The following is a 115,343-nucleotide window of genomic DNA, read 5'->3' as shown; positions in this document are numbered from 1 at the left end:
GAGTTCCGAGCAAGACCATCTTAAAGAAACTGACACTGAAGCGCGGTTCGAGTTCAAGAAAGAACAGAACGCCGCGGTGAAGTCCGACAAGGGACTGACCGAAGAGGTCATCCGTATGATCTCCGAGGACAAAGACGAGCCAGACTGGATGCTCGAGCGCCGCCTGCGCGCGCTCAAGCAGTACCAGAACATGCCGCTGCCGACGGACTGGCCTGGCCAGCCGGATTTGACCGAACTGGACATCGAAGAGATCGTCCCGTATATCCGCCCGGACGTCGACAAGCGCGAAGGCGTCGACGACTGGACGGAGCTGCCAGACGAGATCAAAGACACCTTCGACAAACTGGGCATTCCGGAAGCCGAGAAGAACGCGCTCTCGGGCGTCGGTGCGCAGTACGAGTCGGAGGTCGTCTACCAGAACATGCAAGAACAGTGGGAGGAGAAAGGCGTCATCTTCATGAACATGGACCGCGCGGTCCAGGAGCATCCCGAGCTCGTCAAGGAGTACTTCATGACGACCTGTGTCCCCCCAAGCGACAACAAGTTCGCCGCACTGCACGGTGCAGTTTGGTCCGGCGGCTCGTTCGTCTACGTCCCAGAGGGCGTCACGGTCGAGATGCCGGTCCAGGCGTACTTCCGGATGAACTCGGAAGGGATGGGGCAGTTCGAGCACACGCTGATCATCGCCGAAGAAGGCTCCGAAGTCCACTACATCGAGGGCTGTTCGGCACCGAAATACGGTGCACACAACCTCCACTCCGGCGGCGTCGAGGTCTTCGTCGGCGAAGACGCTCACGTTCAGTACTCGACGGTGCAGAACTGGTCGAAAAACACGTTCAACCTCAACACCAAACGCGCGATCTGTGAGGCAAACGGGACGATGGAGTGGATCTCGGGCAGCATGGGTTCGAAAGCAACCATGCTCTACCCATGTACGATCCTCAAGGGTCGTGGCTCGACGGACACCCACATCACCATCGCCTTCGCTGGCGAGGGCCAGAACATCGACACCGGCGCGAAGGTCTACCACAACGCGCCCGACACGAGCTCGACCATCGAGTCCAAGTCGATCTCGAAAGACGGCGGCCGCACCAACTACCGCGGGCTCGTCCACATCGCCGACGGTGCCGAGAACTCCTCGACTGCAGTGGAGTGTGACGCGCTGATGTTCGACAACGAGTCCACCTCGGACACCATGCCGTACATGGAGATCGAAGAATCGAAAGTCGACGTCGCCCACGAGGCGACCGTCGGCAAGATCGGTGACGAGGACATCTTCTACCTCCAGAGCCGCGGGCTGGACGACGACGACGCCAAGAAGATGATCGTCGCCGGCTTCATCGAACCAATCACGGAAGAACTGCCGATCGAGTACGCCGTCGAACTCAACCGTCTCATCGAACTCGAGATGGAGGGAAGCCTCGGATAACTCGCCGAGATCATGGCAGCCACCTCAGCAACCGAGAGTACGGCAGCGGAGACGACAAGCGGTGGCGAACTCGGAGTAGATGATCGACCGTGAGTGTCGATAGGTTGTGGTGCCACCAGTGTGGGAACGAATACGGGTACATCGGTGATGAACCGCATCCGGCTCACTGTCCGGCGTGTCACTCGTCGTGTGTTCCGCCTGCAGGGTCACTGACCGTCTTCGATCGATCGTGCTGGCAGAACGCGAACGGACTCTCGAAGCTCTGGATACACGCAGTCGACGAACGGGGGCGCTCATTCGAGTTCACGATTGCCGCTCGAAACGCGGAGAGCAAATTGGTCAGGATCTCGATTGACGGCGTCGTGCTCGATTACCCAACTGCGAACTCCGTGTGTCGGATTCCCCCGTCGATTGCCGAGGAAATAGCGGCGTTCGGAATTGACGCCCCCGACTCTGGCACGGTTTGCGCGTGACGACGATCGATCGAAACGGCTGACGTCCGGTATACGCGTGTTCTCCTATCCTTAAACAGCGAGAGAATCCTGCCGTTCACGACGGATGAGGAAGTCACCCGAACAGCAGCGTTCCACTCCACGCAATCACGATTGCGAATCCGATCGCAGCGCCAGCCTGTCTGGCCATCATCGTGAGTGCCCACCGCATCGATACCTCACGGGCGACGGTGAACGCCGTCACAAGGCATGGCAACAACACGCCAGCCAGATACACCACGACGAGTACCTGTACCGGTGAGAGCGTCGCGGCAACACCACCGTCAGCCGTCAGCAAGGCGATGCCGTCCTTTCGGATCGATGCGAGCACCACGGTCAGTGCGGCGTCGGCGGGCAAGTTGAACAGGTTCATCAGTGGTCCGAGGACCGATCCCATAGCGTCGATGATGCCGACCCGATCGAGCACCGCCGCGACGAACGTGATGAGCACGAAGACCGGCAACGCCTTGACGAAGAACTCACGCAACGCGCTCCAGGCCTCTCGAGCGACAGCTTTCGGAGCTGGCCACTGGAGGAACGTCCGTCGATCGATCACCGTCGACGACTGGCGGGCCGCTGGGGGAGCGATCGCAGCGACGTAGATGAGCGTGGTCGCGGTGAGAACCAATTAATATTAGCACCTGACTAAACAAAAAGAAATATCGTCGCCACCCTGGGTGTCGAGTGTATCCCCTCGAAAACAGGTGCGAAAAAGACTGTATAGCCTGTTCAAGAGTCGTCGGACAAGGCATAGATTGGTTGTCGGAGAGCAATATAAAACACAAGGAGAATACCCCCGTCTTCAGGCACGGGAGAATGTCAACCAGTCTGAACTAGCCGAGTGGTACGGCGTTCAGCGACAGACAATCTGTAGTTGGCTCAAGCGACTCGACGCTGACGAGCCGCGTGAGCAGGCTGTTACTGATATCACTCATCTGGGTGTAACAGAAAGCCCTCAGGAAATAATCAAAAAGTACTCGAAGAAACTGTCCACGAATCTCCTGCGGAAGTCGGGTTCGACGCGCCGGCATGGACACCGGCGCTCGTCCAGCAGTATCTGGAGGAAACGTACGACATCGAGTACTCAATCCCAGGTTGTCGGCGGCCGCCTAAAGAAGCGGGATTGGGCTATTAAAAACCACGCCGTACAGCCGCTGAATCTGATGCTACCGACTAAGAAACGTTTCATGAATAACTCAAGAATAGCGGGAGACGGACGCCACAGTAGTCTATATCGTTCAAATCAAGAGATCAGTGCAAGCTGAGCCGCGTGCCGCGTGGTTTCCCCGCGGTACGCAGCCAGCTGTCGAATTATCTGGTCAACGCGACTGGACGTGTCCGTTAGGCGTGATCACCGAAAACGGCGATCGCTTCTTCTCTCGATTCGAAGAGTCTGCCACCGCCGAGCACGCAAAACATTTCACCTTTAAGTTATGCTAATATTTCGGATATGAATTGATCATGGTACTGGGTGGTGAGCGAAACTCGATGCACGCGAGACGACTCTCATATCAGGACTATACAATCCCGATGATCAGCGGAGAGTCTCCGAGAGCAAGGGGTCGACTTTTGACGTTCTTTTCCGCCCGAACCATTGCTGGGCCCGTTTGACCACAAAACTGTGAAATCGCTCCGGCCGACAGTGTGCGTATGGACGATCGAAAACAGGCACGGTTCGGCTCCGGCGGTGAGCTCCAGACAGACGAGTCTGACGACACGGACGACAGTTCAGAGGCCGCTTGTACCGACTTTGGCGACGAACTTGCGGAAAACGAGACGAAATCAGGGGTGAACCGATATACCGTTTCCAGCCTGCTCCAGAAGGCGGTTCGCCGGTCGGATGAGGAGACTGCGGCATGGGCTGCGTGGGAGCTGGTTCGGTCGGGATATGCGTGGAACTTCTGGGATCGCATCAATCTCTACGTCGTTGAAGACCTGCGCGCTGGTCACGACGTTGCGCTCGTAGTGAGTCGCTATGAGGAACTGGCTCGCGAGCGCTGGTCGGAAGACTCCTGGCGCGGACGTCTCTGTGCAGTTCACGCTGCGCTTGCGGCTGCTCGAGCACCGTCATCTCGAGAGTCTGCACACGCAGACGATTTCTTCAGCGAACTTTCCGACGAGCGCGCGAGTGCACGTGAAGAGGGCCGTGAGCCGCGCTATGAGCATCCCGCCGACGAACTCGAGCCCGATGGAAAGTACGATGTTGCGTTCGACCAACATACCTACGAGGGAACGCGACTCGGCCGAGATGGGGCCTTCTTCAGAACCCACGGGGCACGAGTCGGTCCTGACGGTGAGCCGGAACTGAGTCGCCAGTGGCGCCTCCAGAGCATGCAACTCGAGGACCGCGAGTACACCGAGGAGGAACTGGCCCGCGCTGTCAGGCCAGTCGATCCGGCGGATAAGTGGTCTCGGGACGACGAACTCCGACAGGAGGATTGATTGCCGCAACACCAACCTTTTGGATCGATCATCGAGAACCACGACCGAAATGGAGTTACAGATTACCGGTAATACAGCGCTGGTCACGGCGTCCTCGAGTGGCCTTGGCAAAGCATCGGCAAAGGCACTCGCTCGAGAAGGTGCGAACGTCGTCATCAACGGACGCGACGAGGCTCGGCTGGAGACAGCAAAAGCGGAGATCGAAGACGTTGCCACCGGAACTGTCGTCGCTAAATCGGCCGACCTCACGAACGAAGCCGACATTGAGGCGTTAGTCGAGACGACCGTCGACGAGTTCGGTGGCATCGACCATCTCGTGACGAGCGCCGGCGGACCACCTTCCGGACCGTTTCTCGAGACCGACGACGAGGACTGGTATGAGGCGTATGATCTACTCGTGATGAGCGTTGTGCGGTTGGCACGAGAGGCTGAACCGTATCTTCGCGAGGGCGACGGAACGATCGTGAATATCACGTCGAGAAGCGTCAAGGAGTCGATCGACAGTCTCGTCTTGTCGAACTCTGTGCGGATGAGTGTTATCGGACTCGAGAAGACGCTCTCCCAAGAGTTCGCCCCTGAAATACGAGCGAACGCTGTGCTCCCTGGCCCACACGAGACCGAACGGATCGAGCAACTCGTTGAACAGGCGGTCGATCGCGGCGAGTATGACTCCTATGACGCGGGACTCGAGGACTGGGCGAGCAATCCCCTCGAGCGGATCGGCGATCCGATGGAACTGGGGAACACTGTCGCGTTTCTTTCATCACCGGTATCGGGATTCATCAACGGGGAGAGCATTCTGATCGACGGCGGCTCCACAGGAGCGAACCTGTGATGCCTATCGATTTCGACGGTGTCGAACTACTCGAACTCGGCTCCCCGTCTCACTAGGCAATCGGAAGATCGACCCGTCTTTTGCTGGCACACCGTTTCGATTCTGCTATCACCGAACTTCGTGATCATCGTACGGACCTGTTGATGGCTGGACGGGACAGTACTGAACTCGAGGTCGAAGCCCCGTACACAGTGAGGGTGAAACATCACGTTCCTCGTTGTTTACACACTATGGAATTTAACATATACTAAAATTGATAATAGCTCGCCGTTCCAATTTACAAAATAGGAGGTGTGGGGGCAGACGTTCTGGTCGTTATAGAAAGAAATATGTGATAATTGTTTGTTTGTTGGTATAGAAATGCCATCTGGGTCAAGCGAGAACGGGGGGATCAAAGCAGCAGAGACCGCTTTCGAGATCATCGAAGTGCTGCACGACCAACAGCCTGCTCGGTTGACAGAAATCGCTGATTCGGTTGGTATTGCCAACAGTACCGCACACGAGCATCTCTCGACGCTCCAAGATCAGGAGTACGTTATCGAGAGAGCTGACGGATACTATTTGGGGCTAAAATTCCTCAACCATGGCAAACGGGCGAAGGAGTATTACCAGCAACTGATCGAGGTCTCACAGCCAGCATTACAGCAACTGGTTGCCGAAACTGACGAAGCAGTGAATCTCGTCGTTGAGGAGTACGACCGTGCAGTGTATATCGAGCGACTCACTGGCGAACGCGGCGTCCCGACGAACTCCTGGGTCGGGAAACGCAAGTCGTTACATACCCTTTCTGCTGGCAAGGCAATCCTCGCACACCTGCCCGACGAACGAGTGACACAGATCCTGGACTCGTCTGGCCTCCCCGTCGCTACTGAACAGACGATCACATCACGTGATCAGCTACTCCAAGAACTCGAGACGATCCGCGAACGGGGCGTTTCGTTTAACGATCGCGAGTCACACGAGCAGATCCGTGCAATCGGTGCACCGATCGTCGTCGATGGACGCCCCTATGGAGCGGTTTCCGTTGCGGGACCAGCCAAGCGATTGACTGGCGAATACTTTAGGGACGAAATCTCTGATCTCCTTCTTGGAGCGGTAAACGAGATTGAACTCAAGCTCACGTATGCCTGATCTCTTCGTGTTGTGAACGGGAGTTGCCAACTTGAATCATTAAATATCAATATTAATTGACGATCTTTCTCTGAGACGCTCTGCTCCCGTCTACTGAGCCTCTCGAAATACCGCCCGGATGAAAGCATTTTGATATAAAGGGTTATTACACTACCGTCTATACCTTACAATGTGATGCTCGATTACGTCGATTTAGAGGCTGATCTGGATCCAGAAGAACAACTTATTCGCGAGACTGCACAGGAGTTCGTCGACGAGCGTGTCCGTCCGAACATTGCCGAACACTATGAGGAAGGAACGTTCCCGACAGAGCTAATCCCCGAGATGGGCGAGATGGGATTTTACGCACCTAATCTCGAGGGGTACGGCTCACCGAACGTCTCCGAGACGGCCTACGGGCTGTTGATGCAGGAACTCGAGGCCTGTGACTCTGGCCTGCGTTCGATGGCGTCGGTCCAGGGTGCACTCGTCATGTATCCAATCCACGCCTACGGCAGCGAGGAGCAGAAAGAAGAGTGGCTCCCAAAACTCGGGGCCGGCGAAGCAGTCGGCTGTTTCGGCCTCACTGAGCCTGAACACGGCTCGAACCCGACGGCGATGGAAACGTACGCCGAACGCGACGCCGACGGCTACGTCCTGAATGGCTCGAAGACGTGGATCACGAACTCACCGATCGCCGACGTCGCGATCGTCTGGGCGCGTGATCGTTCGAGCGAGGACAACCCTGTACGAGGGTTCCTGGTCGAGACTGACCGCGACGGCGTCAGCACGAACAAGATCACCGAGAAACTCTCGCTTCGAGCATCTATCACCGGCGAAATCGGGCTGAACGATGTCCACGTTCCCGAGGAGAACGTCCTGCCCGGCGTCGAAGGAATGAAAGGACCACTCTCCTGTCTCTCCCAGGCTCGCTACGGTATCGCCTGGGGTGTGATCGGCGCTGCTCGAGACTGTTTCGAGACGGCACTCCAGTATGCGAAAGATCGCGAGCAGTTCGGTGGCCCGATTGGTCGATTCCAGCTTCAACAGCAGAAACTCGCGGAGATGGCGACTCAGATCACCCTCGCCCAGTTGCTTGCCCATCGTTTGGCCGACCTCAAAGAGCGAGGCGACCTCCAGCCACAGCATATCTCGATGGCAAAGCGGAACAACGTTCGAATGGCCCGCGAACAGTCGAAAGTCGCTCGCGAGATGCTCGGTGGTAACGGCATTACGAGTGACTACTCGCCAATGCGCCACATGGCAAACCTCGAAACTGTGTACACCTACGAAGGGACACACGACATCCACACGCTGATCATCGGTGAGCATCTCACCGGCATTCCGGCCTATGAGTGAGGCCTGAGAATGGTTGGAGAAGCACAGAAGCCAGACGAAGAGAACGGCCCGCTAGACGGGATCACCGTCGTCGACGCGTCTCGAGTTCTGGTTGGCCCGTTCTGTACGATGCAGTTGGCTGATCTGGGTGCCGACGTAATCAAAGTCGAACGACCGGACGTTGGCGACCAGACCCGTGGGTGGTATCCACCTCAGTTCGATGGTCCTGACGGTGACGGGGTAAGTGCCTACTACGCTAGCGTCAACCGGAACAAGCGCTCAGTCACGCTCAACCTCAAGGAGGAACACGGACGCGAACTCCTGCGCGAACTCGTGAGCGACGCTGATGTCTTCGTCGAGAACTTCCGGGTTGGGACACTCGAGGAGTGGGGGCTCGGTTACGAAGATCTTGCCGAGGAAAACCCAGAGCTGGTGTACTGCTCGCTTTCCGGCTACGGTGAGTGGGGTCCATACGCCGAGAAACCTGCCTACGACCTGATCATGCAGGCAGAGGGTGGGTTGATGAGTATCACCGGCGAAGCGGACGGCGCACCCGTTCGAGTCGGTGTCGCAATCGCTGATATCGGCGCTGGGATGTATGCCACACAGGCGATTCTCGCTGCGTTGTTCCACCGAGAACTCCAGGGTGGTGGCCAGAAAGTCGACGTCAGCCTCTTCGATGGACAGGTCGCCTGGATGTCCTACATGGCTAGTTACTACTTTGCGACAGGTGAGTCACCTGGTCGAATGGGAAGCAGACACCCGACGATCGTTCCGTACCAGGCGTTCCCAACCCGAGACGGGTACGTCGTCGTGGCGGCTGCCTCAGAAAAACTCTGGCGAAACCTCTGTCTGGCACTCGATCGTGACGACCTGCTCGAGGACGACCGCTTCGAGACGAACACTGATCGGGTCGAACATCGAAACACACTCGAGGAGATTCTCGAGGCGGAACTCGCTGACTACCAGACGGACGCTCTCGTCGCGTTGCTCGAGGACAACGACGTGCCGGCTCGCGCGGTCTCGGATATGGAAGACGTCTTCGACCATCCACAGGTCGAAGCCCGCGGCATGCACCAACAGGTCACGCATCCGACTGTCGGCACGATCGACATGGCAGGCAGTCCGATGAACCTCTCGAGAACGCCGTCGACGATCCGTAGCCATCCGCCCGAACTCGGTGAACATACGGAAACGCTACTTGCCGAACTTGGCTACTCGGAGCGCGAAATTGAGCAGCTGAAAGCCGACGGAATCGTCTGACACAGCGATCCGCGACCGGCGGTGGCTGTATCGAGGCTCCTGCTGAGGGCCTTCACTGAGTGGTTGAGGCGGATGCCACGGGGCCTGCTTTCGAGAGCGTTTCAGTCACTATGTGCCCATAGCACGACCTCATTTGGCCGTGCCCTCGAAGGCGATGTGCAGCGACGTGACCTCTCCGCTCTCGAGTATACTTTCGAGTGGTGCGTTGAAAGTTACTATTCGATCATATCGAAAGTGGTCACCCATGGTGCGTGCGGCCATGCAGGTGGTGCTTGTGCTGAATCGGATGCCACGACAGAAGTGAGCTGTCATGCGAACTATTGTTCACTATTGTTCAGTAGATTGCACCCTCCGTGCAACGTTATTCATACATCCGTGTTCATTCTGGGTCGCTATCGGAGATAACACTGTGTGATCGAACACCATTCGATCGCACATTTTGTTAGCTTCTCATATAACTGTCTCTAATAGCAAGCGAATTTATGGTATCTAAATTCATTCCAATAAAACAATGTCTAATATAACTGCCTTTTGAATACTCCTTCGGAAATTATTTATAATTGCATTGTATTTCCACAGTTGTCTATGTATAACGATAACCGTGTTAGTAGACGGCGTGTTTTGAAAAGTACGGCGGCTATCGGTGCAGCAACTGGGATTGCAGGCTGTCTCGGGGGTGAGCAGCAGTTCTTGACGATCGGTACTGGTGGCACTGGTGGTGTCTACTACCCACTTGGGGGAGGAATGGCAGACATTCTGAACCAGGAACTGGACGTCGATGCGACAGCCGAATCGACGGGTGCAAGTGCTGAGAACTCCAGGCTTGTCGGAGACGACGAGATGGATATGGCGCTGGCACTTGGAAACACGGTCCAGCTGGCTGCAAACGGTGAGGGTGACTTCGACGAGGAGGTACCACTCAAGTCGGCGTTTGGTGCATACATCAATCACACACAGGTGGTTGTTCCGGAGGACTCAGATGTCGAGACACTGGACGATCTCGAAGGGCAAGACGTAAGCGTTGGCGCCCCCGGGAGCGGGACCGAAGTGATTGCTGAAGAACTGCTTGACTGGTACGGACTGAGTTTCGACGACATCGACGCCGAGCGGCTTTCGTTTTCGGAGACGTCCGGTGCGCTGCAAGACGGCAACATCGATGCTGGATTCTGGAGCGTTGCTTATCCAGCGTCGTCGATCGAAGAACTCGCCTCACAGCGAGATGTCCGACTGCTTGACTTCCCAGAAGACGATCTCGAGGAGATCACCGAAGAACTGCCGTACTACTCGGTTGCAGAAATCCCTGCCGGGACGTATCCAGACCAGGACGAGGATATCGCCAACCCTGGCGTGACCAACACGATGATCGTCCACGAAGATATGGATGATGAACTGCTCTATGACATCGTCGAGGCGATCTTCACGAACCTCGATGACCTCGAGGAAATCCATCAAGTCGCCGGACAGTTCGAGGAGTCCGTATACGATGGTCCGATTGAGCTTCATCCTGGCGCTGCGGACTACTTCGACGACAACCTCTAGGATGGCATCTGCTCGCGTTGCTGTCGCACTGATATCCGCTCTCGCACTCGTCGTCTGCATCGTGCTTGCGACGGTACCTGCTGGTACAGTCGTCCACGTCGAACACGGTCAGTCCGGTGAGACACGTGCGGTGTATCCGATCGATGACGGCGAAGAGTTCTCGATCGAGTACGTCCACTCCTCGGAGAAGACACAGATCCGGGAAGTGTACACCGTCGACGAGACCTCAATCGTCCAGGTGCGAGAGGAGTACGACTACTATGCTGCCGGACTCGAGTTCGAACGCGAAACACGGCAGGTAGATGGATGGACAGTTGCCGATGTCGACCGCGAGATCGGCAGTTTCTCCGTTCGGACGGCGGCAACGACCGAGCAACGGCTACTCATCGCCGATGAGAACCGATCGCTGCAGACGTATACTGAGCCCTGGGAAACGATGACGATCTCTGCAGAGAACGTCACGTATCTCGAGTATCTCACGTACGAAGTACAATCACGAATTTAAACTGACTGTTTATGACCACGAATCAACAGACACGCGGGGACGCGGACGACGATGGATTGAGTCTTGAAGCGGAGGTAACACCCGATCAGAAGGGGAGCTATCTGAGTGGAACAGCGAAACGCTCGATCGGTGGTCGGCTTCGGTTGTTAGCAGTTGCAATCGCGGTTTCACTCGGCCTCTATCACACGCTCACTGCAGGTTTTGGCGTGCCAGGGGCGTTCGTCAACCGACCAATACACCTCGCTTTCACGGCGACGCTCGTGTTTATCTGGTATGAGGCCCACACTGGCGAACCATCGGACAGCGTGCCGTGGTATGACTGGATTCTGGTCGCAGTAACGATACCGAGCGTGCTGTATCTCACGTACGCAATACAGTACGGGACGCTCTCTCAACGCGCGGGGCAACCACTGACTCTGGACCTCGTCTTTGGTGCGTTGACCATTCTGATCGTACTGGAGATGACACGCCGAACGACAGGTATTATCCTGCCGACGATCGGTGGTGCGTTCCTCGCCTACGCAGTGTTCGGCCCGATGATGCCTGGAATGTTCGCCCATCGTGGCTACGGATACGAACGGATAATCTCCCACCTGTATCTTTCCACCGAGGGTATTTTCGGCATCCCGCTTGGCGTGAGTGCGACGTTCGTCGTGTTGTTCATCATCTTCGGGGCGTTCCTCGAGGTGAGTGGGATCGGTGACTGGTTTATCGACGTCGCATACGGCTTTACAGGCCGGCTATCTGGTGGGCCAGCCAAGACATCGGTGATCGCGAGCGGATTTATGGCGAGTCTCAACGGGAGTGCTGTCGCGAACACCGCAACCACCGGCGCGTTCACAATCCCGTTGATGAAACGAACCGGGTTCGACGATCATTATGCAGCTGCCGTGGAATCTTCAGCGAGTAGTGGCGGACAGATTATGCCGCCGGTGATGGGTGCCGGTGCGTTCATTATGGCTGTCTGGACTGGCATCTCCTACGTCGAGATCATCGCTGCAGCCGTTATCCCTGCGCTCTTGTATTTCCTTGCTGTCGGCACTGCAGTTCATTTCCGCTCGAAAAAGCGAGGCTACGAGGGGCTGCCAGCTGATCAGCTCCCCAATTCGAAACAGTTGCTTCGTGACGGTGCCCACTTTACGCTCCCGATAATCGGGCTCGTGTATCTCCTTGCAGCGGGATATACAGCGATGTACGCTGGTTTTCTCGCGATTCTGATTACGGTCGTCGTCGCAACGCCGATTGCAGGAGTGAAACAGTTCCTTTTGGCGATAAAAAACGGGGACTGGTCGACGGCAACATCACTCGCTACGGCATACGGTACCGCCGCCGTCAACGCGTTTGACCGCGGTATTCGGATGACACTGATCGTTGCAGCAGCGTGTGCAACGGCTGGGATCGTCGTCGGTGTCGTCACGCTTACCGGACTCGGTCTGCAGTTCAGTGCGATCGTCTCGAGTGTCTCCGGTGGGGTGCTCATCATCGGGCTGTTGTTAACGATGGTGACCGCCATCATCCTCGGAATGGGTCTGCCGACGACGGCTGCGTACGTCGTCGTGGCAGCCCTCGGCGCACCTGCGTTGACTAATCTTGGCGTCGAACTCCTCGCAGCGCATCTGTTTATCTTCTACTTTGCGATCATCAGCGCCATCACGCCACCGATCATGCTCGCAGTCTTCACGGCGTCCAGCATTGCAGAGTCCGATCCGTGGAAGACGGGTGCGACCGCGATGGGGATTGCACTTGCTGGCTTCCTTATTCCGTTTATGTTCGTCTACGGACCCGAACTGATCCTTATCGGCAGTACGGCCGACATCGCACTCGCAGCGACAAGCGCCATCATTGGCGTGATCGCGCTGTCGGCGTCGACGCAAGCGTATCTCGTCACTGATGCATCGACTCCCGAGCGCCTGGTGTTGTTTGCCGCTGCACTCGGACTGCTGATGCCCGGGCTTCTTACGGACGTGATTGCACTGACGGTGTTCCTCGTGACGTTCCTCCGGCAGTACGTGGCAGTCAACGGTAACCTTCCGTTCGCATCTGCGACAAGCCGGTAGCTCCCACGTCTGTCTTTTCGACTCGAGTCTGTTGCTCGAGATTTCTGCCGAACTCCGTGACAGCACGAACGACCCTCGTTTTCGCTCGAAAAGCGGATTCTCGAACGAGATCAACAGGATACTGCAAACCGCTGTCAGCGAAGCCGTTCGACCGGCTCGCTCGTCAGAAATATACCCTCTCGAGAGTATCAGTCGTCGGCCTGGACGATCACTGCTGGACGGTCCAGTGAGAGAATCACGGACTGGGCGACGCTTCCGAAGAGTGCCTTTCCGACTGGCGACCGTTGCCGAGCGCCGAGCACGACATACCGTGCGTCGTGCTCGTCCGCGTACTCGACGATCGATTCGGCAGGCTCACCCTCGAGTCCGGCAATCTCAACGCTTTCGTCTGCGTCTTCTACCAGTCCCTGCAGCCGATCTTCGGCGAACTGCTGGCGGCTCAACACCCCCTCTTCATCCGCGGACTCGGACACGTGTTCGCGCTGTGCTTCCGCAAACTCCGTGGAGTCGACTGCGTGGACGATGTGTAATGAATCGTCGAACGCAGCAGCTAACTCGAGGCCTTCGTTGATTATGTGCTGTACCTCTTCTGACTGATCAATTGCGGCGACAATGGCCATATCTCCCAACTGGTACCGGGGCGGTTAACTTTTATGTCAGCTACCTGGTCGCTACCAAGACACGGCGCAACCGTGTCTCCAAATTCGATCACAGTAAAAAAGATGCTCCCGATCGGCGTGACGGGCCGTCTATAGTCTGGTACAGAGCTGTCAGACCCGTTGGCTCACTCCTCTTCGCTGAGCGCTGCGAGCAACTCGAGTGGGTGTTGGGTCTCGATGTCCCTGTCTGCGAGCTGTTGACTACAGGAGGCGCCGGTCGTGACGATGACGTCTGCCTCTGTAGCGTTGATCTTCGACTCGAGGTCGTCACCGATCGCCATCGAGACCTCGTAGTGTTCGGTCTCGTAGCCAAAGGCGCCAGCCATGCCACAGCAGGTCGTATCGAGCGGTTGGACGTCGTAGCCGGCTTCACGGAGCAGTTCGACTGGGACACTGTCCCAGCCTTTGGCCTTCGAGTGACAGTGTCCGTGGAACGCGACCGTGTCGTTTCCGTCGTCAGGGAGATCGATTTCGCCGGCACGGATGCGCTCGACGAGGAATGCCGGAACGGTCGCCGTCATCGAAGGGATGTTGACTGTGTCCTCGAGCAGGTCGTCGTACTCTTTGAACGCGCTCACGCAGGAGGGTTCGACGCCGATGATCGGCACCTCTCGTTCGGCGTACTCGGCAAGTGTTTCGACGTTCTGTCGTGCATAGCCGCGGGCTTTCTCGACGAGTCCCTGTGAGAGCGGCGCTCGCCCACAACAGGCCACATCAGGGACTTCGACGGCGTAGCCAAGTGACTCGAGGAGTTGAACGGACGCTTTCCCAACCGCTGGGTGGTTGTACCCCATATAGCAGTCCGGAAAGAGCGCAACCGTGCCGTTCTCGCCGGCGTTTGGGTGTGGCTCGTGAGCGGCGAACCAGTCGGGGAAGGGCTCGGCCGCAAACTCCGGCAGCGTCCGTCGTCGATCGATTCCGAGAACGGCCTCGGCAACGCGACGGCCTGGGCCGAACTCTTTGAGACGATTTGCGACCGGCGAAAACGTCGACCCAAGGCGGTTGAGCGTGCGGACGTTTCCGAACAGCCGTGCACGAAGCGGAACGCCGCTCCTCTGGTGCTGTTGGTGTTTCGCCTCCGTTTTCAGTTTGGCCATATCGACGCCGGTCGGACACTCCGTCTCGCAGGCTTTACAGGAGATACACAGATCGAGCACCTCCTCTTGGAAGTGATCGCTCGTGAGCGTCTTCTCATCGAGGTCGCCGTTTATCGCGGCTCTGAGCATATTCGCCCGCCCGCGCGTGCTGGCAACCTCGTCGTCTGTCCCACGGAACGTCGGACACATGACGCCGCCGTCCGATGTGCGACACTTCGAACAGCCATTGCACTGCTCGACGAGCGATCCAAACCCTTCTTCGGCACTGAAATCGAGTGCCGTATCGACGGTCTCCGGATCGTATCCCTCATACCGAAGGTTTTCGTCGACTTTCGCGAGGTCACCATCCGAGGCAGGGACGACCTTCGCCGGATTGAACACGTCGTCAGGGTCGAAGGTGTGTTTGATTTCGCAGAACGCGCTGTAGAGTTCGTCACCGTACATCGCTGGGAGATGCTCGGACCGAAGTCGTCCATCACCGTGTTCCCCAGAGACGGAGCCGCCGACCTCGAGGACGATCTCGTGGACCGCTTCCGAAACGGATCGGAGTCGCTCACGGTCGTGTTCCGTCTTCAGATTCAGGAACGGCTTGATGTGGAGCACACCCTGTCCGGCGTGACCGAAGACGCTCGCCTGGAGGTCGTGTTCTCGGAGCACATCACCAACACGCTCGAGATACGTCGGGAGACGAGCGGGTGGGACTGCCGCATCTTCGATGAACGAGAGCGCCTGCTCGTCGCCAGGCTGTCGGTTCAAAAGCGGATTGGAGGCTTTCCGTACCTTCCAGAGATCGGCCATCTCCTCCTCGTCGAACGCCCGTTCGACGTCGATCGTTCCGTTTGTCTGAGCAGCCGATACGACCGTCTCGAGATCGTCACGCTGGTCTGCATGGTTGGTCTCGATTTCCAGCAGGAGCGCGGCCTCGGCGTTCTCGGGCACGAGATCGAATCCCCAGGCGTCTCGAGCGTAGCCAAGGACGGCATCGTCGATGAGCTCGACTGCACTCGGGTCTGTCTCGAGAACGCTAGTTACAGCGTCGGCAGCGGCGATCAGATCGTCGTAGAAGACGAGCGAGACGGCACGCGTCTCGGGACGGCCGGTCAGCTGTAGCGTCGCTTCGGTGATAATCGCAAGCGTCCCCTCGCTTCCGGAGACGAGTCGTGAGAGATCGACCCACGACCCATCCGGTGCGACGCTCGTCTCGAGATCGTACCCACTGGAGTTTCGGTCGACGTCCGGATACTGCGTCTCGATTTCCTCGGCACGCTCGCGTGCGAGCCTGCGAACCACGCGATGAACCGCTCCGGCCCGGTCGTCGTGTTCACAGACCGTCTCGAGTTCCGCGCCGTTTCGCCGGTGGAACTCGACGAGCGTACCGTCTGCAAGCACACATTCGAGTCGCTGAACGTACGCTCGAGTCGTCCCATGTTTGACCGAATGCGGACCTGCAGCGTTGTTGGCGATCATTCCGCCGATGGTACACGTACTCGAGGTCGATGGATCGGGGGCAAAATAAAGGCCGTCTGCTTCGAGGACATCGTTCAACTCGTCGAGAACGACACCTGGCTGGACGGTCACCGTCTTCGCGTCGGGATCGACATCGATGATCTCGTCCATGTGTCGTGAACAGTCCAGGACGATCCCCTCGCCGATGGCGTTGCCAGTCAGACTCGAGCCTGCACCACGGGCCGTGACGCTTGTGCCCTGTTGGCGAGCGAAGTCGACGACTCGCTGGACGTCGTCGCGGGTTCGAGGGAAGGCGACACCTGCAGGTCGTTGCTGATAGATACTGGCATCGGTCGAGTAGAGGGTGCGCGTGGTTTCGCCGAAGTCAATCTCGCCGTCGAGCGTTTCGCTGAGCGACGGTGCCGTAGAGTGGGGGATCTCAGTACTCATGAGTAGCGATGGTCGGGTACTGGTTGGCACTCGTCTGCGCTCTGGCGTTTGGTCTGAACTCAACCGTGACTGGACCGTGTCCTGCCCAGCCGTTCCTGCGAGTCAGACGACTCGAGAGCGCGATACTGTTCTCTGACCGGTTATGATTCGGATGTCGCGTACTCACGTGGTGTCATCTCCTGTGTCTGCAAAGTGGTTTCGAACGTTCTGTTCGAACGTCTCGCTTGTCACCTGATAACGGGTGTATCCTGCGGGTTCGCGTTCACGACCGACGGTGAATATTTGCTCGTCATCGACGTATACGCCCCAGGAATCGCGGTATTCGACGCCAACACCCATGAAGCGAATCTCGGCGTCGTACTCGGATTGCAACCGGTCGACGACTGGCGGGGTGATGACGTCGTCGGCGAACCGCGGTGGCCGATAGGCTGGCAGGTCGTGTTCTTGGAACTCTTCGATAGCCTCAGACCACCACACTGGAAGCTGGTCGACGTCGATTTCCTCGCCCGAGTGCGCTCGCTCCAGTTCTCGGAGTTGTTCCACAGCGTCGTGATCGTGTTCGTCTGGTGTCTCTGTCATTGATTACGTGTATTGTCCTGACGAGATCCGTTACAGGCGCGTTGGTATGTATTCCGCATAAAAACGTTGGTAACTGGCCACACCCGTCGCTGGCCGTGATCGCCACCGCCGGGTGCGATGGCCATCAGAACTCGACGTAGAGGTCGCCGTCGATAACGTGGACGTCGTAGGACGGAAGACGGTAGTCGTCGCTTGCGAGGTGTTCCCCGGACGTGATATCGAACTCCCAGCCATGCCATGGACAGGCCACGATTTCGTCATCACACGCCCAGATCAACTCGTTGTCTTCGTCGACGTCGATCGTTCCAGACAGCAGTCCCTCACAGGCAGGTCCGCCCTGATGTGTACAGTAGTTCGAGAGGGCGTGATACTCGTCGTTCGAGTAGAAGACGGCGATCTCTCGACCTTCGATATCGACGACGACTCGTTCTCCATCTTCGATGTCGTCTGCCGCCGTCACGTGGTGTAGGTTTTCAGCGTCAGCGTTCTGTGGTTCGGTGTTTGTTGCCATGTTCTTAGAATCGGTAAAGTTGCTCTGCGGTTTCGCCGTAGATGTTCTTGATTTCGTCGCCGTTGAACTCCGAGCGCATGATCTTCATCAGCGCATCGGTGTAGTCGAAGTCGAAGTGTGGATAGTCCGACGAGAACATCAGACTGTCTTCGCCGCCAAAGAGGCGGATGATCTGGTTGAGATACTCGGGATCGTCTGCACCTTCGACTGGCTGGCTCGTCACGTAGAACTGATCACGGAGATACTCACTTGGCATCTTCTCCAGCATCGGGGCGTCGAACTTCGCTCCCATGTAGTCGTGATCGAACCGTCGCATGAAGTATGGATACCAGCCGAGACCGGACTCCTGAATGACGAAGTCGAGGTCAGGGAACCGAACAGGAACACCCTGGGTCAGCATGTCTGCGAGGTTCACCTGGTGCATCATGTTGTGCGAGGTGGCGTGAACGGGGAGTGCTCGATTCAGTGACTGCCACTGCGTTGGGAACCGGGTCATCATCGTCCCGGCTGCGTTGTGCATCATGATAGGCAGCCCAGCACGCTCACATGCCTCATAGAGTGGGTAGTAGACCTCGTTGCCGAGAGTTGGATCGACCGAGCCACTCGGGATCATGACGGCGGCGATACCCGACTCGTCGGCGAGATCGTCGACTTCCTCGGCAGCTTTGACTGGTTTCTGCGGTGCAACGATCGCAGCACCGTAGACACCCTCATCCGTGTCGATGATGTTGTCGAGCAGCCATCGGTTGTACGCCTTCGCGAGTGCGGCCGCGAGGTCGTCGTGGTGGACAGCACCGAGATAGAGATTCTGCGTCGGGGTTGCGATCGCTTTGTCCCATTCGATGAGGTCTTTCCCTTTCTGGATGTCCTCCGACGTTCGAACCGTCGGCGAGTCAGCCTTGCCGACCGTCACCGAGTAGAGCATCCCGTGTGCGGGGTACACTCGACCCAGATAGCCGTAGTCGTCACCGTCTCCTTCGCTGTTTAGCAGGCTGTAGAACGGGTCCTCGAGATACGGAAAGATGTCTTCTTGTCGTTCCGTCAGGTGGAAGTCTGTGTCGACGATAACGTCCAGATCATCCAGTGACCGAACAGTAGCCGGCTCTGTTGATTGAGAGCTCATCAGTCCTCAGTCTTCCCCCATGGTACATAACTATTATCATTTTTAATCCCTGTTGGGATTCGCGTGGGTGCAATGACACCGCTGTTCGATCAACTGGTTCTGTCGAGCACAAGCTCGACCGCAACAAGTCATACACCCAGTGTCAGTCGATCCGTTTCTCGTGGATCCGATCAGCCTGTCCGTTCGATACCGATAGTGACTGTTTCTATAGTAACAACAGAAACTGGTTGCACACCGATTGCACAGCTGTCGTGCGATCGGGTGTACGCACTGACGGTCAGTGGCTACTATAGGATACGTTCAATGTCGCCACCGCTGTCTCTGCTCAGTCACGGCGGACGAGCGTAGCTGCTGTGTAGTCCGAGGCGATCAAGAACGTGTTCCTCGCTTGCTCGAGTACGCCTGCTTTTTGGAACCGAGACACTGCTGCTCGTGATGCCCGCGCCTCAGAAATTTCGATGCTGTCGAAATAAAACGCTCGATGGAGAACGTGGGACTGCCAGGGATTTACAATTGTATCACTGTAAAAAATTGCGAGCTACGCCCAACAGGGGCCGCAGGTGGTTCCGTTGATCACCCGTTTACGGCGTTCTGTCTAGCGCTTCTGGCGTCTCAGACACTTCCTCCTCAGTTTTGTGCTCTCAGTTTGTCTGTGTCGACTTATTGTCTCGTCTCTCACTGTATTTCGTCTTTGACGAAATCCAACGCTCGAAGTCGTTTGTGGCACTTTCTCACTTCTTCAGCCTGTTTCCCGGTGGAAAGCTCCGTTAAATCCAGAGGCTTTCTCTCCACGGTTTGTCTCGACAGGACGTACAGCCTCGAGAGTGTCGGTAGGGCACAAATAGCCATTACGTCTCTATTTCGATAGTGTCGAAGTGCATCTGTGGCTGTGTGCTGGACGCAGCGAAAACACTAGTTAGGCAGTTTGAGCGACGAGTAGGTCGTGGAGTTAGTTTTGTTCTGTAGGATCGCTAGGCGCCGCTGTGATCGGCCTACCATCGTCGGAGAACAGTCAACCACTGAACTAGTATCTGGAATCCACCACAGTCTCTTGATTTTGCAGGAATCTGTTCATCCAGCCGTCAGCACCAGGGAAATATTCGCCCAGGTCACACCGCAACTAACCCGCACCAATTGCTCCAAGGTCGCCGTAGTCTAGTGATCCTACAGAGCAGTTAGTTTAAAATGATGCTCGCAGTCCTGCTCAGCAACTCTTTTGTGACGGGATTTGCTGGCTCTCGAGAGCGTAAGTGAACGGCAACGCTCGCCAGGGTGTTCGCCATTCACCTCCACTCGACTGTGTGTTCGATTCGGAGACACAAGTGAATCGTCGCTTGATACGCGTTAGAGGATCTCATCAAGCAATCTGAAGTAGGTGTGTCGGCTCGCTGATAGCGTGCCAGACCCACCGACGTTAACGAGCGGAACTCTCGTGTGGCCCATCAGAACGCGATGCGTTCTGAGGACGGTAAAATCCTCGCGGGTCGCAGTTGGTAAGACTATTGTCAAGATTAACGGCGAATAGTTTTGCGCTCAAACTACAATTCCATCCGACTCAAACCTCATGCTCGATGTCGCAGTGTTCGGGCGACGAGGCACCGATTCAGCCGCTGCATTCCTACATTAAGTAATCAAAAAACACGATCTCCTCGAAACCGTGTCCCTCGTCAATAGCTATGGCTATCTGACTGCAATCTCCTGGTTTGTATCGAGTGATCAGCGTGATAGAGTCGAGCGAAGCCTAGTCGAGAAGTGGTTTCACACCCTGAAGATGAGCGCTGACTATTTCTACAGTTTGGGCGGACAGTCAGGCAATTGTCAGATGCCAACTTGAACTGTTCGTGCACTATTAAAATACACAATGACCGCACTAGTCACTCAACGGATAGATTCTAGCGGAGGTGCTAAACTAGACCGTACCTTTCGATTGAAATCGACAGCGCTTGTTATATTACGATTCGAGTACCAGTTTCGCTATGGGGACGTCAACAGTCTGCTATCGGTGCAACAGAAGATATCAGGACGACAACCAGGTTCGCTGTGAGTGTGGCGAACCGCTCTGGTTCGATGATGATCTCGCAGGATTTGATCTTCCAAGCCCTCGAGAGATGAATGGACTGTGGCGGTACGCAGAGGCTCTTCCAGACCTCCGCCCTGAGGGGATCGCCGCTGCTGCCGGACGGACGCCGTTGCTTCGAAGCCCACGTCTTGACCAGGTCGCTGGCTGTCGAGTCTACGTTAAAGACGAGGGTGAAAACCCGACCGGCTCGTACAAGGACCGCGGAAGCGCAGTCGCGGTCTCACATGCGCTCCAACAGGATATCGACGCAGTCGGGACCGTTTCGTACGGCAACATGGCAATGAGCACTGCTGCCCACGCTGCGAGTCTCGGCATTGACTGTGTCGTGCTCGTCCCGACGGACACTCCGACCAGCCGTCTGGAGCTAATTGCACAGTACGACCCGACGATCATCCAAGTCGAGGGTGAGTACGGCAAGCTGTATGATGATGTTCTTGACCTGAATCGCGAACTGCCGATCTCGTTTCTGCTTAGCGATGCTCCAGCACGAATTCGCGGCTACAAGACTGCGTTGTTCGAAATCTACGAAGCGCTGGCTCCTGACACTCCCGACGCGATCGCGCTGCCAGCGAGCTCTGGTGGGTTCGCCAGCGGGATCTGGCGCGGGATACTCGAGTTCCAGAACGCTGGTGTGATCGACACCCCACCACGACTCTACCTCGTCCAGACGGCTGCTTCGGACCCCATTACTCGCGCCTATATAGCTGACCAGGACGAGGTTTCGGCACTCGAAGCCGAGGCGGTTGGGGAAACGATCGCCCACTCTATCGGGAACCCTAACCCACCAAGCGGCACCCGGGCGCTAACCGCAGTCAGACAGACCGGCGGTGCAGTGTGTTCTGTTACTGACGCCGACATCCGGCAAGCGCAGCGGCAGTTTGCCCGGCGGGGTGGGCTCTGTGTCGAGCCGGCATCGGCGACACCGCTTGCAGGAGTGCGCCAACTGACCAGCCGCGGTGAGATCGACGAGGACGAGACAGTCGTCCTACTGCCAACTGGAACCGGGTTCAAAGAGATGGGTACCGGTGGCGTCTCTATTCAGACGAACACGCTCTCTCGTTCTGCACTGTCTTCACAGCTCGCGTCTCTTCTTTCGAGTTGAACACGGATAAACAGCCACAGATATCCGAATTGTGATTCGTATTCAAATTTTTCCACTCTCCGCAAGCATGTTTCTTTGGGTTGTGCCAAAATATAGGATTAATGATAATACATAAGTGAGTGAAAGACATAGAGGTAACTGTAATGAGCACCCAAAAGACCATCCGTCAGAAGGCCGGCACCGTCGAAGAGAACGCACTGAGACTCGAGCCCGAGAAGGCCGAACAGATCATCGACGCGCTGAACACCGACCTTGCGGACGCGTATGTACTGTACCACCAGCTCCACAAACATCACTGGAACGTCGAAGGCGCGGAGTTCCTCGACCTTCACGTTTTCCTCCAGGAGGTCTACGAGGATGTCGAGGACGCTGCCGACGCCCTCGCCGAACGCCTCCAGGCACTGGGCGGCGTTCCACACGCGAGTATGACGACACTGGCCGAGAACGCGACGGTCGAACCCGAAGACGAGGACGTTTATGACGTACGCACGTCACTCGAGAACGACCTCGAGATGATGGGCGAGATCATCGAGAGCACCCGCGACCATATCGAACTCGCTGAGTCGCTTGGCGACCATGCGACGGGACAGCTGCTTCGTGAACAGCTCGTAACGATCGAAGAACACGCTCACCACATCGAACACTACCTCGAGGACGACACGTTGGTCCTCGAGGAGGCGACCCACTAGCGGACCTCGGGCGCTTTCTCGTCGGTCCGTCCCGGAAGCTCGAGTTCGATCTCAAGCGATGGCTCGCCGACGCCCTCGAAATCAATCTCGAGTTCGACGGGCTCGCCGAAGGCGAACGGAAGTTCCCATTCGTCGGTTTCGATCGTCAGTTCGTCGCCGTCACGAAGCTGCTCACCCAGTGCGATCAGGAAGGAGCCGGCTTCGCTCGCGTCGAGGCGGTACTCCTGTTCAAAGTCGCGACCAGTTCGGATCGTCGTCCGCTCGTCTGAGTTTGTATCTGCATCGGTCATGGAACAGTACATACGGTGTCGGTGAGTATGTCGATTGGGGTCGTTCGTCAACGTGTGAACTAATGCTCCGGCTACAGAAAAAACAGGAGAGAGCCCACGACTTTACAGTAGTTGCCGATTCAGATTGTAGAGAGTCGGCAAAAGCGTGACGAGGTCACTGAAATCCGCCTAGCATTGTTTGTTCAGACAGTGATTTGACGAGCTAGCAGCGGCTGAGACACGGAATCCACAGTGACAGAGAGTCTTGCCAGTCCGGGAGGGCGTGCTGACCCGAGCTGGCCCGGCATCGTTCGAGGCTGTTGCACTCCTCGACACCGGTGTCGTTCGCGTGCTGGTGTCGCCAGTCAACGTGACGATCGGGCTTTTGATCGCCGGGCTCGTCGGTCTCAACCTTGGGCTGACCTATCTCGCGGTCGTCCAGCCGGCGACCTGCGGGATCGGCGCGGGGTCCGGTCTGTTGGCGTCGATGCCCGCGTTGCTGTCCGGAACGGTGTGTTGTGGCCCCGTCATCTTGATTGCGCTCGGCATCCAGGCGAGTGGACTCCTGTTGACCATGTTCGCGTGGCTGTTGCCGCTTGGGGTCGGCCTGATGCTGTTGAGTCTCGTGTACGTTGCTGGTCGGATCGACGTTGCCGGCGCTTCGGGCGAGACGCCATCGACGTGAATCACCGACCGTGGCAGTGAACCGCCTCGGGGTCACGTGGTTCGAGACGCGAAACGTCTCGTCACTGAGCGGGATCGAAGCTTACGCGAGGTCAGCGACCCCTCGGGTTCGCTTGATCACGAAAATCTTCGATTCCCGTCCGACCCCGGGCATTCGGACTGCTCCGCCTGTAGACTCGATTCTTCCCATCGGGTTGGAGCACGCTGACGGCTGGATCGGCTTCCGACGCGCGGGAGACACTGCGCTGATGATGCGCTTCGATCACCGTGACGAGCACGTCTCTACGTCATTCGCGTTTGGACCGACCGGGGGGCTCGTCTTCTAGCTCAGCGCTTCCACGCAGCGCTGCAGCTGTTCCCATGTGACGCCACCGCGATCGTTTCATTTCGATGGATGTTCGTGGTCTATACCCAACCGGATAACATTCATACGGGTGTAAAAATTCGACGTGTACGGGAACTCACACGATGGTCGAGTATCAGGCCCCGAGTGAGTGATTGTTATAGTCTGAGTCGCCGACAAGACTGTGGTCCTGACCACCTTTCGTTCGTGTGCAGAACTGTCAGGCCATAGAACTCCTGTGGCCACGCTTTCGAGAATTGAACCAAATCCAACTTATCGGCCTACTACGGACGGGCCGTATGGAACAGCGGAGTGCATCCGAACTAACTGACGGGGTTTCGAGACGAACTGTACTCGCTACCGCCACCGCTATCGGCGGCGGCACGCTCGCTGGGTGTGTCAGCGACAGCGGCGAGAGCGCGCCAGACGACGCCCACAGTGGCGATAACAACGGTCACGAACGCGACGAAAGCGGCGAAACCGACGAGCAAAACGAGTTGGCAACTGAACTCGCAGCGGAGATGGTCGACGCCATCGACGACGAACTCTCGGTCACTGACTGGGAATTGAACGGGATGTTTGTTCCAGACTACACCGACAGCGGTGGCCTCGAGGCCGACATCGAAATCCTCGGGCCTGCCTACGCCGACATCGTCGAGCAGGGGTTCGACCGTCGAGCGATGCCGACCGCTCGTGATGACGATGGGAGTGTCGATTTCATGACCTTTCTCGAGCCCGAGTGGGCCACCGCGTATCTCGACGGAGAGCTGTCGGAAGCGGAGTATTACGCGGAGATCGCCGACTCCGAACACTGATACTTGGCGTTCAAACAGCATCTCCACACCGCTGTCTCGTCGGTCGTGTCTCGTCTGTGAACACCCCCGGTCGCTATTTATACGTTCCCGGAGTCGGTACCGGTGGAATGACCGATTTTGAGCTCATCGTCATCGGTGGTGGCACGGCCAACAACGTCGCCGCGGCGGCAGCGGAACACGGCCTCGAGACCGCACTCGTCGAACCCGGGCCGCTCGGTGGAACCTGCCTCAATCGGGGCTGTAACCCATCGAAAATCCTGATTCAGGCCGCAAACGCAGTCACCCACGTCCGGGACGCAGAACGGTTCCACGTCGACGCCAACCTCGAGGGCATCGACTGGGAGCGCGTCGTCGACGAGATGGACGACCTGCTGGGTGAGATCGCGTCGGATATGGCAGACCGATACCGGAACACGGAGGGGCTCACGCTGTTCGAAGAGCGCACGACGTTCGTCGACGAACGGACGGTCGAACTCGACGGGCAGGCGGTAACCGGTGAGAAGGTCGTCGTCGCCACCGGCAGTCGCCCAACTGTGCCGCCGATTGACGGCCTCGAGGCGGTCGACTATCTGACGAGCAAAGAGGTGCTGTACCTGACCGAACCACCGGAAAGCCTCGTCATCCTCGGTGGCGGCTACATCGCCGTCGAACTCGGCTACGTGTTCGACTCGATCGGCACGGACGTCACCATCATCGAAAAGAACGATTCGCTCGTCTCACGCGAGGACGGAGCGGTCGCTGCGACCCTGACCGAGATCGCGAGCGATCGCCACGATGTCCACACTGGCCATCTGGTGACGGCCGTCGAAGAGTTCGGAGACGGGTATCGCGTCCACGCCGAGACCGACGACGGTGAGACGCTCGCTGTCGACGGTTCGGACGTTCTCGTCGCCCTCGGCCGACGGCCGAACACCGACGCGTTGAACCTCGAGGCAGCCGGCATCGAGGTCGACGACCGTGGCTTCATCGAGACGGACGACTATCTCGAGACGGCCGCCCAAAACGTCTGGGCGCAGGGCGACGTGGCCGGCAACGCGCTGTTCAAACACTCCGGCGACTACGAGACGCGCCACGTGATCGACACCGTCGTCTACGACGACCGCCGCCAACTCGATCTCACCGCGATGCCACACACGATCTTTACCGAACCCCAGATCGCCGGCGTCGGGGCCACCGAAAGGGAACTCGAGGACGACGGCCGTGAGTACGTCGTCGGTCGGGCTGACTACGCCGACTCGGCGATGGGGCGGGCGAAGAAACTCGAGGACGGGTTCGTGAAGGTGCTCGCAACGCCTGATGGTGAGATTCTTGGCTGTCACATCATCGGCTACGAGGCGTCGATGCTGATCCACGAGGCGGTCGTCGCGATGCGGACCGGAGCCAGCGTCGACGAGGTGGCGAATACGATCCACGCTCACCCGACGCTGGGGAAGGTCGTTGAAGCGGCGTTCAGGGATAGCTCGAACTGACTGGCGAACACACCGAGCGGACAGACGCGACGAGAAACTCGAATCAACGGCGTCGGCTCTCACTCAGGCGACCACTCGCAGGCGGTGCCTGCAGTCAATTCGTTTTCGTCGATGTGCGCCGACAGACACGCATAGTCGTGGGGACGTCGACGAGCACCGAAAGCGTTCCGTCCGCAACACCGCAAGCGTTGGTTCGGGATCTTGTGCGACCGAATCAGCTACGACGACTCCCCGTCGAAAAGCCGGGAAACCGCCTCGTCGTTGGGCGTCCAGCCAACGAACTCGCCACCTTCGAACGGCAGGTCGACGGACGCGATGTAGTTACACAGACCGACGTAGAAATCGATGAGCAGACCGGCTGCGACGATTTCGGCCGGCGAATACTCGCGAGCGAGGGCGTCGTGAATCTCGTCCGTCACCGTTCCCGATTCGACGGCTCGAGCGTACTGGAGCAAGACGAACTCAGCGTCGTCGAACGACGAGAAATCACCGCCGCCGATGGCGCGCATCTCCTCGAGCGTGACGCCTTTGTGGCGGGCGATATCGACGTGCTGGTGCCACTCGTAGCGGGCACCGCGCGCCTGTGCGACGGTGAGGATGACCAGCTCCTTTCGTCGCTGGCCGAGCTGGTCGTAGAGCGTGTTCAGATACTCGAGGGTCGCCTCGAGTACCTCGGGGTTGTGTGCCCACGCACGGAAGATGTGGCGGTCGCCGAGGTAGTCGTCGGTGAACAGGTGGTGATACGCCTCCGGAATGTCGTCGAGTTCGAGCAGTGGCAGTCGTGGCATGTGTGTTTGGTTGTGATCGGTTAGTCCATTGGATGACTGTGGCGTGGCTCCGAGACGGTGTACGCGCTCTCGTCGGGCGGGCCGGCATCGAGAAACGCGACTGCACGCGTTTCACCGAGGTCGATCAGCTCCCGGATGAACGACGAGCTGCGATCGACCTTCGTCGAACAGTGGTAGTTCTTTTCCATCGGGATCCGTCGAACGGCGGTCCTCGAGAATTCGTCCTCGGGGAGGTGTCCCGCGTCGATCCACTCGTTGACGCGTTTGATGACGTGGAGCTCTTGATTCAGCGAAATATTCCCCGCGAGTTCGTTGCGTCGGTCGGCAATCTCCTCGAGCGAGGTGGGTTCGCCCTCGATCTCTTGGGGGTTGATCTGGATGACCCACAGTTCGTCCGGTTTGCGGCCGGCGTTGCCGGCCATGAGGTCGTCGATCGGCGGGTTCTGCGAGAAGAGACCGTCCCAATGGAGGTGGCCGTCGATCTCGACGGCCTCAAACAGGGTCGGAACGGCAGCCGACGCGAGCACCGCCTGTGGTGTCACCTGTTCGTCGACGAACGTCTCGAAGATACCGGCATTGACGTCGACCGTTCCGATGACGAGCTTCGGAGCGTTTTGCGTACAGAGGCCGGGAATCTCCTCGAACTCGATGTGGCGTTCGAGCGTCTCGCGGATCCGGTCTTTCCCAGCCTCTGAGCCAGGTGTCTGGTACGGGCTGAGCTGTGGAATCGGAACGCCGTTGCTCTCGAGTCGCGAGAGCCCGGCGGCCCAGTTGTTCAGGAGCTGATCGCCGACGTCGGTCGCCGACAGATCGGTCCACAGCGCCTCGAGGAGTTCGATGGCGCGTGCCTCATCAGCCGTGACGAGCCCGTACCACGCCGCGAGGGCGTTGAACGCGCCGCCGGAGGTTCCGCTGATTCCGACGAGCTCACAGTCGTCGGGCCACTCACGGAACAGTCTTTTCAGGACGCCGGCGGTGAACGCGGTGTGGCTCCCGCCACCCTGACAGGCGATTGCGACGTTCCTCGGATCGGTCTCACTCATATGTTCCCGATCGCGCCGACGCCGTCGTCTGTTGCCTCGATATGTGGGATGACCAGCTTCGACAATAAGAACGGCGACCGAAGCATGAGATCGTGCATGAAGTCGTACGTCTCCATCGGGAAGTCAGCAAGCGACGCGATGTGTTGCATCCCGTCGATGTTCGCGGTGTAGCGAATCGTCCCGAGATCGGCAGCGTCGTCGACGGCCGCCTCTACGGCATCGTCGTCGGCGAGGTCGCCCTCGACCGGGACGACTCGCCCCTCTGCGTCGAGAGCCGTTGCGACGTCGACCGTTTCCTCGAGTCCCTCCGCGTCGATATCCACGGCAGCGACAGTCAGCCCGTTGATTGCGAGTGCAACGCTCGTCGCCTGTCCAATGCCCGATCCGCCACCAGTGACGATCGCAACAGTATCCGTTGTGAAGTGGTCATCCGGAACACGAAGCACATCGTCGGCTGTCACCTCCGGTGGCGTCAATTCAGTAGAACCGTTTGTCATAGAGGTCGTACCCTGAGAAGAGGTATATAACCACAGCGGTGTGGCGCTCACCGTACACGGGAGGGAAAGTACTATGACTGCATGGATATCAGCCTTTCCGGAGATTCAAGCTCTTCGGTGTCGTCCACACAACGACTTCGGTGTGTGATCCATTGTTTGTCCGCTCCTGTTGGGCGTCACCTCTTGTCATCGGTTCGTCTTCGAGTGCGAGCGTGGCAGGCGTCGTCGGAAATCTTCGGTTCTTGGTGTGTGAAGGTGGTGTTCTCTGCCCTGTCTTCGCCGGTCATTAACATCTTGTTTGGCGGTTCGTCAACCACTCTTCAGGGCGATATCAACAAAACGAAAGGCAGATGTCCAGAGGCTTGACCCGAAGGCAGTTGATGTGAGAGACACGGCTATCAGCACCAACCTCGAGACCGACGAAATGAGTCGACGGAATCGCCCCTCACTTGTCCTGATCCTGAAAGAAAGCAGAGAGAAGGTGCCGAGTACCGTTCCGAAGGTGTTGGTGGAGCGTCGAAGACGAGACACCCATCGAGTCGGCTAGTTCCTCAGCCGTGATCTCGCGCGGCCAGTCGTAGTACCCTGAAAAGTACGCCGACTCGATCGTTGTCCGCTGTTTTTCGGTAAGTTGAGCATCGACGACATCGCGAAACTCATCGGCAGTATGAATCGAGCGCTCACGCTCTCGCTTCGATCGGAGGTCCACGGTCGAAAACCCCTCTTCTAACTGGGCGACGATTTCGCGGATATCCGCGGACTGTGGCGCTTCGACAACCAATCGTCCCCTGCCGTCTTTGGCCACGGCCGATTGATAGGTTGCCCCGGCTTGCAACGCCGTTTCGGCTGGGGCTTCCGGCGTGACCGACTGGAGGACGAATCCATCATCGCGTTTGGCAACTGCCGTCGCGTCCTCAACGTGGTCAGCCTCGGCCGCGAGTTCGAGGACGTCCGCCGGTTTTGCACCAGTAATCGTGTGGTAGTGCATGAATTTTCCCTCGTCAATGGGAATTGACCGCTCGAGCTTGCATTGGCAGTCGAGTTCTTTTGTCACGTTGAGACAAAACACCCGTGGATCCGCGACCTCGAACTCGAGTTCGACGACCGAATCGGAGAGCAGGATCTTCCGATTCTGTATTGCACTTATTGCGAAGCCGGTTATTTGCCCGAGCAGTTCGAACCCTCGAACCGCTTTTTCGCCGAACACATCCTCGTTAGTGCCGTGAACCACCATCACGCCGTATATCCGATCACCGTAAATAATGGGAACTGCAGCCGTTGTCTCGACCTGCCTGTCCTGATCGTCCGAATCGGTGTCGGTCACGCCTCCCTCGAGACGGTACTGTCTGATGACCGTGATGTCTCCCGTTTCGAGCGCTCTTTCGACGGTCCCGTTTCCGAGACTCGAGAGCGGCGTCTCGTTGATCGCCTTGAGGTCAGCGTCCGCGATTCCGGAACCGGCACGCGCTGCGATTCGATCAGTGGTCACTTCAGCGTCACCGATCCACGCGCTACTGTACAGTTCGGATGCTGCCAGCTGTTCACAGATTGTCGATTCCAGTTCGGATCGAGTCGTTGCCTCGACGAGCTTCTTTTCGATCAGTTGAATAAGGGTATTGATTCGGTTCAGCGTCTCGAGCTGGTCGCGCTGCTGGCGTAATTCGTGCTCCTGTTCTTTGAGCAGTTGGGTCTGTTCGGTCCGCTCGATTGCCGTCCGCACGGCAACCGCCAATATATCAGCAAGGCGAATATCGCGGTCGTCAACCTCATCGTCGTCTTCGACGATGATGCTCACGACACCGTGCGTTCCGACTGGGATATGAACACTTGGATACTCGACCGGCGAGGAACGGCCAAACTCGCCGGACAGCGGAATAGTCGATACGGGTTCTGAGACCCGAAATGCACGTCCGGCGAGCGTAGCTTCGAGATCGTACGCGATGTGAGATGTGACCAGCCTCTCGGCTCCTGTCGTCAACACGGCTGGTTCGAGTATCGATTTCTCGTGGTTGAGCAGGCGAAAACAGGCGACCTCGAAGCCAAGAACGTTCTCGATGGCGTCGACACCGATCTCGGCAATTTCCTCTCGAGAGTGGACTTTCATCAGCTCATGTGCCACCTCGTTGAGCATCTCCAGTTGCTGTTCCTGCGATTTTCGGTCCGTAATATCTCGAATGACACACACTAGTCCACCGTTGTCGAGCGCACTGAGTGAGATTTCCTGTGGAAATGTCGTTCCGTCGGTCCGTTTACCGACTGCTTCTCCTCGCCACTGTCCCTGTTGCTGGACGACGGGAAGGATGTCCGATTCGAAGCGTTCGATCTCGTCGTCAGCGTAGAGGCGGTCCCACGTTGTTCCAATGAGATCGTCAGTCTCGTCGTATCCCCATAAGTCGGCCAACGCATCGTTTGCGTACGTGAACTCGCCGTGGTGGTTACTGATACCGATACTATCGGTTGCAGCGTCAATCGCCGCAGAACGGTGACGAATCGCCTGATCGTGGTCGAGACGTTTGAACGCTGTTTGCGTCGTCTGTGCGAGGATGTCGACGAGATCCCGGAGCGATCGGTCGATGTCTTCTACCGTCGTTGATCCGATTGCAAGCAGTCCGTAGCCTCCGAGTGGAACCACGAGTAATGACTTCAATGACATTTCGGGGTGTGCAGGATTGTCGACATCGTCGTACGCTTCGAGCAGTTCGGACTCGCCATCCCGGAAAATTTCCATCTCGGTCGTCTCTGACGTGATCGGGCCGATCGCGTCGATCGCACTCCCACTTGATAGGGATGATACCTTTTCGCTCGCGGCCAGCGGACGCAGAACGTCGTTATTTTGCTCATAGAGCCACAGTGCAGTGAGCGACCGTCCGAATACAGTCTGGACAACCTCGAGGACCACATCGCCGATATCGTGGGCCGTATCGGCGTCCATTAGTCGCCGACTGGCGTCGTTGAGTGCCTTTAGCTGTCTCTCGTACGTGTTCCGTCTTGTGCTGCTACGGACCGTCGCGAGCAGGAACGGTCGGTCGTCGACTTCGATTTGTGAAACGAACGTTTCGGTCGATATGGCGTCGCCACTGCGTGTGTCGTACGCTAGGTCGCCGTTCCACCCGGCTGCTTCCGTGAGATCCTGCTCGATACGCTCACGAACCCAGTCGAGTTCGTCGTGGAAAAGATCGCCCGGATCGAGTGACATCAGCTCTTCGTATTGGTAGCCCAGCATGTCACAGAACTGGCGGTTGCATTCAACGATGTCGTCTGCCTCGAGATCGACCACGACGATTCCGTCGATCGCCTGCTCGACGATTCTTTCTAAGGGTTGTTCGTCCCTGCTGGACCGTCGGTTCCGGGGGTGTTCCGCCACACCTTCCCGGAGTGTGAGCGTATAATATCGTTGGTCGTCGTACATCGCTTCGGTTACGGAGAGCCAGACGGGAACATCGTCACCGCGATTATCGACAAGCGAGAGCGGGATCTCGGAACCGCCAGACGTCGTCGTGTTCGCCTCGTGACGGAACTGTTCGAGCAGCGATGACCGATCTCCCGAAAACAGTCCTTCGATAGAACGATCGACGAGCTCCTCTGGCGTGTAGCCCAGCAACCTCTCGGTCGAAGGAGTAGCGAAGACAACCACCCCGGTTTCGTTGAGTGCGAGAATCCCGTATGGCACTCCAGCTATCACCTCAGACAGAAACGATTCGTCGACCAGAGAGGAGCTGTTAACCATATGAGTGCTACGTGTTTCACCAACATAAATCGACAACACCGAAATGTAAATGAAGGTGAAAACACGTGCAAATATAAGCATTCACGAAGTGTTCATTCTCTTAATCCACCACGATTTTCCCAGCCGACCGCTCCGTTCAGGGATGCACTGACCGACAGCCTGAACAGGCCGAGTACCGCAAATGTTGAAGCTACCCAGTGTTTGGATGGGTTCTACAGATGAGCAAGGCGAGTGCCTCGGGGTCGTACGGAAATCTCCGATTTCCGTGATGACGAGAATCTCCGATTCTCGAACCACTTGACCCCGAGGCGGTTCACAGGCGGTCAAGACAGAGTGACTCTGGGCGTGACCTCGAGGCAGTTCACGACCCTCGACACGAGCCGACGTTACAGAACATCGAGGAGAAAGCCCACGACTTCAGTCGTGGGATGAACCCGACAACCCACTACACAGTCCACCGTTCGATGGTATAGCGGGATATTCCACGCTGCGTAATCCATGCCTTCAAGTAGGTTTGTCTACATAGGTTATGTATGGCGAAACAGGTCGTCACTCGCACCTACACTGCTTCCGTCAGGAATCATAAACAGGTGTCCGACGATCTTGATTCGCTCGGATTCGCCGCCTCAAAGCTCTGGAACGTCGGACGGTGGACAATCAGTCGCGTCTGGGATGAAATCGGCTACATCCCTGAACACGACGAACTCACCGCGTACCTGAAGTCGCACAAACGCTATGATGGCCTGCATTCTCAGTCAAGTCAGCGAGTCCTTCAAGAACTCGCTGAGGCGTTCAACGGCTGGTACGGCAAACGACGCAACGGAGACACGCGAGCGAACCCGCCCGGCTACCGCAAACACGGCGACGACCATCCACGTTCGACGGTCACGTTCAAGAACAAAGGCTTCAAACTCGACACCCAGTACAACCGCGTCCGACTCTCCAAAGGCTCGAATCTCAAAGATTACTGGTCGGACTTCATCCTCTGCGAATACGAAACTCGCCCCGACGTTGACCTCTCCACCGTGGAGAGCGTCCAACAAGTCAGGGGCATCTGGACGGGTGACGAGTGGGAGCTCCACTTCGTCTGTAAAGTCGAAATCGAAGTGTCCGAAGCACCCGGTGAGAAGACCGTGGGTGTTGACCTCGGTATCAACAATTTCGCCGCCCTCGCCTACGAGGACGGCCACGCCGAGTTGTACCCGTTGAACTGCTTGAAGCAGGACGACTACTACTTCAGCAAACGGATTGCCCGGTGTGACGATTCGGACTCCGAGCAGGCCACGCGATTGAACCAGAAAAAATCGGCTCGCCGTACCCACTATTTCCACACACTTTCCAAGCACATCGTTGAACGATGTGTGGACGAAGGTGTTGGAACGATTGTGGTGGGCAATCTCGCTGGTATTCGTGAGGATGAGGAGCACGGTGAGGCGAAGAACTGGGGCAAACACGGGAACTTGGACTTGCATTCGTGGGCGTTCGACCGTTTCACCGACTTGTTGGCCTACAAAGCCGAGATGGAAGGCATCACGGTCGAGCACGTGTCGGAGCGGGATACGTCGAAGTCGTGTTCGTGCTGTGGTCGCAAGCGTGATGCGAACCGTGTTGAACGTGGGTTGTACGTGTGTGATCGGTGTGGTACGGTAGCGAACGCGGATGTGAACGGTGCTGAGAACATTCGACAAAAAGTATCTCCGAGTCTCGCCACGGATGGCGGTGATAGGAGTAACGGCTGGTTGGCACAGCCATCGACGTTCTTGTTTGACAAGGAAACTGGTGCGTTCGCACCTCAAGAACAGGTCACGTCGTAAACCACAATATCCCAACGGCGGTCGGGAATCCCACGACTTCAGTCGTGTGGAGGATGTCAACTAGTAGTGTAAGGTAACTAATCGAGGAGAGATCCCATGTCCACGGATACGACACACCCCAACCAGCAGCCAACGATCGGCGTCGATGCGAGCCCACTCGAACACTACTCGGCGGTTCGAACGGAATCCGACCAACTGATCGTCTACGACGAACGCGACGAGGACGCCTGGGTTCAGTCGGATGACTGGATTGACGCGCTCACGGTGGCGTGACCACTCGTTTTTCGAACTCGAGTTCAGTTCATCGGTGGTGATGATCGTCATCGTCACCGCGAGTGAACCGCCCGGAAAACGCGCGCTGGACGACTTCGGGCAGTGCCGGGTGGATGTGGACGGCATCACGAATGTCCTGTACCGTCCCTGATCCAGCGGTCATCGCGACGACGACTTCCTGAACGAGCGACGACGCCTCCGGGCCGATAATATGACAGCCGAGGATCTCGCCCTCCAAGTCGACGAGTACCTTCACGAATCCCTCGGCGTGCATCGCGTCGCCGCGAGCGGTGTTTTCGTAGCGATAGGTATTCGTCGCATACTCGCGACCCGCAGCGCGGAGATCCTGCTCGAGCGCGCCAACCCCTGCGACTTCGGGTGACGCGAAGACGGCGAACGGCATGGCGCTGTAGTCGACTGGCTGCAGCTCGTCGCCAAAGATGTTCCTGACGGCCGCCCGTGCCTCGTGGTTCGCGCTGTGTTTCAGCAGGTATTCGCCGACGATGTCGCCGAGTGCCCACACGCCGTCGGCGGTGGTCCGAAGGTACTCGTCGGTCTCGATAAAGCCACGCGCGTCAGTCTCGACGCCCGTCGCACCAACATTCAGCGTATCCGTGTTGGGAACACGCCCCGCCGCGATGAGCAACTCGTCTCCAGACACTGTCACGGGGGCTTCGTCCTCGAGAATACCGCCATTGGGGCCGTACTCGTACGGCTGCGCCTCGACAGTCACTGTGCCGTTGGTTTCTGAGACTGCCGTTGCAGCGTGTCCTGTGTGTACGGTAAACCGGTCGGCGTATCGGTCGGTAAACGCCGCTGCGACCTCTTCGTCGGCCTCTGGAAGAAGGTTCGGGCGGCGGCCGATGATCGTCACATCGGTCCCGAATGTCCCGAAGAAGTGGCCGAGTTCGGCCGCAATGTAGCCACCGCCGACGATGATGAGGTGGTCAGGTTGTGACTCGAGTTGGAGGGCCTGGGTGCTCGTCAGGTAGTTCGTCTCCTCGAGACCGTCGATATCCGGAACCGACGGTCGGGTTCCCGCGGCGATCAGGACGGTGTCCGCTCGCAAGCGCGTCCCGTCGTCCTCGCCGCCGGAGATTTCGACGGTCCGCTCGTCAACGAACCGGCCTTCTCCCTCGAACAGTTCGTGAGCGGACGACGAGCGCAGTCCGCGGCGGATCGACTCGGCATCGGCTTCGACCTCCTCGTTGACGTCGCGGACGATCTCGTCAAAGGCGACATCGTTGACATCCGCGTCGATATGAAACTCATCGGCACGCTCGATCGTTTCCAGAACGTCCGCGTGATACAACAGCAGTTTCGAGGGGATGCAGCCACGGTTGAGACACGTGCCACCGAGTGGCCCCTTTTCGACCACGGCAACGGACTGTCCTTGGTTTGCTGCGACGTTTGCGACATCGAGCCCGGAGCCCGACCCAATGACCAGAAAATCGAATTCGTCCATGTACACATACCAGACGCGCATGGCTAATGAAACTCCGAGTTACGAACCAGTAACTCGGTTCGGTGGCGCGTCATCGTGTTGACGCTCGCTCGGTCACTGTCTGCCGACGAATGCGTGTTCGCCTTCGACCCCAACTCGGCAGCGATTGCTGGAATGTCCTGTGAGTCGACTGCACCGCTGGCCTCGAGGGCCGCAAGGGAGTTCGGGAACTCGCGGAGAGTTTTGTGGAGTGCGACGCCTGTTTTTAAGTTCTACCCCATCACGACGGGAATCCGACTGTGGCCGGGGGCAGGTCGCCGACAGCGAACAGGCCATCGACAGACGTGCGGCCGTGGTCGTCGACGACCGACTGTGCCGTCGTCCGCGAGTTCCGCGCCGAGCGACGTCGTCGGGTCGTTGTTGTACTTGGAACGAACGTCGGCGAACACGTGAGTGTTGGAGCGTGGTTTCAGGTAACCAAACGTAACTAGAGTACAATACGTAACTATATGCCGATCCAGTACGAGTACAGGTACATGAGCGAGCCGACACAGAAACTGGAAATCTGGTGTGCAGGCAAAGACTGGTGTCCCGTCACGGCGACCGCGACGCTGATCGGAAAAAAGTGGCACACTGTCGTGCTCCACCGACTGCTTGATAACGGACCGCTTGGATTCAATGCGCTCAAAGACGAAGTCGGCGGGATCTCGAGTAAGGTCCTCTCGGACGTGCTCGAGGATCTCGAACAGAAACAGCTGATCAACAGGGAGATCGTCAACGAGAAACCGGTCCGCGTCGAGTACTCGCTGACCGACGTCGGCGAATCACTCGAGTCGGTGATCATGGAGATGGCTGACTGGGGGCAAGAACACCTGATGCCTGCAGCGACCGAAGACAGTTCGATCGCATAGGACGACTCGATTCCCAGACACACCGATCACGAACTCGTCAATGACGCTTTCGAGGACGTCGCCCTCACGAACTGCCCACCGTTTTCGGTGACGTCTCGAACGGACACCCCACTGTAGTTCTCAGAGAGGGGTGAGGAACCCGTAACCCCGTTACTCGTCCGTTCGCGTGCATTTTTATGAATCCCGCCGGTGCTAGAACGTGTAATGACGAACGCAGCAATCGTAATCCTCGCTGGTACTGAATCGCACGCTGACATGGGCCGTCTCGTGAACGGACTCGAGGCAGCAAAGGAATTCGCACAAACAGATGGCGACGACGTCGAACTCATTTTCGATGGGGCGGGAACGCAGTGGATTCCAGAACTGGAAGACGAAGAAAGCGACTATCACGAGCTGTATCAAGCCGTTCGAGAAGACGCCGCAGCGTGTGACTTCTGTGCAGGTGCGTTCGGTGTCGAAGACGCGATCAACGAGACGGACATTGTGACGCTCGATGATCACGATGGTCACCCGAGCGTTCGATCACTTGTCGATGATGACTACGAAATTATTACATTCTGACCTGAAAACGACGGTCTCGATACCGGCAGTGGCTTCGGCCTAATCAACAACGACTCCTCGAGCGCCTACCGAGCGGTTCGGCGCCTGTCCGGAGTCACTCACCGAAGGTCACTCGTGTAGTCTCTTCGGTCGTCTGTTCGAAGTAATCAGTCGCCGTGATCGTCACCTCGTACTCCGTTTCGGATCCGTCGCCGTCACGATCCCGAAGCGAATCCGTGCCCGATGCTTCTCCGTCCCGTGCCATCGAACTCGAGTCGTCGACGACCTCGGCGTCACCAACACGATGTAACTCGAGGACGACACCGTCGAGTTCACCACCCTCGTCAGAGACAGCCCACTCGACGACGGCTTCGGGCGATCCGAGGAAGTCGTCGATCGTGACCTCGAACTGGTCGATACTCGGTGCTGGCGATCGCTCGTCAAGGGTGATGCGGTCGGTCTCCTCGGTGACGTTGCCCTCGCTGTCGGTAACCGAAAGCGTCACGTCGTAGGCTTCGCCGGCTCCCTCAAGGCGGTCGCTGTGTCGGACCGTGTGGACGCCGCTTTCTTCGCCGGCTTCGATTTCCGTTGCGACGCGGTGGAGCACGTCGTCCTCGTCGGCATAACGTAACTCGGTGGCGACGAGTTCGAGTGCATCGTCGCGATCCGAGACACCCCAGTGGACGTTACACCGGACGAACTGGTTCGTACTGTCGTCGGCGAGCTCGAATCGGTCGATCGCCGGCAGTCCCGGCTCCGGATCGGTTTCGAACGCCACCGCATCGCCTGTCTCTCGGTCCTCGCCACTCTCGACGACCGCCCGGACCTCGTACTCGGTTTCGGGTTCGAGACTCGAGAGTGTGTCTTCGAACGCCCCGATCGCCTCGAGAGACTGGGATTCGGTCGGCTCCCACTCGTCGTCGCCCTCGACCCGGACGCTACAGGAGACCGCAACCGAGTCGGTGTCGCCCATTCCCTTGAGGTTCCCGGCGACCGTGGCCGACCGATGATCGACGACGTCGACGTCCTCGATTTCGACGGCGAGTTCCGCGAGCCCGGTCCTGAACGTCTCGACGTTCGCCCTTGTGGTCTCACCGTCGTCGTCCACGAGTGCCCGGACATCGTACGCGGTGTCGGGATCCAGCCCGTCGACTGTAGTACTGAACGTTTCTCCCTCGAGCGTCTCCGATTCGGTTTCAGTCCACTCGGCGCTGTCAGCGTCACGCCACTGAAAAGAGACCACAGCAGTGTCAGCATCCTCGAGCGATCTGACCGATCCGTTGAGCGTCGCCGTGTCCGCCCGAATGTCGGTGACGTCCTCGGTGACGACAGGCTCGAGTTCCTCGAGGGCGTCAAAGGCATTGAGGAGGCCGTACCCTTGTTCGTCGTCGTCGAAGCCGAGGTCGTCGGCAGTCTCCTGGAGGATACCACGGACGCCACCGGGATTATCGACATCGTCCGTGTTTTCGACGTGGGGGAGACCGCGGCTCATTAGCTGAGCCCCAATGGCTGCGACGTGGGGCGCCGCCATGGACGTGCCGCTCATGTAGGTGTACTCGTCTCCGGGCCGGGTCGACAGCACATCCTCGCCTGGAGCGACGAGCTCAACGCTGTCGCCGCGGGCTGACCAGTCTGGAACCTCGTCGCGGTCGTTCGTCGCACCAACGGCGATACACTTCTCGTAGCCGGCAGGGTAATCGACCCCGCCCAGCGAGCCCTCGTTGCCCGCTGCGGCGACGACGAGCACCCCGCGCTCGTAGGCGTATTCGATGGCGTCCTCGAGCACCTGTGCCTCGTCGCTCCCGCCGAGGCTCAGGTTGATGACGTCGACGTCGTTGTCACCACACCACTCGATGGCGGCAGCGATGTCCGAATCGTAGCCGGAGCCATCGCTTGCGAGAACTTTGAGCGCACAGAGATTGACCTCGGGAACGACGCCGATGACGCCGACTCCGTTGTCCAGTGCCCCGACAGTTCCCGCACAGTGGGTGCCGTGGCCGCTCTCGTCGTCCCAGTCGGTGGCACAGCCGGCTCCGTTGCACTCGGCAAACGCCTTGCCTTCGTCAACCTCGAGACACTCATGTTCTGGATCGATTCCAGAATCGAGAATTGCGACGGTTGCCCCGTCGCCGGTCTCCCCCATCCCGTGAAAATCGGTGGCTCCGATGCGTTCGACGCCCCACGGCGACCGCTGTTCGCCCTCGATCTTCACTGCTTCGGACGGTGAGACGGCACTGTGGACCTGCGGTCGGCGGACGTAATCTCGCTCGACGTACCTCACGTCGGAGCGACCCTCGAGGTCCTGGCGCATCTCGTCGTCGAACGCCCCAACGACGACGCTCCCCGCCGACGCGAACTCCATCGACCGGTACAGCTGCGTCGCGTTCTGGGAGACGCTCGCAGCCGAGGTTCCCGACTCGAGGCCGACAACGTAGCGCTCGAGATTGTCGTCGCCGTCCCCGTCCGTTTCGTCCCCAGAAACGGTCCCGATACCAAGGGCGCTCGCGAGAGCAACGCCGATCGTGCCGAGGATACCACGTCGGGAGAATCCACGAGAGCAAAGCAGCGTCGAAACGCCGAGCAGAGACAGAAACACCCCCGACGACGCTGTCCACCAGCGGCCAGCAGTGTCCTCGTCACAGTCAGGAGAAATCGTTGGCGTCAGTTCTTCGTCGATCGGGTCGGAACTTCCCTGTTCGGTCATATCGTTCTCGGTTCTGGCTCATTCGGCTACCAACAAGATCATAACTGCAACGTGAACTGGTATCCAGAGTATCGTGAATCGATTCGAATAGTGGTGTGGATTATATGTGGGCCACAGGTCGTGAACTGCTCGAGGAAGCGACGGTTGGTTCCCAACCCAACGTACGTCGGGTGGACGAATCGACGGTCGTTGGCTCCGACTTTCTACGTCTAGAGCGCCTCGTTCAGAGAGTATGAGTAGCGGCGACACCGTTGATATCGAACGCCGTCTCACTGAACTCGAGGCGCTCTGTCGACCCCCGACGAGCGACGGCTCGGCGACGGACCGGATACAGGGCGTGTGCGACGCTATCGTCGAGTTTCTCGCAAACGGGGACGCGGCTGCCGCCGTCTACCTCTACGACGAGCGCAGGGACGTACTCTGCCGGCGAGCCGGATCACCCCACCGAAAGACGTGGGACGCGACGATGTCACTCGAGAGGACGGCGACACCTGTGTGGCAGGCATTCGTCGAGCGTGATCCTGTGTTCGTCGCTGACCTCCTGCCCCGTCCGGCACGACCCGTCCAGAACCCGGACCACGCCCGTGGGACGGTGGCCCCAATCGGTTCCCACGGCATCGTCCTCGCTGGCACGACGGAAAAAGAGCGACCAACACGGCTCAGTCATTCGTTCACACGGCTTGTTGGAACCACCGCCGGGACGGTACTGGATCGCATCGACGACGAACGGCGAGTCGACGACTGTAAGCGACAACTCGAGGCATCGACGGTCGCTAGCGAGCGACTCGTCGCCACAAACGCGCTCCATCACGACGTCGGCCGAACGATCCGAACGGCGTGGACTCGCGCGGACCTCGAGGAGCGCGTCTGCAAACGGATCGTGACGGACGAACGCTACGCGTTCGCCCGGATCGCCGAGATCGACGAGGTGACCGAACAGGTATGCGATCGGGTACAGGCTGGCATCGAGAAGGGCTACCTTGAAAGCCTCGAGAGTGATGCCGACACTCTTGCCGACGATGGCGAACCGATGGCCACCACGATCCGAACTCTTGAGACCCACACCGTCTCTCACCTGCTTGGAGACGACACCGGCGAACGCTGGCGACGTGATGCGATCACGAGGGGCTACCGATCGGCCATCGGAGTCCCCCTCGTCTTCCGGGAACGGTGCTACGGTGGTCTGGTGGTGTACAGTGACCGAGCGGCTGCGTTCGACGGAATGGACGAAGAGGTCTTTTTTGAGCTCGGTGCAGCAGTCGCCCATGCGATCAATGCTCTCGAGGCGAAGACCGCCCTCGTTAGTCGTGGCGGCGTCGAACTCGAGTTTCGAGTCCGTGATCAGGAGTTCCAATTTCTCGAGTGGGCGCGAGAAACCGGCTGTACGTTCGAGTTCGAAACGGTTGTCTCACGCCCTGATGGATCGATCCACGGGTTCTTCACCATCGACGGGGCTCCCACCGAAACGATTCTCGAGCTAGCAAGTCAGTCACCGGCCGTCACCAAAACCCACCTGGTCACGGAACGGGACGGCAAACAGCTGTTCGAGTGTACCTTCACCGAGGACAGCGTCGTCGCCCAGTTGCTCGAGTACGGCGTCGTTCCACGATCGATCTCGACATCCAGGGCTGCTGCCCGTCTGGTCGTCGCCCTCCCGGAGAGCACGAGCGTTCGCCTCTTCGTTGACGTGTTCAGTCGCCTGTATCCCGACTCGGAGCTGATCCGTCGCCAGGATCACGAGTACGTCGCCCGCACCCCCTATGGCTTTCTCGCGGAACTCGAATGCAAGCTGACTGCGAAACAGCTCGAGGCTCTCGAGACGGCGTTCGTCAGCGGCTACTTCGAAGTGCCACGTGACGCGACTGGTGCCGACGTTGCCGCGATTCTCGACATTTCCCAACCAACGTTCAACAATCATTTGCGCCTCGCCCAGCGGAAACTGCTCTCGATGGTCTTTTCTGAGCGAGCGTTCCGCGGAACGTGAACAACTCCAATGTGGGTCTGCGATAGTTGGTACGGACTGATGACGAGAATAGAGCGTACACCCGCGTCTTTAGGCGCGCGAGGATGTCAAGTGGGCTCACTCAACAGATGTAGGTCCGACAACACCCAACCACATAGGTGGACAACTCTCGATGATGCGTGCCATTTGTGAGCGTATAGTACCCGTCGAACCCCATCGGCAGCCCACCCAACTGGGACCGGGAACAGCCGTTCGATCGGTACTATCCCCCACCAATGACCTCACATATCAAACTATACGGCTCGAAAAGCGACCGATTCGAAGAAATCAAAACCAATCTCGAACAACAGCTCGGGTACGAACCGTCGAATCCCGAAGTCGTTGGCCTCATTATGGCCACCTACGAGACGGACGAGACTAGCGCGCTCAAAGTCGACAATGCGCTCCTGTGAGAACTGCGGAAGCGCCCTCTCTCGAGCGTACGCTCGCGTACTGGGTGACAACAACGACGGCGTGAGTGCATGTGTACACTGTGTACGGCTGGAACGGCAGCGCTGAGTGTCAAAAGAAACCGAGTTGCTATTTTACCGATTATTCGACCCGCCGAGCTTTCGGAGCACACCGGAGGTGCCGTCTTCGTCTAGCGGAGTTTCCAGAAGACCCGTCGATCCTCCCCCCACTCTCCGAAGTCGAACACCCAGTACAGCTCGGCTGCCCCCTCCTCGAGCTGGTAGGCGACTTTCCCCTCGTGTTCGTCGCCGGCTTCCAAGACCTCCTCGTCGAACCCCTCGAGTGCCCGCACCACTCCTGGTGCGTCCGCGTACTCCCGCCCGAACTCGTCTTTGAGTCGTGCCTGTCCCGGCGAGAGAGTTCGATCCCGTCCGCTTCCGTTCTCGAGGCTAACACCGACAGCAACGACCTCGTTCCCCGCATCGGACTGCATGAACCCGCCGAGATTGTTCCCCTGCTCGAGAGTCGTCACCGTGACTTCGACGCCGGCTGACTCGACCCCCTGAGAGAACCCGAGTGCGTCGACGTCTTGCTCGAACGTTACGGGCTCGTCGGCCGCTGCCTCGAGATCAACGACGGCCGTCTCGCCTCCAATCAACGAGTCGATCTCGAGCACGAGCGTGTCAGCGTCGTCGTCGACCTCGTAAACGATCTCGCCGCGCGTGAGTTCGCCGGGCGCGAGGCGACTCCGAGTCGGGTCGCCCGGCTCGTCGTCGAGCGCGCTGGCGCGCTCGTAGGATTCGCCGTCAGCGTCGACATCGCCGTTGTCATCCCCGTCGGCGATTGCGACGGTAACCGCCTCGTCGACGGCGACAACGTCCTCGCCGCCGGTGTACTGAACCGCGACATCGACAGCCGCAAACACCGTCCCGCTGTCCGCCTCGAGCAGGTCGCCGTCTCCGCGCGCCACGTCGTCGACTCGATCGACGTCGGCAACAACCAACTGAAGGTCGCCAATCTCAAGCACCTCTCCAATCTCGAGGGACTCGTCGCCGTCCTGTGCTACCGATTCGGTCGTGTCGTCCGCCGTTTCGGCGTCGGATTCGTCTTCCGACGCATCGTTCGTCTCCGTGTCGGCCGTGCTCTCGTCGTCTGTTTCGGGTTCGTCGGGGTCGGCGTCCCCGTTACCACCACAGCCGGCGACAGCGACCGTTCCACCTGCGACCAGCGCGATATACGTTCGACGATCGATACGTTTCATACTGATACACCAGTCAGGGATCGGCAAGTACAGTGGGTGAAACGTATCGTCGGGCCGGGGAGAAACGAGGGGAATGGCGTTTGATCGTCGCTGCCCTGTCGGTTCGAACTCGTTCGATACCCCGTTTCTTCGACCGGTCTTCATACCCGTTCGAGGCCCAGTCTCGTATCTAGGCCCATGACAACCTGCCCCTACTGCGACGACTCCGTTCCCGACGATAAGTACGGCGGCCACCTCGAGCGAGTACACGCCGACGAACTGACAGCGATCGACAGACGGCGTGTTGACCTCACGGAAGACGAATCGAACCGTCGGTCCCTGCTACTCTACGCTGGCGCTGGGGTCGTCCTCGTCCTCTTCGTGATCGGGTACGCGGCGGTGTTTCTCGGTCCCGGTACGGCCGCCAGTTCCGCCGCCATCCAACCTGATCCGTCGGCTCCGATACACGAACACGGGACACTGACCGTCCAGTACGACGATACAGTCGTCGCGTTCGACGACCCGGAACTCACCGAGCGCGATAATTGCTTCCACTTTCACGATCACGACGGTGGCGAAATCTGGCATGCCCACTGCGCGGACGTGTCCATTGAGTACGCACTCGAGACGCTCGATATGGACGTGACTGCCGAGAGCGCCACCATCGATGGCCAAACGTTCGACGAGGCCGATGGCGACACTGTTTCGGTCACCGTCAACGGTGAGGACGTCGACCCCCAGGAGTACATCCTTGAAGGCGTCGAGTCGGTCGACGATGCCGCCGATGGGGCCGGAGACCACGTCGAAATCGTCGTCACATCGGGTGGCTGATTGCTGCTCGAGTCCATGTTAATCGTCCACACCGACCGGCGTTCGACCCGGTTCTTCTCTACCCTTCGTCGTCCCCTTTTGATGGGCAGTGCTGAAGAACGTATAGTCTAGCGAACTATCCGCGCTGAACGTGACGGGTATACTAGATATTGGAAAGAAAATATGGTGAGTAACATTGGTGTCCTCACGTTGGCCGCCCTCCTGGTGTTGGCTGGCGTCGTCGCTGCGACTGGCGGCGTCTCCAACGGTGACCAGACCGTCGTCTACTCGTTAGATGACGAGCGGTGTGACGTGACTGAACACTTAGACGAAACCCTCGACGTTACGAATGAACTCGAGGAGAGCGAGAGTCAAAGCGAGAGCGACCGTGATCGATCGAATAACGATCACCGAGAGAACGAACGTGACCGCGATGTCAGCGAGCGCGACAGCGAACGCGACAGCTCGAGCGCACTCGACGAGAGCGACCGCGACACGAGCGAGCGCGACAGCAGTCACGACAGCGAGTACGACCGTGACGGAAGCGAGTCCGAAGTCAACGACCGCGACGAACAGCGCGACGCGACCAGCGAGCGCGATGTCCGCGACGTCGACGAGCACGACCGCACCGTCAACGAGAGTGAGGTCGACGACACGGATGTCGAGATCGACGAAAGCGCAAGCGACAGCGAACGCGATACCACTCAAAGCGACGCGGCTGAGTCCGACGCCGATAGTACGCACAGTGAGACCGACTCGAGTGCAAGCGACAGCGACGCTGCGGAGAGCGAGGCTGGTGCGAACGAGCGTGCGAGCGACGCAGACGAGCGTACCAACTCCACCGACGACAGCGAGCGCGACCGCAGTCAGTTCGGTGTCGACTACGACGACGCGGAGCGCGACACGAGCGAGCATGACCGCAGCGACGTCGAATCGGCTGACAGCGAGCGTGGCGCCGACGACCGTGACCTCGACGAGAGTCGCTCGGACGTGAGCGAACGCGATGCCAGCGCGAGCGACAGTGACGAGCGCGACAGCGACCGCGACGCCACCTCGAGCGACGAGAGCACGACCTCTGACAGCGAGAGCGAGTCGGAACGGATCGACGCAGACCGGTTCGACCGCGACGACGATGGCGACGCACACGAGCGCGCTGACGCCGACAACGAGGCTGAACACGACGAATCCGACTCCAGTGAGGAGACGGCACGCGAAGCCGAGAGCGAGGCGAGCGAATCGGACAGCGCGGACAGCGCAAGCGACGAGCGCGACGCTGATCGGTCCGAACGCGACCGCAGCGAGTTCACCAGCGAGTCGTTCCTGGGCGAGACCTTCGAGTCGGTCCTCGACGAACACGAGGAGACCCGACAGGGAAGCGAGGAGGGACTCGACGAGAGCGAGCGTGACGCGAGCAGCGCGGAGCGTGACAGTTCCCGGAGCGACTTCGACGCCGAGGAGTTCGAACGCGACAGTAGCGAATCCGCGAGCGACCACCGCGACAGGACACTCGACACCACCGACAACGACAACCAACGCACGGAGAGCGACCGAAGCGAACGCGGTAGCGACAGCGAGCGCGACCGTAGCGAGCGCGACGGCAGTACGCACTCCGACGAACGCGACGAGAGTGAACGCGACCGCAGCGAGTCTACGGACTCCGAACGCGAGAGCGAACGCGAGAACGACACCGGGACGGACACGCGTGAAGACACCGACACTGAACGCGAACGGGTCAGTGACCATGACAGCAGCCGTGACGACAGCGAGCGCGACCGCAGCGAGCGGTCCGACGAGAGCGAACGTGAGAGCCAGCGTGATCTCACCGAGAGCGAACGCGACCTCGAGACCCGAGATAGCGATCGCAGCGACTCTGAGACGGACTCCGAGAGCGATCGCGTCCAGAACGAACGCGACCAGACCGAACGCGAACAGACGACTGACTCGGACTGTGAGACGATCTCCGAACGCCTGATCGTCACTGGCGACAGCCCCGCCGAACTCGAGCGCAAGGGCATCCTCGTCGAGAACGATGACGGCAGCTTCGACGTCGACGTCAGTAAACTCGAGTGAGACGAACACCGAACGAACGCCGTTCGGCCCGTGGCTGCGGTTTTTTGACGGATCGATTGCACGAGCCACCGCTCAGACGGATGACGGCCCGTTCGTGGGCAGATCGGTCCCGAGATGCCACATCTCTCCCGTATCTCCCCGTGGCTTCGTCTCAGATTTTTAAGATACCTGCTCGGAGAAAGCAGTGACCTACAGCATAGGTTCGAGCAAAGTATGATACAGAAACTAACAGTCCTCACAATGATCGGCCTGTTGCTGCTGGCCGGCGCGGCCGGCGCAAGCGGCGTGGCAGGAGCGCAGGTAACCGATCGGTGTGACGAAGGGGAACACGTCGACGACGATACATCGTCGTTCGACGAGGACGAAGAATCCGAGAGCGACAGTAGTAGCGAGCGGGATCGATCCAGCAGCGACCTCCGAGAGAGTTCGAGCGATTCGGACGTGAGCACAAGTGACAGTGTGAGTGACAGCTCAAGCGACGCAGACGCAAGCGACGTCGACGTTAGCGAGCGCGACAGCGCGAGCGACTCCGACTCTGACCGTGACGGGAGTTCCCTCGAAGTGAACGACCGCAACGAACAGTCCGACTCGAGCAGCGAGCGTGACGTCAACGATGTCGACGTGAGCGACCGCGACGTGAGCGAGAGCGCGGTTGACGACACGGACGTCCAGATCGACGAAGACGAGAGCGATCTCGACCGTGACGTCAGCGACCGCGAGGACAGCGAGGCCGACCGCGACAGCACACACAGCGAGACCGACTCGAGTGCGAGCGACAGCAGCGCCGACGCGAGCGACGCGAGCGCAAGCGACAGCGCGAGCGACCTCGCAGAGAGTGACAGCACGTCCGACGAGAGCGCAAGCGACCGCAGCGAGGACGTCGTCGATCACGACGACTCCGATGTCGACGTCAGCGAGTCCGACTCGAGTTCCGTCGACGAGAGCGACACTCGAAGCGATCTCGACGAGAGCGCCTTCGACGAGAGTGAGCGCTCCGAGAGTGCCAGCGACGTCAGCGATCAGGACCACGACCTCGACGAGAGCGACAGCGACGAAAGCGCAAGCGACGAAAGCGAGAGTTCCGAGAGCGAGAGTGACTCCTCGACCGACGAGCGTGACGAAGTCGACCGTGGCGCGAACGACCGCGACAGCTTCGACCGCATCGACAGCGACTCTGACTCCGACGCCGAGGAGAGCGAAGCGAGTAGCTTCGACGCGAGCGAGAGCGACCGCAGCGTCAGCGAGAGCGCCTTCGAACAGAGCGACCGTGACGAACTCGAGAGCGACCGCACCCAGAGCGACCGCACCAGCTCCGACGCTGACAGCGACCGCAGTGAAAGCGACGAGTCCGCATTCGACGCGAGCCAGAGCGATCGTCAGGGCTCCGAGAGTTCCCTCGACGAGAGCGACCGCGACGCAAGCAGTGCCGACAGCGATCGGACCGAAAGCACGTCCGACAGCGAAGAGAGCATGAGCGACAGCAGCGAAGCTCAGAGTGACCAACAAGACACCAGCCTAGACACCACCGACAACGACACCGAACGCAGTAGCAGCGCAAACGACGAGAGCGAAGTCTCGAGTGACCGTACCTACAGCGAGAACGACCAGAGCACGACCACTGACAAGAGCGACGCGAGCGAGACCGACCGCAGCAAGCACAGCGACTCGGCACTCGATACCGACAGTGAGAGTGACACTGGCACCGACACCGTCGAACAAAACGACGTCGAGAGCCAATCGAGCAGCGACCGAGACAGCCAGTCCGACCGCAGCGAGTCCGACCGCAGCGAGAGCGCCGACGACAGCGAGTCCGAGAGCACCCTCAACGAGAGCGACAGCGACCACGATGTGGACCAGCGGGACAGCACCCGGAGCGACTCCGACACCGACTCCGAACGCGCCAGCTTCGAGAGTTCGAGCGACGAGAGTAGCTTCGAAGAATCCTACGACTCCAACTGTGGCCACGGCGACTCCAGTTCGAACAGCGACAGCAGCTCCGACAACATCGAGCGATCCGGCATATCCTCGAACATCGGCACAGCAGTCGGTAACCTCCTGTCCGCCATCGGCGTCTAGAGACCCGATTGCAGAATCATCCGCTCTTTTTCACGCGACCGAATTTAGCGAATGGATATACTGTGTCAGGATGTAGTGTCTCGCTGTCTTCCAGGAATCGGTCAATCGGTTCGTCATCGCCGGATTCCTCACGGGTGCAGTCACGATTCTTCCAGTGTGACGCCTCGAGCGACGTGATTCTCCACGGTAAGTCGCCGCAGTCTAGTGATTTACCAGAGCCACGCCGCCCGGAATGGTAACAACTGAACCGATGTACACACCGATCGCACTGTCCGCGGTTTTCGTTCGAGTCCTCGCTCACGGGTCGTTTCTCCCCGTTCGCTTTCCGCGGTTCTCACTCACTTCGTTCGCTCATGGTCGTTCCGAACCACGCTCCTGTCGTGTGACGGTCAGTGGCTACTATACCCATCGAGGACAGCACGGTGGGGGATACCACGCGAGCATCAATCAAACAAGAAGGTATTCGTCCCTGCTGTTGGGTACAACTCAATGGTGTAGTCCGCTACCCGAACGTATTCGTAGCCGAATAGTTCCATGTCCTCCCGATAAACTCCCTTGCTTCGACCGGGGTTTAGGTTCGACGTAGCCGCTTCATTCGATGACACGAACGGTCAGAGCCGTGTCCAAAAGATCCCTATGATGAACCAGCAACTCCAAACACGACCTGGAAGACAACCCCGTGACGACGAACAAGAGGCTTGGAAACACTTTTGCAGAACGGGGTGTATCGTCTCCGGATACGCACACGTGATCGCCAGAGAAATGAAAATACGTCGTGCTCACGCCGATCAAGAGTGGAACGAATCCGCGTGATTGAACGCATCGATCGCATCGCCAAAAACGAATTGAGCGTACAAAACGCTCACTGGCAGATCCTATGACGACACACATCAAACTGCACGGATCAAAGGCTCAACGGTTCGAAGCAGTCAAACTCGAGTTAACCGAACAAATGGGCTACGAACTGAGCAATCCGGAAGTCCTCGGACTCTTGATGGCAGGGTTCGATACAGATGAACCGTCGACTGAGTGATATTTTCCAGCGCCTGAAAGGCGTGGCTTCCCCACGCCGACGCTTGCTTGGTTGGGAGATTTACAGAACACCGAAGAGAAAGCCCACGACTTCAGTCGTGTGGAGGATGTCAAAAGCGATATCGGAGAATTCCCAGGGGGGTTGAATCCGATAGGCCGTTGTAAAGGTCATTATATAAATATGTCCCAAACCATCAGAAAGCGATGGAGTACAGTCACCGCTACCCTGCCCACCCGACACAAGAGGTGGCGGCTGAACTGGATTACCACATCGACGTTCATCGCCAAGCGTACAACTACACTTCGTACGAATACGAAAACGTGGATGCCGACGACATTGTCTCCGCATACAAACATCACTACAGACTTCCCGGTTGGAAAGACGAATTTTCCATCTTTTCGGAAGTCAATTCGAAGGCTCTGTAACGAACCGTCGCCCGTTTCTACTAGAATATTGATGTACTTTCCGAACAGAATCAAAACGGAAACGAAGTCGGGAAACGCAAATAAAATTGCCGAGAGAACTCCATAATATGACATACTCGCGGTCAGGCTTCGCACTCAAAAACACGAGTGGCCGACACGCGACACGCTGGCTCTCCAAAACCGGAGACCTCCGTATCCACTACCACCGCGACATCTCCGTTGAAGCCTCCATGAAAGAAGAGCCGACCGGCGAGTGGTTCATCTCCTTCGGACTCAAAACTGACGACGCCGACATCCTCAAGAAACCTGCGTTAGCGCCCTGTCCCGCCTAAATACGTGGAATCGAAGATGGACCGTTCGTGGGTTGATCAGTCCGAGGAGACGCTATCTGACCCGTATCTCCCCGTGGCTTCGTCTCCGGTTTTTAAACACCTCTGGCGGAGAGAGCAGTGACCTTCGGTACAGGGTTAGAGAAACGAATGTTACAGAAAATAGCAATTTTCACAATGATTGGCCTCTTGGTGTTGTCTGGAGCGGGCGGGCTAGCAGCAGCCCAGACCGGCGTCAACATGCAAATGAACGATCGATGTGATGAAGGCGAACACACAGACGACAGTACGTCATCGCTCGACGAGGACGAAGACAGTGAGAGTGACAGTAGTAGCGAGCGGGATCGATCGAGTAGCGATCTCCGAGAGAGTTCGAGTGATTCCGATCTGAGTTCGAGCGACAGCGCGAGCGACAGTTCGAGTGCCGCAGACGAAACCGATCTCAATCAGAGCGACCGCGACAGTTCGAGTGATTCGGACGTTGATCGTGACGGTAGCTCTGTCGAAATGAACGACCGCGACGAACAGTCCGACTCGAGCACCGAGCGCGATGTCAGCGATATCGACGACAGTACCCGTGACGTCAGCGAAAGCGTGGCCGACGACACGAATGTCGAAATCAACGAGGATGAAAGCGACCTCGACCGTGACGTCAGCGACCGCGAGGACAGCGAGTCCGACCAAGACAGCACGCTCAGCGAGACCGACTCGAGTGCGAACGACAGTGCTGCCGACGACTCTGACTCGAGTGCAAGCGACAGTTCGAGTGACACAGACGAGAGCGACAGCGTCTCCGATGCAAGCGAGCGCGACTCGAATGCGAGCGACATCGATTACGACGACACTGACGTCGACGTGAGCGAGTCCAACTCGAGTTCCGTCGACGAGAGCGACAGCCGAAGCGACCTCGACGAGAGCACCTTCGACGAATCGGACCGCGATGCGAGCGAACGCGACGTGAGCGACCACGACCGTGACGAGGATGAGAGCGACTCCGACGAGCACGACTCTGACGAGAGCGACAGCTCCGACAGCTCGAGCGCATCCGAACACGACGAGAGTGACTCGGTCGACCGTGGTGTCCAAGACCGCGACAGCTTCGATCGAACTGACAGCGACAGCGACTCCGACGCTGACAAGAGCGCCCAGAGCGATAGTGACGCGAGCGCCAGCGACCGTAGCGTGAGCGAGAGCGCCTTCGACGAGAGCGACCGTGACGCAAGCCAGAGCGACCGCACCCAGAGCGACCGCTCGAGCTCCGACAGCGACAGCGACACGAGCGCCTTCGACGAATCTGACTTTGACTCGAGCCAGAGCGACCGTCAAGGCTCCGAGAGCGCGTTCGACGAAAGCGACCGCGACGCGAGCAGTGCTGACAGCGATCTGACCACCAGCGACTCCGACAGCGATCAAAGCGACAGCAACAGCAGCGACTCACAGAGTGACCAACAAGACAGTAGCCTAGACAGCACGGACAACGATACCGAACGCAGTAGCAGCGCAAACGACGAGAGCGAAGTCTCGAGTGACCGTACCTACAGCGAGACCGACCAGAGCACGCTCACTGACGAGAGCGACCTGAGCGAGAACGATCGCAGCGAGAGCAGCGACTCCGCACTCGACACCGACAGTGACAGTGATACTGGCTCCGACACGATCGACATTACTGACGTCGAAAGCGAGTCCAGCAACGATCAGGACAGCGCCTCTGACACCAGCCAGTCCGACCGCTCCGAGAGTGCCGACGACAGCGCGTCCGACAGCAGCCTCGACCAGAGCGACAGTGACCACGATGTCGACCAACGGGACAGCACCCGAAGTGACTCCGACACTGACTCCGAGCGCGCCAGCTTCGAGAGTTCAGTTGACGACAGTAGCTTCCAAGAGTCCTACGACACCAACTGTGGCCACGGCGGCTCCAGCTCAAACTCGAACATCGACAACAGCTCCGACAGCATCGAGCGTAACAGCGTGACCTCGAACATCGGCGCCGCAGTCGACACCCTGATGTCCGTCGTGATCGGCTAACGGCACAGGTTGACCGACCGATCTTTTTTATTATACGAGGGGCAGGCGCAATACCACGGTCTTCAGGCCGTGGATACGCGCCGTCACTTGATAACGCCAACTACCAAGAACAGCACGGCAGGATATTCCACCGATTTTAATCCGAACCTTTACAAGAAAATCAAGTATAAGTGATTATAGAGACGTTTCACAATGCTGGAAGTCCACCGCACTCATCGAGCAAAAATCCTCAACCACGCACAGGTAGAGGAACCGCTCGACCGACACGGGTGGTCGGCCAGCAAACTCTGGAACGTCGCTAACTACCACTCCCGAGAAGTCTGGGAGGAAACGGGCGAAATTCCCGACCACGGCGACCTCAAAGACGAGTTGAAAGGTCATATCAAATACAAGGGACTACATTCACAGTCCAGTCAGCGCGTTCTGGAGGAACTCGCTGAAGCCTTCAACTCGTGGTACGGCAAGAGGAAGTCCGATAAACGAGCGAATCCGCCTGGCTACCGCAAACGCAACTACTACGACGACCACGGCAACCGCGTCCACGAAGAACTCGCTGAAGCGTTCACTGGGTGGTACAACTCCGACGACGGTAACAACCCACCGGGCTACCGGAAACGTGGCGACCGACACCCACGCTCCACCGTGACGTGGAAGCAGAACGGCATCAAACACGACGACAAACACGGCCAACTCCGCCTCTCGAAAGGCTGGAATCTGAAAGACAGACGGTCGGACTTCATAAGCGTGAGAAGACCCGGCACAAGTCCCAATACAAACATCATAAGAATACCAGTTACCCGTTGCCATGCCTAATTGCTCCCGCGTGATTTTCCATCACGACAAATCCAGCGCCCAAGAATACCTAACAAAAAGAGGCTGATTGATAGATCTATAATCAGTTCGGGGCCGCCCGGCAAACCTGAGATTACAGCGAGAGATGAGACAAGCATCAGGTTTAACATCATTCATTCTCACATAACATTATTTTCCTCGACAAAATGTTTTTTGCCTGTACTGAACGCTCATTACGAATCCAAATGAGCACGTTGTAGTTTCTATGACACGCTCACACCACCTCCACAGTTTGGACTGTTCACGGCCAGTAGCCGTTTGTTGCCGGGCTCTCGCCAACAATATTGCCAATCAAGAAAGTCTATGTTCCATATAATTAACCCAGTTGCTGCCATCGACCAGTGTATGCACGATTTGACTGGCTTTCAACGCGACGTGCTCTATGCAATCGCCGGCCACGACGAGCCACACGGACTCGCGATCAAAGACGAACTCGAGAACTACTACGAGACGGAGATTCTCGCCGGACGACTCTATCCAAACCTCGACACACTCGTCGACAAAGGACTCGTCGAAAAAGGAACGGTTGATCGGCGAACGAACTCCTACTCACTAACGCGTCGTGGTCGACGTGAGACCGAAGCGCGACGCGAATGGGAACAGCAGTACGTTGGTGAACTGCTCGTAGACTCGTAGCTCAAATACTGTCAAGTAAATTTTCGAAGCGGGCACTCGAACTCGAGAGTCGTCTCTGTACTCTTTTTCCAGACATTCACGACTAATGAGTGTCTTAAGCCCAAGTTAGCACTGTACAGCTTGTTACAATCATCATATTCGATAAAAGTAATAATTGACTGCCTCAAGGTCTTTATTCGCCATTCGAGCCGCCGGTCGGCAGTTGAAACATTATCACGCTCCCTCGAGGCTCGTTGTCAGTAATTATCAACTCTCCACCGAGCGTTGTTGTGAGCCACTCCATTATCCACAGGTCAATGCTAAGACCGTGATTCAGCGGTGTCTCTTTACCCAACTCAATCGCCTGCCGTTCAAGTTCTGGAATCCCCGGACCATTATCAGCGACGGTTATCCGAAACTGGTCAGAATCCGGCTTTCGCTGCACGGTGATCGTCACTTCTGGCGGGGTCTGATCGTTGTGGCTGATTGCGTTCTCGACGGCCTCGTCGATAGCTTTCATAAACAGCTTTCGGTTCCGAACCTGAATGTCCACCATCTCGTCTTCGATCGTGCTGGTAATGTCTGCGTCTGGATACTGTCGCTGATACGTTTCGACGAGAGACGCGATATTGAGGCGGCCCCACGACTGGTTATCTTCGGTCGGATCCCAGATTGCGCGAATTTCAGCGGTCTTTTCGGCGATCTTTTGCATCGATGCAGTCTGTTCTCGAATCGCCGCAACTGACGCTTGGCGAGCCTCGGGATCCAACTCCCCAGCTTCTAACAGCTCTGCGTGCCCATCAATTACGTTGAGCGAGTTTCGCAAGTTGTGTCGCAGCACTCGATTCATAACATCGAGCGTCTGGGTTGTGAGTACCTTCTCGGTAATATCTTGCTCGATGGCTACGAAATGTGTTATGTCGCCGTCCGAATCCGTTATGGGAACGATTTTTTGTTTGACTTCGAAGATTTCTCCGTGTTTGGTCCGATTCGTCAGTTCTGCTTCCCAGACCTCTTCAGCCGTGATCGTTTCCCACAACTCCCGATAGAACAGTTCGTCTTGCTGACCGGATTTGAGAATTCTGGGGTTGCGTCCCCTCGCCTCGGCGGCCGTATACCCGGTCAAGTGCTCGAAGGCTGGGTTAACGTATTCGATCGTTCCCTCGGGGTCGGTAATCAGAATTGCTCTCTCTGCTTCTTCGGCCAGTCCTTTGAACAGTGAGAGATCCTTCTCATATCGCTTCTCAGCGGTGATGTCCTGCTGATAGCCGAGGTAGTGCGTTACCGTTCCGGATTCGGACTGGATTGGGATGAGCGTAACACGATTCCAGAACATTGATCCGTCTTTCCGGTAGTTCCGCAACTCGACAGTGACGGGCTCTTCTGCCTCAATCGCAGCCCGCATCTTCGCTACTGGCTCCTCGCGTGTGTTCTCTCCTTGAAGAAATCGACAGTTCTGTCCGAGAATCTCGTCCCGAGGATAGCCGGTGAGTTCACAAAAGCCATCATTGACATAAATAAGTGGATCGTCGAGTTTGGCCGGGTCTGCGATCGTGATACCGATCGGTGCTTCATCCATCGCTTGATAGTCAAGCTGCCGACGGCCCTCGGAGTCCGAATCAGCAATCGGAAACACCGACGTTTGTACCTGCTTAGTGCCGTCCCATTCGATCAACAAACTCACAACGATAGCGTGCTGTGGCTGGTCAGTATTCGTTTGCAACTCAACGGCCAGTCCGAGGACAGGTACATCTTCATTTTCGATGCGGGCCACTTGCTCCCGAAGTGGTGAGTGGTAGTCCGGTTCGACGAGTCCTGTAAGTGATGTACCGATCAGCTGCTCTTGAGAGTCTGCCCCTACGAGTGTACAGAATGTAGAATTCGCGTAGACTATCTTTATGCCTGAATGGATGAGAAATGAATCCGGCATCGTCTCTGTGGACATAATCAAATAGACCCATTCGAAACATGTGGCATTTTCGGATCTCCTCTATCGAGTTATAACATGAGAGGGCTTTCTCGGTGATTCTACTTCCCAGCGACAGCGGTAGATCGTCGCTAGATCCTCCGGCAAGAACTCTCGATAAGTCGCCGCTGTCGTGCGGTTTTGCGCCTAATTAAAGACGGATAAGGTACGGACAAACTCGTCGAGCGTGGCTACGTTGTCCTCGATACAAGTGATTCAGCGACGCAGCGGCTCCGTGATCTCGCCACCGATGAGAACATATCGATAGCGGTGCCGGAAACGTTCGACGTTGGCGAGCAAGCAGAGTCAGAGGGAGTCTGGACAGGCTATCATCGCATCGAGGATGAATCGCGGTTGAACGCTGACCAACGACGGTATCTTCGATTCGCTCGAGTGCTGACAGCAGAGCTTGGAATTGAGCGAGACGTGTACTACGGCGAGGCGAGTGCCGATGCCTGGACTGACGGCAGGACGTACATCGTGATCACCGACTCGGCCGTGACAAGCCGCCAGCGTGCCGTCTGGATGCACGACCTGTATCTCGTGATGCTGCACGAAGCAGCGTATGAAACCTCGAGTCGGGATCAGCCCTCGCATGGGCATCACTTCAAGAGCACGTTTCGGTCGCTCGTTGAGGATCCAGGTAATCGGCGTTCGCTCGCGGAGCTTGTCCAGCATATCGCCGATGGAGGATTCGAGTCCGTGTTCGAAGCGTACGGGGTGGGGTGCTAGACGTAGTCATCGCTTCTGGCCACGTTCGGTACTCGGGCGGTGAGATGGATGACCGACTCGAGGAGAGTGCAGTGGCTCGAGATCAGCATAGTGCGCTGATCTATCGAGATACAAGTCTGCTCTTCGGAGAACCGTTAACACTGCTCTTCTGGTGACGTAACCCGAAGCTCGTCTTCGACTTCGTAGAAGTAGCCTCGCTCGAGGAGCCGCGTAAGCGCGTACTCGACGTCCCGTTGCTCGAGTGCTAACTCCGAATCAGAGAGCAGCACGTCGGTGGCATCGTCGTATTCGATCACCTGAACAGCATCTTTTCCACGGTCTGGCTGAGATGCATGGGAACACAGTAGATCGTAGCACTCGAGGATCCACTCCGGAAGTGGTGGTCGTGGATCTGTAATGCCAGCCATTGCAGTTCTGTATGGTCATTTCGATAGTTGTTCCCTTAACAGTGTCTGCTGGATCGGTTTCACCAGTAAGTCTCGGAATAACAATTAGTGGAATTAAGACACTCGCTTGTTTTTGTTTGTTAATTCACACGTGACATTCTCAATCGTCGTAAAGGCGTGGAAAAACATCAACCATTAGTAATCTGGAATTCTATTATTCATCCAACAAATTTATATTCACAAGAACGAACAGTTCAGACGGCGGGGACTATAGACTATCACTGCCGATAGTACTCGCACCTGAGACATCATCCCCGCCACTGATCGAGGTCAGTCTCTGTCGACAATCTGAGCGACAAACGATTTCTGACAGTTCCTTCAAATGGGAACCACCACTCCCACAGGGAAACTCCACCGTCGGCCTTTTATTGATGTTTCTGGACCGATACTGTGTTTTATATATCAAACCGAAGCAAGCCGAATCGATGTCCACGCAAAAGCGCGGTGGTCTCTTGGTTTAGTCGTTCCGGGCGGCGCGGAACTGCCCTTCGAGACGACTTACCGACCGTTTGCGGACGATGGAGGATCGGAAGGCGAACGATCCGGAACGGCCCCGCTGGTCCAGGCATCAGACGGAATAAGCGAGTTCGATGCACACCGGAGTATCATCGAATACCTCCCTGATTGGAGTCCCACTCGCCCACTTCTACGACCAGCCCCGCCCGACGAAGCCCGTCGGCGAGCGGGTCACCGATAGCTGCCGCCGGGGTGAGGATGCCGCCCTCGAGCGGCGAGTCGGTCTCCTCGCGGACGAGACACATTGCGGCCTCGCCGAGCATCCTTGCGGTCGCGCCGTACCCCGGATCCCAGTCGGCGCTGATTCGACTCTCGACGACGAACGGCCCGTCGGTAGCGGTTCCGCGACCGAGAACACGAATCGTGAAGTAGCCGTTCTCGATCTCCTCCCTCGTCGGTCCCTCGCCTGGATCGGGGAACGCAAAGCGACGGAGGGCATCCCGCGTCGGGCCGAAGGCCAGTACTCCAGTTGCCAACCCGAGGCCGGCCGAGACGGCGCTTGCACCCATCATACCGACGGGACCCGATCCGACGGGCACGACCTCCGTACACTCGAACTCGCGACCCCACGGATACTCGAGTAGGGCGTTACTCCGTCGAACCACTCGCTCGTTCATGACCGCCATCGGCGACGGGCCCGTCCACTCCCCTCGCAGCGGATCTTTTCTCGGGAGGGACTGTGCGCCGGGATCGACGCCGTCGCGCTCGCCCGGCGGCGCCAGCGAATACGGGTTCCGAAGCGTCTGCCGGGCGACCGGATCGGTTGACGCGGCTCGAAACACTTCGACGACGCTTGAGGCCGTTCCGCCGCTTACCCCGCCGCGACCGTCTTCGAGGTATATCCGAACCAGATCACAGGGTGTTCCGAACTCGTCGATGGCAAACGACTGTACGAGCTTCGTGCCGAGGTCGGCCGGGATCGAATCGAACCCGCAACTGTGGACGATACGAGCGCCCGCATCGACTGCATCGTCGTGGTACCGGTCGATCATTTCCCGGACCCAGTTTACTTCTCCGGTGAGATCACAGTAGTCTGTTCCGGCCGAAATACACGCCTCGACGAGCGGCGTGCCATACTTGGTGTACGGGCCGACAGTCGTACAGACGACGCGGGTATCCTCGGCGATAGCGCGCAGGCTCTTTGGATCCGTTGCATCGCCGATGACGACCGGGAGCTCCTCCCATCCGGAGCGCTGCGCTACGAGCGCAGCTTCCAGTTCGCGAAGCCGCGTCTCGTCGCGACCGCCGAGGGCGAGCGAGAGATCGTCCGACGTGTACTGTTCGGTGAGGTACTCGGCGACGAGACGGCCAGCGACGCCGGTTGCACCCCAAACGACGAGATCGTATGTTCGGTCGGTGTTCGACACGAGTATCAGTCGCTTGGTGTCCCATCATCCTCAACCGTTCGGTGGTTTCCACACTGGTCCCATGTCGCTCCGCGGAGCAGAGCCGTCAGCTGGTATGGCAGTACGGTTTTGTATTCGGCGTGCAAAAACCACTCATGCCAATAGTTACCGTTCGTGGTCGAGAACTCGAGTGTGAACGAGGCGCGGTGCTCCGTGACGTTCTCCTCCGAGCGGACGAGTCACCGCACAACGGCCGGGCGGACGCCCTCAACTGTCGCGGGCTGGGGACGTGCGGAACCTGTGCCGTTGCGGTGTCCGGCGAGGTGAGCGAGCCCGGACCTCGAGAACGACTTCGACTGGCGACTCCGCCACACGATGCCGATTCCGGGCTCCGGCTCGCCTGCCAGCTCCGAGTCGAAGACGATCTGGTCATTGAGAAGTACCCCGGGTTCTGGGGCCAGCACACCGGTCGAAAGCACGAAGACGCGGAGGAATCGTGAGCGAGGAGGTCGAACTCACCGTGATCGACGACGGCGAACGATCGACGATCACGGTCGAGCGCGGAACGACGCTTCGGGACGCCCTCCGTGATCGAGGGTTTTCGGTCTACGGGACCGTCTCGTCGCAGCTCAACTGCGGGGGACGGGGACTGTGTGCGACCTGTACTGTCGAGGTCGACCCAGCACCCGAGCCAGTTCACTGGCACGACGGTGCCGCCGTCCGATTCGGCTATCCGCGGCTGTCCTGCTGTATCGAGGTCGACCGACCGATGACGGTCAGGCTGCTAAAAAAGCACGTCTGGGGGCAGGTCCTTCCCCGGCGGTCACATCGGTGAATCGCCTCGAGGAACTCCTCGCCGTAATAAGTCCGCAGGGGTGTCGGAGGCGACGGCCACCGTTCCAATTTTCAGCAGCAAACAGCAGTATCTCTCACAAAGAGAGAGTAACTGTGTGTCGCTGGGCTTGACACAGAACTTTTGCTGCTAACCGCGTTTTTCGTCCCTGTCGGAGTGACAGCGGGCGCGATAAACGCCGACCCGCCACCAGCAGTCACTCTCGACCGTCCAGTATACGCAACGAGCGTGTTGCCGAACGTGGGACGCGAGCCAGCGGAACGGCTAGCTAGCTCGATTTCAAAATCTCCCGTATAGGAAGATGTGAAATCAGAGTCCAGCGAGTCCGACTCCGCAAAGAACACTCGCGCCACGTTGACAGCGCCAACATAATCACGGTCAGCCTGAAAGCCACACCGAGTGTTGTCGCAACGGAAGTGACCGCCGTGCCAGACCTCGTAGTCGTGGTCAGGCGATTTCGTTGTATGTCCTGTAGAGCCACAGCGAGGACACGACCGACTCGTGTTCCCTGCATACACTCGTTCAACCTGAATACCAGCAATATCGGCGCGGTATTCAATGTTCTTGATACTCTCTCGACGTGCCCACGACGACAACTCCCACGACAACTGTCCCTCACCTCGTGGAGGAGAGAGTGATCGCAAATCTTCGTGGACAATAGCGTCCACATCGTACACGAGAGCGAGTGCGAGTATTTGGTTGGCTACGTCGTGTACGAGTTGTTCGCGTTTGTGTCGAATCTTGTTGTTCACTCGCTCGTACTCTGACTGGATATGTTTGAAGTGGTCTGTATGGTCGCGTCCCTGTCGTCGGAGGTCTGCGAGTTTCGAGTTGAGTTGGTTGCGTTCACGGTTCAGGTTCCGCATTCTCTCCCGTTCGGTGTTTTGAATGAAATATGGCGTTGAGAGTTGTTCGCCATCACTGTCCACGACGACAGCGGTTGCATCTTTCCGCAGACCGCCATCAATCGACAACACTGTGTCAACGTCGTCAGAGGTGTCTGCGTGTTCGACTTCGACAGGGAACGATAACTCGTGGTATTCGTCCCCTCGTTTCGACGTGTTGGGGTGGAACGACGGAGCAGAGAGACTACCGTGTTCAACGAACTCGTTGAATGATTCGTATCCATCAAGAGTGTATTCTGTCCATGTCCAATCCCCATACGTCTCGGGTTCGAGTGTATCGGGTGTTTTGAGTTCGACAGTGAGTTGTTTCGTGGATTCATCGTACTGGTATTTGACTGCCTGTCCGCTGGTAGGGCCGTCATCAGCTGAATACGGTAGCACACCAGAGGAATATTCAGGGCACTCTTGAAAGTCAAAGTACGTGGCCGGATACGTGCCGTGAACGTTGTAGTAAGCATTCAACTGGTCGATAAGCAAGTCAACGTAACCTGATGAGAGGAATTCATCGGATTCCCAAAGTCGGTTTTTGATTCGGCGTGTATGGATGCGTCGAATCTTGTGGTCTGGAAGCAGCGGTTTGACTGTTTGAAAGGCTTCTCGTTTGTCAGCGTGACTGCGAAGTGTTTCTCCAACTTTCTGGAGGAGGCAGCGTTTGTATCGACTGGGGAGATAGATGTCGAACTGTTCAAACGCTTCTTGTTCGTCAAAGTATTTCCACGCTTGATACGAGGACTCGTTAATCTCTGTAAGATAGTCTGGTGTCCAGTACTGCTGTATGAGTGTGTTCGCTGTCTGCGTAGTGAGGTCAGCGAGTCTATTGTATCGCTCTCGCTCCTCATCTGGCAGTCGTAGTGGGAGTGAGAGGTGTGTAGAGGACATGTGTGGTGTTAGTCGTCTTGGGAGAGTCGGATGACGGCGACTTCTTCACCAAGCCATTCTTTCGGGACGAAGACGTGTGCGCCCGTTCCTGTTTTTGTCACGTCTTTCGTGATTGCTTCCTCGCCTTGGAACGTGAACTCGGCCATACCACTATGTATATTAGATATACATTTAAGGGTTTGGGTTAGCATCTCGTTTTGATGCTGACTGCTGCTGTTTGCTACCAAATTTTGTAACTGTTACGTAACCCCAGGATTATTCCGCTGCGTCTGGGAGAGAGCCGTACCATGCAGGACGCCCATGCCCAACTGGAGGCGGATATCGCCGCACTCGAGGAACGTCCCGTGTTCGTCGCGTACAACGCGAACGTCGATGCGGTCGTTCGAGTCGACGAAGAACTGGAATCGTTCCTCGAGCGCCCGTCCGATCCCGGCTCCGAACCGCTTTCGAGCCCGCTGACTTCGAAACGGGAACTCGCGGCGGCGATTGCACACACGATGGCCGCCGGCCGGGGCGACGAGATCGCGATGACCGACGAGTTCGCGACGACGCTCGAGTCGGAACTGGTGCCCGACAGTCAGCAGATGGGCGGCCAGGCGGGAATCATGACGAACCTGCTCACCGCGCTGGGAACCGAACCGATCACGTACACGTATCTGGTCTCCGAGCGCCAGCTCTCGATGTTCGAACACCCCGAGGAGGTTCAGTATCCGACCGTCAAAGACGGTCGGGTGAGCTACGCGCCCCTCACCGAGGCCGTCAACACGGATCGCACGAAGATCAACTGGGTGTTCGAGTTCACGGAGGGAGACGAGTTTTTCGGTGTGACCGCACTGGAGGATACCCGGTTCATCGCCGCCTCGAGACCGCCGGAGTTCGACCTCTCTGCGGGAGAACTCGACGAGGCGATCGACCAGGTCGGCGAGGTCGTCGACGGCGCACTCCTCGCAGGGTATCACAATCTCACGCCCGATCACGTCGAAGAGGGGTACGAGGAGACACATCGCCATGCACGCGACGTCATCCACCGCCTTCGATCAGGGGGTGACGTCGATGTCCACGTCGAGTACGCCGTCACCCACGACGACGAGCTCAGGGACAGTATGTACGAGTGGATCCTGCCGGAGGCGAACGTCGTCGGCGCCGATGCTCACGAGCTGACGATGTTGCACGACGATGCGGCAATCGACGCTGTCGAGGAGCCGCCGTCGGAGGCGACGCCGTTCGAACCCGAGGAGATCCTCGACCACTACCGGATGCTCGAGGCGGTCCGCGAGGAACTCGGCGTCGACTGTCTGCAGTTACACGCGATGGAGTATCACCTCGCCGTGATGGAGTCGTACCACTCGCCGGAGGCGCTTCGACGAGGCCTCGAGTTTTCCGCCGTCAACGCCGCCACCAAGGCCGCGCTGGGACACATCTCCGACCCCGAGGACCTCGAGACGGGCCTCGAGTACGAGCCGTCGTCGAAGGGGCGGGAAGCGATCGAGCTGCTGGCGGAGCACCTTGGCGAGACCGCTGAAGACGGCGTCCTCGAGACCCCCACGGTCGCCGCCTGTCCGAACCGCGTCGTCGACGACCCTGCGGGGACGGTTGGCATCGGCGACATCGTCTCCTCCTCGAGTTTCGTCCTGGAACTCGCCGTGGCCAGCGACCGATAAGAGAGCGGCAGTGTCGGCCAGCGCCGTCACGGATGCTCGGCGCTGACCGGCACGCAAAACACCGGCACATCTGCCTGGCGGACGACGTTTTCGGTCACGCTTCCGAGGAACCACTGGCCGATCCCCGTCCGGCCGTGGGTCCCCATGACGATCAGGTCGACGTCGTTCTCGGTCGCGTAGGAGGGTATCTCCCTCACCGGAGCGCCGGTCACGACCGACCCCGAGACACTCACTCCGGCATCCTCGCCGTGTTCCCGGACCGCATCGATCGCTTTCTCGCCCCTCTGCTCCATGAACTCGAGGAGGTCGTTGCTCGCTCGCTCGTCGTCGATCGGACTCGTGTCGATCGAGTAGAGCGCGTGTATCGACGACTCGAGTCGACTCGCGATTTCGATTCCCCACTCGGTCGCGATCGCTGCACCGTCACTGCCGTCCGTGGGCAAGAGGAGTCGATCGAACGGCACGTCGGTGACCGAGGGGTCGTCGGCGCTCGGCGGGACTGCGAGTACTGGGATCCGTGCCGTCCGGAGGACGTTCTCGGTCACGCTGCCGAGGAGAACCCTGTCGAGCCCCGTTCGGCCTTTCGTCCCCATGACGATGATGTCGATCTCGCGTCGACTGGCGTACTCTCTGATCGACTGGAACGGAGTCCCCGTCCTGACCGTGGTCGTGACGTCGATCTCTTCGTCGTGGTCCGTGGCCAGTCGTGCGATCTCCTCGACTGCCTCCTCGGCGTTCTCTTCGAACGACGGGAGGTCCAGTTCGTCGATATCTGACGCCTGGAGTCGGGATTCGACGATCGACAGTACGTGGACGTCCGCGTCGATTCGTGACGCGAGCGCGATCCCGCGTCTGGCTCCTGCAAGTGCCCCGTCGCTGCCGTCGGTTGGTATCAGTATCGATTCGATGAACCGGCTCATAGGCGAGTCTTCGGTTGCTTCACCGCCTCGATGGATAACTGTGTGGGGGTCGTCGGATCGGTGCCGTCGGTTCCGTCACGACTTCCTGTCCGTCTCAGGACTCGAGTTCTAGGGAGTCGACGAAGATCTCGAAAAGGTCCACGAGCTGTCGGGGAAGCAAGAACTGCTCCCGGACGTGTTCTCGGGCGTTGTCGCCGAACGCTCGTCGACGCTCGTCGTCCTCGAGAAGGTCGGCGATCCGATCGCCGGCACCAACGGCGTCGTCGGGCTCGACGAGGTAGCCGTTTCGGCCGTCCTCGACCTGCAAGGGGATGCCGCCGGCGGTCGAACCCACGACCGGTGTGCGCTTCCAGAGCGCCTCCGCGACCACGAGCCCGAACCCCTCGCGCAGGGACTTCTGGACGACGACGTCCGACAGCCGCTGGAGGGCGTTTATCGTCGCGTCCGGGAGGTCTGTCAGGGTATGGACGTCCGGATCGTCGACCGCTTCCGCGGCGACCTGCTCGTACAGCTCCAGCCCCTCCGGATCGTCGCCGGCCATCCCGCCGGCCAGCGCTAGCTGGAGCTGTGGGACCTCCTCCGTGGCAGTTCGATACGCCTCGAGGGTCCCGAACTGATCCTTCCACGGATCGAAACGGGATACCTGTGTCACCACCGGCGCGTCGAACGAGAGCGGATCCAGTCGATCGCGTTCGGCCGCCAGTTCGTCGTCCTCGAGCGATCGGTTCTTCTCCGTCACTGGATCTATCGAGGGATAGACGATGCTCGTCGTCGGGGCGTCGATCACCGCGTACGCCGAGCGGCTGAAGATCGCGTGATCGATCGGATCGGTGTACGCCGAGACGAACGCGAGATACTCCTCGATCGGGTCGGTGAGATCGACGTGACACCGCCAGAGGATGGGTGCGTTTGGCATTCGTTCGTCGAGTCGCTCGAGCATGCCAAGCGTCTGGGGATCGTGAGCCAGCACGAGGTCGTACTCGTCTTCGATCTCGGCCGCGTTGGCCGCGGTTACCTCGCGATAGGTGGCTTTCATCTCGTCGGTCAGCGGCTCGCCACTTCCCTGGAGGCCGTTGTGGACCGCCTTCGTGACCTCGAAGAAGTCGTCGTCGGCGTCCATGACGAGCCAGTCGGTGTCGATACCGAGGTCGTTACAGAGCGGAACGATCGATCGGAGTAGTTCCGCGACGCCGCCTCCCGTTGCGGTCGAGTTGACGTGAAGGATCCGGACGCCAGAAAGCGTCTCGGCCAGCGTGCGGAGTCGCTCGAGGCGGTCGCGCTCCGTCACGGTGGCGTACGCCTCGATCGATCGATCCGGGAGTGAGGGAGGATGCATTGTCGGTACTCGTCACGACGACGACAACGCTAGTATCAGTTGGGGGCGGTCACAAGAAAACACGAGTTAGAAGGTATGTATCTCTCGATACCTAACGATTCGGGCCAAGAAATTTACCGTCCGGAGGTGGACCTCCAGCTATGGAAACAGAGACGGACGACAGCGGTGGAACCGGTTCGAACCTCCGAATCGGACTCAACGGCTTCGGACGGGTCGGCCGGTGTCTCCTCCGTGCGTCGCTGACTCACGACGGCGTCGATATCGTTGCGATCAACGACGTGATGGACGACGATGACATGGAGTATCTACTCCAGTACGACTCGGTTCACGGCCGTCTCGACGGCGTCTCCCGTCGCGGCGACACCCTCTTCGTTGACGATCAGGAGTTCCAGTTGCTGTCTGAATCCGACCCGTCGGAACTCCCGTGGGACGACCTCGAGGTCGACGTCGCCTTCGAGGCGACGGGGCTGTTCAGGACTCACGACGAGGCCGCCCAGCATCTCGAGGCCGGCGCGGACAAAGTGATCATCTCGGCGCCGCCGAAGGGCGACAAATCGGTGCCGATGTTCGTCTACGGCGTCAACCACAGCGAGTACGACGGCGAAGACGTCGTCTCGAACGCCTCCTGTACGACGAACTCCGTCGCGCCGGTTCTACAGGTGCTCAACAAAGAGTTCGACGTGGTCTCCGGGTTCCTGACGACGGTCCACGCCTACACCGGTAGCCAGGGGCTCGTGGACGGCCCCATGGACAAACGACGACGCGGCCGCGCTGCCGCCGAGAACATCGTTCCGACGACGACCGGTGCCGCCGGCGCGACCAGCAAGGTGCTCCCCGAGTTCGAGGGGAAACTCGAGGGGATGGCGATGCGGGTCCCGGTCCCGAACGGGTCGGTCACCGACATCACTGTCAACATCAAAGAGGACATCGAGCGGGACGAAGTGATGGACGCGATCCGGACCGCAGCCGACGATGAAATGTCCGGTATCCTCGGCTACACCGACGACAAGATCGTTTCGCGGGACATCGTCGGACTGCCCTTTGCCTCGTACGTCGACCTCGAGTCCCTGATGGTTGCTGCCAACGACACGGTGAAAGTGTTGGCCTGGTACGACAACGAGTACGGCTTCTCGAACCAGATGATCAAACTCGCGAAATACGTCGCGAGCCAGTCGGAGAGCATCGACGCCGAACGGACCGCCGTCCACTGATACGGAATGTTGGACCAGTTTACTGGCATGGCCCCCTCCCGTTGGCGGATGTGCCGAAAACGACGTCCAGCGGTCCATCTGATCACAAAACGACGTCCAGCGGTCGGTAAGCGGAGACGCACACGCACGAACTCCCAGCTATGACTACGTTTCGAACCATCGACAACATAGCGCCCGATCGCCGACTGCTCGTCCGGATCGACGTCAACGCTGCCGTCGAGGACGGCACCGTCCAGGACAGTCGCCGGTTCGCCCGTCACGCCGAGACGATCCAGGCACTGCTCGCGGACGACCACGCCATCGCCCTGCTGGCCCACCAGGGCCGGCCGGGTCGGGACACGTTCGTCTCGCTCGAGGAACACGCCGAGATTCTCACCGATCACCTCGACCACCGCGTCGAGTTCGTTCCCGACACCGACGGCAATGACGCACTCGCGGCCATCGACGGCCTCGAGTCGGGAGATGTGCTCTTGCTCGAGAACACCCGGATGTGCGATGGGGAGTTACCTGAGGAAGACCCCGATACGAAGGCCGAAACGGACCTGGTCCAGACACTCGCTCCCGAGTTCGACGCCTACGTCGGAGACGCGTACTCGGCCGCCCACCGATCGCACGCCTCGATCGTTGGCTTTCCGCGCGTCATGGACGCATACGCGGGCCGCGTGATGGAGACGGAGTACGAGGCGAACACGGCGCTCCGGGACCGCGAGTTCGACGGCACGGTCACGATGATACTCGGCGGGACGAAGGCCGAGGACGCGATCCCCATCGTCGAGCAGCTCGACGACGCCGTCGACCGGTTCTGTCTCGGCGGCGTCGTCGGCGAACTCTTCTTGCGCGCGGACGACCGCGATGTCGGCTACGACGTGGGCGGGCCGGAGCTCTTCGACCACCAGTGGGACGAGCACCAGGAGACGCTCGAGCGCGTGCTCGAGGCCTACCGCGACCGCCTCTATCTCCCGACCGACCTCGCATTCGAGGACGACCGCGGCGAGCGGGGAGAGACGACCCTCGAAGGCGTGTCGAAAGAGCGCCCCTTCCTAGACGTCGGATCGAAGACGGCTGCGCGGTATGCCGACCTCGTCGCCGGATCCGAAGCCGTCTTCGTCAAGGGCGCGCTCGGCGTCTTCGAGGACGAGCGGTTCGCTCGCGGTACCGTCGAGGTCCTCTCGGCTATCGCGGAGGCCGACTGCTTCTCGGTCGTCGGCGGGGGAGACACCGCCCGCGCGTTCGCGCTCTACGACCTCGACGAGGCGGACTTTACGCGCGTCTCGATCGCCGGCGGAGCGTACGTCCGCGCGCTCACCGGCGAGCCGCTGGTCGGGGTAACGGTGCTCGAGTACGACGGCTGAGGAGCCTTCGTCAGTTCGGCGGGGATGCCCGCGATCGCCCTCCACGACGCGGTCAACTCTGCGGGCTCGACGATGGCGACGTCGCTTGGGATCGTCCACTTGAGCGCGACGACTGCGGCGCCGTACTCGAGCGCCGTTCCCACGTCCGCGCCGGAGAGGCGGCTCGCAAAGAAGTCGCCGACGAAGGCGTCTCCGGTGCCGACGGATCGACCGTTTCCGCCTCGAACACCGGGCAAGCGTGGAACGTCCCGTCCCAGTATGCCATGGCATCGTCTGCGCCGCAGGCCACAACGACCGTCTCGAACCGCTAGCGATCGGCCAGTCCCGACGCCACCTCGTTGGGTCGCGGGTCGCCCCGAGGATGTCACTCACTCACACCACCTCCACGGTCTGGACTGTTCACGACCAGTAGTCGTTTGCTGCCGGGCTCTCGCCAACAGTACTGTCAGTCAGGGAAATCTATGCTGCATATAATTACCCCCGCTGCAGCCATCGGCCAGAATATGCACTATATGACTGGCTTTCAACGCGACGTGCTCTATGCAATCGCCGGCTACGACGAGCCACACGGACTCGCGATCAAAGACGAACTCGAGAATTACTACGAGACGGAGATTCTCGCCGGACGACTGTATCCCAACCTCGACACGCTCGTCGGCAACGGACTCGTCGAAAAAGGGACGCTTGATCGGCGAACGAACTACTACACACTAACGCGTCGTGGTCGACGCGAGACCGAAGCCCGACGTGAATGGGAACAACAGTATGTTGGTGAGCTGCTCGCAGACTCGTAGCTCAAACACCGTCAAACATATTTTCCAAGCGGTTACCCGAGCTCGAGAGCCGTCTCTATGCTGTCTTTCCCGAAATTTTCACAGCTAGTGAATCACTAGACGACGGTGACTTACCACGAAGAATCACCTCACTCGAGGCGGCACGCTGGAACGGTCGTGACTGCACCCTCGAGCGTCGACTCGAAGTCTCGAAGGGAGATCCGTGACTCGATAACTCGAATGACAGGCAACTACAGTGGTCGTTAGAAATAACCACTCACCTCTGGCAGCGAGAGTTGATCAAGAGCGGTATCGACCGCTGTTGTAAGTGCAGGTAGCGAGTCGAAGAACCGGTTGCTAAGTGCTGATTGAAGTTGTCTCCAACACGCTTCGAATCGAGAGAAAAGCGATCACCGTCCTCGGTGATCGGGCCCAGCAGCCACGTCCAGTCGCGTTGTCCAGACAGTTTGATTTCTATCTAACGGTATGCCACGAGGGTACAGTCGAGAGCGAACGTCGGTTCACAACCTCCACTACCACTTCGTGTGGTGTCCGAAATACCGCAAGCCGGTGTTAACGGACGAGGTTGCCGACCGCCTCCAACAACTCGTCGAGGCAAAAGCCGACGAGTTCGACCTCACCATCCTCCGACTGGCAATCCAGCCCGACCACGTCCACCTGTTCATCACGGGCAACCCTCGCAGAACACGAGTCGTGAGGTCCAGGGCCGTGTCGAGTGCCACGAGTGTGGGTTAGAGGACAACGGCGACAAGAATGGTGCGTCGAACATCGGGAAACGAGCCGTCGGTAAGGACATTCAGAGCCCGCTATCGACGGTGGGGGCTGTTGTGGCTCAGCCCGAAACGCAGGTCGTACTCGAGGGAATCAACGGTGAGATGGAACCTGCGAACTCCCCGGAAGACGTGGGCCTAACCCTCAGTGAGGGAAGCCCACGACTTTAGTCGTGGGAGAAGTCACCTCAGCATCTCCTCGACAGCGATCTCGTCGAGATGATCCACTACTCCCACAACACTATTTGAGTAAAAACTTCTAACGGATACTATATCTCACTCTACCACCGTTCCCCTATTCAACCCTTTACAATAGTATGTGTGTAAATACAATCGCCGGTGGGGTACGCCATTCGATCGAGCTGATTTACACACATATGGCTGTAATCCTATCGCGGGATGGAATCACGACATGGAGATCTCGAGTTCGAACTCGTTTGCGACACCGAGTAGAATATTCGGAATCGCCTCTTCGAATCGATCGTCGGTGAGCCGGTTGGCCGGACTGGCAACGCTGAATGCCCCGACAACACGGTTATCGGAGCCGTTTACGGGGACACCAACCGCCTTGATTCCATCAAGTTGTTCTTCATAATTGAACGCGATTCCTCTCTCGCGAATCGTGTCGAGTTGGTCCAAGAGAGTTTCCTCATCAGTGATGGTGTTTTCCGTCGCTGCAGGAAGGTCTCGCTGCTCAATGATCTCCATGACTGTACTGTGTGGCAGTTTCGACAGAATAGCCTTTCCAGACGCGGTTTGATGGAGATTGAACTGTTTGCCGACGGTCGAATACGTCCAGACTGCGTGTTTGCCCGACGACGTGTGAATGTAGACGCCGCGTCCGTTTTCTTCGACGGCAAACACCGCCCGGCAGTCAGTTTCTTCTGCGAGTTGATCGGTATACGACGCCGCGACTCTGTAGGCTTTTTTTCTGTTCCGAACGTAGTCGCCGTGATCGAGAAACCGAAGGCTGAGGTAATACTCATCACCCTGTTTGACCGCGTAGCCGTTCGACAGCAACGTTGACAGGTGTGAATGGACAGTACTCGGTGCGAGCTCGAGTTCATCGGCCAGTTCCGTTACTCGGCCACCATCCAACTCTCGAAGCTTCTCTACGACTCTGAGCGAGATAGTGGTCGTCTGTAGTTCACGATTTTCTGTGTGGTCCATATGAGTTCCGTAGTGTGCCACCTATATAAAATTCGCCTCTTGCGAATGGGGTATCGGTTTCGTCTTTCGATGGCCGATCAGAACAACGAGAGACCCTCTCAACGATACGTAGATCTGAACCCAATCTCGAAAGAGAACTTCCTACATGGCGGGTTCGACACCCTCGAAAACTGTTTATTGATAATGAAAAACGAGTTGCACCGTTTGCGTCCCTTCGGACACGGTGTGGGATGTCGGATTCAGATCTGAAAGACATTCCAATGAAACTGTAACTCGAGAATTACGTAGGCGTGACAGGGGTCGATCACATAATTAGATTTCGTATATATCATTCGCCTCTCCGGAATAGTTCACCGGCTAGTCTCGGCCGGTGCGTTCGTACCGCAGCTGCTCGTCAGCGATACTGAGTTTCACTCTATTCCAAGCATCTCACGCGCCTCAGCTGGAGACGCAATCGGGCGTTCTAACTCTTCTGCGATTCGGGCAGTGCGACGGACGAGTTGTGCGTTGCTCTCCGCCAACTCGTTTTTTCGATAGTAGATGTTGTCTTCCATGCCGACCCGTACGTGTCCGCCGAGTGTAATCGCCATCGTCGTCAGCGGAAGCTGGTGGCGACCAACCGCAAGCGCTTGCCACTCGACGGGGTCCGGAAGGTTGTCCACGAGGTTGATCAGATTCCGTGGATGGGCGGGTGTCCCGGTCTGCATGCCCAAGATGAGTGTACACCAGTACGGTGCATCGAGCAGGTCTTCGTCGATGAGATGCTGCATCTCCGGGATGTGCCCCGGATTGAAGATCTCGAGTTCTGGCTTGACACCTGCTTCTCGCATCTGATCGGCGTACTCCTCATTTTGCTCGCGTGGATTGATCGCCGTTCGCGTCTGTCCGAAGTTCATCGGCCCGATATCGACGGTCGCCATATCCGGTCGCGGCTCGGTCTCGAGGATCGGTGCGATCCGTTCCTCCCTGGAATAGATGCCGCCGCCACCGGTGGTGAAGTTGACGAGGATATCATCGCAGTACTCGTCGATGGCGTCTCGTATCGCTTGGTATCGTTCGAGATCTTTGGTCGTCTCACCGTCGTCGGTTCGGGCGTGAATATGCACGATCGATGCCCCTGCTTCTTCACAGTCACGGACGTCTCGAGCGATCTCTTCCGGCTTGAGCGGGAGGTTCGGGTTTGCCTCTTTGCCGTGATGGCCGCCGGTCGTTGCGACGCTGATGATCAGCTTTCTGTCAAAGTAGTCCTGATAGCCACTGTATGGCATACGTCTCAGATCTGCACTCTTGTATTTATATGTTCCGGTCCGCTGAAGATCGATGCATGACGCAGGCTCTTGAACTGCCAGTAGAGGCCTGCTACCGGCTCCTGACGACGGACGATGATGAAATAGCGGTTACCGAGTGACCTCCTCATCTGTGGTCGACAGTAAGTTTTTATACTAGAATGGGCGTCTTTCATACATGCGTTCGGATAGCACAGCAGTAGTTACTGGTGGTGGCCGTGGAATTGGACAAGCGATCGCTGTCGAATTAGCGAAAGACGGCGCCGATGTCGTCCTCGCAGGAATCGACGAAGGCGGAATGGAAGAGACAGTATCGCTCATCGAATCGGAAGGACAGCGGGCAATCGACCAGTATACCGATCTCAAACACTACGAAAGCGTCCAGTCGAGCATTGACACCGCACTCGAGGAGTTCGAGAGCATCGACATTCTGGTGAACAACGCAGGTATCGCCGGCCCAACTGCGTCCTGCGAGGAAGTCTCCGTCGAGGAGTGGGACGATACGATCGACGTCAATCTTCGCGGGCCGTTCTTTGCCTGCAAGGAGGTGCTTCCAGTGATGAAAGCACAACAGTACGGCCGAATCGTCAACGTGGCCTCTGTTACGGGCAAGCGCCCACTCGAGCAACGAACACCGTATGCGGCGACAAAGATGGGACTGATTGGGTTTACACGAACACTCGCAGCGGAAGTTGGTGAGTACAATATTAACGTCAACGCGATCTGTCCGGGATCAGTTGACGGGCCGCGTATCAGACGAGTGTTCGAGCAAAAGGCGGAGTCGACCGGTCAATCCTACGAAGACGTTCGCCAGGCTGCGGAGTCGGAAAGTCCGCGCGGTGAACTGGTCGAGCGGGAGGATATCGCCGAGTTAGCAGCGTTTCTCTGCTCCGACGAGTCCGAGCGAATTACCGGACAGGACCTCAACGTTTCCGCTGGGAAGGTCATGTACTGAGCCAGTTCGAAGCCGTCCGTCCGTCGACGCTGGAACCTGACTCGACTGAAGCCGAGTGAGTGCGATTACAGATCCTCATAGATAATCACCCAAAATTATTTATACCACCACCATAGACAGAGTAACGGAGAAGCATGGTGAAGCATAACACCGAACAGACTAGACGGGATTTTGTAAAAACTACGGTCGCTGGGAGTGCTGCGGCTGGACTCGCAGGACTTGCAGGATGTGTTGGAAGCGGTGACGAGGACCCAGAGGCCGTCGGCTCGGTCGCGAACCTCGAGAACTCATACTGGCTGTCGTGGCAGAGGGGGTATGAAGAGGCGTGTGAAGCGTTCGGCTACAAGACGAACCTACAGACGAATGGGGGGAACGTCGACCAGCAACAGTCGCAGTTCGATACCGCGGTTTCGAACATGGCCGATATGATCGTCGGCCAGACGTACACGAACGCAGCAGCGATTTCGCTTGCGGAGACGTGTGTTCAGGGTGGTGTGCCGACAATTCTCGCTGTGACGATCGCCGACTGGTATACGCCACTTGACGCCGGACCCGAATACGTGCAGTTTTTCACACCTCACTTCGTCAATCACGCCTACACCTCTGCAAAGGTCTTGTTCGAGGAAATGGGTGGTGAGGGATCATTCGTCCACATCGAAGGCAATCGCGGCACAGCTCCGAACACCGGTCGGAACGCCGGACTAGAGTTGGCTCTCGAAGAGTATCCCGACATCGAACGGCTCGAGCCGGTACTCCAAGGGAACTTCATCCGAACGGATGCTCGGGATGCGATGTCCGACCTCATTTCGACGCACGGAGACGACATCGAGGGCTTCTTCGGACAGAACGACGACGTCGCGATCGGCGGATTACAGCGACTCGAGGAGGCCGGCTACGATGTTCCGGTCGTCGGAATCGACGCGACCGAACCGGCGCTAGAACGCATTCGAGATGGTCGGATGGTTGGCAGTGTCTCCGGGATGGGGCCGTGGCAGGCAGGTTGGTCGGTTGCCAAAGCCCACGACTTCATCCAAGGATACGAACTGACCGACGCGGAACGAATGATGTCGTTCAACGCACCGCTGGTCGTCAACGATCCGGACGAGTGGAGTGATCGGATCGGTGACGAAATTGAACTCCCCATCATTGAAGTCGATCAGTATGAAGCGGACATTTTCGACGGCGAAACGCCGTACGACTGGGAACTGATGTCGAAAGCGGAATCCGGCGAGGACGCGTGGGACCCACAGATCGGGATGAGTCCGATGGGACGAGCGGATATCGAAGAACTGCTCGAATGGGACGACGACGATCGCAGCGACGATTATTCGTTGCCGAGCGTCTACGACGATGACGATGAACTGTCTACTGTGCAGGCACTGTACGACGAACAGTTCAACAGTAACCCACTCGAGTAACTATGAGTGAGAAAAGCATGGATACCGGACCAACGAACGCTGTCGACACTGACCCACCGACCACTCGGGAAACGAGCCTGCGCGTCGAAAACATCTCGAAATCGTTTCGACACGTCGATGCGCTGACTGACGTCTCCCTCGAACTCAACACGGGTGAGGTGGTCGGACTCGTCGGTGAGAACGGCGCCGGCAAGAGTACGCTCCTCAACATTCTCACGGGGGTACTGGACCCTGACGAAGGGCAGCTGTACAGAGACGATCAACCGGTTACGTTCGCCGGTCCACAGGAAGCCGCATCGTACGGTGTCTCGCTGGTTCATCAGGAACAAGACGTCATCACGCATTTCAGAGGGTACGAAAACCTCTTTTTAGGACGAGAGCGTGAATCGATGGGGCTGTTGCGAATGGACGAGATGAGCAGCGATGCCCAGTCGTTCGTCGACGATCTCGGTATCGATATCGACGTCGACAAGTTCGTGAAGAATTATTCGTTCAACGAGCGACAGATGCTCGAGATTGCGAAGTCGTTTCATGTCTCGAGCAAAGCGGAGAATCCGGTTATCCTCCTCGACGAACCGACTGCGGGACTCGAAGAAGACGGCCGTGAGCTGCTGTTCGATCTGATCAACGACCTCCGGAACGAAGCGACCTTCGTGTTCGTCTCGCACGAGCTCGATGAGGTCCTCGAAATTACGGACCGGATTTACGTGCTAAAAGACGGGGAACTGGTCGACGAATACGAGACCGACGAGGCGACACAGGATGCCCTCCAGCAGAGTATGGTCGGGCGAGAAACGTCTGCAGCGTACTATCGCGTTCCTGATCAGCGACGAGAATCAAACCTTGGTGATCCCGTGTTCGAAGCGAACGACCTGCAACACGAAGACGAGATCGGGCCGGTTTCGTTTTCGGTTCGGCGTGGGGAGATCTTCGGGATCGTCGGCGTTGAGGGCTCCGGAAAAGAACGTCTCGGCAGAATCCTCGCTGGAGACACGCCAGCGACTGACGGGACACTCTCTGTTCTGGGAGATGAGGTGCAACCGGACTCTCCGGTGGATATGGTTGATGCTGGTGTCGGATACATTCCCAAAGATCGCAAGTCCGAGGGACTGTTGCTGTACCAGTCCGTGTTGAAGAACACATCACTTGCGATGGTCCGTGATATGTACGGACGCCTGCCGTTTCTCGACACGAAAGCGGAGTCATCGATTACCGAAGAGACGATCGAGGACTTAAATATCAAAACACCAAGTGCGAACTCGCTCGTTCACGGGCTGAGTGGCGGCAATCAACAGAAGGTGGTCATTGCCCGATGGCTGGCCCACGAAACACCGGTACTGGTGATGGACAACGTGAGCCGAGGTATCGATGTCGGTGCGAAAGAAGAAGTGTATCGCCTGTGCCGGGAGTTGACTGAAGAGGGGATTTCGATCGTTCTTATCGGCGACGAACTCCCAGAGGTGATCGGCTTATCGAACCGAATTGCGGTTATGCAAGACGGCTCGTTTGCCGATGAACCGATCGATGCCTCGCCCGACGCGAAACCAACCGAGGAGGAGCTAATCCAGCTGATGGTCTAATATGAGTACAAACAACCCAACAGATACTATTCGAAACTGGTGGCACGAACAACGAGAACAGCGGACGCGACAGGACTGGATCATCGATCTCGGGCCATTCGTGATGCTTTTCGGCCTGATGATTCTGTTTAGTATCCTCAGTAGTAACTTCCTCACGTACGGGAACCTGATCAACAACGTTGCGGTGAATAGCGCGTTGCTCTTGCTGGTTGCGCTGGCAGGGACGTTCCCGATCCTCCAGCAGAGTATCGACCTCTCGGTGGCTGCACTGGTTAATCTGTCCGGCGTGCTCACCGTAATCTTAGTCGCGCAGTTCGGGTTCCTGGCGATCCCGATGGTCCTCCTAGCGGGGATGCTTGCGGGCTTTGCAAACGGCTACGTGTTCGCCAAACTGAAGGTCCCGTCGTTTCTGGTCACGCTCGGCACGATGTCCGTGATGACGGGTATCGCTTTGATCCTCACGGGCGGCTCGAGCATCAACTTCAGAAACGATGCGATTCGGGGGATCGCCACCGGTGAGTACCTCCCCGGTATCCCGAATCTCGTCTTCTGGTCGGTCCTGATCTACCTTGGGACCGTCTTCCTCGCGTTGCGAACGAAGTTCGGCCGGTACTGCTATGCGCTGGGTGAAAACGAGCGCGTCGTCGAACTCTCCGGCGCGAAAGTGGATCGGTACAAGATCTACCCGTTCGTGCTCTCCGGACTCCTGTGTGCGATCGGGGGGTTCTTACTCGCCGCTCGGCTGTCGTCGGCTTCGCCCGACGCGGGGACGGACCTCCTGTTACCGAGCATTGCCGCAATCGTCATGGGTGGGACCGCACTGACCGGCGGCGTTGGTGGCCCACACCGAACGATCCTCGGCGTCCTCGTCATCGCCGTCCTGCAAAACGGGATGAACCTGACCGCAGTCGACCCCTTCGTTCAGGAGATTATCCTCGGCGTCGTCGTTGTCGTCGCCGTTGCGCTCTCGATCGACCGACGGAAGATCGACGTGGTCAAGTAGCGCAGTCGGCGACCCACCGTCTGTTCGATTTCGAACACTGTGTTCGCTGTACCGGACGGTACGGGTTCACCACATCGGTCGGTACGTTCTCTTGTCGACTGGCGACTGTCCTCGAGACCCTGTTACCCGACGAGACGAATCGTGTTGGTCGTCCAAAAACCAGCTCTCAGAATGCCTGTCGTCAGCCCCTCCGGTTTCCGTTTAGTCGTCGGCGAGCATCTCTGTCGCGTGACTGGTCGTAACGGTTCCGTCACGCGCCCATCCTCGACGATCGTAGTACTCGTCTAAGGCGTCCTCGAACGCAGGGAGCTCATAGGGCAATGAGTCGTCGTCACGGTCGAACCCACGCTGGCTGTTGAAGTGGCGCTCGAGCGTGACGACACGTGATCCGATCTCGAGTAGGGACTCGTACTCGGCGTCGAACAGCCCCTCGAACCGATCCGGCGTCATAAAGCTCCGCGAGAACCGACAGACGATCCCACAGTCCTCCAGTGCGCGGGCGTTTTCCTGTTCGATGACGACCGCGGGTTTCCCCTCGAGGCCGGTCGGTTCGAGCGCATCGTCGGCGTCGACGAGTGGGTACTCCCAGGCGTACATCGTCGAGAACATGTGGTCTGCGCCGCGGTTGGCGACGGCGTAGGACAATCCCTGTCCGTGAAGCGTGCGGCCGTCGTGGGCGGCAAAATCGAGCCCTTTGACCGTCCAGTTCTCGACCTCGAACTCCTCGTGGAACCGCTCGATGCCTTCCGCGAGGCGGTCACCGACGCCGTCTCGATGGGCGATATCGGCGACGAGGTCGTGGATCAACTCGACGTTGCCGAACTCGTCCTCGGATGCCAGATAGGCCGCAACGACGTTTCCACAGGTGATCGTGTCCATCCCGTAGCGGTCACAGAGCTCGTTCGACTGCATGACGTCGACGATATCGTCGACCGCACAGTTCGAGCCAAAGGACATGACGGTCTCGTACTCGGGGCCTTCGGTCTCGACCCCGCGCTCGTCGTCTTTCGTCGGGAGTTTGCACGCGAACGCACACGCAGAACAGGTCCCACGCGTGTATTTGCGGTCTTCGACGGCATCGCCGTTGATCCCCTCGACACCCTCGAACGAGAGCTCCGAGAAGTAGCGCGTCGGGAGAGCCTCAACTTCGTTTGCGAGATCGGTGACGCTCGTCGTTCCCTGGCGTTTCATGATGTGGTCCGACGTCGCGGCGTCACGGTGGACATCCATCTGTATCTGTGGCACCTCGATATCCGGCGCCGAGTCGCCGTCGAAGGTGATTGCCTTGACGTTTTTCGAACCGAGGACGGCACCGAGACCGCCGCGCCCGAACGCGCGGCTTTCGGTCGTCATGATCGAGGCGAACCGGACGCGTCGTTCACCCGCTGGGCCGATACAGGCCACGTGTTCTGACGACAGCCCATGCGTTTCGTCGATATACGTCGTCACCTCGGGAACCGTCGCGTCTTCTAGCTCCGGGACGGCTTCGAACTCGACACCCTCATCAGTCACGTGAACGATCAGGAGTTCGTCGCTCTGGCCGGTGATTTCGACGGCAGCGTTGCCCGTTGCGGCGAAGTTTCGAGACATGAACCCGCCCGCGTTCGATGAGAGCAGCCGGTCCGTTTGTGGCGAGATCCCGGTACAGTTCATCCGTCCGGTGAAGCTCATAGTCGACGCCTGCATCGGCCCTGTCGTGAAAAAGAGGCTGTTCTCCGGCCCGAACGGGTCGGCGTCGAAGGGCACGCGCTCGTGGGCAAGTGCAGTGCCAACGCCACGCCCGCCGATGAATCGCTCGAGGATAGTGTCAATGGCTGTTTGCTCGCTCGTCTGCGTACTGACGTCTACGGTGAGGAGTGGTCCCTCTGCGTGTAGCATACAGAGATACTCGAGGTGCCTAGTTAATGAACTACCCCACCCTACTTCGCTCGTCCTGCGAACTCGCTCGTTGAGGATGGGGTTTCTGAGTCAACTCTGAGACGTACACGAACCTGTGCAGCGGTCTCGTCATCGTCGCCCAGTTCAAGGGACGGTTCATACATGCCCCCGAGACTGGATAGCGGGCTCTGAATGTCCTTACCCAGTCCTTTCTTTCCAATATTCGTCGCACCGTTCTTGTCAGCGTTATCGTCCAATCCACACTCATCGCAAAGATGCCGACCCTGACCGACTCGCTCCGTATTCTCTTTCTCACCACACCGCCAGCACGTCTGACTGGTATTGTACTCGTCTACAATCTTCACGCCAATTCCAGCGAATCGTGCCTTGTACTTGATGTACTGAGTTAGCGTGTAGTGAGGCATCGAGTGCAACCGACGGTTCATCTCCGACCCCATATCCTGATTCTGAATACCTTCGAGATTCCCGATGACGATGAGAGCATTCCGCCCCTTAGCGTCCTCAACAATCTGTCGGCTAATCTTGTGGAGTCGGTCATCAATCGCACGCCACTCGCTATCCTTTGCGGACACGAGCGTCTCGTATGCTCCCTTCTCTTGGAGTCGAGTGCGGAGTTCCTGATGGTGTCGGCGTAGTTGCCGAATCTCTTCGCCGTAGAACGTGGTGTCCCGAGAGGGCAGTGCCACCGACACTGCAACCCATCGAGAGCCTAAATCCACAGCGAGAACACCATCATACTCATCCTTCAACTCGACGTTCTGTTTTATCGAGAGGTGAGCGTAGTACTCGCCATCTTCCTTGACAATTTTCGAGTCTTTCACTTTAGCGTCGTCAGGAATCGATTCGTGCGGATTGATTGGAACGTTGACTCCGCCGTACACCTGCGAAACTGGAATCTTCATCCACCAGTCCGCTAACTTGGTGTCGTGCTGCTCAACATCGAACACGTCATTGCGGATGAACCATGGGTACTCGTGGTCGTCTCGCAGGTTCTCTGTGTCGATGTACGCATCGGCAGCTTGCTTCGTGGCGGAGTACAGGTCGGCGTCGTCATCGCCTCGGATGTAGGCTTGGAACTCGCTGAACTCGTAGTCGAGTGCCTCTTGCTTCGTCTGAGTTAGCTCGTCGGTGCGTATCTTGGCAACGATAGTCTTCTCTGCATCCAGCATCATTCGTCATCACCTGCCGAGCGTTGGTTCTCGACGTATTCTTTCAGTACATCCAGCGAGACCTGTCCCGTACTGATGAGACAGTACGAGTTCGACCAGAATTGGTCACCCCACAGTTTGTCGTCCAGTTCGTCTTCGTACTCGTTGCGGATGCGTCGGGCTGATGCTCCTTTGAGGACGTTGACGAACTTGGCGAGGTCTGTGGTGGGTTCAGCCTTGAAAACGATGTGGACGTGGTCTTCGTCGGCTTCGAGATTTTTGATTTCGACGCCGTAGTTGTCTGCAAACCCGTTGGCGACCTCGTGAAGGAACTCCGTTCGTTCCGCTGTGAACACGTTCTGTCGGTATTTCACGACGAGAACAAGGTGGTAGTGCAGGGAGTACACGGAGTGCGCTCCTGTGTCGAGGTCGTATTCCATTGGGTTCGTTCCTATATTGGGTAACCAAAACTAAAAGTATTATGCTGTGTTGCGTTTCTGTGGTTGTATCGGAATAGCGTACGGCTGTATCCCCGCCCTACTGCGCTACTCGCTCACAGTGTTCGCTGCGTTGCTCCTTGAGGACGGGGACTTAGCCTGCAAAAGTTAAAACTGCACTCCGTTCGAACGGGGATCGTGGCCGCCGATCAGGCAGTGAACCCGCCGTCGACGACGATGTTCTGTCCGGTCACGAACGATGCTTCCTCGCTCGCCAGAAACAGTGCGGCGTCTGCGACCTCTTCAGGTTGCCCCGGCCGACCGAGCGGCGTGTTCTCGACAAGTCCCCCGGCAGTGTCGCCGTCTTTCGTCGTCATCGCCGTCTCGATAAGCCCCGGATTTAACGCGTTGACGCGGATATCGTGTGGTCCCTGTTCGATCGCGAGCTCTCGAGTCAGGTTCGTCACGCCGCCTTTCGACGTACAGTACAGCGAGGAGTTCTCGAGGCCGCGCAGACCCGCAATCGAGGACATATTCACGATCGAGCCGCCATCAGCCTGTGTTTGCATTTCCTTGATCGCGGCCTGACAGCCGAAATAGACTCCCTTGAGGTTGATGTCCATCAGCCATTCGAAGTCCTCTTCGGTCGCCTCGACGATCGGGAGCTGTCGTTCGACGCCGGCGTTGTTGACCATCACGTCCAGCGAGCCGTACGCCTCGACGGTCCGGTCGATCGCATTTCGGATGTCGTCGATGGACGTGACGTCCGTTTCGACGTACTGTGCGTTCCCACCGTTCGCCGTGATCAGTTCGTGTGTCGGTTCGCCGCCGAGTCGCGGGTCCTCGCGGACGTCCGCGATGGTGACGTTTGCTCCCTCTTCGGCGAATCGGCGAGCGATTGCACGTCCGTTCCCCGACGATGCGCCGGTTACCAGTGCCGTTGTATGTTCCAGTCTTCCAGTCATAGTTCTAAGCGCCTTGGATAGGCCGTCATGTGTGCGGATGGTCCGCATGCAATAATAAGTTCGTGTTTCGGTCGCCGTCCGAACGCCGCATCGGCGTGGCGATGACCCTGTTCGCGAGGGAGAGTTCCTCTCAGTCCCGCGATGCGATATTGAGACAGACGTTTTTGAGTTGCGTGTAGTTGTCGATCGCCTGAACACCGTTTTCGCGGCCGATCCCACTCCGTTTGAAGCCCCCGAACGGTGTTTCGTTGCCGCCGGCGAACCACTCGTTGACGTAGATCTGTCCCGCATCGACGTCACGCGCAAACCGGTGGGCGCGGCCGACGTTTTCGGTGAACACGCCCGCCACGAGTCCGTACGGTGACTCGTTAGCTAGTTCGATCGCCTCCTGTTCGTCCGCGAACTCGATGACGGTCAGCACTGGTCCGAAGATCTCCTCTCGAGCGATCCGCATGTCATTTTCAACGCCGTCGAACACGGTCGGTTCGACGAAATAGCCCGCCCCATCGAGAGTCTCGCCACCGACGACCGGCTCACCAACCTCAGCTCGTCCGACCTCGAGATACTCGGTCACGGTCTGAAGCTGTTGTTCGGAGACGAGCGGACCGACGTCGGGGTCGTCGACGCCTGGACCGACGGTCAGCGCCTCGGTTCGACGTTTGAGTTCATCGACGAACTCGTCGTGGATCGTCTCGTGGACCAGCAACCGCGATCCTGCCGAACAGACCTGGCCGGCGTTCGAGAAGATCCCCGTTATTGTCTCGTCGACAGCGTGGTCGATGCTCGCGTCGGGAAAGACGACGTTCGGACTCTTTCCGCCGAGTTCGAGATGGATATCTGCGACGTGTTCGACTGTTCGCTTCGCCACCTCGACGCCGGTCGCTTCCGAGCCGGTGAACGTTACAACGTCAACTTCCGGACTCCCGACGAGCGTGTCACCCGCCTCGAGGCCGTCGCCGGGAACGATGTTCAACACACCCTCGGGGAGCCCGACCGAGTCGGCAAGTCGTGCGATTTCGAGTGCACCGAGGGGCGTCTCCTCTGCTGGCTTGACGACCGCGGTGTTTCCGCCCGCGAGCGCGGGCGCGACGCTGCGCGCGAAGAGATAGATTGGAACGTTCCACGGGACGATGTGCGCCGAGACGCCGAGCGGTTCCCGGATCGTGTAATCGACGTGGTCGCCGTCGAGGGGAATGCTCTCGCCTTGAATCTTGTCGGCGAGGCCGCCGTAGTACTCGAAGTGTCTGGCAGCCCGTTGCACCTGCGTTCGCGCCGCCGAGAGCGGTTTCCCGTTCTCGAGCGTTTCGATGCGGGCGAGTCGTTCTTCGTCCTCCCGGATCGCCGCTGCGAGACGGCACAGGAGTCGGCTCCGTTCCTTTGGTCGCGTGTCTTGCCACTCGTCGCTGGCTCGCCGTGCCGTTTCGACGGCCGTCGCGACGTCATCGCTCGTCGCGGCAGGGACTGTCGTGATCGGTTCGTCCGTCGCTGGATCGATGATCTCGAGCGTCTGGTCGTTCGATGCAACTCGTTCGTCCCCGTCGATAAACAAGCCGTACGGCTCATCGAGAGGCTTCTCGCTGGATGTCGGCATCGATACTATCATTCGAGCAGTAGCTGTTAATTGTTCTGCCTGATTGATCTGTGAGCAGTGTGTCGTCTCCTGATCGGATCAAACCCAAACAGTTATTAATGATACCCCGGAACAAACATACCGTATGTTAGCGAATGTCGACCTTGTAGTGGACTCCGTCTCCCACTGCTTCAACCACACGCCGGAGAATCACAAACACCCGCACGCGCAGCGATGGGACGACGAAACGTACGAACTCGGTGAGAAACTCCTCCCTGACGAGTACGTGCCCTCGGAAGACGTGTTCTACCGCAACCACCAGCCGGAAGAACTCGCACGGCTGCTGTTTCTCGAGAGTCAGATCGATTACAGCGTCTACCATTCGCTCCCCTTGGACGACTACTTCCACGACGGGTACGTCTCCCGCGAGAAAGGATTCGAGTTCTGTGAGCAGAACCCGGATCGTACCTCGATGTACGTCGACATCAACCCGCTCGAGGACGACGCAGTCGATCAGGTCGAGGAGTACGCCAAACGGGATGTCGTCGAAGGGATCAAGCTCTACCCATCTCGGTACCAGAACGGCCAGGATCTCTCGCTGCAGCTAACCGAGGACGCGGTCTGGCCGATCCTCGAGGCCGCAGCCGACTCGGACGTCGACACCGTCGCCATGCACAAGTTCATCCCGTTTGCAACGGCGCCGGTCCGATACTTCCGAACGGACGACGTCGAAGACGCTGCGCTGTCTTTCCCGGACATCAACTTCGAGATTATCCACGCTGGGTTCTCGTTCCTCGAAGAAACCGCGTTCGCGATGGCGAGTCACGACAACATCTACGGCAACTTAGAGAACACCGCCTGTCTGGTGAACACGCGACCGCGGAAGTTCGCGAAGATCCTCGGCGAGTTCCTCTACTGGGTCGGCTCCGATCGCCTGCTCTTTTCCAGCGGCGCAACGGCCCTCCATCCCCAGCCGCCGATCGAGGGAATCTGGAACTTCGAGATGCCCGAAGATCTCCAGGCTGAATACGACTACCCCGAAGTGACAGAAGAGGACAAGCGAAACATTCTCGGAGGGAACGCACTGCGCATGCTCGACAAGGATCCCGACGAGATCCGATCGAACATCGAAGGCGACCGATGGGAACAGCTGCGCGAAGAGCAGGGACTGACGGACTCGTTCCCCGAACCGTGGTCGACGTACGAAACGACGGTGTAACGATGGCAAGTCATATCACTCCCGAGCAGTCGTTTGAAGACGAACGAAAAGCCGCGGTCCGCTCGGCGCTGTCGAACGTGCTAGATCCCTGTAGCTGTGCGAGCGAGCATCCGATCAATCTCGTCGACTTCGGCCTCATCGAGGAAATCGAGATCGACGAACGCGGCCATGTTGACGTGACGCTCTTGCTCACGTCCCAGCGCTGTACGTACTTCATCGCTATGAGCGACGAAATCGTCGAGCGAGTCGGGCAGCTGCCGGCTGTCGAGAGCGTCGACGTTCATCAGTCGACGGAAGGAAAAATCTGGACGCCGGACCGGATGTCCGAACAGGAACGAACGGCCCGCCGGGAACGCTTCCACGAACGGATGGAAAGCGCCGGTATTACGCCCCACGCCGAACGGAGTTAGTACAACCCACCACACCCATAGCACACCGCTCAGCCGCCGAATCACATCCGTGTCTGCTTTTCACTAGTCAACGAAACAGAACGATAGTCACCGCTGAAAATCAGTGCATCGATCGCACGACGGCGCTGCGTCGGTGTGGAATCCGTTTCAGGTGTGATGGTCTCGGACCGAGTACGGAAAAACTGACCAGCGACGCTATCGAGGCGTTTTGATCGACTCCAACGCCTCGGGTTTTTCGAGACTACTCAGATCGCCAGGTTCGTCTCCCTGATAGATGCTAGAAATAACTCTGCGGATGATCTTCCCGGACTGTGTCTTCGGCAGTTCGTCCACGAACAGGACTTCTCGTGGGCGGAACGGTTTCCCGTGTTCGACGCCGACACGTTTGCGGAGTTCCGCGCGAAGCTCATCGGATGGCGTCGTCCCGGGCTCGAGAACGACGTAGGACACGACGGCCGTTCCAGTAGTGTCGTCGGGGACGCCAACGGCAGCAGCCTGATTCACAGCCGAATGGTCGATGAGTGCGTCTTCGATTTCGGCCGGACCGACCTTTCGACCGGCGATGTTGAGCGCGTCGTCGGCACGGCCGTGCAGGAACCAGCAGCCGTCGTCGTCCTTTTGGGCCCAGTCGCCGTGATCCCACAGGTCCTCGAAGTTCGACCAGTACTCCGTGAGATAGCGGTCGTCGCCCGACCAGAGCGATTTCGTCATCGATGGACAGGAATCTCTCGCGACGAGGTAGCCGCGTTCGTGATCGTCCGCGATCGACGCGCCGGTGTCGTCGACAATGTCGATGTCCATCCCGAGGCCGGGGCCGCCGAGTGTACAGGGTTTCAGCGGCTGTGTCGGCATGGGCATCAGAAAGCAGCCCATGATCTCGGTCCCGCCGGAGATGTTGATAATCGGTGCCTCACCGCCGCCGACGTGCTCGTAGAACCAGTGCCACGACTCCTCGTCCCACGGCTCGCCCGTCGAGCCGAGCAGCCGAAGCGAGGAGAGGTCGTGGCCCTTGAGCCACTCGTTCCCGTGCTTTCGCAGCGCGCGGATTGCGGTCGGCGAGATGCCGAACTGAGTAAGTTCGTGTCGGTCGATCATCTCCCAGAACCGATCCGGCTTGGGGTGGTCTGGTGCGCCCTCATACATGAACATCGTTCCGCCGAACGTGTGAACGCCGATCATCGTCCACGGCCCCATCATCCAGCCGATATCGGATACCCAAAAGAAGCGATCAGCGGGCTTCAGATCGAAGCCGAAATGGAGTTCCTTCGCCGCCTGTGTGAGCGCCCCCGCGTGGGTGTGGACGATTCCCTTCGGTTTCCCCGTCGTTCCCGACGAATAGAGGAGCATCGACTCCTGACTCGAGTCGAGCGATTTCGTCTCGTAGTCGTCGTCTTGGGATTCGACGGCGTTGGCCCACCACTCGTCTCGCTCGTCGACCCAGGGGACGGTTCGATCGGTCTCGGAGTCGCTTGAGCCAAGCCGGTCGAAGACGATCGTCCGTTCGACGTGGCCCGCTTGCTCGATGGCTTCGTCGGCGGCCCCTTTCAGGGAAATGGCGTTGTCGCGACGGAGGAACCCGTCGCCGGTGAAGAGTACGCTGCACTCGGAATCGGCGATTCTCGTTGCGGTCGCTTCGACACCGAAGCCGGAGAAGATCGGGACCGCGATCGCGCCGACTTTGAAACAGCCGTAGAGGATCGAGACGACTTCGGGCACCATTGGCATGTAAAGTCCGACCGTATCGCCCGTCTCAATGCCGCAGTCCTCGAGGGCGTTCGCGACCTGATTCGACTGCCGGTCGAGTTCGTGGTAGGTTATCTCCCGGACCTCGCCGTCTTCGCCCTCCCAGATCGTCGCCACTTTGTTTCGCCGCTCGTTCTCGAGGGTGGCATGGCGATCCACGACGTTGTGGGCGATGTTGAGTTCGCCGCCGGGATACCAGTCCGTAAACTGCGGCCCATCGCTGGTTTCTCTGACCGTTTCGTACGGTTCGTAAAACTCGAGTCCGAGATAGTCAATCAGTTGGTCCCAGAACCACTCTACGCCGCTTTCGTCTTCGCCCGGTACCTCGGCCGTGGTCCGATTGATGAGCTCGGTGTAATTTTCGATGTCGTACCGATCCATGAACGCGGTGACGTTCGCGAATTGGATGAACTCGCTGGACGGTTCGTGCACTACTGCTGTCGCTTCCGCAACTGGCTCTGTCATGGCCTCAGTGATACTGTGTGACGGTGTCCATGATAAACTATCGGATACACTCGGCTTGACGACTCACTGCACTCGAATCCCATTTGAAAGCGTTCGTTTCGACACTCTCCAGTCGATCACGCTCACTGAATAACTCGATCACACATCTGGAATAATACAAATCACTTATGCTCTGAACCATCAATATGCGGTCGTGTACCACATACTTGTACCCGTCGACGAACACGTCGATCGCGCACAGATGGAACTCGACTATCTCAAGTCGCTTCCGGCCGACCGTGATGCGACCCAGATCACCGTTGCCCACGCATACGAGAACGAACCGAGAGACGATCGGCCAGTCGAGCGTCCGGAAGCCGTTCGGGTCGCCATCCGAGAACTCGAAGCAGACGGGTTTGCCGTCCAACACCGGGAAATTAGCGGTCCGCCATCGGATGGAATCATCAGCCTGGCTGACGACCTCGAGGCAGATGCGATCGTCATGGCCGGGCGAAAACGGGCACCGACTGCGAAGGTCGTCTTCGGGAGTGTCACTCAGTCGGTTATTCTCAACAGTACCTGTCCCGTGACCGTCGTTGGCATCAGCGAGTGAGTTCCCGATTGGCAACAGCTGGGAGACGAGGTGGCTAGCGACGTTCCTGTATCGAAACACGAATCTGCTACCACCGGCCAGTAGTCCACTGTCGTGGTAGTCCGGACTGAAGCCAGATTCGCGGGTGTCCTTTCCATATCGCTGTCCAGCCCGGACTCGAGGATACCTGCCACCCTATTCCTGCTAACACAGTTGTGTGTCTCTACAGTAACCGTTAAAACTTTTTACTCGGACATTGTTATTGAGTGCAATGGATCATCTCGACGAGATCGCCCTCGAGGAACTGCAAGATGCCCTCGACAACGTGGAGGGAAAGAAGCCGACAAAACGACTCTTAGCGGCAATAGCGTACAAAAACGGCGTCACGCAGACTGAGTTAGCTGAGTGGTACGACGTTCAGCGACGGACGATCTATAGCTGGCTCAAACGACTCGACACCGACGAGTCGCTCGAGCACGCCGTGACTGATGCTCACCGATCTGGGAGGAAACGGAAGCTCTCAGAAAAAGAGCAAAAAGAGTTCGAAAAAGCGGTCCACGAACCGCCCGAGGAAGTTGGTGTCGACGCGCCGGCGTGGACCCCGGCGCTGGTCCAGCAGTATCTTGGCGAAACGTACGATGTCGAATACTCGATCCCGAGCTGTCGACGGTTGCTCAAAGAAGCTGGGTTGAGCTATCAAAGACCACGCCGTACAGCCGCTAAAGCTGATGTTGACGAGCGAGAAACGTTCCATGAGGACGGCGGGAAATGGACACCACAGTAGTCTGTATCACTTAACTCACGAAATCTGTCCAAGTTGAGCCGCGTGGATTCCACGCGGCACGCGCCCGTCTATCGAATTATCCGAACAACGCGACTGGACATGACTCTTGGGCGCAATTCGAAGAGTGCTGATGACAGTTACAAATAGCTCCCGGCAACCGGTTTTTCCATCCACTTGACGAGTTAACAGCGGCGGTCGATACCGCTCTTGATGAATCCCCTGTACAAAAGTGAGTGACTATTTCTAACGTCTTCTATGAATACAAAATCGATGTACCGATTGATTTACCAGAGTAGTTCCATCCCAAGATTTTCTGTAGATCTCGGAAAACGCGAGTTCAGCAGGTCTTGACCTACCTGATCGAAATCGTATTGAGTAACACTGACATTCTCCTCGATGTTCTGTATGGGACAGGAGTTTAGCTGAATTGAGGTGCTAAGCCCCCTTCCTCAGCGAGCGTCGAAGACGCGAGCAGGGAGGGTGGGGTAGTTCACACGCGGGAGGGGGCAAGTTGTGCCATAGACGAACTCGAGTTCACTCGTCTCACTCACGAATGCCGTACGAGGTGGGGTTAGCCGACGGCCCGAGGACAATCAGGATCGTAATCTCCTCGGTGATATGGAAAAAGTCGTGCTCGAGGTCGGGTTCGACGTAGACGAGATCACCCGCCGCAATCTCGTGAGTGTCATCGCCAACGCGGAGCTTGCCTGACCCCGACAGGATGTAGTACAGTTCCTCTTCGTTGTGGGAGTTCTTCGGGACGGCACTGTCAGCGGGATACTTGCCGACTTCGATGGTGAGTGGCCCCGCAGTGAGCACCTCCTTGTGCTTGAGTTCAGCCGAATCGAGGTCGTCGACCGCGTCGGTGATCGAAATGAGAGTCATTTGTTACCGCTTATCATACAACGGCTTAACATTTTTGCCTCTGATAGTTCCTAGCCGAGTGTCTAACGCCCTGTGACGGCCGAGAGAAGAGGTAAATGCCGAATTTGCCCGCCATGGCGATTGCCCTGCAAATGCTCCGATCTCTGTCCGAAGGTGAAACTGAATATGGTTACCCGGACTCGAGTTCGCCAGAAGCACAATCTCGGGGAAAATACACCGTGACGGCTCTCAAACCACGCCGAGCTGTCGAATCGTCAACTCGAGCATCGCTTTGGCGCCGTCGATGACGGACTCGCGTTCGACGAACTCGAGTGGCTCGTGAGAGAGTGCGCCAGCCGGGCCGTACTCGACGATCGTCGGCAGGCGCGTGGCCGAGTAGATCGACGCCGCGTCGGTCACCCCGGGGGCGACGGTCACGCCTGGGTCGTAGCCGACCGTCGACCGTGCCGCTTCGATCGCTTGCGAGACAAACGGATGGTCCCGTGCTGCCTCGCGAGAGTCTGCCAGCGCAACCGGTGGGAAGTACTCGGCAGGGTCGACCGTCGCGGTCACGTCGACGTCGCCGGCTTCGGCCTCAATGTGGGAGGCGATGGTTTCCTCGAGGTGGGCCCGGATCGCATCGGGGTCGTTCGGATACGCCTCCCACCGGGGAAAGCGCACGTCGAAGGTCGTCTCACACCAGTCGGGGACGGCGTTCACGCCGGCCCGCTCGAGGCTCCCCTCACGGTCACGCCGGACGTCGCCGCCGATGATTGTCGTGCCGGCCGCCACCGTGAGTTCGCCAAGCAGCGAGTCGTCGATGAACGGCGACGCGATCGCCTCGCGAAAGGACGGCTCCTCGACGGTCGCCAGCCCTTTGGCCGTCTCGAGAACCGCGTTCGAACCCAGATGCGGCGTCGAGGCGTGGGTCGACTCGCCCTCGACACTGAGAGTGACCCATGCGAGCCCGCGGTGGCCGACCGCGGGCACGAATCCGTAGGAGCCGTCCATGACGACCACCGCGCCCTCGGGATCGGGGAATCGCTCGGGGAACCAGCCGGTTCGATCGCCCCGGCCGACCATCGCTTTCGCGCCGACCTGGGCGATCTCCTCGCCGACGAGGTGGCCGTGGACGAGCGTGCCACCGAGCGTGTGGTCACCAAGAGCACTCTCGAGGGCACGTAAGGCCCCGACGAGACAGACGACCGATGCCTTGTTGTCGTAGGTGCCACGCCCGACCAACACATCGCGTTCGGTGTCGTCACGACGGTCCCAGACCCAATCGTAGGCGTCGCGGATGGTGCGTCTCTCACGTTGTCCGTCGACAGTAAGCTCGATAGCTCCCGGCTCGGGCCGGCGGACCGTTCCCACGGAGACGTCGTAGGGGTCGGTGCCCGGCCAGTCAGCGTCGTCACCCGGTGCGACCGTATCCGTGTGGCTCGTACAGACGAACAGCTCGTCGGTGGCTCCCTCGAGGACCGCATAGCAGTTCTCCCGGGGGCCACGGTCGTCGTCGGGTACGCGCTGGACGTCGAGTGTCGCTCGATCTGTCTCCGCCTCGAGCGTGGCATACAGCGAGCCGACGACCGACTCGGGATCGTCGTGTGTTCCCTCCCTGCCGGTCACGCTCGGCCGCGAGACGAGATCGGAGAGGAACTCGAGTAACTCGGCTTCGTGTTCGTCGATCCACGCCCGGCCCTGGTCGATGACGTCCCGTGCCGGCGTCTCGAGATCGGCGCTGTGTGTTTTGCCCTCGGATGGCTCCATACGCTGTCGTGTGGACTGCCCCACAATGGAAGCTTCGGGCTCCTGTGGCTCCGTGACCGGTCAGTGACGGCACCCGATTCCGGCTGGCCGACTGGGAAAATTATTTTGTAGCGAAAAAGTAAGTAAACAATATGGTCCCCGATCTACAGTCACTTAGCCGACGACAGCTGCTCGCAGGAGCCGTCGGCAGCGCCGGACTCGGCGGCGGTGCGTTCGTCGCCACGGCTCTGACTCGACCGACAGCCCTCCCGAACGTGCTCGTCGACTGGACGATCAACTACTACCCGACGCCGCCCTCGCCGAGTTCGCTTTGGCAGCCGACGGTGACCGAAGCCCATGCTCGCGAGGCCGTCGAGTTGCTCGCCGAGACCGAACAAGAGGCGTTCGACCGCTGGGACGACCTGGACAGTGACGACCGTCTCGTCATCGGCTCCGGCGGGTGGCTCTCGACCGCTGAGGAGTCGCTCGAGGACGGCGACTACGAGGACGCCCTCTCCGAGGCCAGATATGGGATGCAGGTCGCCGGCGAGGACCTGGGTGCCGCTCGTGCGGAACGCGGGGAGGAAGACCTCGAGGCGGTTCACTCTACTCTTTCCCTCCTCGTTGACGCACTCGAGCGTCCGACGTCACCCGCTGTTTGATTAGGTAGCCCGCACCTCCGAGGCCGGCAAGCGCGCCAGCGATACCGAACCCGGGACTCTCGTCGTCAGCTGTGTTATGATCACCGTCGGTATCGTGGTTGGTTGAGTCCTCATCTCCAATATAGTAACTCTCGTCGATGTCGATGGTCTGTCCAGCGTGTCGCCAGTCGCCGTGATGGCCGAGAGCTCCGAGTGTCGCTCGCGATCCCTCGCTTGAACCGTCGATACCAGTATCTATCGCGTATATGTTATGGTCCCAACTCCCTACAAACAGTGTTCCGTTCACCACCGTTGGCGATGATTTCACCACATTTCCAGTTTCGAAAGTCCACTCTTGTGCACCCGTTTTTGCATCCAGTGCGTAGACATTATTATCGCCACTTCCAACGAATACCGTCTCACGTACGACGGTCGGTGACGAATGTACTACACCGCCGGTTTCGAATGCCCACTCTTGATCACCTGTTCTTTTATTCAGTGCATAGACAGTGTTGTCGCTACTCCCGATGAATACAGTCCTGTCCATGACTGTGGGTGATGAGGCATGTACTGCACCTCCAGTTTCGAAGCTCCACTCTAGATCACCCGTTTCTGCATCCACTGCGTATACATTACTGTCATCGCTTCCAAAGAACACTGTTCCATCTACCACTGTGGGCGCCGATCGGACCCGATCGCCGGTTTCGAATCGCCACTCTTGCTCGCCTGTTTGTACATTGACCGCGTACAGATGATTGTCATCACTTCCGACGAATACCGTTCCATCAATCACTGTCGGCGACTTCACTCGGCTACCCGTTTCAAATATCCACTCTACATCGCCTGTTTTTGCATCCAGCGCATACAAATTGTTATCATCGCTTCCGACGAACACCATCTCATCTACTACTGTCGGCGACGACTTTATCGCACCATCAGTTTCGAACTTCCACAACAAGTCGCCCGTACTTGCGTCCAACGCATACACGTGCTGATCGTGTCGATGGCTCCCGAAGAACACAGTCCCATCCGCTACTATCGGCGTCGACCGAACTCGGTCGTTGGTTTCAAATCGCCATTCCTGGTCACCCGTTTTTGCATCCAGTGCATACAGATTATCATCGTGGCTTCCAATAAACACAATCCCATCCACAACGGTCGCCGATGCCCACTTGACTTCGTCGCCTGTTTCGAACTGCCACAGTAACTCGCCACTGTTAGCCTCTTTCGCGGTAGCTGGGATAACTAGTCCAGATCCGCTGAGTGATAAGCCACAGGCCACTGCTGCAGATCGTATATAATTACGACGCCCAAGCTTTATTTTGTCTGTTCGAGAACCGCGCTGATTCGGCTCGGAATCTAATGTATCGAACTCGAAATCATTCATAATAACGTTTGAGCATGCACATTTACCACTTATTTGGTACATCTCTCTAGCTTTAGTTTTCCAGTCAGGGCAGTGGTGCAGCACCAGTCTCAAGGTCTAACTCGGCGGATCTCTACTAGCACCCACTCTATGAACAGGGGCCAAACGCTGCAATAGAACCATTCCAAACAGGGTTGAAACTTTCCCATTCAGAAAATCAGATTCTGGAAGTACAAGGCCTGTGAAGACTTCTGCACCACCGCCTTATCAGAACTAAGGCGAGAATGCCCCTTCCTCAAGGAGCGAGTATTGCGAGCGAGTAGGGAGGGGATGAATCGCGAGCGGATCGACGAGACCTGGCTAAACGAGTAACTAGCCGGTCTCGCCGAGATACCCCGACACGAGCCGTTCTTCCGCCCGACGCAACCGATAGGAGAGCGTCGACCGTGGCACGTCGAGTTCCCCGGCCAGGTCGTCCAACGTGATCTCTCTCGGCGTCCGGTAGTAGCCGTGATCGAGGGCCGCGCGCATCGCTGTCCGCTGGTCCGGGGGAGGACCACCGACCCCAAGGAGTTGTGTCCCCACCCCTCGGCGTTGCGGAGGCGACCCATACGAAAGGCAAGTCCCGCCCGCAGATTCGCGCCGAGAGCGTCGTACAACAGGCCCACATTCTCGTCGGACTTCATGAAGATGCGCCAGCTGTGACGGTTCTCCCGACGCGAGGTGCAGTAGAGTGATCCGTGGGGCAGATACCGACCGGCGAGCGTCTGAACGGATTCGCCGTCCTCGACGTCCTCGACGTGGGTGTAGATCACCCGCTCGTCGTCCGAACGGTCCAGCACATCGTGATACCGCGTGGCCGAACAGTCCGCCTCGGTCACTGACGCCGTTTGTACTGTCTCGTCAAGGCGGAGTCGTTCGACTGCGTCGAGCGCCGCCGTCGGACCGATCAGCCGCTCGATGCGCCAGAAGCGGTCTTCGGTTACACAGCCGTGTAACGCCTTGGCGACGAGTGTCGGATGCTCGATGAACACGTCCATCACCGGATCGGAACCCGTCTCGTACACGATATCGAACGTGAACTCACGCATCAGGTACCCTCCCGGTCGTCGTGGGACACCACGAACACACCCAGGGAGTACGTCGGCCAGCGCATAAGGTTTCCCTAAGGTCGAGCAACCGACACGAGTTGTCGCTCGACAACTTAATTATTATTTGTGTCCGTCATGTGTGTGTCACTGTCTCGCATGAGTACTGACGAACCCAGCAGCACGGCCGAGAAGCACGGACACGAACACCACGAGGTAGAGGGACCGGGCTATCCGACGCCCGCGGCGATGCGGACCGAGTCGGAGCGCGAGAAGACGGCATTCGTCGTCGCGCTCCGTGTCGGGATGGACGTCGACGGCTCCGACTTCATCGGCGTCGTCGATCTCGACCCCGAATCGGACACGTACAGCGAACTGGTCGACACCGTCGAGATGCCGAACAAGGGCGACGAACTCCACCACTTCGGCTGGAACTCCTGTTCGTCATCGTGTCACACCGAGGGACTGATGCGCGATCACCTCATCGTCCCCGGACAGCGGTCCTCTCGCATACACATCCTCGACGCCGAGGACCCGCGTAATATGGAGATTGAGAAGGTCATCGAACCCGAGGAGATCTTCGAATACGATCTGTCTGCGCCGCACACGGTTCACTGTGTCCCCGGTGGGAAGGTCGTCATCAGTATGCTCGGGGACGCCAACGGCGAACTTCCCGGCGGCTTCCTCCAGTTGGACCAGAGCGACTTCTCCATCGACGGCCACTGGGAAGCCGACCGCGGCGACATGGAGATGAACTACGACTACTGGTACCAGCCCCGTCACAACGTGATGATCTCGACAGAGTGGGCCGCGCCGAAGACCTACTACCCCGGCTTCGATCTCGACGACGTCGAGGAGGGTAAGTACGGCGACAGCATCCACATCTGGGACTGGGAAAACAAGGAACACCAGCAGGCCCTGAACTTTGGCGAGGAGGGGCAGATTCCGCTGGAGATTCGCATGCCGCACGATCCCGAGGAGACCCAGGGCTACGTCGGTGCGGGGCTCTCCTCGAACATCCTCCGCTTCTGGGAGGAGAGCGACGGCGTGTGGGAGTGGGAGAAGGTAATCGACATCGAGTCCCGCGAGCATCCCGACTGGGACATGCCCGTCCCCGGTCTCGTGACAGACATCGTCCTCTCGCTTGACGACCAGTACCTGTTCTTCTCGAACTGGCTGCACGGCGACATGCGGATGTACGATGTGAGCGACTTCGGCAACCCTCGGCTGGTCGATCGGATCTGGGCCGGTGGTAACTTCGCCGACCGACAGGAGATTCAGGGCACTGAAATCCGTGGTGCGCCTCAGATGCTCCAGCTCTCCCGCGACGGCAAGCGCATCTACTGGACGACGTCCCTGTTCTCCTCGTGGGACAACCAGTTCTACCCCGAAATCGGCGAGAAGGGGTCGCTGATGATGAAGGCGGACGTCTACCCCGACGAGGGACGGATGGAACTCGACGAGGACTTCCTCGTCGACTTCGGCGACGCCCCGGGTGGCCCGGCCCGCGCCCACGAGATTCGCTGGCCCGGCGGCGACTGCACCAGCGACATCTGGCAGTAGATGCATCGAGTCGCGACGACAGCGAAGAGATCACCGCGCCCGGCGTCGTTCGTCACGACCGCGGTGTCGTCCACGGCGCACGAAACGAAACCGAGGAGACGGTCGTCTTCACGGCGAGTCTCTGTCCGCTCCCCTCATAGAACGTCTGAACGCGGCCGCGATCAAGAACGAAGCTGGACTGGTTCGTTGAGCTGTCCACACCATTGAATTTAACAGGAAGTTTTTATTCGTGCCGTTCCCATCGAACATATGACCCGCGGTCTCGGTGCACCTGAAACGGCTCACCTTCGGCTCCTCGTCGTCGGCTCGTCGACATGGCTCCAGACGACGGCAGCGCGCCTCGAGGATGGGGACGTTACGGTTTCCGGGCCGCTCGAGTCGGACGCCGACCTCGAGCTCGATGCAATCGACTGTGTGCTGACCGACGAGCAGGCTGTTCTGACGGCTCTCGACACAGAGTGTGCCGTCGTTTGTGCTGTCGAGTCGGCGGACGGGGAGACGCTCGAGCGACTTCGCAGTGCGGGCGCAACCGACATCGTTCGCAGATCGACGGCCGAGAATCCGGTGTTGCTCGAACACCGGCTTCGGCAGGCCACGCAGTTCGTCACGACCCGTCGGACAGTTACACAACAGGAGACGTGGTATCAGACGCTGCTCGAACAGTCGTCGGATCTGTTGATCGTGACCGACGCCGACGGGACGATCACCGCTGTCGGCCCGTCGGTCGAACGAATACGCGGAGCAGACACAGACACGTTGCTCGGTGTCTCGTTTATTGACCACGTCCACCCAGCGGATGCGCCAGCAGTCCAGACCGCCTTCGAGGACCTCCGTGAACGGGCAACCGGTGAGACGACGACCGTCGAGTACAGATCGCAGTACGCAACCGACGGCTGGTTTGTCCACGAAGCCGTTCTCACGAACTGGCTCGAAGAGGAGAGCGCCATCGTCGTCTCGATCAGGGATGTCACGGATCGCCACCAGGTCGAACAGGAGCTCGACAACTCGTTTGAACGGGTGACAGACGCGTTCTGTGCACTCGACTCCGAGTGGCGGCTTACCTACATTAACGACCAAGCGACGTCCCTCCTCGGCGTCGATCAGGCGGCGGTTCTCGGACAAGATTTCCTCGAGGAGTTTCCGAAACTGGAGGGAACGGATTTCCACAACGCGGCGACCGAAGCAATGCGGAGACAAGAACACACGTCGATCGAAGGCTACTACGAGCCTGCAGATCGCTGGTACGATGTCGAGCTGTACCCCTCGCCGTCAGGGCTCTCGGTTTACTTTCGAGATGTCACCGATCGCATCGATCGCGAACGGGAACTCGAGGCGCGGACGGAGCGACTGGAAACGCTCGTCGAAAACGCCCCCGTTGCCCTCTCCGTCGTCGATGCTGATGGGACGATTACGCTCGCCGAGGGCCGTGCACTCGATCGTATCGACGGCTGCGAATCGCCACTCGTTGGCGAGTCGGTGGACGACGTGTTTGATTCTCACTCGAGCATCCTTGACGATGCGAACACAGCACTGGACGGCCAGTCCGCCCACTCCATGATACTCCTCGAAGATCGCGTTTTCGAATCGTGGTGGCAGCCGATCACCGCGGATGACGACGTCGAACGAGTTATCGGAACTGCCGTCGACGTCACTGAGCGCGTGCAGTATCAAGAGACACTCAACGCCTTACACGAGGCCACGAGACATCTGCTCACCGTCGAATCGAAGCAGGCTGCCTGTGAGTACATGGTCGACGTCGCCGCTGACGTCCTCGACATCGAGAGCATCGTCTACCGCTTCGACGAGCAGCAAAACGAACTCCTGCCGGCAGCCTACGCACCGGGAATCGAGTCGACGATCGGGACACCACCCCGTCTCGAGCCGACTGAGAGTATCTCCTGGCAGACGTTCGCCAGCGAGACTCCATCCCGGTTTGACGACGTCAGGGAGTCGGCATTCGTGTACGATTCGACGACGACCGCTCGCAGTGGGCTCTACGTCCCGATCGGCGAGCACGGCGTACTCGTCGCCCTCGATCCCGAGCCGAACCAGTACGACGATGAAACGTTCGAACTCGCACAGCTGTTTGCCGTGACGGCCGAAGCAGCACTCGATCGAATCGGTCGTACCCATCGGCTCCACCGCCGCGAACGGGAACTCAAGCAACAAAATACCTCGCTCGAGCGATTAAACGATGCAAACGAGGTGCGTCAGGATATCGAGCAGTTACTTTTAATGGCTGACACCCGGACCGAGATCGAACAGGGCATCTGTGAGCGCCTGACCGACCTCGAGGCCTGCTCGTTCGCCTGGATCGGCGAACCCGATCCAAGCGGGACACAGCTTCATCGGCGGGCACAGGACGGCCTCGAGCGTGGCTATCTCGAGGCCGTCACAGTGACGACCGTCGACGACTCCGCGGCCGAGCCGACGGGGCGCACGGCACGCACCCAGGACTCGGTGTATATCGAGAACGTTGCCGAATCGGTTCGTGACGGAACCTGGCGTGTCGAAGCTCTCTCGCGGAACATCCAGTCTGTGTACACTGTGCCGCTCGTGTACGATGGCTTTCTGTACGGGGCCCTGTCTCTGTACGGTGACGACCGAGATGCGTTCGACATGCCACTTCGATCAATACTTGCAGATCTCGGCGGGACCATCGGCTATGCAATCGACGCGGTCAAACGGAAGGCTGCACTGCGTACCGACGGCGTTGCCGCGGTCGAGATCGAACTCGAACTCGAGGACGAATCGCCGCTGTGTCGACTCGCCGAGCAGCTGGCTGCACGAATCGAGTACGAAGGGGAGACGATCCGGGCTGATGGCTCACCGACGGTGTTCGTCGTGGCCGATGTGTCGCTCTCTCCGGACGACACTGCCGCGCTCGCGGATCTCGAAGGTATTCACGCTGTCTCGATCATCACAGATTTCGAGTCGGAAACACTGTTGCAACTCCAGTGTTCGGATCCGTTCCTCGGCGCTGTCGTCGACGCACAGGGTGGCACGCTTCGGTCGTTCGTGACCGACAGCGACGAGAGCCGGGCGATCATCGACGTGCCGGAAACGACCGAAGTCAGAGACCTCCTGTCGAGACTCGGCCGCCGTGGCTTCCCTGCATCGATGGTCGCCCGCCGTGAGCAGTCGACAGACGATCTGTCGACAATCGATATCTCCGCGCGCAACTCGCTACTCGAACAACTGACTGACAGACAACAGGAGGTCGTCCAGACGGCCTACTACGGCGGCTTCTTCGAGTGGCCTCGCCAGACCACCGGTGAGAACCTCGCGGACTCACTCGAGATCTCTCCACCCGCCTTCCACAAGCACGTCAGAGCCGCCGAACAGAAGCTCTTTACCGCGTTGTTCGACAGTTCGTCGAACTAGGGTTAACTGTGTAACCATCTGCTGCAGGATCGGTTACACAGTTAATAATCAAGCTCTTTACTGTTACTCGTGAACGTGAACTCGTCTTCCCGCAGATCGCACGGGGGGTTTGTAGAATCAATGACTGAAATGACTTCACGTTCACCATCTGCTTCAATGACGGACCACTACGTTGTACAGCACGACCGACTCGATGACCAACCACTAAGCGTCGCTATCGTCGACGCCGTTGCGACGTTTTGTGACGAAGAGATAACGGAACTCGAGCCACTTCATTATACGATTAACACTGATGCGCTCGAGCGACTGTTCGAGCCGCGTGCGGAGGGCGTCCGGTCGGACGGCTCAGTCGTCTTCGAATACAACGGCTGTCTGGTAACCGTCGATGCCGACGGTGAAATCCGGGTCGAAGAAGCGTAATCTGACCACCACTGCGACGATTCGACTCAGGGGTGGGTCAACTCGTCGTTTTGCGTGTCGACTGTTTCAGCTGTGTCGAGTCTCGAGACTCACACCTGACTCGCCAGTCGCATCGGTTTTCGTCACGACGACCGGGTTACAGCGCCAGTACTCGCCAGCGCCCACGCAAGATCGTCGGATCACAGAACTCACTCCGACCGTAATTTCGTTGGAAAAATGCCCGGGGAGGGCTCCGAACCCTCGATCTCCGCATGTCCCAGGTCCGAGGCTCGGCAGAGTCCTCGAGGGGACACGGAGGCTTCCAAGGCGAAACCGCACCGAATCTCTGAACCCTATGAGTGCGGCGCTATGTCCAGCTAAGCCACCCGGGCTCGTTTGCTGATAGTGCCGTCTATTTCTTTAAGCTTCTCATTCCGTCCGGGCGTGCAACGCCGACCCACGGATTTATGATATGGCCTTCCCAACTACCCGCGCATGAGCGTTCCCGGAATCGTCCACTCTACTCTTGATGGCGAAGAAATCGCGGCGCGAGTCTCTCTCGGCGGTGAAGACTGCCTTTTCATCACACCCTCGAGCACCCTCGTCTACAACTCCGAAGGGCTCTTGAGCGACGAGTCGGTCGACGAGTACCCCCACGACGCCGACCGACTGACGCTCTCGGAAGGACGGCGCAAAACCACGTTTGCACTCGAGTACCCACTCGAGGGGACCAAGAAGTTCACTGTCCCCGCAAGCAAGACCGACGCCGTTCTCCATCCAGTGCTCGCCGGCGTCTTGAACGGCAACGGGATCACCGAGCCGGGCGAGACGGTCGTTCAGACGTATCGCTTTAGCGAACTGACGTTGATCATCACGAGTGACCGACTGGTCAAACACATCGGCGCGGCGGTCTGGGACGGCGACTACGAGGAGTACGAGTTCGCGGATGTGACTGGGCTCTCCTTCGAAGACGGCAGTGTCGCCACACAGATCGTTCTCGAAGTCGGTGGACGCCCACAGCGGATCAAAGCCCCCAACGAGGAGGCAAACGATCTCCGCGAACGGCTCAAGCGCGCGCTGTTCGAGTACCACGGCGTCGGCTCGCTTGCAGAACTCAACGAGGCGGTCGGTGACGACGACGGAACTGGTGAGGACCGTGACCGCGCAACGGTCGACTTCGGCGACGGCGTCGATCCACTCGATGCAAACCCGCCCGAACTGGACGACGACGGCAGCGACTCCGCTGCCAACGACACGAGTACGCCGGCCGCCACATCGACCGACCCTCTCGCGGAGGAGACGACGGCCGCCCGTGAAGCCGAACCCGAACCTGAGCCACAAACACACGTCCCCGACACGCGCGAGAGGACAGCACACGGCCAGCAGGACACGCCACAAGACGCACACGACGAGCCTGCGCAGTCGGAGACATCGACAGAGCCGGACACCGAACCGACGGACACCACCTTCGAGATGACGACCGACGAGTCGACTGTCCCGGCGACCGAGCACGCTGACTCCCCGACCACGACCGAACCGGACAGCGCTCGAGCCGGCCACGACGCTGTACTCGAGTCGGGCTCGTTGCTCGGTGGCGAGATCGACGACACTGCAGCGGAGACCACAGACGCTACCACGGACGCCGAGCAGGTTTCCAATAGCGAACTCCTCGAGCGACTCGAGTCACTCGAGTCGACCGTCGAACAGCAGACGGAGACGATCGAACGCCAACAGCAGACGATCGAACAGCTGATCGCGGAACTCAGAGCGCGCCGATAACGGCTTTGTGTCACCAGAACACGGCCCTGTAGCCTCGTTGGTCAGTCCTCACGCCCCGTCACTTTCCGGATACACGAAGACCCATAGGGGCCTAACTCGCCAGCATCGAGTTTGATAAAATAGCCTGTCGACAGCCCCATACCACAGCGTTGGCAGGTAAACTCACCCTCTTTCGTAATGATGTCCTGCTCGAAGCGTACGTACTGGCGGCTCTTCGGCCGGATGATCCCGTCCTCGCGGTCGATGATCCCACGAAGTTCGGCCTCATCGAGGATCGTTCGCGTCACCGTCGGATCGGTCGTCACCGTCTCGATTCGGTCGATAACCTCGGGGAGGGGAAGCGACTCGTGCTCGAGTCGCTCGAGCAGTGCCAGTCCGAGTGTGACCCGGTCGTCATCGGTGTCGACGGGCGTGTCGGCTTCAGGCTCGTCGCGGTCCATCGATGTGTGGTGTCGCCCCGATATGAATAAACGTTGTGTCGTGGCCCGCAGAGACACAAACGTTTCAACACTCGAGGAAAAACTGTGATCGATGTCGGTGTCACCGGGACAGCTTCGCCTGCTCGCCGGGATGATCGTGATCGGTGCGATTGTCGCGACTGGCCTGCTCGTCTCTCCAGCAGGGGTGCTTGGTGCCGCTGCGTCGGTTTCTTCGGACCCCTATCTGTTCGGCCTCGTCGTGGTCGGACTCTATCTCGTGCGGCCGCTGCTTGCGCTTCCGACGACGCCGCTTGCACTTGTCGTCGGGTACGGATACGGCGTCGTCCTCGGGGTTCCGTTCGCACTGGCGGGCGTCATCATGACCGTTATTCCCGTCTTCCTCGCTGCACGCTGGCTCGGCGACGCCGAAACACGCACCTGGCCGTGGTCGATCGGTGGCTGGATCGGAACGCTGCTCGAGCGAACCGGAACAACGGTCTCTCGGTATTACAACACCGCGGGACCGGTTCGTGGCGTCATCGTCTCGCGGCTGGCACCGATCCCATCGGATGTCTCGACATGTGCAGCCGCGGTCAGCGGCGTGCGCCTTCGCGAACTCGTGATTGGGACGGCGATCGGCGAACTCCCCTGGACGGTCGCTGCGGTCGTCGTTGGCTCCTCGGCGGCAACCGTGACGGCCGGCGGGCTCGGCGAACTCGGGGTAACGCTCACGGTCGTCTGTCTGTTCGCCGCGATGGCGCTGCTTGCAGGCCCCATCTATCGAGCAGTTCAGTCGCGCCCACAACGACACAGCGTTGACCGCCAGATGGATCGCTAGCCCGAGCCCCCAGCGTCGACTGCCGGGCAAGCTTCGTACGCCAGGCTGGGCTCGATCCCATCGAACAGGTGTGGTGTGCGCCTAGAGAAACGGATCGCTGCAGTCGATGACGACGCCGTGTTGTGGACAGACGTACTTGCAGTGGCGCTTGTACATCGGCGTCTCACAGAACGGACAGGGATGACCATCCGTGCGATGGGATTTGGGGCTGTCAGTCACAGGAGATCAACTCCCGAGCGATTCGACGATCTGTCTTTGCGCTGCCTGGTGAGGTCGGTTGGCTGCGAGACATCGAGTCATTAGTACTGACGGTTGGGACCAGTATGAACGCGACGGACTCGAGTGGAGCCAATCGCTCGAGTCACCGTTCGTGACGGGGAATTATCCACACGTCTCTCTCGGAAAAATGAGTATGCATAGTGTTAAGAGAAGGATCGTAGTGCGTGCGCATGGTGTTACCAAAGGCCATGACCTGTGCAGAAACGAGGGACCGTTCGAACGAGCGGCTCCAGCTGGGTGACTGTGGCGTGGTTCAGCAAGCTGACTCGAGTATAGCGCGACGGCGAGGTGTGGACACGGAACTACCGAGACGGGTTCGTCCCGAAGGGGGTGGGGCCGATGGCTGATTCGGACGACCTCAGTGCTGTCGGTCGCTTCCGTGAGGAACTCGACCCGATTGTCTTCCTGTTTGGAGCCGGCCTCTCGGTTGGGATCATCGCACTCTACTTCATCAGCCCGACGACCGTCGAAAACGCCATTGGGGTGGCAAACGAGTCGATGCTCGAGTATCTGAACTGGGCGCTGCTGTTGATCGTCTTCTTGATCGTCTTGTTCTTGCTGTTCCTGATTATCGGGCCGTGGGGGAAGATCAGGTTGGGCGACGAGAAGCCGGAGTACAGCTTCCTCTCGTTTTTCGCAATGTTGTACTCGGCTGGCTTCGCCGCCGGGGTCGTCTTCTGGGGGCCGACTGAGGCGCTGTTTTATTATGACAACCCTTCGCCGCTGTTCGACGTTTCCGGTGGCTCGGCGGAGGCGATGACGGTCGCCGTCCAGCAGACGCTGTTCCACTGGGCGCTCCCGCAGTTGGCCGTCTTCACGATCATGGGGATCGCGATCGGCTACTTCGCGTACAACTACGACTCCGTCCCACTGCGGGTTTCCTCGGCGCTGACCCCACTGCTCGGGAAGGATAACCTCGATGGGAACGCCGCGAAGTTCATCGATATCATCGCTGTCTTCGCGACGATCGGCGGCGTCGCGACCTCGCTTGGCTTTATCGGCAGCCAGTTCGTCACCGGACTGGACTACCAGTGGGGGATCGATCTGGGGAACACCGGGATCTTGCTCGTGGTGACGACGATGACGCTTTTGTTTACGATCTCGATGGTGCTCGGCGTCGACCGCGGCATTCGCCGGCTCTCGAACTTCAATATGATTCTCTTCGTCGTCCTCATGGTGGCGACGTTCATCGTCGGCCCGACGGTGTTTCTCGTCTTGCTCGGAACACAGGCCTTCGGCGGCATGGTGACGAACTTCGTCTCGATGAGTCTGTTCACCGGCGCGGGTGTCGAGGGCGGCACCCAGTGGGCAAACGACTGGACCGTCTTCTACTGGGCGTGGGCACTCTCGTGGTCCCCGTTTGCCGGTCTGTTCATCGCCCGGATCTCCAAAGGACGCACCGTCCGCGAGGTCGCGTTTACGGGCATCGCTGCGACCTCTGGGGCGACGATTCCGTGGTTTACCTTCGTCGGCGGCTCGGCCGTCTGGGCCCAGCACAACGGCGTCACGGACATCCTCGGTCCCGTCGGCGAACACGGCGCGCCGGTCGCTGGCTTCGCCCTCTTCGAGGCGTTCCCGCTTGGCTCCGTGTTCATGATCGCCTTTATGATCCTCGTCACCACGTTCTTCATTACGTCAGCGGACTCCTCGACGCTCGCCGTCTCGATGATGACCACCGGCGGCAAGGCCAGTCCCTCGAGTATCAACCGGGTCTTCTGGGGGGTCGTCCTCGGCATGACTGCCGCGATCCTGATGATCCTCGGCGGTGTCGACGCCCTGCAGTCGGCCGCGATCATCACGGGCGGCCCGTTTGCGTTCGTCTGTCTGTTCGCATTGCTCGGGCTCGCCCGCGAGTTCAGCGCGAAGTTCGGACGCGTGCTCTTACAGGATGACGCCTGGATCGTCGGCTCGCGGCCGGAACAGCCCTCGAGCGGCGATTCGGACGCGGTTCCCGGAGACGACGACTGACGGCGATCGAGTCGTCTCCGGACGACCAGCGTGGACGCACCGCTGGTCAGTGCTGTCCGATGCAGAGCGATCGAAAAAACGACGTCGCGGTTTCGGTCGGTCGGTTCAGTCGCTTCTCAGCACTCGCTCCAGCCACAGGACTCGCAGGTCTTGCAGCCTTCGGAGTAGTACAGCGACAGCGAGCCACAGTCAGGACACTCCGGCGACTCGCCGGCGTCGATCAGGTCCTGAATGGCGTCGTCGTCGTCGTTGCTCGCCGCAGCGGCTCCGCCGTCGGTCTGTGGGCCGTCAACCTCGGCGTCCGCGCCCGCATCAGCCGCATCCTCGAGCGTCTGCTGGGTCGGGTACGGCTTGTCGATCTCGCTCTCGAGGTAGCGACGCATCGCGGTGCCGATGGCGTCCGGGATGGACTGGATCTGCTCGCCTTTGTCCCAGGCGACTTTCGGACTGCGCGTGCCACAGAGTTCGTCGACGATCTCCTCGGGGTCGACACCCGAGCGCAGCGAGGTCGAGATGACCTTCGCCAGCGCCTCGGTAAAGGAGTTCGTGAAGCCACCGGAGTGGCCGATGTTCGCGAACAGCTCGAACGGCTGGCCGGTCTCGGGGTCCTCGTTGATCGTCACGTAGACCTTGCCGTAGCCGGTGTCGATACGCTGGCTGACGCCCTGGAGCGCATCTGGCCGCTCGCGCTTCTCGGTGAAGTCGACCTCGACCGGCTGGCGTGCCTCGTCGACCAGCGAGTCGACGTCTTCCTCGAGAACCTCGCGGACGTCCTCGCTCTCGAGGAACGCCTCGAGACCACCGAAGATCTCGTCGATCTGTTCGATGAGCGCCTGTGCAGCTTCCGTCTCGTCGGCGAAGTCGGCGTTGTCGGCTCGCGTCGTCAGCACCTGCTTGGAGCGGGTACCGTCGCGGTAGTAGGTGACGCCTTTCCCGCCGTTCTCGTAGACCCACTCGAAGACCTCTTTGGCGTCCTCGAGCGAGGAATCGTTCGGTGCGTTGACCGTCTTCGAGATGGCGGAGTCGACGCCTTTCTGTGCGGCACACTGGACGGCCGCGTGCTGTTTCGCCGAGAGGTCCGAGGTGATGACGAACAGTTCGCCGATGGCGTCTGGCACCGTCGACAGCCCTTCGACGCCGTCGAACTGGTTTGTGGCCATCTGCTCTTGGGCCTCTGCTTTGACGGCTTCGACGTCGATGTCGTTGGCCTCTAAGGTGCGCAGGAAGTAGTCGTCGAACTCGACGAGCATCTCGTCGCCCTGCACGTCGTCGGTGACGTTCTTGTAGTAGGCGACGTTGTAAATCGGCTCACAGCCACCCGTCGTGTTGCCGACCATCGAGGTCGTTCCGGTCGGGGCGATGGTCGTCACGTTGTGGTTGCGGATCGGGAAGCCATCGGCCCAGTCGTCGGCGTCCTCGCCGGTCTGTTTCTCGAACCATTCGCGGTACTCGGTCGGCTCGGCGTACTTCGAGTCGTCCCAGTCGTTAAAGGAGCCACGCTCGGTTGCGAGGTCGTGACTCGTCGCCTTCGCGCCGTGGTTGATGTGGGTCAGCAGCTGGCTGGCGACCTCGTTGCCCTCCTCGCTGCCGTACTTGATGCCGAGCTGGATATACAACTGAGCGAGCCCCATGATTCCGAGGCCGATCTTGCGCATGTCACGAACCTTCTCCTCGATCTCTTCCACCGGGAAGTCGGACATCGTGACGACGTTCTCGAGGAAGCGCGTACCGTACTCGATGCGTTCGTCGAACTCCTCGAAGTCGATCGCCTCCGCTAAGAAGGCCGCGACGGCCGCCTCGTGGGAGTCGTACTCATCGGCGTGTTCCTCGCTCCAGACACGCCAGTCGGGTGCGTTCTGGTCGGCGACCGTCGAGAGGTTGATGTGACCGAGGTTACAGGCCTCGTACTCCTCGAGTGGCTGTTCGCCACAGGGGTTTGTCGCGAGGATGCGGTGGTCTTCCTGCTCTTCGATGTCGAAGGAGTGCTCCTTGTTCACTCGCTCGAGGTAGATGACGCCCGGTTCGCCGTTCTCGTGGGCGCCTTCGACGATGCGTTCGAAGATGAGTTCGGCGGGGATCGACAGCGGCTCGCCGACCTCGATGTGTTCGCCGAGGTCGTAGCGGCTGTACATCTCTTTGGTCTCCTCGGTGGCGATGTGTGGCTCTTCCGTGCGCGGATTGGTGAACGTGAACTCCTCGCCGTTTTTGACCGCGTCCATGAAGCCGTCGGTGATGCCGACGGAGATGTTGAAGTTAGAGAGGTGGCCCTCGACGGCGTTGCGCAGGTGTTTCGGAACGCGACCTTCCTCGTCGATCAGCTCGCGGGCTTCCTCGAGTGCTTCCGAGAACGTCGTGTAGGTGTAGTCGTCGGGGTCGTTGAGTCGCAGCGTGTGTGCCAGCGAGACGTCCTTGTTTTTGGCGTGGATGAACTCGATGACGTCCGGGTGGGAGACCCGCATGATCCCCATCTGCGCACCGCGTCGGGTGCCACCCTGGGCGATCGTCTCACAGAGCTGGTCGTACGTGCGCATGAACGTGATCGGGCCGGAGGCGATACCGCCGGTCGAGCCGACCGAGTCGCCGTAGGGACGCAGCTGCCAGAAGCCGTAGCCGACGCCGCCACCGGACTGGAAGACCTCTGCGGCCTTCTTTGCGGTCTCGTGGATGTCCGAGAGGTCGTCGTCGGGGCTCATGACGAAACATGCCGAGAGCTGCTGGAGTTCGTCGCCAGCGTTCATCAGGGTTGGCGAGTTCGGCATAAAGGAAAGGTGCTCCATCCCTTCGATGAACGTCTCGGCGACGTCCTCGACGTGCTCGCGCACGTCTTCGGGAAGCTCTGGGACGACCGTCTCGTAGGCGAACTTGTTGACGTTGTGCTCGGTTAGTTCGGTTTCGACGTCGTCACCAACGGTTGTCCCCTCACCGAAGACCTCCTCTGCGAGTTCGTCCCGGCGCGGGTGGTCGGGCTTGAGCTGGTCGGGTGTAACGGTTACCTCGAGGTCGAGCTTGTCTGCCTCGTAGACGGCTTCAGCGAGGGCGACGTTCTTGCCGACGCGGTCGAAGAGGTCCTCCTGGGATTCGATGAGCTCGCCGTTGGCGTCCTTACGCAGATAGCGTGCGGGGAGGATGTTGTGATAGGCGTTGTCGGTCAGTCGCTCCTCGAGCGTGTCACCGTCGGTGCGTTTGATCGGGAGGGTGAGGTCAGCCGCGGAGAGCTCCGAGTTGCTCATGCGCAGGTCACCTCGTCAGTATCCCGTTTCCGGGTGGCGATTCTGGCGTATGGGGAAGTCCTGAATTCCATCATTCGTAACGAAGGTTCGATAGTCAGCCATGCATCTTAAAACTGGGTATTTCGTCCTATATTTCTTGTACTAGGACAACTCCAGTTGTATAGATGGCTCTGTGTTGTCTCGTTTGTCGAGTCGATCACGATCCTCGAACAGACCGTAATCGGTGCTATCAGCAACTACAACGCCGACGGTCTTAACGATTTTCAGACCGAACTGAAAGTAGCGTCAACGACAATGAATCGCCGCCTAGTCGGCCGATTTTCAGTTTCAGTCGGCAGATCGGTCGCCTGCATGAACACATTATTTTTCGTGAAAGTAGCGAATAGCACTCTTTCATTACATCCAGAAAGATTACGTCCCTGTAGGACCGTGGGGTCAGTATGTTCGAACCGCTAACGTCCTCGACCATCTTGCTCATACTGGCGGGATTGGCCGCCTTTGCGGTCGCCGTCGTTGCGATCCGTATCGCGATCAAACTGGCCGTCCGAGTCGGGCTCGTCGCCGCGGTCGTGCTCGCAGCGCTGTGGGCAACTGGTACGCTCGAGTTGCTCCCCGGCGTCTGAAGTCGACAGCTCCGTAACCGATTTTTCTGTTGAACGATTCCCTGCCTACAGGGTCGAGAGGAAGTTCTCGATGACGTCGTGGCCAACGGCCGTCAGGACGCTTTCTGGATGGAACTGCACGCACTCGAGTGGGTACTCGCGGTGGCGCACACCCATCACGAGCGTCTCCGAGCCGTGTTCGGCCGTCGCCGACACCGCGAAACAGTCGGGCACCTCGGTGGCGACCAGCGAGTGATAGCGGCCGGCCCGAAAGCCCTGCTCGAGTCCCTCGAAGACGCCCTCGCCGTCGTGGTCGACCGCCGAGGCCTTGCCGTGGATCGGATCGGGGGCCCGCCCGACGGTGCCGCCGTAGGCGTAGACGGCGGCCTCGAGTCCGAGACAGACGCCAAGCGTCGGAATCTCGCTGAGTTCCTCGAGTACGTCCATCGTAACGCCGACGTCGCGATCGTTTTTCGGATGCCCCGGCCCCGGACTGATGACGATCGCGTCGGGGTCGACGGCGCGGACGTCCTCGAGCGAGGCGGTGTTTTTCAGAATCTCGGTCTCGGTGCCCGGCAGTTGGCTGACGTACTCGACGAGGTTGTACGTAAACGAGTCGTAGTTGTCGATGAACAGGACCGTCAGCGCCGCTGCATCCGCGTCGACAGCCGACTGCTCGCTCGTCGCGTTCATCGGCTCACCTCCGGTGTCGTCTCGACGGCTCCGCTTGAGTCGTCATCGCTGCCGTCGGCAGATATCTCGATCGCCTCGAGGGCTGCGAGCACGCCGCCCATCTTCTTCTCCGTTTCCTCGTACTCGGCCTCGGGGTCGCTGTCGGCGACCAATCCAGCACCGGCCTGGACCGTAATCCGGTCTCGATCTGCCTCGTGTTCAACCGTTGCCGTCCGAATCACGATCGCGAAATCGGCGTCGCCAGTCCAAGAGTAGTAGCCAACGCCGCCGCCGTAGAGCCCGCGTGGCTCGGCCTCGAGGTCGTCGATGATCTCCATCGCTCGGATCTTCGGCGCGCCCGAAAGGGTTCCGGCGGGGAACGACGCACGGGTCGCATCAAAGGCATCGGCGTCCGCTGCCAACGCTCCGGTCACGGTCGATTCGATATGCTGGACGTGGCTGTATTTGAGGACGTTCATGAACTCGTCGACCCGGACCGAGCCAGCCTCGGAGACCCGACGCACGTCGTTTCGGGCCAGATCGACCAGCATCGTGTGCTCGGCGCGCTCTTTCTCGTCGGCCAGCATCTCGCCAGCCAGCCGACGGTCCTCGACGGGACTCGAGCCCCGGTCACAGGTCCCGGCGATGGGGTTGGACATCACTTCGCGCCCGCGCACGGAAACAAGCGTTTCAGGACTCGCGCCGACGACGGTCAGATCGCCGTGGTCGAGCAGATACATGTACGGCGAGGGGTTGACGTCGCGCATCGCCTCGTAGAAGCCGAGCGGGTCGACGTCGCCGTAGAGCTCTCGCGTCCGGGAGATAACACCCTGGTAGATGTCGCCGTCGAGGACGTGTTCTTTCGCCCGACGGACGCTCTCCTCGTACTCGGCTTTGGGGCCGGCGATCTCTTCGTCGCGGACGAATCCGCCCGTTTCCGGTGGCTCGGCCGTCTGCAACGTCTCTGCGACCGCGCGTGCCTCGGCTCGAATCTCGTCGTAGACCGCGTCGGGATCGGCGTCGGCCTCGAGGATCGGCGTACAGACCAGCGAGACGGTCCCCTCGTGTTCGTCGAACGCGAGCGTCTTCGTCGTCAGCACGAACTGGGCGTCCGGGAACCGCGAGTCGGGTCGCTCGAGGCCGACTTCCTCGAGCCAGAGGTCGTAGACGGCGTCGTAGGCGAGAAAACCGACCAGCCCGCCGGTCAGATGCTGGCGGTCGTGATCGGGCGCGTTCGGGAAGTCGACATCGGGCATCGCCGCCCGGAGCGCATCGACGGTGTCGCCGTCGACATCCGTCTCGAGGAGATCAAGCGGCGCGTCGTCGGTCAGCGCCTCGACGGTCGTCCCCTCGGGTTCGACCGTGACGACGGCGTCAGGATCGTAGCCGACGTAGGAGTAGCGCGCGTGGCGGTCCGCTCGCGTCGAACTCGGGCGGAATGCGCCGTCCGGATCGCTCGAGGCGGTTTTCTCCGCGCTCTCGAGTAAGAAGGCGTACGACGATCGCTCCCGGTCGCTCGAGGGCGAGCGGCCGGTGAGGGCGGCGTAGGCCGCAAGCGGCGTCGTCTCGACGTCGAGGGTGGCGACGGTTCGGACGACTGCTGGCCGGTCCTCGCGGTCGCCTGCATACTCGCAGAAGGTCTCGCGGTCGATATCTAGCGTCGGCGTCGGGTTCGATGAGGGGGCTGAGTCAGTCATGGGTGATGGGACGAGTCCGGCTCTACTGCTCGAAGGGCGGTCGTTGCTCGGTCGACGAACGAGTGTACTGCGGTCGGGTCCTTGCTGCCGTCGTCGGCTTCGACCCCACTTGCGGCGTCGACGGCGAACGGCTCGACTGCTCGGACCGCGTCCGCGACGTTGTCTGGGGTGAGTCCACCGGCGAGGATCAACGGCGACTCGAGGTCGGCAGCAGCCTGTCGGGTTCGCCCCCAGTCGTGGGTCTCGCCGGTTCCGCCACCGCCGTCCTCGCCCGGCGTATCGACGAGGAGGGCATCGACGACGTCGTCGTAGGCGGCCGCGTTCGTCGCGTCGTCGGCATCGACCGCGTACAGTAGCCGTGCATCGATGGTCGATCGCAAACGATCGAGGGCGTCTGGCTCGAGGCCGCCGTGGATCTGGAGGACATCCGGTCCGACCGCATCGACCAGCTCGCGTGCGTGGTCGGGGTCGGACGGCATCGTCACGAGCACCGTCGTCACGAACGGTGGTGTGGCCGCGACGAGGGCTCGAGCCTGATCGACTGAGACCTCTCGTGGCGTGTCGACGGGAACGTCACAGATGAGTCCGACCGCGTCGACACCGGCGTCGACGACCGTCTCGAGGTCAGCTTCGGTCGTCAGTCCACAGACCTTGACGCGCGTCATTGGTGGGTTTGTTCCGAGACGCCCGTGCAGAGCCGTTCGAACTTCGTCGCTGCGTCGCCGGACTCGATCGCCTCACGTGCGGTATCGGCACCGTCCTCGAGCGAGTCGGCCTCGCCCGCAACGTAGATCGCTGCGCCCGCGTTCGCGAGGATGACGTCGCGCTTTGCGCCCGTCACGTCGCCCTCGACGATACCGCGCATGTCGTCGGCGTTTGCCTCGGGCGAGCCACCTGCGATGTCCGTGATGTCGTGTGCCTCGAGGCCGAGATCGGTTGGCTCGAGCGAATACTGCTCGACGTCGTCGCCGTCGACTTCCGCGACAGTGGTCTCGCCGTGGATGGCGATCTCGTCGGTGCCCGCGCCGTGGACGACCAGCGCGCGGTCGACATCCATCCGGGAGAGCGCCGCCGCCAGCGTCGGGACGAGATCGGGGTCGTAGACGCCGACGACCTGTGCGTCCGCGCCCGCGGGGTTCGTCAGCGGTCCGAGAATATTAAAGACCGTTCGCATGCCGAGTTCCTTTCGCGGGCCGATGACGGCTTTCATCGCAGGGTGGAACACCGGCGCGAGCATGAACCCGATCCCATCGCGTTCGATCGCGTTCTCGACGGCCGGTGGCTCAGCCTCGACGTCGACGCCAGCGACCTCGAGGACGTCCGCGCTGCCAGATGACGAGGAGACGGAGTAGTTGCCGTGTTTAGCGATCGGGACGCCAGCGCCGGCGGCGACGATCGCGCTCGTCGTCGAGACGTTGATCGTATCGTAGTCGTCCCCGCCCGTCCCGCAGGTGTCAACCAGCGGCTCCCGGTCAGGTGCGATCGTTCGGGCTGCCTCGCGCATCCCTTCCGCGAAGCCGGCGATCTCCGCTTCCGTCTCGCCTTTTGCACGCAGTGCAGCAAGCAGTGCGCCGATCTGTGCTTCCGTTGCGCCCTCGAACACCGCTGTTGAGGCCGCTCGAGCCTCCGTTTGTGTAAGGTCCTGGCCGTCAGTCACCCGTTCGACGTATTCCTGCATAGTGAACACCAATGTACGTAGTTGTCTTATAATGCCCAAATCAGTACATCGACTTAAACGTGTCGCCGGGATGTGTGGGGCTCACTCTCGAAGGGCATTCGATTCGAAACCTTCAATTACCGTGGCGGGCAACGATTGAATGCAGACAAGGTGGCGACGGACGCCACGAAAGCGAAACCAGGCGGGTTGGTGGTCTAGTCTGGTTATGACACCTCCTTGACATGGAGGAGGCCGGCAGTTCAAATCTGCCCCAACCCATTTCTGACGGAACAATAACCGACAAGCGACGCGAGTCGTTTGGTTTGAAAATATTCTGCAGTTCGAATCAGACGAGTTACACACCGCGACCAACCGCGAGCACGTCTCGAGAGGAGGCAAACCTGTGCGATTTGATTTCGGCTTCGAAGACGGTTCCGCTGTAGTGCGTCGCTTCTTTCGAGTCCTGTCACATACACCCATACTCTGTCGCAACCGAACGGTAGAAACGTGCGAGTCGACTCGAGCCGTGTATGGAGGTACTCGGCCGGCTGGTGGCGTTGCTCGTCGTCTTGCTGCTTGGGACCGGACTGCGAGCCTCCGGTGTTCTCACTGCCGGCCGGACGGCACGACTGAACGCTGTTGCTTACTACATCGCGCTGCCGGCGCTGCTGTTCGTTTCCACGTACGATCAGGCGATTGGCCAACTCCTCTCGCCGGCGCTGTTTCTGGGTCTTCTCTTCGTGTTGTTTACGACGGTGGGGATTGCGTGGCTCGTCCACCGCAACCGGGACTCGAAGGGCCGCCAGAGCGTGGCCGTCATCCAGTCGTATCACTCGAACATCGGTTATCTCGGCGTGCCGCTTATTGCGGCGACGTTCGACCCGGCGGTAACGGCGATCGCGAGTGTGATTCTCGGGGTCGTGACGCTGGCCCAACTACCGCTGTCGGTGCTGATTTTGTCGACGCTCAACGGTGCTGATGCGGCGCTTGGCCCCAAACTGCGAGGGTTGGCGAAAAATCCCGTGTTGCTCTCGTTGCTCGTTGGACTCACGGTTGGGTCGGTCGGCCTCACGGTTCCCAGCCCTGCCGCAACCGGACTCGACGCAGTCGGCTCGCTGGCGCTGCCGCTGGCACTGCTTTGTGTCGGGGCCTCGCTCGAGATCGATCTGCCGGCGATCGATTACGGTGCGACCGGGTCCGTTGTCGCGCTGAAAATCGTCTGTATGCCAGCGCTCGCGTGGGTCGTCTTCTCCGCGCTAGCTGTCGATACGGCGACGTTTACTGCGGCTGTCGTGATGTTCGCCACGCCGACTGCGGTCTCGACGTTCGTCTTCGCCGCCGAACTCGGCGGTGACACGGAGTTTGCGTCACTGAACGTCTTCGTCACGACGCTCGTCTCGATGGGGTCGTTGTTTCTGCTGATTTCGCTGGTCGGGTGACGAAACACGAACTGCCAGACCGCCCACGGCGATGAGAGCTGCTGAGAGGCGGCCTATCCACCGAAGAACCGCTTGATACGGCCAACGAATCCGACTGCTTCGTCCTGCGTGTCGTCCTCGTCACTCGAGTCGTCCTCGTCGCGGTCGATCGAACCGGCGAGCGGCCCGGCGTCATCGCCGAGGTCGGCCGTTGTCGACTCGCTCCCGCTGTTCGAGGATGTCGACTGTGCCTGCGTCGCCTCGAGGTCATCCATCGAGAGCTCGATTTCGTCGACTGCTGGTGTCGCCTCCCGTCCCGTCCCCGCTTCGGCGGCCCGGACGTCCGCGCCGGTGACGGTGCCGTCTTCGATTCGGGCCGCGAGTTCCTCGAGCGAGGTGTCATCGTCAAGATCCGTGTCGTCGGGGATCGCCGTTGCCGCCGCATCGATGGCTGCCGCGGAGTCGGCATCAGTGGTCCCGGTGTCGTCGGGAGCTGGTTCGGTCGGTGTTGGTGCCGTGTCCGTCGAGTCGCTAGGCGTCGACTCGGCGCGGTCACCGTGTTCTCCCGTGGCGGCCGACTGACTGCTGTCCTCGCTGGCGTCGTCGCTGTCGACTGTGTCGGCCGCTGGAATGTCGGTTTCGTCGAACTCGGTCGTCACGGGCTCGGCCGTATCGGTCGTCGTACCGTCGGCTGCGTTGCTCGAGTCGTCAGCCGCCGATTTCGTCTCGTCGAGCGAAGCGAGGATGTCGTCGACGCTTTGCTCGGAGACGACGCGTTGTGGGCCGCCGCCGGGTTCGAGCGTCTCGCTCGAGTCGCTGTCAGCGTCGGTTGACTCACTCGAGTCGGCTCCAGACTCGTCAGAGGAGGGCTGCTCGTCGCTCATTGTGCACGTCTGTCCCTGCCGAGACTATAACTGTTCCCCAGTGGGATTGTCTCGACGCCCGACCGAAACCGGAAACGAAGGTGGCTTTGAGAGTAGACTGCCGGTTTAGGCTGGCTCTTCGGCCAGCGTTGGTTTCGAAAGCACGACGTTGAGCACGGCACCGAAGAGGATCAACATGCCGGCGAAGTAGAGCCAGGTCACGAAGAGCAACACGGCGCCGACTGCACCGTAGGCCTGATACTGACCGGCGTTGGCGGCATAGAGCTGAAACCCGACCTGAAGAATCGTCCAGCCGACAGCGGCGAAGACAGCACCGGGAAGGATGTCGATGACTGTGACTGGAATCGGTGGCAACACGTAGTAGATCGGCACGAAGACGAGGATAAGCCCGACCAGCAGCGTGATCCAGCTCAACAGACCAGCAAACGGCACGAAGTCGGCGGCGAGTCCGAGGATCGTTCCGATCACGATCATCAACACGATCGCACCTACGCCCGCGACGATTACGGTGAGGCCGTCTTTGATCTGATCGATCAGGGAATCCTCGGCGACCTCGTCGTAGACCTTATCGAACGCGAGGCT

The 115,343-nt window shown here is 59.0% G+C and carries 90 protein-coding genes, 2 tRNA genes and 10 pseudogenes (2 of these 102 cut by a window edge); 57 read left to right on the top strand and 45 right to left on the bottom strand.

Translation table 11 applies throughout. The features are described 5' to 3' along the window. A protein-coding gene (gene sufB / locus DV706_RS17540) for a Fe-S cluster assembly protein SufB (protein WP_136350873.1) crosses the window boundary here: on the top strand, positions 1-1,429 show its 3' portion. The gene continues 2 nt to the left of window position 1, outside the view; only the last 1,429 of its 1,431 coding nucleotides appear in the window; its start codon straddles the left edge of the window (only 1 of its three bases is visible, at position 1); it ends in the stop codon at positions 1,427-1,429. A gap of 567 nt (positions 1,430-1,996) precedes the next feature. Here sufB and DV706_RS17530 read toward each other — a convergent pair. Further along, a pseudogene (locus tag DV706_RS17530) lies at positions 1,997-2,548 on the bottom strand (nucleoside recognition domain-containing protein); the annotation flags it as partial. Positions 2,549-2,699: 151 nt separating this feature from the next. On the opposite strand from DV706_RS17530, the pseudogene DV706_RS17525 reads away from it, so the two are divergent. The 9 genes and pseudogenes from DV706_RS17525 to DV706_RS17485 all read left to right on the top strand — a co-directional run. Next, positions 2,700-3,357, top strand: a pseudogene (locus DV706_RS17525) (IS630 family transposase); the annotation flags it as partial. A 213-nt stretch (positions 3,358-3,570) separates the two neighbouring features. Then, on the top strand, positions 3,571-4,362 hold the full coding sequence (locus tag DV706_RS17520; protein WP_006066986.1) for a hypothetical protein: 792 nt from the start codon (positions 3,571-3,573) through the stop codon (positions 4,360-4,362). Positions 4,363-4,411: 49 nt separating this feature from the next. Continuing rightward, positions 4,412-5,197, top strand: a complete 786-nt coding sequence (locus DV706_RS17515) for an SDR family oxidoreductase (RefSeq protein WP_006066987.1) — start codon at positions 4,412-4,414, stop codon at positions 5,195-5,197. Between the two features lie 360 nt (positions 5,198-5,557). Beyond that, complete coding sequence (locus DV706_RS17510) at positions 5,558-6,328, top strand: IclR family transcriptional regulator (RefSeq protein WP_006066988.1); 771 nt, start codon at positions 5,558-5,560, stop codon at positions 6,326-6,328. A 174-nt stretch (positions 6,329-6,502) separates the two neighbouring features. After that, a complete protein-coding gene (locus DV706_RS17505) occupies positions 6,503-7,666 on the top strand; it encodes an acyl-CoA dehydrogenase family protein (RefSeq protein ID WP_006066989.1) in 1,164 nt (387 codons plus the stop codon). 9 nt (positions 7,667-7,675) lie between these two features. Further along, positions 7,676-8,908, top strand: coding sequence for a CaiB/BaiF CoA transferase family protein (locus DV706_RS17500; RefSeq protein ID WP_006066990.1), 1,233 nt, complete (start codon positions 7,676-7,678; stop codon positions 8,906-8,908). A gap of 585 nt (positions 8,909-9,493) precedes the next feature. After that, entirely contained in the window at positions 9,494-10,447 is a 954-nt protein-coding gene (locus tag DV706_RS17495; protein WP_083902058.1) for a TAXI family TRAP transporter solute-binding subunit, read from the top strand. Between the two features lies 1 nt (position 10,448). Next, entirely contained in the window at positions 10,449-10,952 is a 504-nt protein-coding gene (locus DV706_RS17490; protein ID WP_006066992.1) for a DUF1850 domain-containing protein, read from the top strand. A gap of 11 nt (positions 10,953-10,963) precedes the next feature. Further along, a complete protein-coding gene (locus DV706_RS17485; protein WP_006066993.1) occupies positions 10,964-13,009 on the top strand; it encodes a TRAP transporter permease in 2,046 nt (681 codons plus the stop codon). Between the two features lie 188 nt (positions 13,010-13,197). On the opposite strand, the gene DV706_RS17480 is transcribed toward DV706_RS17485, so the two are convergent. The 5 genes from DV706_RS17480 to DV706_RS17460 form a co-directional block, all read right to left on the bottom strand. Beyond that, positions 13,198-13,629 carry a universal stress protein gene (locus DV706_RS17480; protein WP_006066994.1) on the bottom strand — a complete coding sequence of 144 codons (432 nt, stop codon included), beginning with the start codon at positions 13,627-13,629 and terminating at the stop codon, positions 13,198-13,200. A gap of 164 nt (positions 13,630-13,793) precedes the next feature. After that, positions 13,794-16,661, bottom strand: a complete 2,868-nt coding sequence (locus DV706_RS17475) for an anaerobic glycerol-3-phosphate dehydrogenase subunit C (RefSeq protein WP_006066995.1) — start codon at positions 16,659-16,661, stop codon at positions 13,794-13,796. A 162-nt stretch (positions 16,662-16,823) separates the two neighbouring features. Next, entirely contained in the window at positions 16,824-17,240 is a 417-nt protein-coding gene (locus DV706_RS17470; protein WP_006066996.1) for a hypothetical protein, read from the bottom strand. Positions 17,241-17,364: 124 nt separating this feature from the next. After that, the gene (locus DV706_RS17465) at positions 17,365-17,751 is read right to left on the bottom strand and encodes a Rieske (2Fe-2S) protein (RefSeq protein WP_006066997.1); all 387 of its coding nucleotides are present in this window, start codon (positions 17,749-17,751) and stop codon (positions 17,365-17,367) included. A gap of 4 nt (positions 17,752-17,755) precedes the next feature. Beyond that, positions 17,756-18,874 carry an amidohydrolase family protein gene (locus DV706_RS17460; RefSeq protein WP_006066998.1) on the bottom strand — a complete coding sequence of 373 codons (1,119 nt, stop codon included), beginning with the start codon at positions 18,872-18,874 and terminating at the stop codon, positions 17,756-17,758. Positions 18,875-20,850: 1,976 nt separating this feature from the next. Between DV706_RS17460 and thrC the strand changes: the two genes are divergently transcribed. Both thrC and dpsA read left to right on the top strand, forming a co-directional pair. Next, positions 20,851-22,056, top strand: a complete 1,206-nt coding sequence (thrC, locus tag DV706_RS17450; protein ID WP_006066999.1) for a threonine synthase — start codon at positions 20,851-20,853, stop codon at positions 22,054-22,056. A gap of 143 nt (positions 22,057-22,199) precedes the next feature. After that, a complete protein-coding gene (dpsA, locus tag DV706_RS17445; RefSeq protein ID WP_006067000.1) occupies positions 22,200-22,745 on the top strand; it encodes a DNA starvation/stationary phase protection protein DpsA in 546 nt (181 codons plus the stop codon). Here the strand turns inward: dpsA and DV706_RS17440 are convergent. Continuing rightward, positions 22,742-23,035 (bottom strand): amphi-Trp domain-containing protein, encoded by a 294-nt coding sequence (locus DV706_RS17440; RefSeq protein ID WP_049889882.1) that lies wholly within the window; start codon positions 23,033-23,035, stop codon positions 22,742-22,744. The genes dpsA and DV706_RS17440 overlap by 4 nt on opposite strands. A 244-nt stretch (positions 23,036-23,279) precedes the next feature. Between DV706_RS17440 and DV706_RS17435 the strand changes: the two genes are divergently transcribed. The 3 genes from DV706_RS17435 (at position 23,280) to DV706_RS17425 (ending at position 26,325) form a co-directional block, all read left to right on the top strand. Continuing rightward, a complete protein-coding gene (locus DV706_RS17435) occupies positions 23,280-23,699 on the top strand; it encodes a hypothetical protein (protein WP_240756887.1) in 420 nt (139 codons plus the stop codon). A 641-nt stretch (positions 23,700-24,340) separates the two neighbouring features. Then, complete coding sequence (locus tag DV706_RS17430; RefSeq protein ID WP_006067004.1) at positions 24,341-24,856, top strand: hypothetical protein; 516 nt, start codon at positions 24,341-24,343, stop codon at positions 24,854-24,856. A gap of 107 nt (positions 24,857-24,963) precedes the next feature. Further along, complete coding sequence (locus tag DV706_RS17425) at positions 24,964-26,325, top strand: dihydrolipoyl dehydrogenase family protein (RefSeq protein WP_006067005.1); 1,362 nt, start codon at positions 24,964-24,966, stop codon at positions 26,323-26,325. A gap of 218 nt (positions 26,326-26,543) precedes the next feature. Here DV706_RS17425 and DV706_RS17420 read toward each other — a convergent pair whose 3' ends face one another. The 4 genes and pseudogenes from DV706_RS17420 to DV706_RS17405 form a co-directional block, all read right to left on the bottom strand. Beyond that, the gene (locus DV706_RS17420) at positions 26,544-27,113 is read right to left on the bottom strand and encodes a carboxymuconolactone decarboxylase family protein (protein WP_006067006.1); all 570 of its coding nucleotides are present in this window, start codon (positions 27,111-27,113) and stop codon (positions 26,544-26,546) included. 20 nt (positions 27,114-27,133) lie between these two features. After that, a complete protein-coding gene (locus DV706_RS17415) occupies positions 27,134-28,156 on the bottom strand; it encodes a patatin-like phospholipase family protein (RefSeq protein WP_006067007.1) in 1,023 nt (340 codons plus the stop codon). Continuing rightward, a pseudogene (locus tag DV706_RS17410) lies at positions 28,156-28,653 on the bottom strand (SDR family oxidoreductase); the annotation flags it as partial. The gene DV706_RS17415 and the pseudogene DV706_RS17410, both read right to left, overlap by 1 nt. A 445-nt stretch (positions 28,654-29,098) precedes the next feature. Then, positions 29,099-32,380 carry a bacterio-opsin activator domain-containing protein gene (locus DV706_RS17405; RefSeq protein WP_006067009.1) on the bottom strand — a complete coding sequence of 1,094 codons (3,282 nt, stop codon included), beginning with the start codon at positions 32,378-32,380 and terminating at the stop codon, positions 29,099-29,101. Positions 32,381-32,913: 533 nt separating this feature from the next. Here DV706_RS17405 and DV706_RS17400 point away from each other — a divergent pair. Then, positions 32,914-34,194, top strand: coding sequence for an RNA-guided endonuclease InsQ/TnpB family protein (locus tag DV706_RS17400; RefSeq protein ID WP_006067010.1), 1,281 nt, complete (start codon positions 32,914-32,916; stop codon positions 34,192-34,194). Positions 34,195-34,290: 96 nt separating this feature from the next. Then, positions 34,291-34,467 (top strand): hypothetical protein, encoded by a 177-nt coding sequence (locus tag DV706_RS21540; protein WP_161569813.1) that lies wholly within the window; start codon positions 34,291-34,293, stop codon positions 34,465-34,467. A gap of 28 nt (positions 34,468-34,495) precedes the next feature. Here DV706_RS21540 and DV706_RS17395 read toward each other — a convergent pair whose 3' ends face one another. Further along, positions 34,496-35,932: a dihydrolipoyl dehydrogenase gene (locus DV706_RS17395; protein ID WP_049889895.1), complete on the bottom strand. Its 1,437-nt coding sequence runs from the start codon at positions 35,930-35,932 to the stop codon at positions 34,496-34,498. A gap of 515 nt (positions 35,933-36,447) precedes the next feature. Between DV706_RS17395 and DV706_RS17390 the strand changes: the two genes are divergently transcribed. Continuing rightward, entirely contained in the window at positions 36,448-36,822 is a 375-nt protein-coding gene (locus tag DV706_RS17390) for a winged helix-turn-helix transcriptional regulator (protein WP_049889896.1), read from the top strand. A gap of 204 nt (positions 36,823-37,026) precedes the next feature. Continuing rightward, the gene (locus DV706_RS17385) at positions 37,027-37,383 is read left to right on the top strand and encodes a DsrE family protein (protein ID WP_006067013.1); all 357 of its coding nucleotides are present in this window, start codon (positions 37,027-37,029) and stop codon (positions 37,381-37,383) included. Between the two features lie 94 nt (positions 37,384-37,477). Here DV706_RS17385 and DV706_RS17380 read toward each other — a convergent pair whose 3' ends face one another. Further along, the gene (locus DV706_RS17380; RefSeq protein ID WP_006067014.1) at positions 37,478-40,066 is read right to left on the bottom strand and encodes a S8 family peptidase; all 2,589 of its coding nucleotides are present in this window, start codon (positions 40,064-40,066) and stop codon (positions 37,478-37,480) included. Positions 40,067-40,298: 232 nt separating this feature from the next. Between DV706_RS17380 and DV706_RS17375 the strand changes: the two genes are divergently transcribed. The 3 genes from DV706_RS17375 to DV706_RS22580 all read left to right on the top strand — a co-directional run bounded on the left by DV706_RS17375 (position 40,299) and on the right by DV706_RS22580 (position 42,587). Continuing rightward, positions 40,299-42,050, top strand: coding sequence for a bacterio-opsin activator domain-containing protein (locus DV706_RS17375; RefSeq protein WP_006067015.1), 1,752 nt, complete (start codon positions 40,299-40,301; stop codon positions 42,048-42,050). A 254-nt stretch (positions 42,051-42,304) separates the two neighbouring features. Beyond that, positions 42,305-42,481, top strand: a complete 177-nt coding sequence (locus DV706_RS21845; RefSeq protein WP_169331120.1) for a hypothetical protein — start codon at positions 42,305-42,307, stop codon at positions 42,479-42,481. Further along, the gene (locus DV706_RS22580; RefSeq protein WP_449406818.1) at positions 42,468-42,587 is read left to right on the top strand and encodes a DUF7563 family protein; all 120 of its coding nucleotides are present in this window, start codon (positions 42,468-42,470) and stop codon (positions 42,585-42,587) included. The genes DV706_RS21845 and DV706_RS22580 overlap by 14 nt, the downstream gene beginning before the upstream one ends. Before the next feature lie 82 nt (positions 42,588-42,669). Here DV706_RS22580 and DV706_RS17370 read toward each other — a convergent pair whose 3' ends face one another. Next, positions 42,670-43,740, bottom strand: coding sequence for a DUF4352 domain-containing protein (locus DV706_RS17370; protein ID WP_083902064.1), 1,071 nt, complete (start codon positions 43,738-43,740; stop codon positions 42,670-42,672). 177 nt (positions 43,741-43,917) lie between these two features. On the opposite strand from DV706_RS17370, the gene DV706_RS17365 reads away from it, so the two are divergent. From DV706_RS17365 to DV706_RS17335, 8 genes and pseudogenes are all read left to right on the top strand, one after another. Further along, positions 43,918-44,550, top strand: a complete 633-nt coding sequence (locus DV706_RS17365) for a hypothetical protein (protein ID WP_006067017.1) — start codon at positions 43,918-43,920, stop codon at positions 44,548-44,550. Positions 44,551-44,712: 162 nt separating this feature from the next. Further along, positions 44,713-46,599 (top strand): hypothetical protein, encoded by a 1,887-nt coding sequence (locus DV706_RS17360; protein ID WP_006067018.1) that lies wholly within the window; start codon positions 44,713-44,715, stop codon positions 46,597-46,599. Positions 46,600-46,812: 213 nt separating this feature from the next. After that, complete coding sequence (locus tag DV706_RS17355; RefSeq protein ID WP_006067019.1) at positions 46,813-48,675, top strand: hypothetical protein; 1,863 nt, start codon at positions 46,813-46,815, stop codon at positions 48,673-48,675. Positions 48,676-49,552: 877 nt separating this feature from the next. Continuing rightward, on the top strand, positions 49,553-49,708 hold the full coding sequence (locus DV706_RS21840) for a hypothetical protein (RefSeq protein ID WP_169331121.1): 156 nt from the start codon (positions 49,553-49,555) through the stop codon (positions 49,706-49,708). A gap of 203 nt (positions 49,709-49,911) precedes the next feature. Next, positions 49,912-50,441 (top strand): annotated as a pseudogene (locus DV706_RS17350) (RNA-guided endonuclease TnpB family protein); the annotation flags it as partial. A 198-nt stretch (positions 50,442-50,639) separates the two neighbouring features. Beyond that, positions 50,640-52,490 (top strand): hypothetical protein, encoded by a 1,851-nt coding sequence (locus tag DV706_RS17345; protein WP_240756914.1) that lies wholly within the window; start codon positions 50,640-50,642, stop codon positions 52,488-52,490. Positions 52,491-52,682: 192 nt separating this feature from the next. Further along, positions 52,683-53,255, top strand: a pseudogene (locus DV706_RS17340) (hypothetical protein); the annotation flags it as partial. Positions 53,256-53,687: 432 nt separating this feature from the next. Then, positions 53,688-53,978 (top strand): PadR family transcriptional regulator, encoded by a 291-nt coding sequence (locus DV706_RS17335; RefSeq protein WP_006067022.1) that lies wholly within the window; start codon positions 53,688-53,690, stop codon positions 53,976-53,978. 172 nt (positions 53,979-54,150) lie between these two features. Here DV706_RS17335 and DV706_RS17330 read toward each other — a convergent pair whose 3' ends face one another. Further along, the gene (locus DV706_RS17330) at positions 54,151-55,902 is read right to left on the bottom strand and encodes a PAS domain-containing protein (RefSeq protein ID WP_083902061.1); all 1,752 of its coding nucleotides are present in this window, start codon (positions 55,900-55,902) and stop codon (positions 54,151-54,153) included. A 291-nt stretch (positions 55,903-56,193) separates the two neighbouring features. On the opposite strand from DV706_RS17330, the gene DV706_RS17325 reads away from it, so the two are divergent. After that, positions 56,194-56,655, top strand: coding sequence for a hypothetical protein (locus DV706_RS17325; protein WP_006067024.1), 462 nt, complete (start codon positions 56,194-56,196; stop codon positions 56,653-56,655). A gap of 134 nt (positions 56,656-56,789) precedes the next feature. Here DV706_RS17325 and DV706_RS17320 read toward each other — a convergent pair whose 3' ends face one another. Further along, positions 56,790-57,062: a hypothetical protein gene (locus DV706_RS17320; protein ID WP_006067025.1), complete on the bottom strand. Its 273-nt coding sequence runs from the start codon at positions 57,060-57,062 to the stop codon at positions 56,790-56,792. A gap of 644 nt (positions 57,063-57,706) precedes the next feature. Then, a complete protein-coding gene (locus DV706_RS17315) occupies positions 57,707-58,984 on the bottom strand; it encodes a saccharopine dehydrogenase family protein (RefSeq protein ID WP_006067026.1) in 1,278 nt (425 codons plus the stop codon). A 134-nt stretch (positions 58,985-59,118) separates the two neighbouring features. Between DV706_RS17315 and DV706_RS17310 the strand changes: the two genes are divergently transcribed. After that, positions 59,119-59,463 (top strand): 2Fe-2S iron-sulfur cluster-binding protein, encoded by a 345-nt coding sequence (locus DV706_RS17310; RefSeq protein WP_006067027.1) that lies wholly within the window; start codon positions 59,119-59,121, stop codon positions 59,461-59,463. After that, positions 59,460-59,798, top strand: a complete 339-nt coding sequence (locus DV706_RS17305; RefSeq protein ID WP_006067028.1) for a 2Fe-2S iron-sulfur cluster binding domain-containing protein — start codon at positions 59,460-59,462, stop codon at positions 59,796-59,798. Before DV706_RS17310 ends, DV706_RS17305 begins: the two co-directional genes overlap by 4 nt. A 71-nt stretch (positions 59,799-59,869) precedes the next feature. Here DV706_RS17305 and DV706_RS17300 read toward each other — a convergent pair whose 3' ends face one another. Together DV706_RS17300 and DV706_RS17295 are read right to left on the bottom strand one after the other, a co-directional pair. Further along, positions 59,870-61,600, bottom strand: a complete 1,731-nt coding sequence (locus tag DV706_RS17300) for a transposase (RefSeq protein WP_240756912.1) — start codon at positions 61,598-61,600, stop codon at positions 59,870-59,872. Positions 61,601-61,608: 8 nt separating this feature from the next. Next, the gene (locus DV706_RS17295) at positions 61,609-61,746 is read right to left on the bottom strand and encodes a DUF2080 family transposase-associated protein (protein ID WP_006065802.1); all 138 of its coding nucleotides are present in this window, start codon (positions 61,744-61,746) and stop codon (positions 61,609-61,611) included. A 141-nt stretch (positions 61,747-61,887) separates the two neighbouring features. Between DV706_RS17295 and DV706_RS17290 the strand changes: the two genes are divergently transcribed. After that, positions 61,888-63,261 carry an ADP-dependent glucokinase/phosphofructokinase gene (locus tag DV706_RS17290; RefSeq protein ID WP_006065803.1) on the top strand — a complete coding sequence of 458 codons (1,374 nt, stop codon included), beginning with the start codon at positions 61,888-61,890 and terminating at the stop codon, positions 63,259-63,261. Positions 63,262-63,287: 26 nt separating this feature from the next. Here the strand turns inward: DV706_RS17290 and DV706_RS17285 are convergent, their stop codons facing one another. Together DV706_RS17285 and DV706_RS17280 are read right to left on the bottom strand one after the other, a co-directional pair. Continuing rightward, positions 63,288-64,181 (bottom strand): universal stress protein, encoded by an 894-nt coding sequence (locus DV706_RS17285; protein ID WP_136350943.1) that lies wholly within the window; start codon positions 64,179-64,181, stop codon positions 63,288-63,290. A gap of 94 nt (positions 64,182-64,275) precedes the next feature. Continuing rightward, positions 64,276-65,517 carry a glycosyltransferase gene (locus DV706_RS17280; RefSeq protein ID WP_006065805.1) on the bottom strand — a complete coding sequence of 414 codons (1,242 nt, stop codon included), beginning with the start codon at positions 65,515-65,517 and terminating at the stop codon, positions 64,276-64,278. A gap of 140 nt (positions 65,518-65,657) precedes the next feature. Between DV706_RS17280 and gap the strand changes: the two genes are divergently transcribed. The 3 genes from gap to DV706_RS17265 all read left to right on the top strand — a co-directional run bounded on the left by gap (position 65,658) and on the right by DV706_RS17265 (position 68,874). After that, on the top strand, positions 65,658-66,728 hold the full coding sequence (gene gap, locus DV706_RS17275) for a type I glyceraldehyde-3-phosphate dehydrogenase (protein ID WP_006065806.1): 1,071 nt from the start codon (positions 65,658-65,660) through the stop codon (positions 66,726-66,728). A gap of 140 nt (positions 66,729-66,868) precedes the next feature. Next, the gene (locus DV706_RS17270) at positions 66,869-68,080 is read left to right on the top strand and encodes a phosphoglycerate kinase (RefSeq protein WP_006065807.1); all 1,212 of its coding nucleotides are present in this window, start codon (positions 66,869-66,871) and stop codon (positions 68,078-68,080) included. Between the two features lie 503 nt (positions 68,081-68,583). Further along, positions 68,584-68,874, top strand: a complete 291-nt coding sequence (locus DV706_RS17265; protein WP_006065808.1) for a helix-turn-helix transcriptional regulator — start codon at positions 68,584-68,586, stop codon at positions 68,872-68,874. Positions 68,875-69,116: 242 nt separating this feature from the next. Here the strand turns inward: DV706_RS17265 and DV706_RS17260 are convergent. Then, a pseudogene (locus DV706_RS17260) lies at positions 69,117-69,325 on the bottom strand (IS630 family transposase); the annotation flags it as partial. Positions 69,326-69,339: 14 nt separating this feature from the next. Between DV706_RS17260 and tnpA (DV706_RS17255) the strand changes: the two are divergent. Continuing rightward, positions 69,340-69,552, top strand: a pseudogene (gene tnpA / locus DV706_RS17255) (IS200/IS605 family transposase); the annotation flags it as partial. 497 nt (positions 69,553-70,049) lie between these two features. Here the strand turns inward: tnpA (DV706_RS17255) and DV706_RS17245 are convergent. Together DV706_RS17245 and DV706_RS17240 are read right to left on the bottom strand one after the other, a co-directional pair. After that, on the bottom strand, positions 70,050-70,814 hold the full coding sequence (locus tag DV706_RS17245; RefSeq protein ID WP_006065810.1) for an IclR family transcriptional regulator: 765 nt from the start codon (positions 70,812-70,814) through the stop codon (positions 70,050-70,052). 410 nt (positions 70,815-71,224) lie between these two features. Further along, positions 71,225-72,082, bottom strand: a complete 858-nt coding sequence (locus DV706_RS17240; RefSeq protein WP_006065811.1) for a BKACE family enzyme — start codon at positions 72,080-72,082, stop codon at positions 71,225-71,227. A 196-nt stretch (positions 72,083-72,278) separates the two neighbouring features. Here DV706_RS17240 and DV706_RS17235 point away from each other — a divergent pair, with 196 nt between their 5' ends. The 4 genes from DV706_RS17235 (at position 72,279) to DV706_RS17220 (ending at position 77,056) form a co-directional block, all read left to right on the top strand. Continuing rightward, on the top strand, positions 72,279-73,055 hold the full coding sequence (locus DV706_RS17235) for an SDR family NAD(P)-dependent oxidoreductase (protein WP_006065812.1): 777 nt from the start codon (positions 72,279-72,281) through the stop codon (positions 73,053-73,055). A 134-nt stretch (positions 73,056-73,189) separates the two neighbouring features. Further along, positions 73,190-74,473 (top strand): sugar ABC transporter substrate-binding protein, encoded by a 1,284-nt coding sequence (locus tag DV706_RS17230; RefSeq protein WP_006065813.1) that lies wholly within the window; start codon positions 73,190-73,192, stop codon positions 74,471-74,473. Between the two features lie 2 nt (positions 74,474-74,475). Continuing rightward, positions 74,476-76,053 carry a sugar ABC transporter ATP-binding protein gene (locus tag DV706_RS17225; protein WP_206537761.1) on the top strand — a complete coding sequence of 526 codons (1,578 nt, stop codon included), beginning with the start codon at positions 74,476-74,478 and terminating at the stop codon, positions 76,051-76,053. A gap of 103 nt (positions 76,054-76,156) precedes the next feature. After that, a complete protein-coding gene (locus tag DV706_RS17220; protein WP_049889752.1) occupies positions 76,157-77,056 on the top strand; it encodes an ABC transporter permease in 900 nt (299 codons plus the stop codon). A gap of 201 nt (positions 77,057-77,257) precedes the next feature. Here the strand turns inward: DV706_RS17220 and DV706_RS17215 are convergent, their stop codons facing one another. The 5 genes from DV706_RS17215 to DV706_RS17195 form a co-directional block, all read right to left on the bottom strand. After that, positions 77,258-78,934: an aldehyde ferredoxin oxidoreductase family protein gene (locus DV706_RS17215; RefSeq protein ID WP_006065816.1), complete on the bottom strand. Its 1,677-nt coding sequence runs from the start codon at positions 78,932-78,934 to the stop codon at positions 77,258-77,260. A gap of 41 nt (positions 78,935-78,975) precedes the next feature. Next, on the bottom strand, positions 78,976-80,124 hold the full coding sequence (locus DV706_RS17210; protein WP_240756910.1) for an RNA-guided endonuclease InsQ/TnpB family protein: 1,149 nt from the start codon (positions 80,122-80,124) through the stop codon (positions 78,976-78,978). Next, complete coding sequence (gene tnpA, locus DV706_RS17205; RefSeq protein WP_006068041.1) at positions 80,124-80,543, bottom strand: IS200/IS605 family transposase; 420 nt, start codon at positions 80,541-80,543, stop codon at positions 80,124-80,126. The genes DV706_RS17210 and tnpA (DV706_RS17205) overlap by 1 nt, the downstream gene beginning before the upstream one ends. Before the next feature lie 206 nt (positions 80,544-80,749). After that, the gene (locus DV706_RS17200) at positions 80,750-81,505 is read right to left on the bottom strand and encodes an SDR family NAD(P)-dependent oxidoreductase (protein ID WP_006065817.1); all 756 of its coding nucleotides are present in this window, start codon (positions 81,503-81,505) and stop codon (positions 80,750-80,752) included. A 130-nt stretch (positions 81,506-81,635) separates the two neighbouring features. Next, entirely contained in the window at positions 81,636-83,096 is a 1,461-nt protein-coding gene (locus DV706_RS17195; protein WP_006065818.1) for an aldehyde dehydrogenase family protein, read from the bottom strand. Positions 83,097-83,220: 124 nt separating this feature from the next. Between DV706_RS17195 and DV706_RS17190 the strand changes: the two genes are divergently transcribed. Then, the gene (locus DV706_RS17190) at positions 83,221-84,294 is read left to right on the top strand and encodes an amidohydrolase family protein (protein WP_049889753.1); all 1,074 of its coding nucleotides are present in this window, start codon (positions 83,221-83,223) and stop codon (positions 84,292-84,294) included. 2 nt (positions 84,295-84,296) lie between these two features. Continuing rightward, positions 84,297-84,704 (top strand): metal-sulfur cluster assembly factor, encoded by a 408-nt coding sequence (locus DV706_RS17185; protein ID WP_006065820.1) that lies wholly within the window; start codon positions 84,297-84,299, stop codon positions 84,702-84,704. A 195-nt stretch (positions 84,705-84,899) separates the two neighbouring features. Here DV706_RS17185 and DV706_RS17180 read toward each other — a convergent pair whose 3' ends face one another. Continuing rightward, positions 84,900-86,912: an AMP-binding protein gene (locus tag DV706_RS17180; RefSeq protein ID WP_006065821.1), complete on the bottom strand. Its 2,013-nt coding sequence runs from the start codon at positions 86,910-86,912 to the stop codon at positions 84,900-84,902. A 193-nt stretch (positions 86,913-87,105) separates the two neighbouring features. Here DV706_RS17180 and DV706_RS17175 point away from each other — a divergent pair, with 193 nt between their 5' ends. Next, complete coding sequence (locus DV706_RS17175) at positions 87,106-87,504, top strand: universal stress protein (RefSeq protein WP_006065822.1); 399 nt, start codon at positions 87,106-87,108, stop codon at positions 87,502-87,504. A gap of 250 nt (positions 87,505-87,754) precedes the next feature. Further along, positions 87,755-88,367 (top strand): annotated as a pseudogene (locus DV706_RS17170) (IS630 family transposase); the annotation flags it as partial. A 443-nt stretch (positions 88,368-88,810) separates the two neighbouring features. Here the strand turns inward: DV706_RS17170 and DV706_RS17165 are convergent. Further along, on the bottom strand, positions 88,811-89,152 hold the full coding sequence (locus DV706_RS17165) for a cupin domain-containing protein (protein WP_006065824.1): 342 nt from the start codon (positions 89,150-89,152) through the stop codon (positions 88,811-88,813). Positions 89,153-89,380: 228 nt separating this feature from the next. Next, positions 89,381-90,898, bottom strand: coding sequence for a M20 family metallopeptidase (locus tag DV706_RS17160; RefSeq protein ID WP_006065825.1), 1,518 nt, complete (start codon positions 90,896-90,898; stop codon positions 89,381-89,383). Positions 90,899-91,029: 131 nt separating this feature from the next. On the opposite strand from DV706_RS17160, the gene DV706_RS17155 reads away from it, so the two are divergent. Beyond that, positions 91,030-91,539, top strand: coding sequence for a hypothetical protein (locus tag DV706_RS17155; protein WP_006065826.1), 510 nt, complete (start codon positions 91,030-91,032; stop codon positions 91,537-91,539). Here the strand turns inward: DV706_RS17155 and DV706_RS17150 are convergent. From DV706_RS17150 to DV706_RS22575, 3 genes and pseudogenes are all read right to left on the bottom strand, one after another. Then, positions 91,484-92,905: a beta-alanine-activating enzyme beta-propeller domain-containing protein gene (locus DV706_RS17150; RefSeq protein ID WP_136350941.1), complete on the bottom strand. Its 1,422-nt coding sequence runs from the start codon at positions 92,903-92,905 to the stop codon at positions 91,484-91,486. The genes DV706_RS17155 and DV706_RS17150 overlap by 56 nt on opposite strands. 351 nt (positions 92,906-93,256) lie before the next feature. After that, a complete protein-coding gene (locus DV706_RS22400) occupies positions 93,257-93,415 on the bottom strand; it encodes a helix-turn-helix domain-containing protein (protein WP_338043269.1) in 159 nt (52 codons plus the stop codon). Between the two features lie 110 nt (positions 93,416-93,525). Beyond that, positions 93,526-93,924: pseudogene (locus DV706_RS22575) on the bottom strand (helix-turn-helix domain-containing protein); the annotation flags it as partial. A 207-nt stretch (positions 93,925-94,131) separates the two neighbouring features. Between DV706_RS22575 and DV706_RS17140 the strand changes: the two are divergent. From DV706_RS17140 to DV706_RS17125, 4 genes and pseudogenes are all read left to right on the top strand, one after another. Further along, the gene (locus tag DV706_RS17140; protein ID WP_006065829.1) at positions 94,132-95,535 is read left to right on the top strand and encodes a selenium-binding protein SBP56-related protein; all 1,404 of its coding nucleotides are present in this window, start codon (positions 94,132-94,134) and stop codon (positions 95,533-95,535) included. Between the two features lie 14 nt (positions 95,536-95,549). Continuing rightward, positions 95,550-95,675, top strand: a pseudogene (locus DV706_RS22115) (cupin domain-containing protein); the annotation flags it as partial. Positions 95,676-95,784: 109 nt separating this feature from the next. Beyond that, the gene (locus tag DV706_RS17130) at positions 95,785-98,919 is read left to right on the top strand and encodes a PAS domain S-box protein (protein ID WP_006067680.1); all 3,135 of its coding nucleotides are present in this window, start codon (positions 95,785-95,787) and stop codon (positions 98,917-98,919) included. A gap of 120 nt (positions 98,920-99,039) precedes the next feature. Then, positions 99,040-99,339, top strand: coding sequence for a HalOD1 output domain-containing protein (locus tag DV706_RS17125; protein ID WP_049889977.1), 300 nt, complete (start codon positions 99,040-99,042; stop codon positions 99,337-99,339). A 217-nt stretch (positions 99,340-99,556) separates the two neighbouring features. Here the strand turns inward: DV706_RS17125 and DV706_RS17120 are convergent. Further along, positions 99,557-99,710, bottom strand: a tRNA-Met gene (locus tag DV706_RS17120). A gap of 103 nt (positions 99,711-99,813) precedes the next feature. On the opposite strand from DV706_RS17120, the gene DV706_RS17115 reads away from it, so the two are divergent. Continuing rightward, positions 99,814-101,097: a DUF7115 domain-containing protein gene (locus tag DV706_RS17115; protein ID WP_006067682.1), complete on the top strand. Its 1,284-nt coding sequence runs from the start codon at positions 99,814-99,816 to the stop codon at positions 101,095-101,097. 41 nt (positions 101,098-101,138) lie between these two features. Here DV706_RS17115 and DV706_RS17110 read toward each other — a convergent pair whose 3' ends face one another. Next, positions 101,139-101,537, bottom strand: coding sequence for a DUF5830 family protein (locus tag DV706_RS17110; protein ID WP_006067683.1), 399 nt, complete (start codon positions 101,535-101,537; stop codon positions 101,139-101,141). A 91-nt stretch (positions 101,538-101,628) separates the two neighbouring features. Between DV706_RS17110 and DV706_RS17105 the strand changes: the two genes are divergently transcribed. Next, positions 101,629-102,354, top strand: coding sequence for a TVP38/TMEM64 family protein (locus tag DV706_RS17105; RefSeq protein ID WP_006067684.1), 726 nt, complete (start codon positions 101,629-101,631; stop codon positions 102,352-102,354). A gap of 81 nt (positions 102,355-102,435) precedes the next feature. On the opposite strand, the gene DV706_RS21535 is transcribed toward DV706_RS17105, so the two are convergent. Next, complete coding sequence (locus tag DV706_RS21535) at positions 102,436-102,573, bottom strand: HVO_2523 family zinc finger protein (RefSeq protein ID WP_161569781.1); 138 nt, start codon at positions 102,571-102,573, stop codon at positions 102,436-102,438. 399 nt (positions 102,574-102,972) lie between these two features. On the opposite strand from DV706_RS21535, the gene DV706_RS17100 reads away from it, so the two are divergent. Continuing rightward, the gene (locus DV706_RS17100) at positions 102,973-104,601 is read left to right on the top strand and encodes a BCCT family transporter (RefSeq protein WP_006067685.1); all 1,629 of its coding nucleotides are present in this window, start codon (positions 102,973-102,975) and stop codon (positions 104,599-104,601) included. A gap of 116 nt (positions 104,602-104,717) precedes the next feature. Here the strand turns inward: DV706_RS17100 and DV706_RS17095 are convergent, their stop codons facing one another. Then, positions 104,718-107,831 carry an adenosylcobalamin-dependent ribonucleoside-diphosphate reductase gene (locus tag DV706_RS17095; protein WP_006067686.1) on the bottom strand — a complete coding sequence of 1,038 codons (3,114 nt, stop codon included), beginning with the start codon at positions 107,829-107,831 and terminating at the stop codon, positions 104,718-104,720. A 440-nt stretch (positions 107,832-108,271) separates the two neighbouring features. Between DV706_RS17095 and DV706_RS17090 the strand changes: the two genes are divergently transcribed. After that, on the top strand, positions 108,272-108,454 hold the full coding sequence (locus DV706_RS17090; protein WP_006067687.1) for a hypothetical protein: 183 nt from the start codon (positions 108,272-108,274) through the stop codon (positions 108,452-108,454). Positions 108,455-108,499: 45 nt separating this feature from the next. On the opposite strand, the gene trpG is transcribed toward DV706_RS17090, so the two are convergent. Genes trpG through trpD form a run of 4 tightly spaced genes read right to left on the bottom strand, consistent with a single transcriptional unit; the run spans position 108,500 to position 112,480 of the window. Continuing rightward, positions 108,500-109,126: an anthranilate synthase component II gene (trpG, locus tag DV706_RS17085; RefSeq protein ID WP_006067688.1), complete on the bottom strand. Its 627-nt coding sequence runs from the start codon at positions 109,124-109,126 to the stop codon at positions 108,500-108,502. Continuing rightward, positions 109,123-110,802, bottom strand: coding sequence for an anthranilate synthase component I (gene trpE, locus DV706_RS17080; RefSeq protein ID WP_006067689.1), 1,680 nt, complete (start codon positions 110,800-110,802; stop codon positions 109,123-109,125). The genes trpG and trpE overlap by 4 nt, the downstream gene beginning before the upstream one ends. Continuing rightward, on the bottom strand, positions 110,799-111,467 hold the full coding sequence (locus tag DV706_RS17075; RefSeq protein WP_006067690.1) for a phosphoribosylanthranilate isomerase: 669 nt from the start codon (positions 111,465-111,467) through the stop codon (positions 110,799-110,801). Before DV706_RS17075 ends, trpE begins: the two co-directional genes overlap by 4 nt. Next, a complete protein-coding gene (gene trpD / locus DV706_RS17070; protein ID WP_006067691.1) occupies positions 111,464-112,480 on the bottom strand; it encodes an anthranilate phosphoribosyltransferase in 1,017 nt (338 codons plus the stop codon). The genes DV706_RS17075 and trpD overlap by 4 nt, the downstream gene beginning before the upstream one ends. Positions 112,481-112,663: 183 nt before the next feature. Between trpD and DV706_RS17065 the strand changes: the two genes are divergently transcribed. Beyond that, positions 112,664-112,738, top strand: a tRNA-Val gene (locus DV706_RS17065). A 251-nt stretch (positions 112,739-112,989) separates the two neighbouring features. Next, positions 112,990-113,898 carry an AEC family transporter gene (locus DV706_RS17060; protein WP_006067692.1) on the top strand — a complete coding sequence of 303 codons (909 nt, stop codon included), beginning with the start codon at positions 112,990-112,992 and terminating at the stop codon, positions 113,896-113,898. A 53-nt stretch (positions 113,899-113,951) separates the two neighbouring features. Here DV706_RS17060 and DV706_RS17055 read toward each other — a convergent pair whose 3' ends face one another. Further along, the gene (locus tag DV706_RS17055) at positions 113,952-114,761 is read right to left on the bottom strand and encodes a hypothetical protein (protein WP_006067693.1); all 810 of its coding nucleotides are present in this window, start codon (positions 114,759-114,761) and stop codon (positions 113,952-113,954) included. Positions 114,762-114,866: 105 nt separating this feature from the next. Then, positions 114,867-115,343: the 3' portion of a YihY/virulence factor BrkB family protein gene (locus tag DV706_RS17050; protein WP_006067694.1), read on the bottom strand. It continues 315 nt past the right edge of the window; only the last 477 of its 792 coding nucleotides appear in the window; its start codon lies beyond the right edge, outside the window — the gene reads right to left on this strand; its stop codon occupies positions 114,867-114,869.

This window comes from Natronorubrum bangense, assembly GCF_004799645.1.
Taxonomy (GTDB): Archaea; Halobacteriota; Halobacteria; order Halobacteriales; family Natrialbaceae; genus Natronorubrum; species Natronorubrum bangense.
This window is presented reverse-complemented; position numbering and strand designations above follow the sequence as displayed.

Coding starts and splice junctions, on each gene's coding strand:
- DV706_RS17395 (WP_049889895.1), bottom strand. CDS start 35,932: ATGGACGAATTCGATTTTCTGGTCATTGGGTCGGGCTCCGGGCTCGAT.
- DV706_RS17485 (WP_006066993.1), top strand. CDS start 10,964: ATGACCACGAATCAACAGACACGCGGGGACGCGGACGACGATGGATTG.
- DV706_RS17195 (WP_006065818.1), bottom strand. CDS start 83,096: ATGCCGACATCCAGCGAGAAGCCTCTCGATGAGCCGTACGGCTTGTTT.
- DV706_RS17405 (WP_006067009.1), bottom strand. CDS start 32,380: ATGGTTAACAGCTCCTCTCTGGTCGACGAATCGTTTCTGTCTGAGGTG.
- DV706_RS17495 (WP_083902058.1), top strand. CDS start 9,494: ATGTATAACGATAACCGTGTTAGTAGACGGCGTGTTTTGAAAAGTACG.
- DV706_RS17095 (WP_006067686.1), bottom strand. CDS start 107,831: ATGAGCAACTCGGAGCTCTCCGCGGCTGACCTCACCCTCCCGATCAAA.
- DV706_RS17265 (WP_006065808.1), top strand. CDS start 68,584: ATGCACTATATGACTGGCTTTCAACGCGACGTGCTCTATGCAATCGCC.
- DV706_RS17105 (WP_006067684.1), top strand. CDS start 101,629: ATGTCGGTGTCACCGGGACAGCTTCGCCTGCTCGCCGGGATGATCGTG.
- DV706_RS17055 (WP_006067693.1), bottom strand. CDS start 114,761: ATGAGCGACGAGCAGCCCTCCTCTGACGAGTCTGGAGCCGACTCGAGT.
- DV706_RS17330 (WP_083902061.1), bottom strand. CDS start 55,902: ATGTCCACAGAGACGATGCCGGATTCATTTCTCATCCATTCAGGCATA.
- DV706_RS17290 (WP_006065803.1), top strand. CDS start 61,888: ATGCAGGACGCCCATGCCCAACTGGAGGCGGATATCGCCGCACTCGAG.
- DV706_RS17380 (WP_006067014.1), bottom strand. CDS start 40,066: ATGACCGAACAGGGAAGTTCCGACCCGATCGACGAAGAACTGACGCCA.
- DV706_RS17415 (WP_006067007.1), bottom strand. CDS start 28,156: ATGAGTGAGACCGATCCGAGGAACGTCGCAATCGCCTGTCAGGGTGGC.
- DV706_RS17470 (WP_006066996.1), bottom strand. CDS start 17,240: ATGACAGAGACACCAGACGAACACGATCACGACGCTGTGGAACAACTC.
- DV706_RS17520 (WP_006066986.1), top strand. CDS start 3,571: ATGGACGATCGAAAACAGGCACGGTTCGGCTCCGGCGGTGAGCTCCAG.
- trpE (WP_006067689.1), bottom strand. CDS start 110,802: ATGACTGACTCAGCCCCCTCATCGAACCCGACGCCGACGCTAGATATC.
- DV706_RS17510 (WP_006066988.1), top strand. CDS start 5,558: ATGCCATCTGGGTCAAGCGAGAACGGGGGGATCAAAGCAGCAGAGACC.
- DV706_RS17130 (WP_006067680.1), top strand. CDS start 95,785: ATGACCCGCGGTCTCGGTGCACCTGAAACGGCTCACCTTCGGCTCCTC.
- DV706_RS17490 (WP_006066992.1), top strand. CDS start 10,449: ATGGCATCTGCTCGCGTTGCTGTCGCACTGATATCCGCTCTCGCACTC.
- DV706_RS17150 (WP_136350941.1), bottom strand. CDS start 92,905: ATGAATGATTTCGAGTTCGATACATTAGATTCCGAGCCGAATCAGCGC.
- DV706_RS17115 (WP_006067682.1), top strand. CDS start 99,814: ATGAGCGTTCCCGGAATCGTCCACTCTACTCTTGATGGCGAAGAAATC.
- DV706_RS22580 (WP_449406818.1), top strand. CDS start 42,468: ATGCGCTCCTGTGAGAACTGCGGAAGCGCCCTCTCTCGAGCGTACGCT.
- DV706_RS17375 (WP_006067015.1), top strand. CDS start 40,299: ATGAGTAGCGGCGACACCGTTGATATCGAACGCCGTCTCACTGAACTC.
- DV706_RS17465 (WP_006066997.1), bottom strand. CDS start 17,751: ATGGCAACAAACACCGAACCACAGAACGCTGACGCTGAAAACCTACAC.
- trpG (WP_006067688.1), bottom strand. CDS start 109,126: ATGAACGCGACGAGCGAGCAGTCGGCTGTCGACGCGGATGCAGCGGCG.
- DV706_RS17390 (WP_049889896.1), top strand. CDS start 36,448: ATGAGCGAGCCGACACAGAAACTGGAAATCTGGTGTGCAGGCAAAGAC.
- DV706_RS17245 (WP_006065810.1), bottom strand. CDS start 70,814: ATGGACCACACAGAAAATCGTGAACTACAGACGACCACTATCTCGCTC.
- DV706_RS17220 (WP_049889752.1), top strand. CDS start 76,157: ATGCTTTTCGGCCTGATGATTCTGTTTAGTATCCTCAGTAGTAACTTC.
- DV706_RS17365 (WP_006067017.1), top strand. CDS start 43,918: ATGACAACCTGCCCCTACTGCGACGACTCCGTTCCCGACGATAAGTAC.
- DV706_RS17200 (WP_006065817.1), bottom strand. CDS start 81,505: ATGACTGGAAGACTGGAACATACAACGGCACTGGTAACCGGCGCATCG.
- DV706_RS17140 (WP_006065829.1), top strand. CDS start 94,132: ATGAGTACTGACGAACCCAGCAGCACGGCCGAGAAGCACGGACACGAA.
- DV706_RS17270 (WP_006065807.1), top strand. CDS start 66,869: ATGACTACGTTTCGAACCATCGACAACATAGCGCCCGATCGCCGACTG.
- DV706_RS17110 (WP_006067683.1), bottom strand. CDS start 101,537: ATGGACCGCGACGAGCCTGAAGCCGACACGCCCGTCGACACCGATGAC.
- DV706_RS17475 (WP_006066995.1), bottom strand. CDS start 16,661: ATGAGTACTGAGATCCCCCACTCTACGGCACCGTCGCTCAGCGAAACG.
- DV706_RS17160 (WP_006065825.1), bottom strand. CDS start 90,898: ATGGAGCCATCCGAGGGCAAAACACACAGCGCCGATCTCGAGACGCCG.
- DV706_RS17230 (WP_006065813.1), top strand. CDS start 73,190: ATGGTGAAGCATAACACCGAACAGACTAGACGGGATTTTGTAAAAACT.
- DV706_RS17125 (WP_049889977.1), top strand. CDS start 99,040: ATGACTGAAATGACTTCACGTTCACCATCTGCTTCAATGACGGACCAC.
- DV706_RS17440 (WP_049889882.1), bottom strand. CDS start 23,035: ATGACCGATGCAGATACAAACTCAGACGAGCGGACGACGATCCGAACT.
- DV706_RS17280 (WP_006065805.1), bottom strand. CDS start 65,517: ATGCATCCTCCCTCACTCCCGGATCGATCGATCGAGGCGTACGCCACC.
- DV706_RS17185 (WP_006065820.1), top strand. CDS start 84,297: ATGGCAAGTCATATCACTCCCGAGCAGTCGTTTGAAGACGAACGAAAA.
- DV706_RS17225 (WP_206537761.1), top strand. CDS start 74,476: ATGAGTGAGAAAAGCATGGATACCGGACCAACGAACGCTGTCGACACT.
- DV706_RS17075 (WP_006067690.1), bottom strand. CDS start 111,467: ATGACGCGCGTCAAGGTCTGTGGACTGACGACCGAAGCTGACCTCGAG.
- DV706_RS17500 (WP_006066990.1), top strand. CDS start 7,676: ATGGTTGGAGAAGCACAGAAGCCAGACGAAGAGAACGGCCCGCTAGAC.
- DV706_RS17320 (WP_006067025.1), bottom strand. CDS start 57,062: ATGGCTGGCATTACAGATCCACGACCACCACTTCCGGAGTGGATCCTC.
- DV706_RS17480 (WP_006066994.1), bottom strand. CDS start 13,629: ATGGCCATTGTCGCCGCAATTGATCAGTCAGAAGAGGTACAGCACATA.
- DV706_RS17235 (WP_006065812.1), top strand. CDS start 72,279: ATGCGTTCGGATAGCACAGCAGTAGTTACTGGTGGTGGCCGTGGAATT.
- DV706_RS21845 (WP_169331120.1), top strand. CDS start 42,305: ATGACCTCACATATCAAACTATACGGCTCGAAAAGCGACCGATTCGAA.
- DV706_RS17360 (WP_006067018.1), top strand. CDS start 44,713: ATGGTGAGTAACATTGGTGTCCTCACGTTGGCCGCCCTCCTGGTGTTG.
- DV706_RS17425 (WP_006067005.1), top strand. CDS start 24,964: ATGACCGATTTTGAGCTCATCGTCATCGGTGGTGGCACGGCCAACAAC.
- DV706_RS17420 (WP_006067006.1), bottom strand. CDS start 27,113: ATGCCACGACTGCCACTGCTCGAACTCGACGACATTCCGGAGGCGTAT.
- DV706_RS17155 (WP_006065826.1), top strand. CDS start 91,030: ATGGTCCCCGATCTACAGTCACTTAGCCGACGACAGCTGCTCGCAGGA.
- DV706_RS17345 (WP_240756914.1), top strand. CDS start 50,640: ATGATTGGCCTCTTGGTGTTGTCTGGAGCGGGCGGGCTAGCAGCAGCC.
- DV706_RS21840 (WP_169331121.1), top strand. CDS start 49,553: ATGACGACACACATCAAACTGCACGGATCAAAGGCTCAACGGTTCGAA.
- DV706_RS17515 (WP_006066987.1), top strand. CDS start 4,412: ATGGAGTTACAGATTACCGGTAATACAGCGCTGGTCACGGCGTCCTCG.
- tnpA (WP_006068041.1), bottom strand. CDS start 80,543: ATGGAATACGACCTCGACACAGGAGCGCACTCCGTGTACTCCCTGCAC.
- DV706_RS17165 (WP_006065824.1), bottom strand. CDS start 89,152: ATGACTCTCATTTCGATCACCGACGCGGTCGACGACCTCGATTCGGCT.
- DV706_RS17240 (WP_006065811.1), bottom strand. CDS start 72,082: ATGCCATACAGTGGCTATCAGGACTACTTTGACAGAAAGCTGATCATC.
- DV706_RS17505 (WP_006066989.1), top strand. CDS start 6,503: ATGCTCGATTACGTCGATTTAGAGGCTGATCTGGATCCAGAAGAACAA.
- DV706_RS17210 (WP_240756910.1), bottom strand. CDS start 80,124: ATGCTGGATGCAGAGAAGACTATCGTTGCCAAGATACGCACCGACGAG.
- DV706_RS17190 (WP_049889753.1), top strand. CDS start 83,221: ATGTTAGCGAATGTCGACCTTGTAGTGGACTCCGTCTCCCACTGCTTC.
- DV706_RS17180 (WP_006065821.1), bottom strand. CDS start 86,912: ATGACAGAGCCAGTTGCGGAAGCGACAGCAGTAGTGCACGAACCGTCC.
- DV706_RS17295 (WP_006065802.1), bottom strand. CDS start 61,746: ATGGCCGAGTTCACGTTCCAAGGCGAGGAAGCAATCACGAAAGACGTG.
- DV706_RS17300 (WP_240756912.1), bottom strand. CDS start 61,600: ATGTCCTCTACACACCTCTCACTCCCACTACGACTGCCAGATGAGGAG.
- DV706_RS17460 (WP_006066998.1), bottom strand. CDS start 18,874: ATGAGCTCTCAATCAACAGAGCCGGCTACTGTTCGGTCACTGGATGAT.
- DV706_RS17060 (WP_006067692.1), top strand. CDS start 112,990: ATGGAGGTACTCGGCCGGCTGGTGGCGTTGCTCGTCGTCTTGCTGCTT.
- DV706_RS17385 (WP_006067013.1), top strand. CDS start 37,027: ATGACGAACGCAGCAATCGTAATCCTCGCTGGTACTGAATCGCACGCT.
- DV706_RS22400 (WP_338043269.1), bottom strand. CDS start 93,415: ATGCGCGCGGCCCTCGATCACGGCTACTACCGGACGCCGAGAGAGATC.
- DV706_RS21540 (WP_161569813.1), top strand. CDS start 34,291: ATGTCCACGGATACGACACACCCCAACCAGCAGCCAACGATCGGCGTC.
- thrC (WP_006066999.1), top strand. CDS start 20,851: ATGGGGACGTCAACAGTCTGCTATCGGTGCAACAGAAGATATCAGGAC.
- gap (WP_006065806.1), top strand. CDS start 65,658: ATGGAAACAGAGACGGACGACAGCGGTGGAACCGGTTCGAACCTCCGA.
- DV706_RS17400 (WP_006067010.1), top strand. CDS start 32,914: ATGGCGAAACAGGTCGTCACTCGCACCTACACTGCTTCCGTCAGGAAT.
- DV706_RS17215 (WP_006065816.1), bottom strand. CDS start 78,934: ATGCTACACGCAGAGGGACCACTCCTCACCGTAGACGTCAGTACGCAG.
- DV706_RS17100 (WP_006067685.1), top strand. CDS start 102,973: ATGGCTGATTCGGACGACCTCAGTGCTGTCGGTCGCTTCCGTGAGGAA.
- dpsA (WP_006067000.1), top strand. CDS start 22,200: ATGAGCACCCAAAAGACCATCCGTCAGAAGGCCGGCACCGTCGAAGAG.
- DV706_RS17310 (WP_006067027.1), top strand. CDS start 59,119: ATGCCAATAGTTACCGTTCGTGGTCGAGAACTCGAGTGTGAACGAGGC.
- trpD (WP_006067691.1), bottom strand. CDS start 112,480: ATGCAGGAATACGTCGAACGGGTGACTGACGGCCAGGACCTTACACAA.
- DV706_RS17370 (WP_083902064.1), bottom strand. CDS start 43,740: ATGAAACGTATCGATCGTCGAACGTATATCGCGCTGGTCGCAGGTGGA.
- DV706_RS17430 (WP_006067004.1), top strand. CDS start 24,341: ATGGAACAGCGGAGTGCATCCGAACTAACTGACGGGGTTTCGAGACGA.
- DV706_RS17355 (WP_006067019.1), top strand. CDS start 46,813: ATGATACAGAAACTAACAGTCCTCACAATGATCGGCCTGTTGCTGCTG.
- DV706_RS17285 (WP_136350943.1), bottom strand. CDS start 64,181: ATGAGCCGGTTCATCGAATCGATACTGATACCAACCGACGGCAGCGAC.
- DV706_RS17335 (WP_006067022.1), top strand. CDS start 53,688: ATGCACGATTTGACTGGCTTTCAACGCGACGTGCTCTATGCAATCGCC.
- DV706_RS17090 (WP_006067687.1), top strand. CDS start 108,272: ATGTTCGAACCGCTAACGTCCTCGACCATCTTGCTCATACTGGCGGGA.